The sequence below is a fragment of the Streptomyces sp. NPDC046303 genome (assembly GCF_055588085.1).
Genome location: NZ_JBVJFA010000025.1, coordinates 1 through 112,479, shown reverse-complemented (window position 1 = coordinate 112,479; position 112,479 = coordinate 1). Strand labels below are relative to the sequence as shown.

Sequence of the window (112,479 nt, the reverse complement as noted above, 5' to 3'; positions counted from 1 at the left end):
GCGATCTGGCACAACCGGGCCAACGGCACAGCCATCACACGATCACTCATCGCCTACGACCACTGACGAAGACTTCGGACTTACTCGTCTAGGGGGGAGGGGACAGGCGCCGTGTGCCGCCCGCGCGGGCGGCCGGGTCGGTGCTCGCCGGGTCGGTGCGCGGCCGGGTCAGTGCGCGGCGGACTCCCAGTCGGGGCCGACGCCCACGGACACGTCCAGCGGGGCCCGGAGGTCGACGGCGGCGCCCATCTCGCGGCGCACCAGCTCCTCCACCCGCTCCCGCTCGCCCGGGGCGATCTCCAGCACGATTTCGTCGTGGACCTGGAGCAGCATCCGCGACTTCAGCCCGGCCTCGACGATCGCCTTGTCCACGCGCAGCATCGCGACCTTGACGATGTCGGCGGCGGTGCCCTGGATCGGGGCGTTGAGCGCCATCCGCTCGGCGGCCTCGCGGCGCTGGCGGTTGTCGCTGTTGAGGTCGGGCAGGTAGCGGCGGCGGCCGAAGACCGTCGCCGTGTAGCCGGTGGCGCGGGCCTCGTCCACGACGCGCTGGAGGTAGTCGCGGACCCCGCCGAACCGCTCGAAGAAGGTCTCCATCAGGCCGCGCGCCTCGGCGGGCTCGATGTTCAGCTGCTGGGCGAGTCCGAAGGCGGACAGCCCGTAGGCGAGCCCGTACGACATGGCCTTGATCTTGCGGCGCATCTCGGCGTCGACCTGCGACCGCTCCACGCCGAACACCTGGGAGGCGACGGTGGTGTGCAGGTCCTCGCCGGTCGCGAAGGCTTCGATCAGGCCCTCGTCCTCGGAGAGGTGGGCCATCACGCGCAGCTCGATCTGGCTGTAGTCGGCGGTCATGAGCGACTCGAAGCCCTCGCCGACGACGAAGCCGCGGCGGATCGCGCGGCCCTCGTCGGTGCGCACCGGCACGTTCTGCAGGTTGGGGTCGGTGGAGGACAGCCGGCCGGTCGCGGCGACGGTCTGGCTGAAGCTGGTGTGCACCCGGCCGTCGGCGGCGATGGTCTTGACCAGGCCCTCGACGGTGACGCGCAGCTTGGCCTGCTCCCGGTGCCGCAGCATGATCACGGGCAGTTCGTGGTCGGTCTGCGTGGCCAGCCAGGCCAGCGCGTCGGCGTCCGTGGTGTAGCCGGTCTTGGTCTTCTTGGTCTTCGGCAGGTCCAGCTCACCGAAGAAGACCTCCTGGAGCTGCTTGGGCGAGCCGAGGTTGAACTCGTGCCCGACCGCCGCGTGCGCCTCCTTCACGGCCTGCTGCACCGCTCCCGCGAACTGCTGCTCCATGGCCTCCAGGTGGTCGCGGTCGGCGGCGATGCCGGCCCGCTCCATCCGGGCCAGCAGCTCGGACGTCGGCAGCTCCATGTCGTGGAGCAGCCCGGCCGCGCCGACCTCGGCGAGCTTGCCGGTGAAGGCCTCGCCCAGGTCCAGGACGGCGCGGGCCTGCGCCATCAGCGCCTCCGCCTCGGCCGTCTCGTCGGCTCCGAACGCCAGCTGCCCGTCGGCGGCGGCCGGCGCCAGCTCGCGGTGCAGGTACTCGTTGGACAGCACGTCCAGGGCGAAGGACCGGCGGCCCGGCTTGACCAGGTACGCGGCGAGCGCGGTGTCCATGGTGACGCCCGCGAGGGCCCAGCCGTGCTCGGGGAAGACCCGCATCAGGCCCTTCGCGTGGTGCACGACCTTCGGCTGCGCCGCGTCGGCGGCCCAGGCCGCGAAGGCCCGCTCGTCGGCCTCGTCCAGCTCGGACGGCTCGAACCAGGCGGCCGCACCGTCGGCGGCGGCCAGCGCGATCTCGCTGACGTTGCCCTGGCCCAGCGCCCAGCTGTCGACGGTGGAGATGCCCAGCGGCGTGCCCGCGCGGGCCTCCAGCCACGGCGCGAGCTCGCCCGCGCCGAGCACGCTCCCGTCCAGTTCCACGCCGGCCGCCGGGGCCGGGGCGGCCTCCTGCTCGGCCGCGCCCGGGTCCACGGCCAGCAGCCGCTCGCGCAGCGAGGCGTTGCGGATCTCCAGTACGTCCAGCACCCCGGTCACCGCGGACCGGTCGTACGGGAGGCGGACCAGGTCGGCCGGGGCCTTGGGCAGCTCCACGTCCCTGACCATCTCGGTCAGGACGCGGTTGAGCTTGACCGCCTCCAGGTGGTCCCGGAAGTTCTGCCCGGCCTTGCCCTTGACCTCCTCGGCCCGCTCGACGAGCTGGGCGAAGGACCCGAACTGGGTGATCCACTTGGCGGCGGTCTTCTCACCGACGCCCGGGATGCCGGGCAGGTTGTCGGACGGGTCGCCGCGCAGCGCCGCGAAGTCCGGGTACTGCTGCGGGGTGAGTCCGTACTTCTCCTCGACCTTCTCCGGCGTGAACCGCGTCAGCTCGGAGACGCCCTTGGTCGGGTACAGCACGGTGGTGTGCTCGGAGACGAGCTGGAAGGAGTCCCGGTCGCCGGTGACGATCAGCACCTCGAAGCCGAGGGCCTCCGCCTGCGTCGCCAGCGTCGCGATCACGTCGTCGGCCTCGAAGCCGTCGATGGCGAAACGCGGCACGTGCATCGCGTCGAGCAGCTCGCCGATCAGCTCGACCTGCCCCTTGAACTCGTCGGGGGTCTTGGAGCGGTTCGCCTTGTACTCGGGGAACTCCGTCGAGCGCCACGTCTTGCGCGACACGTCGAACGCCACCGCGAAGTGCGTGGGCGCCTCGTCGCGCAGCGTGTTCGCCAGCATCGACGCGAAGCCGTAGATGGCGTTGGTGGGCTGGCCGGTCGCGGTCGTGAAGTTCTCCGCGGGCAGCGCGAAGAACGCCCGGTACGCCAGGGAGTGCCCGTCCATGAGCATCAGGCGGGGGCGGTCCGCTGCGGTCGTCTGGTCGGTCTTCTTCGATGCTGTCTCTGCCACGCCCCCGATCCTAGGCGCCCCCACCGACAAATCCGGACGGGCTGCGGGGACCGGCAAATCCGGCGTCGGCGATGTCGGCGGGGCGTGACAGGATCGGATGTGTACGACATCGGTACGCGAAGACTGCTCAAAGGGGAGCGCCATGGCCACCAAGCCGCCCGCAGGTGATCCGGTACAGGACGCGCCGCAGGTCGCACCGCCGAAGCACGCGGCCGCCGGGCTCCCCGCGATCGGGCACACCCTGAAGATCGCGCAGCAGCAGATGGGGGTGGCCCGCACCGCCCGCACCCTGCTCAAGGTCAATCAGAAGGACGGCTTCGACTGCCCCGGCTGCGCCTGGCCCGAGGGCGAGAAGCGGCACACCGCCGAGTTCTGCGAGAACGGCGCCAAGGCCGTCGCGGAGGAGGCCACCCTGCGCCGGGTCACGCCGGAGTTCTTCGCCGCGCACCCGCTGGCCGACCTGGCCGCGCGCTCCGGGTACTGGCTGGGCCAGCAGGGCCGGCTCACGCAGCCGATGTACCTGGCCGAAGGCGCCGACCGGTACGAGGCGGTCGGCTGGGAGCAGGCCTTCGCGATCATCGCGGAGGAGTTGCGGGCCCTCGCCTCCCCCGACGAGGCCCTCTTCTACACCTCGGGCCGCACCAGCAACGAGGCGGCGTTCCTCTTCCAGCTCTTCGCCCGCGAGTTCGGCACCAACAACCTGCCCGACTGCTCGAACATGTGCCACGAGTCCTCGGGCTCCGCGCTGAACGAGACGATCGGGATCGGCAAGGGCAGCGTCTCCCTGGAGGACCTCCACCAGGCCGAACTGATCATCGTGGCGGGGCAGAACCCGGGTACCAACCACCCGCGCATGCTTTCCGCCCTGGAGCAGGCCAAAGCCGCCGGCGCGAAGATCATCTCGGTGAATCCGCTGCCCGAGGCCGGCATGGAGCGGTTCAAGAACCCCCAGACGCCCCTCGGCATGCTCAAGGGCACCGCCCTCAACGACCTCTTCGTGCAGATCCGCATCGGCGGCGACCAGGCCCTCTTCCGGCTCCTGAACAAGCTCGTCATCGAGGCGGGCGGAGCCACCGACGAGGCGTTCATCCGGGAACACACCCACGGCTACGAGGAGTTCGCGGCCGCCGCGAAGGAAGCCGACTGGGAGGAGACCCTCGCGGCCACCGGCCTGACCCGGCCCGAGATCGAGCGCGCCCTCGCCATGATCCTGGCCTCGAAGCGCACGATCGTCTGCTGGGCCATGGGCCTCACCCAGCACAAGCACGCCGTCGCCACCATCCGCGAGGTCGTCAACCTCCTGCTGCTGCGCGGCGACATCGGCCGGCCCGGCGCGGGCGTCTGCCCCGTCCGCGGCCACTCCAACGTGCAGGGCGACCGCACCATGGGGATCTTCGAGCGCCCCGCGCCCGCCTTCCTCGACGCCCTCGACCGCGAGTTCGCGATCACCTCGCCCCGGCACCACGGCTTCGACGTGGTCCGCTCCATCCAGGCCCTGCGCGACGGCGAGGCCAAGGTCCTGTTCGCCATGGGCGGCAACTTCGTCGGCGCCACCCCCGACACCGAGGTCACCGAGGCGGCGATCCGCCGGGCCTCCCTGACCGTGCACGTCTCCACCAAGCTCAACCGCTCCCATGCGGTCACCGGCAGGCGCGCGCTGATCCTGCCCACCCTCGGCCGCACCGACAAGGACGTACAGGCCTCCGGCAAGCAGTTCGTCACCGTCGAGGACTCCATGGGCATGGTCCACTCCTCCCGCGGCAACCTCACCCCCGCGAGCCCGCACCTGCTCTCCGAGCCGGCCATCGTGGCCCGCCTGGCCCGCGCGGTCCTCGGCGAGGCCTCGAAGACGCCGTGGGAGGAGTTCGAGCGGGATTACGCCGCCATCCGCGACCGGATCTCCCGCGTGGTCCCCGGCTTCGAGGACTTCAACGCCAAGGTGGCCCGCCCGGGCGGCTTCCGCCTCCCGCACGCCCCGCGCGACGAGCGCCGCTTCCCCACGAAGACCGGCAAGGCCAATTTCACCGCCGCGCCCGTGGAGTACCCCGAGGTCCCCGAGGGGCGGCTGCTCCTGCAGACCCTGCGCAGCCACGACCAGTACAACACCACCATCTACGGGCTCGACGACCGCTACCGGGGGATCACCGGCGGCCGCCGCGTGGTGATGGTCAACCCGCAGGACGCCGCCGCGCTGGGGCTCGCCGACGGCGCGTACACGGACCTGGTCAGCGAATGGAAGGACGGCGTGGAGCGGCGGGCCCCCGGCTTCCGCGTCGTGCACTACCCGACCGCCCGCGGCTGCGCGGCCGCGTACTACCCCGAGACGAACGTGCTGGTCCCGCTCGACTCCACCGCGGACACCAGCAATACCCCGGCAAGCAAGTCCGTCGTCATCCGCTTCGAACCGGCCTGATAGAACGACCTCAGGACAACATGGTTAACGAGCGTTGACGAACGGAGCCGGCCCATGGGCGAGCAGCACGCAGTGAAGTTCCCGCAGGAGGTCCTCGAGGAGTACGCGGCCCTGGGCATCGACCTGCCCTCGCTCTTCTCGGCGGGGCACCTCGGCGAGCGCATGGACATCAGGATCCTGGAGGCCTCGGCCGAGCGGGTCGTCGCCACCATGCCGGTCGAGGGCAACACCCAGCCGTACGGGCTGCTGCACGGCGGAGCCTCCGCCGTGCTCGCCGAGACCCTCGGTTCCGTCGGCGCCATGATGCACGGCGGCATCACCAAGATCGCCGTCGGTGTGGACCTGAACTGCACCCACCACCGGGGCGTGCGCTCCGGCCTGGTCACCGGAGTGGCCACCCCGGTCCACCGGGGCCGCTCCACCACCACCTACGAGGTCGTCATCAGCGACGAGCAGGAGCGGCGCGTCTGCACCGCCCGACTGACCTGCCTGCTGCGCGACGCCGACGCGGCCGGCGGCCAGGCCGCCGGCCGCGCCTGAAACCGGCCGCAGCCGGCCCGCACGCTGCGGCCGCGCCCCCGGCCGCCGCACCCGCCCCCCGGCCCGGCCCGACCCGCCCGGCCGCATCACGCACGGGCCCGCCGCAGGCCCGGACCCCGCCCCCACGGGCGGCGCGTCCGGGCCTGCGCCCGTTTCCCCCCGTTCTCCCCGCTTCCTGCGGGCTCGTTCCGGCACCCGCCCGGAATCCGCCACTCCAGACCTGGTCCGCCTCCATCTGTTGTGTCACCGATGGTGACCGCCTACCTTCCCCTCATGGGGACCCCGCCTCGCTCCACGGTCCGGTACGCCACCACCCTGCTCGCGGCGCTCACCCTGACCGGCACCCTGACCGGCACGCTGACCGGATGCTCGCGCTCCGCTCCCCCTCCCGCAGCGGGCTCCGAAAGCCCCGCCCCCAGCCCGTCCTCGCCCGCGCAGATCTGCACCAGCCTCGTGTCCTACTGGGCGAAGGAGACCCTCCTGGGCACCAAGTGGTCCGGCCTGGACTGGGAGCAGAAGGGGCTGTCCAACGACCAGTACGCGATCCACGAGGACGCGGTGGCCGCGGGGCGCGCCGAGGAGCGAACAGCCGGGCGGGACAAGGCACTTGAGCTGATCGACCGGTTCGTGGCGCAGCGCTGCACCGAGCAGGACGGCGCGACGGGCAGTTCCGAGAACCGGTAGCCCCCGACGTGACCCGGGTCACCGGATTCCCGAGTGCGCTGTCCGGCTTCCGGGCACCTGCCGCCGTACCACCGCACCACCGGTGAGCAGCCCTTTCGAGCCGTCGGCACGATCCAGCCGAGTCAAGTGGATCACGCCTGTTGATCACGTTGCGTAATGACCATGCCGTACGGAATCCCCCTTTTCCGCTGGTAATGGCAACCTGCTGAATTCTTTCGGACACACACGGCCACATTCGGCCGAATTTGATCTAAGACAGGTGCATGGAGGCCTCAAGCCCCTTAGGGGAACAGGTATTTCTCAGGATGCGGACAATCATCGACGTAACTAAATGCCCGTTTTGTCCACACTCCAAGCACGCATTCTTGGCCTTGGCATAACAAGAGCGTCACATCCTCCTTTCTCTGCTCCCCGTGTTCGCCACCTCGGGCCTAGAGTCACGGCCAGTCACCGCGCCGCTGGGCGCGACCAGCACGGCCGCTGTACATCCCAGTGCGGCCCGGCGACCGAACGGCACCTCACAGAGGGAGCCGCGCCAGGGAAAGGAAGAATCGTGCGACACCGTTCTTTGCTCGTCCTCACCACCGTGATCACCACGGGAGCACTGACCCTCACCGCCTGCGGATCGCGCGATGAGGCGAAGGGCGGGGACACCTCCGGCGGCAAGACCGTCGTCGTCATCGGCGTGGACGCCCCCCTCACCGGCTCGCTCTCCGCCCTCGGCCAGGGCATCAAGAACTCCGTCGACCTCGCGGCCAAGACGGCCAACAAGAACAACGAGGTCCCCGGCATCGAGTTCAAGGTCGAGGCCCTCGACGACCAGGCGGTCCCCGCCTCCGGTCAGGCCAACGCCACCAAGCTCGTCGGCAACAAGGACGTCCTCGGCGTCGTCGGCCCCCTGAACTCCGGTGTGGCCCAGCAGATGCAGGGCGTCTTCGCCTCGGCGAACCTGGCCCAGGTCTCCCCCGCCAACACCAACCCCTCGCTCAGCCAGGGCGACAACTGGGGCAAGGGCGAGTTCAAGCGCCCCTTCCCCACCTACTTCCGCACCGCCGCCACCGACGTGGTCCAGGGCAAGTTCGCCGCCCAGTACCTCTTCAAGGACGCCGGCAAGAAGAAGGTCTTCGTCGTCGACGACAAGCAGACCTACGGCGCCGGCCTGGCCGCGATCTTCTCCGAAGAGTTCAAGAAGCTCGGCGGCGAGGTCGTCGGCACCGACCACGTCACCGTGAAGGAGACCGACTTCTCCTCCACCGCCGACAAGGTCAAGTCCTCCGGCGCCGACTCCGTCTACTTCGGCGGCCAGTACCCCGAGGGCGGCCTGCTCGCCGACCAGATCAAGAAGACCGGCGCCAACGTCCCGCTCATGGGCGGCGACGGCATCCAGGACCCCGCCTTCATCAGCGCCTCCGGTGAGGCCAACGAGGGCGACCTCTCCACCTCCATCGGCTACCCGGTCGAGAAGCTCCCGACCGCCAAGCAGTTCATCGAGGACTACAAGGCTGCCGGCTACAAGGACCCGTACGCCGCCTACGGTGGCTACTCCTACGACGCCGGCTGGGCCGTCATCCAGGCCGTCAAGGCCGCTGTCGCCGCCAACGGCGGCAAGCTGCCCACCGACGCCCGCGCCAAGGTCGTCGAGGCCCTCGGCAAGGTCTCCTTCGAGGGCGTGACCGGCAAGGTCGCCTTCGACCAGTACGGCGACACCACCAACAAGCAGCTCACGGTCTACAAGGTCGAGGGCGGCAAGTGGATCGACGTCAAGAGCGACACCTTCAACCAGTAATCCCCCCCTCCCGCCAGCCGGGAACCCGGTCCGGTCCGTCCTGACGACCCGACCCCCCTCAAAAAGAACCAGCCGCGCGAGGGCGCAAACAGCGCCCTCGCGCGGAGTCTTATCCGACACGCTCATCGGAGGCCCTGCGGTGCACGAACTGCCGCAACAGCTGGCCAACGGCCTTGCCCTCGGTGCCCTTTATGGCCTCATCGCCATCGGGTACACCATGGTCTACGGCATCGTCCAGCTCATCAACTTCGCCCACGGCGAGATCTTCATGATCGGCGGCTTCGGCGCGCTCACCGCCTACGCCATCCTCCCGACCGGCACCTCCCTGCTGATCGCGATACCCATCATGATCGTCGGAGGCGCACTCGCCTCGGTCCTCGTCGCCACCGCAGCCGAACGCTTCGCCTACCGCCCCCTGCGCAGCGCCCCACGGCTCGCCCCGCTCATCACCGCAATCGGCCTCTCGATCGCGCTCCAGCAGCTTGTCTGGCAGTTCTACCCGGACGCCAAGAAGGCCGTCAGCTTCCCTGAATTCAAGGGCGCCGCCTTCAAGATCACCGACAGCCTCGCCATCCAGCGCGCGGACCTCTTCGTCCTGATCCTCGCCCCGCTCTGCATGCTCGCCCTCGGCGTCTTCGTCTCCAAGAGCCGCAGCGGCCGCGCCATGCAGGCCACCGCGCAGGACCCCGACACCGCAAAGCTCATGGGCATCAACACCGACCGCATCATCGTCATGGCCTTCGCCATCGGTGCCGCGTTCGCCGCCGTCGCCGCCGTCGCCTACGGCCTCGACAAGGGCCAGATCAACTTCGAGATGGGCTTCATCCTCGGACTGAAGGCCTTCACCGCCGCCGTCCTCGGCGGCATCGGCAACATCTACGGCGCCATGGTCGGCGGCGTCGTCCTCGGACTCGCCGAGGCCCTCTCGATCGCCTACATCGAAGAGATCCCCGGCATGCAGCAGCTCGGCGGTGGAGCCTGGTCCAACGTCTGGGCGTTCGTACTCCTCATCGTCGTCCTCCTCGTGCGGCCCCAAGGCCTGCTCGGCGAGCGCGTCGCGGATCGGGCGTGAGAACCATGACCACCAACACCACCCCGCAGACCGCCGTCACCAAGCAGGGCCCCGCCCCCGCCGCGCTCCTCTACGCGGTCATCGGCGGCAGCCTCCTCACCGCCCTCAGCGCCTTCCTCGCCTGGACCTGGACCCCCGAGTTCCCCGGCGACCTGACCTACTACGGCAGCCCGGCGCCCATCCAGTTCCTCAGCCTCATCGCCGGACTCCTCACCGCCGCCTTCGCGCTCTCCGCGCTCGGCGTCAAGGGCCTGCACTGGCTCACCCCCACCGGCGCCCGCAAGTCCGTCTGGATCCTCGCACTCGGCACCCTCGCCGGCACCTGGTTCACGGTCCTCTCCATCACCGTGGTCCTCGGCGGCTTCGCCCACCTCGAACCCGGCGCCTACGTCGCCCTCGCCGGCTCCCTCATCCCGGCCCTGGCCGCGTACAAGCTCCCCGACGACAGCCGCAAGGCCACCGCCGCCAAGCAGCTGCCGGCCTGGGCCGAAATCCTCATCATCACCGGCGTCTTCGCCCTCGGCCTCTACGTCGTCACCTTCGGCATCGACACCGACGACAAAGAGCCGCAGCTCTTCGTCACCTACCTGATCACCGTCGGCTTCGCGGGCATCGCCCTCCTCAAGGCCGGCCTCTTCGACCGGCTCGGCACCCTCACCGCCAAGCACCGCCAGGTCACGCTCATCGGCACCGCGGCCGCCGCGATCGCCTTCCCCTTCATCCAGCAGAGCGGCGACACCTACACGCTCATCGCGGTCAACATCCTCATCTTCGCGACCGTCGCCCTCGGCCTCAACGTCGTCGTCGGCCTCGCCGGCCTCCTCGACCTCGGCTACGTCGCCTTCCTCGGCGTCGGCGCCTACGCCGCAGCCCTGGTCTCCGGAAGCACCGCCTCCGCCTTCGGCATCCACCTGCCCTTCTGGGCAGCGGTCATCGTCGGCGCCCTCGCCTCGCTCATCTTCGGCGTGGTCATCGGCGCACCCACCCTGCGCCTGCGCGGCGACTACCTCGCCATCGTCACCCTCGGCTTCGGAGAAATCTTCCGCATCGCCATGGGCAACCTCGACGGCGACTCCGGCCCGGACATCACCAACGGCCCCAACGGCATCCCCAACATCCCCCACCTCGACTTCTTCGGGTGGAACTTCGGGGAATCCCACACCGTCGGCGGCATCGTCCTGGGCGCCTACGCCAACTACTACTTCCTGATGCTGCTCGTCATGGCCCTGGTGGTGCTGGTCTTCGCCCGCGCCGGCAACAGCCGCATCGGCCGCGCCTGGGTCGCCATCCGCGAAGACGAGACCGCCGCCGAAGCCATGGGCATCAACGGCTTCAAGGTCAAGCTCATCGCCTTCGCCCTCGGCGCCACCCTCGCCGGCCTCGCCGGCACCGTCCAGGCACACGTCAACAGCACGGTCGTCCCCGAGAACTACGTCTTCGCCGGCCCCGTACCGCCGAACTCCGCGTTCCTCCTCGCCGCCGTCATCCTCGGCGGCATGGGCACCATCCGCGGCCCCATCCTCGGCGCCGCACTCCTCTTCCTGATCCCGGCGAAGCTGGCCTTCCTCCAGGACTACCAGCTCCTCGCCTTCGGCATCGCCCTCATCCTGCTCATGCGCTTCCGCCCCGAAGGCCTCATCGCCAACAAGCGGGCGCAGCTCGAGTACCACGACGACACCGCTGACCAGGCCCCCACGGACCTGGCCACCGCCAAGGCGGGGGCGTGAACGACATGACCACCACAGACACCACCACCACCACGACCCCCGCGCCGGCCACCGTGCTCGAAGCCAGCGGCGTCACCATGCGCTTCGGCGGCCTCACCGCCGTCAAGGGCGTCGACCTCAAGGTCAACGCCGGCGAGATCGTCGGCCTCATCGGCCCCAACGGCGCCGGCAAGACCACCTTCTTCAACTGCCTCACCGGGCTGTACGTCCCCACCGAGGGAAGCGTCAGCTACAAGGGCACCGTCCTGCCGCCCACGCCCCACAAGGTCACCGCAGCCGGCATCGCCCGCACCTTCCAGAACATCCGGCTCTTCCACAACATGACCGTGCTGGAAAACGTCCTCGTCGGACGCCACACCCGCACCAAGGAAGGCCTCTGGTCCGCCCTCCTGCGCGGCCCCGGCTTCAAGAAGGCCGAAGCCGCCAGCGAAGCACGCGCCATGGAACTCCTCGAGTTCATCGGCCTCCGCCACAAGGCCGGCCACCTCGCCAAGAACCTCCCCTACGGCGAACAGCGCAAGCTCGAGATCGCCCGCGCCCTCGCCAGCGACCCCGGCCTCATCCTCCTGGACGAGCCGACCGCCGGCATGAACCCGCAGGAGACCCGGGCGGCCGAAGAGCTCATCTTCGCCATCCGCGACAAGGGCATCGCCGTCCTCGTCATCGAGCACGACATGCGCTTCATCTTCAACCTCTGCGACCGCGTCGCCTGCCTCGTCCAGGGCGAAAAGCTCATCGAGGGCACGGCAGCGGAAGTCCAGGGCGACGAACGCGTCATCGCCGCCTACCTCGGCACCCCCTTCGAGGGCGCACCGGGAGAGGAAGAAGTCGCCGAGGTCGAAGCCGCCGAAGCCCACGCCGAAGCAGAAGCCGAGGCGGAAGCCGAAACGGAAGCCGCCGAGGCAGAAGCCGAAGCCGACTCCGACACGGACTCCAACACGGACTCCGACGCGGACAGCACCACCAGCACGGAAGGAGAGGCCAAGTGACCGCACTGCTCAAGGTCGAAGACCTCAAAGTCGCCTACGGCAAGATCGAAGCCGTCAAGGGAATCTCCTTCGAAGTCAACGAAGGCGAAATCGTCTGCCTCGTCGGCACCAACGGCGCCGGCAAGACGACCACCCTGCGCACCCTCTCCGGGCTCCTCAAGCCCACCGCGGGCAGCATCACCTTCGACGGCAAACCCCTCGTCGGCGTCCCCGCCCACCAGATCGTCTCCATGAAGCTGGCCCACTCCCCCGAGGGACGCCACATCTTCCCCCGGCTGACGATCGCCGAAAACCTCCAGCTCGGCGCCTTCCTGCGCACCGACAAGGAAGGCATCGAGAAGGACATCCAGCGCGCCTACGACCTCTTCCCCATCCTGGGAGAGCGCCGCAAGCAGGCCGCCGGAACCCTCTCCGGCGGCGAACAGCAGATGCTCGCCATGGGCCGCGCCCTGATGTGCCAGCCCAAACTGCTCATGCTGGACGAGCCCTCCATGGGTCTCTCCCCCCTCATGATGCAGAAGATCATGGCCACCGTCGCCGAACTCAAGGCGACCGGCACCACCATCCTGCTCGTCGAGCAGAACGCCCAGGCCGCCCTCTCACTGGCCGACCAGGCCCACGTGATGGAAATCGGCAAGATCGTGCTCTCCGGCACCGGCCAGGAACTCCTCCACAACGAGGACGTCCGCAAGGCCTACCTCGGCGAGGACTGATCCCACACGTGTGAGGCCCGCCTCCCCTCGGGGGGAGGCGGGCCTCACGCACGTCCCGGTACCGCGTCAGACACCCGCCGCGAACGCACCCCCGGCACCGAACACCAGCTCCGCGAACCGCTCACCGATCAAACGGTGACCCGCCGCATCCGGGTGCAGCCGGTCCGGCAACGGAAGCTCCGCGAAATCCTTCTCGCCGTACAGCGACAGACCATCCAGGTAGTACAGGTTCGGATCCTCGGCCGCCCGCTGCTGCGTGATCCGGGCCAGCTCCTCCCTGATCACACCCAGTGTCAGCTTCCCGGCCGCGACCTCCGCCTTGTCACCCGTCGCCCGGTACCGCATGACCTTCCCGTCCGGGTCCGGCGCCGTCGGACCCGGCGTGTCCTCGTGCATCGGACACAACACCGGCGAAACCACCAGCAACGGCGCATCCGGATGCCCCTCCCGGATCGTGTCCAGGAACCCGTGAACCGCCGGCCCGAAAGCACGCAACCGCATCACATCCGTATTGACCAGAGCGATACCGATCTTGACGCTGATCACATCCGCCGGAACATCCCGCATCGCACGCGCCGTGAACGGATCCAGCAGGGCATTGCCACCCAGCCCCATGTTGACCAGCTCCACACCACCCGCAGCCGCCGCCACCGCCGGCCACGTCGACGACGGGCTCTCCGCATTCGTGCCCTGGCTCAGCGAAGACCCGTGATGCAGCCACACCCGCCGGCCACCCACCGCCGCCGGCTCCACCGGAGCATCCGTACGCAGCGCGATCAGCTCCGTCCGCTCCACATGCGGCAGCCAGATCTCGACGTCCTTCATCCCCGCCGACAATCCCGAGAACCGCGCCGTACCCGACGCACCGGACACCGACTCCGACTCCAGCGTCTGCATGTTGAACCGGAACTCATGCCCGCCGTCCACCGTGGCCCGACCCGCGAGCCGACCGTCCACGAACAGGTCGTACACACCCAGCGGATTGTCCTGACCACCCTGGAACACGATCTTCGTCGGCATCGTCTCCAGCTCGATGACCGTCGCCCGCGTACGGAACACCAACCGCACACCGGACGGCTGCGCCTCCACTGTCGCCAACTGCGCCGCCGGATGCTGCTTCCGCGCCCACGCGGGCATCCGGTGCGGCAGCAATCCCAGCTCGGTGCGCTCCACCTCGATGGCGCCGCGCAGCAGCGGCTCGATGGGCGTGGTGATCCATTCCGTCACGTCAGAGGTCATGGACACAGGGTGCCGACCGGCACTCGAGGCCCGCCGGTGCGGACCTCGACCGCGCGCGTACGGGAACCGTCAGCCGTTGGCGGCGTTCTGCTTCTTCTCCTCGGCGTCCTCGATGACCGCCTCGGCGACCTGCTGCATGGACATCCGGCGGTCCATCGACGTCTTCTGGATCCACCGGAACGCGGCCGGCTCGGTCAGCCCGTACTGCGTCTGCAGGATGCTCTTGGCCCGGTCGACGAGCTTGCGGGTCTCCAGGCGCAGCGAGAGGTCGGCGACCTCCTTCTCCAGCGCCTTCAGCTCGGCGAAGCGCGACACGGCCATCTCGATGGCCGGCACGACGTCGCTCTTGCTGAACGGCTTCACCAGGTACGCCATGGCCCCGGCGTCGCGGGCCCGCTCGACGAGGTCGCGCTGCGAGAACGCGGTGAGCATCAGCACGGGGGCGATGGACTCCTCCGCGATCTTCTCGGCCGCGGAGATACCGTCCAGGACGGGCATCTTCACGTCGAGGATGACGAGGTCGGGCCGGTGCTCGCGGGCCAGCTCCACGGCCGTCTGGCCGTCCCCGGCCTCACCGACGACGGCGTACCCCTCCTCCTCGAGCATCTCCTTCAGATCGAGACGGATGAGCGCCTCGTCCTCGGCGATGACGACGCGGGTCGTCAGCGGCGGAACGTGCGACTGGTCGGCGTCGGGCGTGGGCGTCGACTCGTGCGAGGCGGTCACTTGAGAGCTCCTTGATACGGGGCGTTACTGCTCCCCTGAGCCTACCGAGCTCCTGTATGTTTGTGACACGGAGGGTCTTCGGTATCCTTCGTTTCGAAGGAGCCCCGGTAGCCCAGCGGTAGAGGCCATGGATTCAAAACCCATTCAGCGTCGGTTCGAATCCGACCCGGGGCACTTCTCCTTCAATTCCAAGGTCGCCAAGCGAAACATGCGATCTTCACTCGTCACGGTGAACGTACCTTCGAATTACGGCCAACCGGACTATTAGCGGCGAAGCTCTCGCGTGTGGAGCACAATTCTTCGATACGCGAACAAGCGGTCCTGCTGTTACGCCAAGGCGTGACCAACCGGACGGTGGCCGAACACTTCGGCGTCCCGCGGGGCACCGTCGGCTGGTGGCGGCACCAGGACCGAAAGCACCGGGGCGAAACCTACGAGCCGCCGACCGACTGCCCGAGGTGCACGGGCCGGGAATTCGATGAGCAGGCGTACGCCTATCTCCTGGGCCTCTACCTCGGCGACGGCCACATCATCTCGAAGTACAAGCAGCACCACCTGTCCGTCTTCTGCGATGCCTCGCGACCAGGACTCATCGACGCCGCCGAGGAAGCCATGCACCACGTCATGCCCCAGCCCAAGACGGGTCGGCGCCAGAGACAGGGCTGCGTCGAGGTCAAGTCGTACTCACAGCACTGGACGTGCATGTTCCCGCAGCACGGCCCCGGCAAGAAGCACGAGCGGCGGATCGTGCTCGAGGAGTGGCAGCAGGAGATCGTCGACGCCCATCCCTGGGAGTTCATCCGGGGGCTGATCCACTCCGACGGATGCCGGATCACGAACTGGACCACCCGGATGGTCGGCGGTGAGCGCAAGCGCTACGAGTACCCCCGGTACTTCTTCACCAACAAGTCGGACGACATCCGCGGGCTCTGTACCGACACCCTCACCAAGGTCGGTGTCCGGTGGACGGTGCTGGCCCGGGGCAGCGACCCGTTCAACGTGTCCATCGCCCGGAAGGACTCCGTCGCGCTGATGGACGCGCACATCGGGCCCAAGCACTAGGGGGCGGCCGTTAGGTTGTGGGCACGGCTGAACGAGAGAAGGACTGTGTGATGAGTGAGAAGGCCCGCAAGCTGTTCGACGCGCTGGATCTGAACCACGACGGGCAGTTGACCCGCGCGGAGGTGATCTCGGCCCTGCGGTCGAAGGGGCCGACGCTGGCCGCGCGGGGAGACCTGCCGTTCTGGGCGCTGGGGAACGCGGACGTGTCGTCGGCGTTGTTCGATGCGGCCGATGCGAACGGGGACGAGGTGCTGAGCTTCGAGGAGTTCGCGGCGGTCGTGGACCGGCGGTTCGGCTGGTAGGCCGGTGTCCGCGTCGGGCGGTGAGGGCCCGACGCGGTGCGTGGTGTCGGTCAGCGGACCGCGTCGCCGATGTGGTGGATGCGGACCAGGTTGGTGGATCCGGTGACGCCGGGGGGTGAGCCGGCGGTGATGACGACGACGTCGCCGCGGACGCAGCGGCCGATGCGCAGGAGTTCTTCTTCGACCTGGGCGACCATGGCGTCGGTGGAGTCGACGTGGGGGCCGAGGAAGGTTTCGACGCCCCAGGTGAGGTTGAGTTGGGAGCGGGTGGCGGGGTCGGGGGTGAAGGCGAGGAGGGGGATGGGTGAGCGGTAGCGGGAGAGGCGTCGGACGGTGTCGCCGCTCTGGGTGAAGGCGACGAGGAATTTGGCGTCGAGGAAGTCGCCCATTTCGGCGGCGGCGCGGGCGACGGCTCCGCCTTGGGTGCGGGGTTTGTTGCGTTCGGTGAGGGGTGGGAGTCCCTTGGCGAGGATGTCTTCTTCGGCGGCTTCGACGATGCGGGCCATGGTGCGGACGGTTTCGACGGGGTATTTGCCGACGCTGGTTTCGCCGGAGAGCATGACGGCGTCGGTGCCGTCGATGACGGCGTTGGCGACGTCGGAGGCTTCGGCGCGGGTGGGGCGGGAGTTGTCGATCATCGAGTCGAGCATTTGGGTGGCGACGATGACGGGTTTGGCGTTGCGCTTGGCGAGTTTGATGGCGCGCTTTTGGACGATGGGGACGTGTTCGAGGGGCATTTCGACGCCGAGGTCGCCGCGGGCGACCATGATGCCGTCGAAGGCGGCGACGATGTCGTCGATGTTGTCGACGGCTTGGGGTTTTTCGATCTTGGCGATGACGGGGAGGCGGCGGCCTTCTTCGTCCATGATGCGGTGGACGTCGTGGATGTCGCGGCCGCTGCGGACGAAGGAGAGGGCGATGACGTCGGCGCCGGTGCGCAGGGCCCAGCGGAGGTCGTCGATGTCTTTGTCGGAGAGGGCGGGGACGGAGACGGCGACGCCGGGGAGGTTGAGTCCCTTGTGGTCGGAGACCATGCCGCCTTCGATGACGAGGGTGTGGACGTGGGGGCCGTTGACGGCGGTGACTTCGAGGGTGACGCGGCCGTCGTCGACGAGGATGCGTTCGCCGGTGGTGACGTCGGTGGCGAGTCCCTTGTAGGTGGTGGCGCAGGTGTGGCGGTCGCCGTGGTGGTCTTCGGTGGTGATGGTGAACTCGTCGCCGCGTTCAAGGAGTACGGGGCCTTCGCGGAATCGGCCGAGGCGGATCTTCGGGCCTTGAAGGTCTGCGAGGATGCCGACGCTGTGGCCGGTTTCGTCGGAGGCTTTGCGTACGCGCTGGTAGCGCTCCTCGTGTTCGGCGTAGGTGCCGTGGCTGAGGTTGAGTCGGGCGATGTCCATTCCGGCTTCGACCAGGGCTTTGATCTGGTCGTATGAGTCGGTGGCGGGGCCCAGGGTACATACGATTTTCGCTCGGCGCATGGGGCGAGGGTATTCCCCTACCAGGGAGTAGGAAATTGGTTCCGGGTGTCGGCTCAACAACCTTTGGGCGAAAGCTTGTTGACAATTGTTGAATGTGCATGGGGGTGCTCTGATGAGCACCCCCGGTGTGCTGTCGGGGGCTTGTTTCAGAGTTGGGGTGGGGTCATCGTGAAGCGGGCGTTCACCTGGGCGTAGACGGTCTGGCGTTGGGGTTCGAGGTCGAGGGGTGGGGCGCCGGCGTCTTCGGCGGCGCTGAAGGCCATGGTGCGCATGCCGGTGGGTGTGCCGGCGAAGGGGGCGGCGTTTTCGGCGCCGAGGTCGGCGAGTTCGACGAGGGCGGCGAGTCGGGCGCCGAGGGCTTCGGCGTATTCGCGGGCGCGTTGGACGGCTTCGAGGACGGCTTGGCGGCGGGCTTGGCCGTGGGCGGGTGAGGTGGGGCGCAGGGCCCACCAGGGGCCGTCGACTTGGGTGAGTTCGAGGTCGGCGAGACGGGTGGTGAGTTCGCCGAGTGCGGTGAAGTCGTTGAGTTCGGCGGTGATGTGGACGCGTCCGTGGTAGGCGCGGATGCGTTCGCCGCGGCCGTGGCGGGTGAGTTCGGGGGTGATGGAGAAGGCGCCGGTTTCGAGTTTTTCGACGGGGTCGCCGTAGCTCTTGATGAGGTCGAGGACGGCGGTGTTGCGGCGGGTGAGGTCTTCGAGGGCGGTGCGCCGGTCGGTGCCGCGGGCGCTGACGGTGATGCCGATGCGGGCGATCTCGGGGTCGACTTCGATGCGGGCTTCGCCGCGGACGGCGACGCGGGGGACTTCGGGGGTGCCGTAGGGCTGGTGGGTTGCGTCGTGCGGTGCGTCCTGGGTCATGGCTTCACTGTCGCATCGTGGGTGACAATCTACGCGCGTTGTTCGAGCCTCAATAAGGGGAGATGGCATGGCGTTCGACCGTAGGACTTTTCTTGGTACGACGGCCGCGACGGGTGCGGCCGTGGCGTTGGCGGGGGCGGCGAGTGCTCCGGCTGCGGCCCAGCCGGCGGCGGGGGCGGGGGCCGGGGCGGGGTCGCGGACGTACTCGTTCACGGTGATGGGGACGACCGATCTGCACGGGAACGTCTTCAACTGGGACTACTTCACGGATCGGGAGTTCGACGACAAGGCGCACAACGACGTCGGTCTGGCGAAGATCTCGACGCTGGTGAACCGGGTGCGGGCGGAGAAGGGGCGGCGGAACACGCTGCTGATCGACGCGGGTGACACGATCCAGGGCACGCAGTTGTCGTACTACTACGCGAAGGTGGATCCGATCACGGCGCGGCGGGGTCCGGTTCACCCGATGGCGCAGGCGATGAACGCGATCGGCTATGACGCGGCGGCGCTGGGGAACCACGAGTTCAATTATGGGATTCCGGTGCTGCGGAAGTTCGAGGAGCAGTGTGATTTTCCGCTGCTGGGGGCGAACGCGCTGGATGCGAAGACGTTGCGGCCGGCGTTTCCGCCGTACAGCATGCACCGGCTGTGCACTCCGTTCGGGCGTGATGTGAAGGTGGCGGTGCTGGGGTTGACGAACCCGGGGATCGCGTTGTGGGACAAGGCGCACGTGCAGGGGAAGATGACGTTCCCGGGGCTGGAGGAGCAGGCGGCGAAGTATGTGCCGAAGCTGCGGTCGATGGGTGCGGACGTGGTGATCGTGTCGGCGCATTCGGGGTCGAGCGGGACGTCTTCGTACGGGGATCAGCTGCCGTACGTGGAGAACGCGGCGGCGCTGGTGGCGGAGCAGGTGCCGGGGATCGACGCGATTTTGGTGGGGCACGCGCATACGGAGATTCCGGAGTACCGGGTGCGGAACGCGGCGTCCGGGAAGGACGTGGTGTTGTCGGAGCCGTTGAAGTGGGGGCAGCGTCTGACGCTGTTCGACTTCGAGCTGTCGTGGGCGAAGGGCCGTTGGTCGGTGGCGAAGGTCGCGGCGCGGGTGCTGAATTCGAATGAGGTGGAGGAGGATCCGGAGATCACCGGGTTGCTGTCGGACGAGCACCGCAAGGTGGTGGCGTACGTGAACCAGGTGATCGGTACGTCGACGGTGGCGATGTCGGCGGCGGAGGGGCCGGTGAAGGACGTGCCGATCATCGATGTGATCAATCATGTGCAGGCGGAGACGGTGAAGGCGGCTCTTGCGGGTACGGAGTGGGCTGCGGTGCCGGTGGTGTCGCAGGCGTCGTGCTTCTCGCGTACGGCGGCGATACCGGCGGGTCAGGTGACGCTGCGGGATGCGGCGGGGCTGTATCCGTTCGAGAACACGCTGGAGGCGCGGCTGCTGACGGGTGCGCAGCTGAAGGATTATCTGGAGTATTCGGCGCGGTACTTCGTGCGGACGGCGCCGGGTGAGGTGGTGGATCCGGCGAAGCTGACGAATTCCGAGTCGATTCCGGATTACAACTATGACGCGGTGTACGGGTTCACGTACGACATCGATGTGGCGCAGCCGGTGGGTTCTCGGATCGTGGGGTTGTCGTTCGAGGGGAAGCCGGTGGATCCGGCGGCGCGGTTCGTGCTGGCGGTGAACAACTATCGGGCGTCGGGTGGGGGGAATTTCCCGCATGTTCCGCAGGCCCGGCAGGTGTGGGCGAATTCGGATGAGATCCGTAACACGATCATTCAGTGGGTGAAGGCGAAGGGGACGGTGGATCCGGCGCAGTTCGCTTCGGTGGCGTGGCGGTTGACGCGGGCCGGGGTGCCGGTGTTCTAGGCGGTTGGCGTGGTGTGCGGCCGGGGTCTGCGGTGGTGGATCCCGGTCGCTCGCGGTGGTCGGCGGGGTCGGGTGGGCTTGTTGGTCTGGGGCTCTCGGCGGCGGCCGCCGGCGCATCGGCGTTCATTCGTCGTCGATGCCCAGCAGTTCGAGGAAGGCGGCGGCCGCCGGGGTGCGGCTCTCCCCTCCCCAGATCACGTACTCGGCGCGGGCCGGTGCGTCCGTCACGTCGATCGTCGCCGTCCCGGTCAGACCGGCGGCGTACGCGGGCGGGAGCAGGGCCACGCCGAGGCCCGCGCCGACCAGTCGGGCCAGGTAGTCGGCGTTGGTCACTTCGAAGGCGACGTCGCGGGTGAGGCCGGCGGCGCTGAAGGCGAGATCGGACTGGGCCCGGCCGGCGGTCTTGGCGGGCAGGTCCACGAACACTTCGCGGGACAGGCGGCGGAGGTCGACGTGGGTCTCGGCGGCGAGCGGGTGGTCGGGGGCTACCACGGCGACGAGCCGCTCGCGGGTCAGTTCGCGGGCGTTGACGCCGCGGGGGCGGGCCGTGGCCGGGATGCCGAGGAAGGCCACCTCGATGTCGCCCGCTTTGACCTGTTCCACGAGTTCGTCGCTCGCTGCGACGCTGAGGCTGATGCGGGCCTTGGGGTGGCGCTGGTGGAAGTCCCTGAGGACGGCGGGGATGTCCACGGCGGCGACGGTGGGGATCAGTCCCAGCGCGAGGCGTCCGCGGACCTCCCCGACAGCTGCCGCGACTTCGGCGGCGGCGCGCTCGGCCGCATCCAGGCATTGGCGGGCGGCGGGCAGGAAGGCCGTGCCTGCCGCGGTCAAGCGGACGCGGCGGCTGGTGCGTTCGAAGAGCCTGGCGCCCAGTTCCTTCTCCAGGCGGGCGATCTGGTGGCTGAGCGCTGACTGGACCACGAGGCAGCGTTGGGCGGCCCGCGTGAAGCTGTTCGTTTCGGCCACGGCGATCACGTACCGCATCTGCTGGAGCTCCATGGATCCATCGTGATCGGTGATCGATGGCGTGACAAGCATGTGTTGGACTCATCGATGCCGGCGGCCGGAGACTGGTGCGGACCGCACGCGGCAGGAGCGTCTTCGGGCCGACTCCCTTCGGGCCACGGTGGGTTCCCGTGGGATGGAGGCACGATGAAGAGCAGGCAGAACGTTCTGACGGCGGCGCTGACCGGGCTGGCCCCGGCGGTGTGGGGCAGCACCTACCTGGTGACGACCGAGTTGCTGCCACCGGACCGGCCGCTGCTGGCGACCACGATGCGGGCGCTGCCCGGCGGCCTGATCCTGCTGGTGCTGGGCCGGAGGCTTCCGGTCGGCGTCTGGTGGTGGCGGGCGCTGGTGCTGGGCGTTGTGAACATCGGTGCCTTCAACTTCCTGTTGTTCGTCGCGGCTTACCGGCTGCCGGGCGGCATCGCCGCCGTGGTCATGTCGGCGCAGCCGATGTTCGTGGTGGTTCTCGCCGGTCTCTTCCTCGGTGAGCGGATCAGGGCCCTCCACGCCTTGGCGTGCGTCATGGGCACCGGGGGTGTGGTGCTGCTCGTCTTCAGGGGCACGGCGTCACTGGACGCCGTCGGAGTCCTCGCCGCGGTCGGCGGGGCCCTGTGCATGGCGTCGGGCATCACGCTGACCAAGCGGTGGGGGCGGCCGGAGGGCGTGGGCCTGCTCACGTTCACCGGGTGGCAGCTCACGGCGGGCGGCCTGGTCCTGTTGCCGTTCTGGCTGTCGCTGGAGGACCTTCCCGACGGCCTGACCGGTTCCCACGTCGCCGGGTTCGCCTACCTCATCAGCCTGGGCGCGGTCCTGAGCTACCTGGTCTGGTTCCGGGGCATCGAACGCCTGCCGGCCGTGGCGGTCTCGTTCCTCGCGCTGGGCAGCCCGGTCGTGGCGACCTTGCTGGGCTACGTCTTCAGGGACGAGACGCTGTCGCTCCTCCAGGTCGTCGGGGTGGCCGTCATCTTCGTGGCGGTGGTGCTGGGTCAGCCGCGTCCGCCCCGGCCGAGGGAGCGGACGGCGCGCGCCGGCCCGTGAGCCGGCCTCCGACCTGGCCGCGGGCCGCTGCACGCCGCCCCTCCCTGGACCGGCGCCCTGCTGGCCCGGCGTCTCGCCCCGTTCCGGTCACGGCTCTAGGTGTGGTCCACCAGCGGGAGGAGATCGCCTTCCGGTCGGGGGCGGGTGTGTTCGCGTGGTGCGAGGCCGAAGGTGGTGAAGGCGGTGCGGGCGGGCTGGGGGTAGGGGTTCTTGCCCGTGAGGGTGTTGAGGATGGCGGCGCTGCGCCAGGCGGCGAGCCCGAGGTCGGGGGCTCCGATGCCGTGGGTGTGGCGTTCGCCGTTCTGGACGAAGATGCTGCCGGTGACGGCCGGGTCGGTGATCATCCGGTAGCGGTCGTCGATGCGGGGGCGGCCGGAGGAGTCCTTGCGCAGGTAGGGGTCGAGGCCTGCGAGGAGGCTGGTCAGGGGGCGTTCGCGGTAGCCGGTGGCGAGGACGACGGCGTCGGTGGTGAGGCGGGACCGGGTGCCCTGGTCGAGGTGTTCCAGGTGGAGTTCGACCTTGGTGGTCGCGACGCGGCCGGCGGTGCGGACGCTGACTCCGGGGGTGAGGACGGCGTCGGGCCAGCCGCCGTGGAGGGTGCGGCGGTAGAGCTCGTCGTGGATGGCGGCGATGGTGCCGGCGTCGATGCCCTTGTGGAGCTGCCACTGTGCGGGGACGAGCCGGTCGCGGACGGGTTCGGACAGGGCGTGGAAGTAGCGGGTGTAGTCGGGCGTGAAGTGCTCGAGGCCGAGCTTGGAGTACTCCATGGGGGCGAAGGACGGGGTACGGGCGAGCCAGGCGAGGCGTTCGCGGCCGGCGGGGCGGGCGCGCAGGAGGTCGAGGAAGACCTCGGCGCCGGACTGGCCCGATCCGATGACGGTGACGTGTTCGGCGGCGAGGATGCGCGCCCGGTTGTCGAGGTAGTCGGCCGAGTGGATGACGGGGACGGTGGGGGCTTCGGCGAGGGGCCGCAGGGGTTCGGGGACGTAGGGGGCGGTGCCGATGCCGAGGGCGAGGTGGCGGGTGTGGGTGCGGCCGAGGGCTTCGGCTTCGCCGTCGGAGTCGAGCTGGGTGAAGTCGACTTCGAAGAGGTCGCGTTCGGGGTTCCAGCGGACGGCGTCGACTTGGTGGCCGAAGTGCAGTCCGGGGACGCGGCCGGCGACCCAGCGGCAGTAGGCGTCGTATTCGGCGCGCTGGATGTGGAACTGCTCGGCGAAGTAGAAGGGGAAGAGCCGTTCCTTGTGCTTGAGGTAGTTGAGGAAGCTCCAGGGGCTGGCCGGGTCGGCGAGGGTGACCAGGTCGGCGAGGAAGGGCACTTGGAGGGCGGCTCCGTCGAGGAGGAGTCCGGGGTGCCAGCGGAAGTCGCGGCGCTGGTCGTAGAAGGCGGTGGCGAGTTCGCCTGCTCCTTGGTGCGGCAGGCCGTGGGCGAGGGCCGCGAGGGACAGGTTGAAGGGGCCGATGCCGATCCCGACGAGGTCGTGGGGGGCATCGAGCTGGGCGGTCATCGGTGGGCGCTGCCTTCCAGGAGGGCGATGAGGTGGTCCAGGTCTGCCGCGGTGGTGTGCGGGTTGAGCAGGGTGGCTTTGAGCCAGAGGCGGCCGTCGGCGCGGGTGCGGCCGAGGACGGCGCGGCCTTCGTGCAGGAGGGTGCGGCGCAGGGTGGCGACCTGGGTGTCATCGGCGTGGGTGGGCCGGAAGAGCACGGTGGTGAGGGCGGGGGGTGCGTGGAGGACGAAGCCGGGGTGGGCGTCGAGGCGTTCGGCGAGCTGCTGGGCGAGTGCGCAGGTGTGGTCGATGAGGCGGGTGAGGCCGTCGCGGCCGAGGGAGCGCAGGGTGGTGGCGATCTTGAGGATGTCGGGTCGGCGGGTGGTGCGCAGGGAGCGGCCGAGGAGGTCGGGTAGGCCGGCTTCGGTGTCGTCGGTGGCGTTGAGGTAGTCGGCCTGGTGGTCGAGGGGGGTCAGCAGGGCGGTGTCGGGGACGGCGAGGAGTCCGGCGGCGACGGGCTGCCAGCCGAGTTTGTGCAGGTCGACGGTGAGGGATGTGGCTCTTTCGAGGCCGGCGACTTTGTGGCGGTGTCGGGGGCTGAGGGTGAGGAGTCCGCCGTAGGCGGCGTCGATGTGGAGGTCGGCGCGGTAGCGGTCGCAGAGGTCGGCGATGCGGTGGAGGGGGTCGATGAGTCCGGCGTCGGTGGTGCCGGCGGTGGCGGTGACGAGGACGGGGCCGGGGGTGGCGGCGAGTGCCTGGGCGAGGTCGGCGGGGTCGAGCGTGCCGGCGGGGGTGGGCAGGGCGGTGGTCGGGGGCAGGCCGAGGAGCCAGGCGGCGCGGGGGACGGAGTGGTGGGCGTTGGCGCCGTGCAGGACGGTGAGGCCCGGGCCGTGGCGTTCACGGGCCAGGAGCAGGGCGAGTTGGTTGGCTTCGGTGCCGCCGGTGGTGACGAGGGCGTCGGCGTGCGGGGTGTCGTAGAACTCGGCGGCGAGCGCGCGGGTGACGAGGGCTTCGACGGTGGAGGCGGCGGGGGCCTGGTCCCAGGAGTCCAGGGAGGGGTTGAGGGCGCTGGCGGCGAGGTCGGCGGCGGCCGCGACGGCCACGGGCGGGCAGTGCAGGTGGGCCGCGCAGAGGGGGTCGGCGGGGTCGGCGGCGCCGGCGGTGAGGGTGTGCACGAGGGTCCGGAGTGCTTCGTGGTCCCCGGTTCCCTTGGCGGGCAGTACGTCGCCCAGTGCGGCCTGGACGCGGGCCGCGAGCCGTTCCGGCCCGCCGGCCGGGAGCGGCCCGCCGCGCTCCTCGGCTCCGGTGCGCAGCGCTTCGAGGACCGTGTCGAGCAGGGGCCGCATGGCTTCGGCGCCGCCGGGGCCGCCGGCGAGGGGCGGCGGTGGGGTCGGTGTACCGGGCGGCGCGGTCATCCGGATCCTCCGGGGCGTTGGTCCATGACGGGGCGGTGGGCACCCGACCGGTACAACGATCCGACCCGAATGGGGTAACCGCCGGGGTTTGTCCGAGTCGATGTGCGTCCGGTTCCCTGGCGCGGCCCGGATGCCCGGGTGCGGCTCAAACCGGGGCTCCGCCCTCACCCGCTCCTCGAGTGCCGGGGGGCTGGATCCCGCCGAGGCGGAGTGCGCAGCCGGGGGCTGCGGGTGGGGCCGGGGCCGGGGCCGGGGTGGGATGTTGTCCGGGACTCATGATTTATGGCGCCCTGTCCGGACCGGTTTGTACCTGCGGATACCGCGCCAACAAATCACGTTTTACGTCCCGGACAACACCCCACCCCGTCCCCGTCCCCGGCTGCAGCCCCCGGCACGGGCACCGAAGCCCACCCTCGCCCACCGCCGGAGGCTAGCGGCCTCGGACGCGCAGGGTGCGGGCCAGGTCGTCGAGTTGGTCGACGAGCTTGCGGCGCAGGAGGGGGAGGATGTCCGGGTCGGTGAGGCAGTCGTGGCCGGTCTGGAGGTGGGCCTCGTCCACGGCGTAGACGGGGAATGCCCAGCGGCCGGCGGCTTCGCCGATGGCCGGGCCGCGGCGGGCGGCGAGGGCGACGGCATCGGGGTAGAAGCGGGGCACGTACTCGCGTACGAGGTCGGCCTGTTCGGGCTGCCAGAAGCCCTGGGCGGTGGCGGTGAAGAGGTAGTTGGAGAGGCTGTCGTCGTGGAAGAGGCGGTCCCAGGCGGCGGCCTTGGCCTGGGCCGTGGGGAGCGCGGCGCGGCAGCGGGCCGCGCCCTCCTGGCCGGTGGCGCTGGGGTCGGCGGCGAGGGCGGCGTCGATGTCGCTCTCCTCGACGGCGCCGAGGACGGCGAGGCGGGACAGGATGCGCCAGCGCAGCTCGGGGTCGAGGGCGGGGCCGCCGGGGACGGTGTCGGCGGCGAGCCAGGCGGCCGGGGTGTCGGGCCGGGTGGCGCTGTCGATGAGGGTCCGTACGGCGGTCAGCCGCAGGCCCGGGTCGGAGCCGTCCTCGGTGCGCCGCAGCAGTTCGCCGGCGAGGGCGGTGAGGGTGGCGAGGGCGGCGGTGCGCCCTTCGGGGGCGAGGTAGCGGGTGGCGATCTGGGTGCGGGCGAAGGTGAGGACGCCCTGGACGATGGCCAGGTCGCGTTCGGCCGGCAGGTGCGCTTCGGCGGTGGCCAGGTAGGCGCCGGGGTCGAGTTCGCCGTCGCGGACCATGTCGCGCAGGGAGTTCCAGACGACGGTGCGGGTGAGGGCGTCGGGGATGCCGGAGAGGTCGCGCAGGACGGTTTCGAGGGAGGTCTCGTCGAGGCGGATCTTGGCGTAGGAGAGGTCGCCGTCGTTGAGGACGAGGAGGGCGGGGCGGGGGCCGCCGGCGGAGAGGACCTCGTCCGAGGGGACGTCGAGGTGGAGGAAGTCGGTGCGGTGCAGGGCGCGTCCGTCGGCGGGGTCGCGGTGGTAGACGCCGGCCGCGATGCGGTGGGGCCGGCTGCCCTTGCGGTCGACGGTGAGGGTCCAGCCGCCGGGGCCTTCGCCGCCGTCGGGGCTCGCTTCGATCTGCGGGGTGAGGGTGTCGATGCCGGTGGTGCGCAGCCAGACCTCGGCCCAGGCGTGGACGTCGCGTTCGGTGTGGGCGGCGAGGGAGTCGACGAAGTCGGCGAGGGAGGCGTTGGCGAACTTGTGGCGGGCGAAGTGGGTGTTGATGCCGGCGAGGAAGTCCTTCTCGCCGAGCCAGGCCACGAGTTGGCGCAGGGCGGAGGCGCCCTTGGCGTAGGAGATGCCGTCGAAGTTGAGGAGGGCGGAGGCGGTGTCGGGGACGTCGTCGGGGTCGGGGGCGACGGGGTGGGTGGAGGGGCGCTGGTCGGCGTCGTAGCCCCAGGCCTTGCGGGTGACGCCGAATTCGGTCCAGGTGTCGGTGAAGCGGGTCGCTTCGGTGAGGGTCTGGTAGCCCATGTATTCGGCGAAGGACTCGTTGAGCCAGATGTCGTCGAACCAGGCGAGGGTGACGAGGTCGCCGAACCACATGTGGGCCATCTCGTGGGCGATGACCATGGCGCGGGTCTGGCGTTCGGTGTCGGTGACGGCGGAGCGGTAGATGAACTCGTCGCGGAAGGTGACCAGTCCGGGGTTCTCCATGGCTCCGGCGTTGAACTCCGGTACGAAGGCCTGGTCGTAGGAGTCGAACGGGTAGGGCTCGGTGAACTTCTCCTGGTACCGGTCGAAGCAGTCCGTGGTGAGGGAGAGGATTTCGTCGGCGTCGGCGTCCAGGTGGGGGGCGAGGGACTGGCGGCAGTGGATGGCGAAGGGCAGTCCGGCGTGTTCGGTGGTGACGCTGTGCCAGGGGCCGGCGGCGACGGCGGCGAGGTAGGTGGAGATGGGGGGCGTGGGGGCGGAGGTCCAGATGCCGGCGCCGTCCGCCTCGCGGGTCCCGGTGCGGGTGGTGATGCCGTTGGCGAGGACGGTCCAGTGCGCGGGGGCGGTGACGGTGAACTCGAAGACGGCCTTGAGGTCGGGCTGGTCGAAGGCCGGGAGGACGCGCTGGACGTCGTCCATGAACATCTGGCTGTAGACGTACGCCTCCCCGTCCGCGGGGTCGGTGAAGCGGTGCAGGCCCTCGCCGGTGCGGGAGTAGCGCATGCGGGTGTCCAGGCGCAGCTCGTGGGGGCCTTCGGTGAGGCCGGTGAGCGGGAGGCGGTTGTCCTGGAGGGTGGCCGGGTCGAGGGGGTGGCCGTCGAGCGTGGCGGAGCGCAGTTCGTCCGGTTTCAGCTCCAGGAAGGTTTCTCCGGCGGTGCGGGCGGTGAACCGGATGACGGTGGTGGAGTCGAAGGTGGTGTCGCCGCCGGTGAGGTCGAGGGCGACGGCGTAGTGGTGGACGTCGAGGAGCTTGGCTCGGAGCTGCGCTTCGTTGCGCGTCAGTGCGGACATGGGGCCCATGCTGCCGCACGGTCCGGCCGGGCCCCAGTGCGCTGCGCCGCTCGTCCGGTCTTCGGGGACCGGGCTGCGGACGTGTTCAGTGCTGGTCTTCGCCCGCCGCGATCGTCTCGTGGTGGCGGATCACCTCGGCGATGATGAAGTTGAGGAGCTTCTCGGCGAAGGCGGGGTCGAGTTTGGCGTTCTCGGCGAGCTGGCGCAGCCGGGCGATCTGGCTGGCCTCGCGGCCCGGGTCGGCCGGGGGGAGCTGGTGCCTGGCCTTGAGGTGGCCGACCTGCTGGGTGCACTTGAACCGCTCGGCGAGCATGTGGACGACGGCCGCGTCGATGTTGTCGATGCTGTCGCGCAGGCGGGCGAGTTCGGCCGCGACGTCGTCGTCGATCCCGTTGCCGTTCCCGCCGTCGAACCCGTTGTCGATCTCGTCGATGTTGTTCATGGTCATCGAGAATACGTGGCGGGGGCGGGTGGTTCCCCGGGCAGCCGGTCAGTGAGACGGGAACCGGCCGCCTGCCGGTCGGATACCGGTCAACGCCGTCCGGCGGTCCCCGGGTGTACGGATGCCCGTGCGGGCGGCACTGCCCGGCCCGGCCCCGGCTGCGCCGAACCCCCCTGGGGCTCCGCCCCAGACCCCGCTCCTCAAACGCCGGAGGGGCCGGAACATGGCTGCCGCCGCCTGCCCGCACACGTCACCGCGCCTCAGTCGCCGGCGGGGCTGGATCTGGCCGATGCTGCCCGCAGGCAATTCACCCGCACATGGCAGGCGGCAGCGGCCGAATTCCAGCCCCGCCGGCGATTGAGGCGCGGGGTGCGGGGCGGAGCCCCGGTCCTTGACGGGTGCGGGCAGGCGGCGGGAGCCGGAATGGAGCCCCGCCGGCGTTTGAGGCGCCGGGGGCGGGGCGGAGCCCCAGGGGCGGCGGCGCGCCCGCACGCGGTTCGGCCGGAGCGCTACCCCCGGCGGGACCGGCTTCGGCGGCGTCACGCCGCGCTGGCGGCCAGGCCGCTTTCCCAGGCCCAGGCGGCGATCTCCACGCGGTTGCGGGCGTCGAGTTTGCTCTGGACGTTGGCCAGGTGGGTCTTGACCGTGGACAGGGAGACGTACAGCTCGGCAGCGATCTCGGCGTTGGTGAGCCCGCGCGCGAGGCACCGTACGACGTCCCGTTCCCGCTCCGTGAGCGGTTCCGCGGGGCGGCGGGCGGCCTGGGCGGCCGGGATCCGCGGGGCCATGTCGCGCAGCAGCCGCACGGTGATGGCGGGCGAGACGAGGGAGTCGCCCACGGCCGCGGCGCGTACCGCTTCAACCAGCATGGCCGGGCTCGCGTCTTTGAGGAGGAAGCCGCACGCTCCGCCGCGGAGCGCGGCGTGGACGTATTCGTCGAGGTCGAAGGTGGTGACGATGACGATGCGCGGGGTGTCCTGGCCGGAGAGCCGGCGGGTGACTTCGAGGCCGTCGAGCTTCGGCATCCGGATGTCGAGGAGCAGGACGTCGGGCCGGTGCTCGGCGACGGCCGCGAGGGCCGCCTCGCCGTCGACGACGTCCGCGACGACCTCGATGTCCGGCCGGCTCTCGAGGATCATCCGGAAACCGGTCCTGACCATCTCCTGGTCGTCCGCGATGACCACTCTGATCGCCATGCGCTGCCTGCCCCACTGTCGCCCGGTGCCGCCGCCGTTTCCTTCCCGTGGGACCGGTGCGCGCGTGGGCCCGCAACCGCACACGGGACCATCGGGCGGTACTCCTGCCGACGGTAGGTGCGTACGGGGTACGGGGCCTCGCCCTTCCGGCCGGTTCCCGCCGGGCCGGAAGGACGAGGGGGTGGGGCGGGTGCGGGTGCGGGTGCAGCCGCGGATGGCGCCGCGGGTGCACCCGCTGGTGCTACATGCTTGCCGCGGCGCTCTTGATCTCGGCGGCGAAGGTGGAGACCTCGGTGTAGACGCCGGGGTAGTCGGGCCGTGCGCAGCCCTCGCCCCAGCTGACGATGCCGACCTGGATCCAGGCATTGGTGCTGTCGCGGCGGAACATGGGGCCGCCGGAGTCGCCCTGGCAGGTGTCGACGCCGCCCTCGTCGAGGAATCCGGCGCAGATCTCCTCGCCGGGGACGAGGGAGCTGCCGTACGCCGCCTGGCAGGCGGCGTCGGAGACGAAGGGGACGGTCGCCTTCATGAGGTAGCGCTGCTGGGATCCGCCTTCGCGGGTGGCGCCCCAGCCGGCGACGGTGAAGGTGCCGTTGTCGTACTGCTTCGTCTCGGCGATCTTGAGGGTGGGCAGGTTGATGGGCTGGGCGAGCTTGATCAGGGCCCAGTCCTTGCCGGTGCCGTTGTAGCCGGGGGCCTGCAGGACCTTGGTGGACCTGACCTTGATGGCGCTGGAGCTGCGCAGGTCGACGACTCCGGCGGTGGCGGTGATGGAGGTGTTGTTGCCGGAGCCGCTCACGCAGTGGGCGGCGGTGAGGACGATCTGCGGGGTGTAGAGGGAGCCGCCGCAGCCCATGGAGAGGCGGACCATGAAGGGGAATTCGCCCTGGGCGGCGCGGGTGCCGCCGACGACGGGGGCCGTGCCGGCGCTGGCGGTGCCGGGTTGGAGGCTGACGGCCGCGAGGGCGACGGCGCCGACGGCGAGGGTGCGCTTGAGGAACCGCACGAGGGTGGACACAGTCAACACACTGCCTTTCGTGGGGGGTTGGGCCGTGCGCGTCACGAGGTGAATGACGAGTCCATGACACATCGGAGATATGGCGGGCATCAAGAACGCGTTTTCGGACAACTTCCCGCGCGGGGGGCGGCATGACGGACAAGAGCAGGCACAGCAGCCCGGTCCGGCACGGATTTCCGCACCTGGAGACGGTCCGCGCCTCGGTCACGGCGCTGTTCCGCCGGCTCACCCCCGACGGGATCCGGGCCTACGGCGCGAGCTTCGCCCCGGCCGACGCGGCCTTCGGCGGCGACGAGGACCTGCACCTGGGGGCCCATCGGGTGGCCTCCGCGATGGTCCGCGCGCTGCGGCTGCCCGATGCGCGCATCGTGGTCGCCTTCCGGCCGATGCGGGACGCGGCCTCGGTGGAACTGGCCGCGGGTCCCGAGTACTTCGTCGAGGTCAACGACCGCTTCCGGGTGCACCGCCGCGACCTGGCCGCCGCCCTGGCCCACGAGGTGACCCACGTCCTGCTGCACCGCCTGGACCTGCGCTTCCCCACCACCGCGGAGAACGAGATCCTCACCGACACCGCCGCCGCCCTCCTCGGCGCCGGCTGGCTGCTCCTCGACGCCTACCGCGAGGACGCGCTCACCCACCAGAAGCTCGGCTACCTCACCCCGGAGGAGTTCGGCTACGTCCTGGCCAGGCGGGCCGCCCTGTTCGGCGAGGACCCCTCGCCCTGGTTCAGCAGCCCCCAGGCGTACGAGGCCTACCTGCGCGGCCGCGACCTGGCCGAGCGGGAGCGGCGCCGGCCCCCGCTCGCCGCGGCCTCCCCGGGAGCCCGGCGCCGGTACGCGAAGGCCCTGCGCACCGGGACTCCCCCGGCGGACGGATCGGCGTACCGCTTCGAGGGCGAGGGCGAGGGCGAGGGTGCCGGGCGGCTGGTGGTCTTCCCCTGCCCCGTGTGCGGGCAGCGGCTGCGGCTCCCGGTGAGCGGGCCGCTCAGGGCCCGGTGCGGGCTGTGCCGCACGGTGCTGGAATGCGACACCGGCGGTACGTCCAGGCGGAGTTCACCTTGATCGGCGGCGATTCACCGCCCGGCCACGAAAAGTTTCCTACCGGCCAGTAGACATGGGGGCGGTTCCGGCCAATCCTGAACGCGTACATGCCAACCGCGACCCAGGAGCGCCCCCACATGCTCAGTACCCGCCGCACCCGCACGACGCGCGCCGCCGCCGGCGCGGCCGTCGCAGCCGCAGTCCTGACCCTGCTCCCCGCCACCGCCGCCGAGGCCGCACCGGTCCGCGCGGCCACCGCCACCACGACGGCCTCGGCCTCGGCCTCGGCTTCGGCGCCCGGCGGCAACGCGGCGATCGTCGGCATCGACTACGCCACCTGGCAGCGGGACGTCGCCACCGTCATCGACGCGGTCCGCCCGGCCATCGAGCAGCGCATCGCCGCATCGCCCGCCGGCGAGAAGCCCGCGATCGTGCTCGACATCGACAACAGCTCGCTGGAGACGGACTTCCACTGGTTCTGGACCCTCCCGACCCCCGCGATCTCCAAGGTCCGTGACCTGACCCGGTACGCCAACGACCGCGGCGTGGCCATCTTCTTCGTCACCGCCCGCCCCGGGATCATCTACTCCCTCACCGAGTGGAACCTCAAGTCCGTCGGCTACCCGGTCTCGGGCCTGTACGTGCGCGACCTGCCCGACCTGTTCGACGAGGTCAGCGCGTACAAGACCGCCAAGCGCGCCGAGATCGAGGGCCGCGGCTACACGATCATCGCGAACATCGGGAACAAGTCGAGCGACCTGGTCGGCGGCCACGCCGAACGCACCGTCAAGCTGCCGGATTACGACGGCAAGCTGTCCTGATCCGAGGACCGGCAGACGACACCGGCCACCACCAGGCCCCCCGCCGGCGACGAAGGCACGGGGCCTGGACGGCGGAGCCCCGGCGGCGGGGCCGCGCCCGCTAATCCGCGGCCCCGTACACCGGCAGCGGCGCCTCGGCGGCGGCGAGGAGCTTCAGCGTGGCCTCGCCGGCCTCCGCGGGGGTCCAGCGGGCGGCCCGGTCGGCGGTGGGGCCGGGCCGCCAGCCCTCCATCACCGTGATGCGCCCCCCTTCGGCCTCGAACACCCGCCCCGTCACCCCGGCGGAGCCGTCCGCGCCGAGCCACACCACCAGCGGGGAGACGTTCTCGGGGGCCATCGCGTCGAAGACCCCGGCGGCCGGCGCCGCCATGGTCTGCGCGAAGGCCTGTTCCGTCATCCGGGTCCGTGCCGCCGGGGCGATCGCGTTGACCTGGACCCCGTAGCGGCCCATCTCCGCGGCCGCGACCATGGTCAGTCCCAGGATCCCCGCCTTGGCCGCGCTGTAGTTGCCCTGCCCCACCGAGCCCAACAGGCCCGCTCCGGACGAGGTGTTGACCACCCGGGCGGCCACCGGCCGGCCCGCCTTCGCCTCGGCACGCCACCACGCGGCCGCCGCCCGCAGCGGCAGGAAGTGCCCCTTCAGGTGCACCCGCATGACGGCGTCCCAGTCGTCCTCCGCCAGGTTCACCAGCATCCGGTCCCGCAGGAACCCGGCGTTGTTGACCAGCGTGTCCAGCCTCCCGAACGCCGAGACCGCGCACTCCACCAGCGAGGACGCCCCCTCGCCCGTCGCGATGTCGCCGCCGTGCGCCACCGCCTCCCCGCCCAGCGCCCGGATCTCCTCGACGACCAGACCGGCCGGGGAGTGCGGCCCCGGCCGTCCGTCCAGCCCCACTCCCAGGTCGTTGACGACGACCTTGGCCCCCTCCGCCGCGAAGGCCAGGGCGTGGGCGCGGCCCAGCCCCCGCCCCGCGCCCGTCACGATCACGACACGCCCCTCGGCGATACCGGTCATCTCAGGTCTCCTTGTTGACGGTTGCCGCATCCAGAAACGCGGGGCGCTCCCCGCCCCCGTGCACGAGCAGGCTCGCCCCGCTCACGTACCGCGCCCGGCCGGAGGCCAGGAACACCGCCGCGTCCCCCACGTCCGAGGGTTCCGCCAGCCGCCCCAGGGGTACGGTCGCGCCGACCGCCGCGATCCCGGCCTCGTCCCCGTAGTGCAGGTGCGACAGCTCGGTCCGCACCATGCCGAGGACCAGCGAGTTCACCCGTACCTCGGGGGCCCACTCCACGGCCATGGAGCGGGCCAGGTTCTCCAGTCCCGCCTTCGCCGCCCCGTACGCCGCCGTCCCCGGGGAGGGGCGGGTGCCGCTGACGCTGCCGATCATGACCACCGAGCCGTGCGCCTGCCGCAGCAGCGGGTAGGCGGCGAGGGAGGCCGTCATCGGCGCCAGCAGGTTCAGCTCGAGGACCCGGGCGTGCCGCTGGGGCCCGCCCTCCCCCAGCAGCCGGTACGGGGTGCCGCCCGCGTTGTTGACCAGGCAGTCCAGGCGCCCGTACTGCCCGGCGACCGCCGTGAAGAGGTCCTGCACGGCTGCCGGTTCGCGCAGGTCGACGGCGCTGAAGGACGCGGTGCGGCCGTCCGCCGTCACGGGTTCCTGCGGCGGCCGCCGGGCGCAGAGCAGGACCTCGGCGCCGGCCGCGAGGAACGACCGCGCGATCCCGGCACCGACGCCCCGGGTTCCGCCGGTGACGACGACGACCCTCCCGTCGAGCTCCATGGGCTGCTACCTTCCTCACCTAACAAATGTTTGGTGGAAAGGTAGCTGATCCTCTCATGGGTGTCTCCACCTCCAGCCCGGACAAGGGCATCGCCCTCGTCACAGTCGACTGCCCACCCGTCAACGCGCTTCCCGTGCAGGGCTGGTACGACCTCGCCGACGCCCTGCGCAGCGCCGGCCGCGACCCCGGCGTCCGCTGCGTCGTCCTCGCCGCCGAGGGCCGGGGCTTCAACGCGGGCGTCGACATCAAGGAGATGCAGCGCGACGCCGGCCATGCCGCGCTCATCGGCGCCAACCGGGGCTGCTACGAGGCCTTCGCCGCCGTGTACGAGTGCGAGGTGCCGGTGGTCGCGGCGGTGAACGGGTTCTGCCTGGGCGGGGGCATCGGCCTGGTGGGAAACGCCGACGCGATCGTGGCGAGCGAGGACGCGACCTTCGGCCTGCCCGAGCTGGACCGCGGCGCGCTCGGCGCCGCCACCCACCTGGCCCGCCTGGTGCCCCAGCACCTGATGCGCGCGCTGTACTACACCTCGCGCACCGCGACCGCCGCCGAACTGCACGCCCACGGCTCGGTCTGGAAGGTGGTCCCCCGCACGGAACTGCGGGCCGCCGCCCTGGAGCTGGCCGCCGAGATCGCACGCAAGGACGGCTGCCTGATCCGGCTGGCCAAGGCGGCCATCAACGGCATCGACCCGGTCGACGTGCGCCGCAGCTACCGCTTCGAGCAGGGCTTCACCTTCGAGGCCAACCTCAGCGGGGTCGCCGACCGGGTCCGCGACACCTTCGGGAAGGAAGCGCGTTCATGACCGACAAGACCATGACCCCCGAAGAGGTGGTCGGGCAGCTGCGCAGCGGGATGACCGTGGGCATCGGCGGCTGGGGCTCGCGGCGCAAGCCCATGGCCCTGGTGCGAGCGCTGCTCCGCTCCGAGATCACCGATCTCACGGTGATCTCGTACGGCGGCCCCGACGTCGGGCTGCTGGCCGCCGCGGGCCGGATCCGCAAGCTCGTCGCGCCGTTCGCCACCCTCGACTCGATCCCGCTGGAGCCCCATTTCCGGGCGGCCCGCGAGCGCGCCGCCTTCACCCTCACCGAGCTCGACGAGGCCATGTTCATGTGGGGCCTGCACGCCGCCGCCAACCGGCTGCCCTTCCTCCCCGTCCGGGCCGGCCTCGGCTCCGACGTGATGCGGGTCAACCCGGAGCTGCGGACCGTCACCTCCCCGTACGACGACGGCGAGGAGCTCGTCGCCGTCCCCGCCCTGCGCATGGACGCCGCCCTGGTCCACCTGAACCGCGCCGACCGGCTCGGCAACGCCCAATACCTGGGCCCGGACCCGTACTTCGACGACCTGTTCTGCGAGGCCGCCGATGCCGCCTACGTCTGCTGCGAGCAGCTCGTGGAGAGCGCCGAGCTCTCCAAGGCCGGCCCGCCGCAGTCCCTCCTCGTCAGCCGCCACTCCGTCACCGGGGTCGTCGAGACCCCCAACGGCGCGCACTTCACCTCCTGCGCGCCCGACTACGGCCGCGACGAGGCCTTCCAGAAGCTGTACGCGACCACCCCCTGGCCCGAGTTCGCCGAGCGCTTCCTCTCGGGGGCGGGCGAGCACGACTACCAGACCGCCGTCCGGACCTGGCACGAGGAGCAGCGTTGATCAGTCGCGCGGAATACTGTGTGGTCTCCTGCGCCGAGGCCTGGCGCGGCGACGGCGAGGTCCTCGCCAGCCCCATGGGCCTGGTGCCCTCCTTCGGCGCCCGGCTCGCGAAGCGGACCTTCGCTCCCGACCTGCTGCTGACCGACGGCGAGGCCATGCTCGTCGGCCTCGACGGCACCGTCGAGGGCTGGCTCCCGTACCGCCGCCACCTGACCATGGTCACCGGCGGCAGGCGGCACGTGATGATGGGCGCCAGCCAGATCGACCGGTTCGGCAACCAGAACATCTCCTGCATCGGCGACTGGGCGCGGCCCGTCCGCCAGCTCCTCGGGGTGCGCGGCGCGCCCGTCAACACGCTGAACAACCCGGTGAGCTACTGGATCCCCAAGCACTCGGCCCGGGTGTTCGTCGAACGCGTGGACATGGTCAGCGGGGTCGGCTACGACCGTGCCGAGGCCGCCGGGGTGACCCGCTACCACCGCCTGCCCCGGGTGGTCAGTGATCTGGGGGTCTTCGATTTCACCGGACCCGGGCACGCGATGCGCCTGGTGTCGGTCCATCCCGGGGTCACCGTCGAGCAGGTCCGGGCGGCCACGGGCTTCGAACTGGCCGTCGCCGGCGAGGTGCCGTACACGCGGGAGCCGACCGCCGAGGAGCTGCGGCTGATCCGCGAGGTCATCGACCCCGACGGTCTGCGCGAGCGCGAAGTGCGGGCCTGATCCGGTGGCTGCGATGGAGACGGCGTTCACGAAGCTGGTCGGGGTCCGGTACCCGATCGTGCAGACGGGCATGGGCTGGGTCGCCGGTCCCCGCCTGGTGTCGGCCACGGCCAACGCGGGGGCCCTGGGGATCCTGGCGTCGGCGACGATGACCGTGGAGCAGCTGCGGTCGGCGGTGCGGGAGGTCAGGTCCCGGGTCCCGGAGGGGACCCCCTTCGGGGTCAACCTGCGCGCGGACGCCGCGGACGCGGACGCACGCGCCCGGCTGATCATCGACGAGGGGGTGCGGGTGGCGTCCTTCGCCCTCGCGCCGTCCGAGGAGCTGATCGCGCGGCTCAAGGACGCGGGGGTCGTCGTCATCCCCTCGATCGGGGCGCGGCGGCACGCCGAGAAGGTGGCCGCCTGGGGCGCCGACGCGGTGATCGTGCAGGGCGGGGAGGGCGGCGGGCACACCGGGGAGGTGGCCACGACCGTGCTGCTGCCCCAGGTCGTCGACGCCGTGGACATCCCGGTGGTCGCGGCGGGCGGTTTCGGCGACGGCCGCGGTCTGGTCGCGGCCCTGGCGTACGGGGCCGCCGGTATCGCCATGGGCACCCGCTTCCTGCTGACCTCCGACTCCACCGTCCCCGACGCGGTCAAGGCCGAGTACCTGAAGGCCACGGTCGGGGACGTCACCGTCACCACGGCCGTCGACGGGCTGCCGCACCGGATGCTGCGCACCGGGCTGGTCGACTCCCTGGAGCGGGCGGGCCGCGCCCGGGCGCTGGTGCGGGCGGTGCGGCACGCGGCGGGCTTCCGGAAGCTGTCGGGCCTGAGCTGGCCGCAGATGGTGCGCGACGGTCTGGCGATGAAGCACGGCAAGGACCTGTCGTGGAGCCAGGTGCTGCTCGCCGCGAACACCCCCATGCTCCTCAAGGCGTCCATGGTCGAGGGCCGTACGGACCTCGGCGTCATGGCATCGGGCCAGGTCGCGGGCGTGATCGATGATCTTCCGTCCTGTGCGGAGCTCGTCTCCCGCGTCATGGCCGAGGCACAACAGGCACTCGAAGCACTGCACTCGCTCCGCACCCTGCCACCACCAGGGTGATCCCCCTTCTCCGTCACGGGAGTTGACTCCATGAGACGTGCCCGCATCCGCCTGGTGACCGCGGCGGCCGCCGCCGCCCTCGTCATCGGGACCCTGCCCGCCGCCACCGCCGCGGCCGCCACCGCTGCCCCCGCGGCCCCCGCTGCCCCCGCGACCGGCGCGGGCCTCCGCCACCACCTGTGGAGCGCGGAAACGATCCGCCACATCCCCCTGCAGGGCGCCGTGAACGTCCGGGACGTCGGCGGCTACTACACCTACACCGGCGACCGGGTCCGCCAGGGGCTGGTCTACCGCTCCGACGCGCTGAGCAAGCTGACCGCCGCGGACGTCACCGCCGTCTCCGGTCTCGGCCTCAGGAAGGTCGTCGACTTCCGCATCCCGATGGAGCTCCAGTACGACGGCGCCGACAAGCTGCCCCCCGGGCTGTCCCCCACCGCGCGCCCGGTCAGCGACCTCGGCCTGTACGGAACGCTCGTCGGCGCGATCTCCAGCGGCGACCCCGTCAAGCAGGAGCAGATGCTCGGCGGGGGCCGCGCCGAGGCCTACATGCGCGACATCTACCGCACCTTCGTCACCAGCCCCGAGAACCGGGCGCAGTTCGCGGCGACGCTGCGGGAGATCGCGGACGGCGCTCAGGGCCCGCTCCTGTACCACTGCACTTCCGGCAAGGACCGCACCGGCTGGATGACCTACGTCCTGCTCCGCGCCCTGGCCGTCCCCGAGTCCTCCGCCGCGCGCGACTACCTGGCGTCGAACACCTTCCGCGCCGCGTACGACGCACAGCTGCGGGCCGGCCTCAAGCAGTCCGGGCGGATGCAGAACCCGGACCTGCTGATCCCGCTCCAGGAGGTCCGCCAGGACTACCTGGATTCGGCGACGGCGCAGATGGAGGCCGACTACGGCAGCTTCTACGGCTACCTGACGGACGGCCTCGGCCTGGACCTGGCGACGCTGGCGCGGCTCCACGACAAGATGGTCCGCTGACGCACACGACGACGCCGGGCCGCGCTTTCCAGCGCGGCCCGGCGTCGGGGTGTGGACGTGCGTGCGGTCAGACCGCGCGGCGGCGGCCCTGGCCGCCGGAGCCGACCCGGCTGCGCGCGGACGCGGCCGCGGCGCCTCCGGAGGCGCCGCCCCCGGTGCGCCGGCCCTGTCCGGCGGAGCCGCCGGTCCCGCTGCCGCCGCCCTGGCCACGGCGGGCCTGGCCCGAACCGGAGGCCGCCGGGGCCTGCCCGGAGCCGGCGCCGCCGGAGCGGCGGCCGCGGCCGCCGGCCGCCGGAGCGCCGCCCGTGGCGGAGCCGGTACGGGGGCCGCCCGAGCGGCGGCGCGAGCCGGAGCCCGAACCGGAGCCGGTGCGCTGCTTCGGCGCGGGCGGCTGCGGGACCTCGAGGACCACCGGGATGCCCGAGGGCTCCTTGGCGCCGGTGAGGCGGGACAGCTCCGCGTCGGAGGACTTGATCTGCGCGGTGCGCGGGGAGATGCCGGCGTCCGACATGAGGCGGGTCATGTCGCGCTTCTGGTCGGGCAGGACCAGGGTGACCACGCTGCCGGACTCGCCGGCGCGGGCGGTACGGCCGCCGCGGTGCAGGTAGTCCTTGTGGTCGGTCGGCGGGTCCACGTTGACGACCAGGTCGAGGTCGTCGATGTGGATGCCGCGCGCCGCGACGTTGGTGGCGACCAGTGCGGTGACCTCGCCGGTCTTGAACCAGTCGAGGGTGCGGTTGCGCTGCGGCTGCGAGCGGCCGCCGTGCAGGCCGGAGGCGCGCACGCCGTCCGCCAGGAGCTTCTTGACCATGCGGTCCACGCCGCGCTTGGTGTCCACGAACATGATCACCCGGCCGTCGCGAGCGGCTATGCGCGTCGCCACGGCCTTCTTGTCGGTCTCGTCCAGGACGTACAGGACGTGGTGCTCCATGGTGGTGACCGCGCCGGCCGACGGGTCGACGGAGTGGCCGACCGGGTCGTGCAGGAACATCTTGACGAGCTTGTCGATGTTCTTGTCCAGCGTCGCGGAGAACAGCATGGTCTGGCCCTCGGGCCGGACCTGCTTGAGCAGCGCGGTGACCTGCGGCATGAAGCCCATGTCGGTCATCTGGTCGGCCTCGTCCAGGACGGTGATGGCGACCTGCGAGAGGTCGGCGTCACCGCGGTCGATGAGGTCCTTCAGACGGCCGGGGGTGGCGACGAGCACCTCGGCGCCGCGGCGCAGGGCGCCCGACTGCCGGTTGATCGACATGCCGCCGACGACGGTCGCGATGCGCAGGTTGACGGCCGTGGCGTACGGGGCCAGGGCGTCGGTGACCTGCTGCGCGAGTTCACGGGTCGGTACGAGGACCAGCGCGAGCGGCTGCTTGGGCTGCGCGCGGTGGCCGGCGGTGCGGGCCAGCAGCGCGAGTCCGAAGGCCAGGGTCTTGCCGGAGCCGGTGCGGCCGCGGCCGAGCAGGTCACGGCCGGCCAGGGAGTTCGGCAGCGTGGCGGCCTGGATCGGGAACGGCTCGGTGACGCCCTGGGCGGCGAGGGTCTTCAGCAGCGCCTCGGGCATGTCCATGTCCTCGAACGCGGCGACCGGCGGCAGCGCCGGTTCGATCGGCTCGGGCATGGTGAATTCCTGGGGCCGGGCGACGGGTGCGGACTTCTGCCGTCCCGCACCAGCCTTCGGACGTCCCTGAGCCGCACCTCGACCCCGGGTGGGGCGACGGCTGGGTCGTGCGGAGCTGGAGCTGGTCATGCGAGAAAGCCCTCCTGAAACCGGCAGGTAAAACAAAGGTCGAGACAGCAGACAAGCCGGGGCCCGCACCTCGCGGTGCGGACCCCGGCATGCTGAAAAAATTAGGCGGGGAGGATGTTCTCCGCCTGGGGGCCCTTCTGGCCCTGGGTGACGTCGAAGGACACGCGCTGGCCCTCGGTGAGCTCACGGAAGCCCTGGGTGGCGATGTTCGAGTAGTGGGCGAACACGTCCGGACCGCCACCGTCCTGCTCGATGAAGCCGAAGCCCTTTTCCGAGTTGAACCACTTCACGGTGCCAAGTGCCATTTTGAATCTCCTGAATAGGCGGCAAGGGCCCCATCCGGAGATTCCGGTAAAAAACAATAAAAGCGCCTGAGGAACATTCCCGTCAGGCGCACATAAAGTTCATGGGTACCACAACTGCAACGAGCTCTAAGCTAGCACACCTCGGCGCGGCCGTGTCGATCAGCAGGTGTGACCTGCGCCCCTTATGCCCGGAAGGCCCGTACCGTCCCGCTCGGTCCGGGCCCTTCTCGACCATTCCTACAGCCGCTCGATGATCGTCACGTTGGCCTGGCCGCCGCCCTCGCACATGGTCTGGAGGCCGAAGCGGCCCCCCGTGCGCTCCAGCTCGTGCAGGAGCGTGGTCATCAGCTTCACGCCGGTCGCCCCCAGCGGATGCCCCAGGGCGATCGCGCCGCCGTTGACGTTGACCCTCTCCGGGTCGGCGCCGGTCTCCTTCAGCCAGGCCAGGACCACGGGGGCGAAGGCCTCGTTGATCTCCACGAGGTCGATCGCGTCCAGAGTGAGGCCGGTCTTCTTCAGCGCGTACGCCGTCGCGGGGATCGGGGCCGACAGCATGCGGATGGGGTCCTCGCCGCGCACCGACAGGTGGTGGATGCGGGCGCGGGGCGTGAGGCCGTGTTCCGCGACCGCCCGCTCGGAGGCGATCAGCAGGGCCGCCGCGCCGTCGGAGACCTGGGAGGAGACGGCCGCCGTGATGGTGCCGCCCTCGACCACCGGCTTCAGCGTCGCCATCTTCTCCAGGGTGGTGTCCCGCCGCGGGCCCTCGTCGGCCACGACCTCCCCGTAGGCGACCGTCTCCCGGGCGAAGCGGCCCTCGTCGATCGCGCGGAGGGCCCGCTGGTGGGACCGGAGCGCGAACTCCTCCATGTCGCGCCGCGATATCCCCCACTTCTCGGCGATCAGCTGCGCGCCGTGGAACTGGTTGACCGGGGCGTCGCCGTACCGGGCCCGCCAGCCGGCCGATCCCGCGTACGGCCCCTCGGTGAGGCCGAGCGGCTCGGCGGCCTGCCGGGAGGCGAAGGCGATCGGGATCATCGACATGTTCTGGGTGCCGCCCGCCACCACCAGGTCCTGGGTGCCGGAGAGCACGCCCTGCGCCGCGAAGTGCACGGCCTGCTGCGAGGACCCGCACTGGCGGTCGACGGTGACCCCCGGCACCTCCTCCGGCAGCCCCGCCGCCAGCCACGCCGTGCGGGCGATGTCCCCGGCCTGCGGCCCCACCGTGTCCAGGCAGCCGAACACCACGTCCTCCACGGCGGCCGGGTCCACTGCGGACCGCTCGACCAGCGCCTTCAGGACGTGCGCGCCCAGGTCGGCGGGGTGGACCCGGGACAGGCCGCCGCCCCGGCGCCCCACGGGAGTGCGGACGGCTTCGACGATGTAGGCCTCGGGCATGGCGACTCCTTGACGGTCAGGTTCAGGTTCAGGGGCGTACGGCGATCCCGTCCAGCACCATCGAGAGGTACTGCCGGGCGATCTCCTCGGGGCTGTGCTGGCCGCCCGGCCGGTACCAGGAGGCCGCCACCCACACCGTGTCGCGTACGAAGCGGTAGGTGAGGCGGATGTCGAGGTCGGCGCGGAAGACCTGCGCGGCGACCCCCCGCTCCAGCGTCCCCAGCCAGGCCTTCTCGAACTTCTGCTGCGAGTCGGAGAGGTAGTGGAAGCGGGGCTGGGCGGAGAGGGTGCGGGACTCCTTCTGGTAGATCGCCACGGCGGCGCGGTGCCGGTCGATCTCCCGGAAGGACTCGGTGACGAGGGCCTCGATGGTCTCCCTGGGGCCGAGTCCGGCGGCCAGGACGGCGTCGTAGCCCTCCCAGAGCTCGGTCAGGAAGGCGGAGAGGATCTCGTCGAGCATCGATTCCTTGGAATCGAAGTGGTAGTAGAGGCTGCCGGCGAGCATCCCTGCGGCGTCGGCGATCTTGCGGACGGTGGTGGCGTTGTAGCCCTGGGCGGCGAAGACCTCGGCCGCCGTGCCGAGGAGCTCGCGGCGCCGCTCGGGTGAGGGCGTCACCTGCGGCTTCTTCTTCGGGGCCGGGCCGGCCGCCGTCTGGTTCGTCGACTTGTTCGTAGGCACGCGCCCATTGTGGTCCTACGGGTGCTGGCTGCTGACCGACACGGTTTCGCCCGTCATGTACGACGAGTAGCCGCTGGCCAGGAAGACGATGACGTTGGCGACCTCCCAGGGCTCGGCGTACCGGCCGAAGGCCTCGCGGGCGGTGAGTTCGGCGAGCAGCTCCGCGCTGGTGACCTTCACCAGGTGCGGGTGCATGGCCAGGCTCGGCGCGACGGCGTTGACCCGTACGCCGAACCCGGCGGCCTCCAGGGCCGCGCAGCGGGTCAGGGCCATCACGCCGGCCTTGGCGGCGGCGTAGTGGGCCTGTCCGGTCTGGGCGCGCCAGCCGACGACGGAGGCGTTGTTGACGACGACCCCGCCGCGCCCGGACGCCTTCAGCGAGCGCAGCGCGGCGCGGGTGCAGCGGAAGGTGCCGTTCAGCGTGACGTCGAGGACGCGGGACCACTGGTCGTCGGTCATGTCGACGAGGTCGGCGGTGCCGCCGAGGCCGGCGTTGTTGACGACGATGTCGAGGCCGCCGTGGGTCTGCTCGGCGTGCGCGAACAAGGCCGCCACCTGGGCCTCGTCGGTGACGTCGCAGGGCAGGGAGGCGACGCGGTCGGCGCCGAACTCGGCGGCGAGCGCGTCCTCGGTCTCCTTCAGGCGGCGGGCGTGGGCGTCGCCGATGACGATGCGGGCGCCCTCCTCCAGGAAGCGGCGGGCGGTGGCGCCGCCGATGCCGGCGCCGGCGGCGGCGGTGATGAGGGCGGTGCGGCCTTGCAGCAGGTGGTGGCCGGCGGTGTACCGGGGCTCGTTCATGCGAACTCCTCGACGCTGCTCATGGCCGTACGTTAACCTACCAAACACTTGTTAGGGAAGCGCGCGCAGGCAGGCGCTCCGTGGCGTTTCAAGGAGGCGGGCACCCCGATGGACCTGACCCAGACGGCGGAGGTCGCGGCCTTCCGGGCCGAGGCCCGGGACTGGCTGGCCGACCACGTCCCCGCGTCCCCCCTGCCCTCCCTGGAGACGGCCGAGGGGTTCGCGGCGCACCGCGAGTGGGAGCGGGTGCTGCACGCCGGCCGCTGGTCGGCGGTGTCCTGGCCCGAGGAGTACGGGGGCCGCGGCGCGGACCTCGTCAAGTGGCTGGTGTTCGAGGAGGAGTACTGGGCGGCGGGCGCGCCCGGCCGGGTCTCGCAGAACGGCATCAGCCTCCTCGCGCCCACCCTCTTCGACCACGCGAGCGCGGAGCAGCGGGCGCGGGTGCTGCCGCCGATGGCGAGCGGCGAGGTGATCTGGGCGCAGGCCTGGTCGGAGCCGGAGTCGGGTTCCGACCTGGCCTCGCTCACCTCCCGGGCGGTGCGCACCGGGGGCGGCTGGCTGCTGTCCGGGCAGAAGACCTGGTCCTCGCGGGCGGCCTTCGCGGACCGCGCCTTCGGCATCTTCCGCACGGACCCGGACGCGCGGGAGCGGCACCGGGGGCTGACGTATCTGATGTTCGACCTGCGGGCGCCGGGGGTGACGGTGCGGCCCATCGGCCGCCTGGACGGCAAGCCCGCCTTCGCGGAGCTCTTCCTGGACGAGGTGTTCGTACCGGACGCGGACGTGATCGGCGAGCCCGGGCAGGGCTGGCGGATCGCGATGTCGACGACGGGCAACGAGCGCGGGCTGACGCTGCGCGCGCCGGGCCGGTTCCTGGCGGCGGCCGACCGCCTGGTCGCGCTGTGGGAGTCGGCCGGGGACCCGGCCGACACCGCGCTGCGGGACCGGGTGGCGGACGCGGTGGTCGGGGCGCGCGCCTACGAGCTGTTCACCTGGGCCGGCGCCGCGCGGTTCGCGGCGGGCGGGAGCGTCGGCGCGGAGTCCAGCCTGAACAAGGTGTTCTGGTCGCAGTACGACATCGCCCTGCACGAGACGGCGCTGGACCTGCTGGGCGCGGACGCGGAGCTCGCGGAGGGCGCGTGGGCCGAGCCGTGGGTGTTCTCGCTGGCCGGGCCGATCTACGCGGGGACCAACGAGATCCAGCGCGACATCATCGCCGAGCGGCTGCTCGGCCTTCCGAAGGGCCGCCGCTGATGCGCTTCCTGCCGACCGACGAGCAGTCGGACTTCGCGCGTACGCTGCGCTCGCTGCTGGGCGCGGCGCGGGTGCCGGACGTCGTACGGGCCTGGGCGGGCGGCGGGCACGGGCCGGGCCGTGCCCTGTGGTCCCGCCTCGCCGGCACGGGCCTGTTCGCGCTGGCCGCGCCGGAGGACTGCGGCGGCGTCGGCCTGCTGCCGGTGGAGCTGTCCCTGGGCTTCGTGGAGCTGGGCCGGGCCGGGGTGCCGGGGCCGGTGGTGGAGACGGCGGCCGCGTCGGTGCTGCTCTGCGAGCTGGGGGACGAGGGGCTGGTGAAACGCTTCCTGCCGGGGCTGGTGGCGGGTGAGGCCTCGGCGACGCTGACGCTGCCGGGCGGGAGTCCGTACGCCCTGGACGCGGACGCGGCGACGTACTGCTTCGCGGTGTCGGCGGCGGGCGAACTGCGGCTGTCGCGGGGCGGGGCGCACGGCCCCGCGCTGGCCTCCCTGGACCCGGCCCGCAGGCTCTCGGCCGTGCCGGCGGGCGGGGAGCTCCTCGCGGCGGGTCCGCCGGTGACGGCGGCGGCGCGGACGGCCGCCCGCTGGGCACGGCTGCTGACGGCGGCCCAGTGCCTGGGCGTCGGTGAGGCGTTGCTGGCCAGGACGGTGGAGTACGCGAAGCAGCGCACGCAGTTCGGCGTGCCGATCGGCTCCTTCCAGGCGGTCAAGCACCGGCTGGCGGACACCCTACTGGGCCTGGAGTTCGCCCGGCCCCTGCTGTGGGCGGCGGCGCTGTCGACGGGTCCGGGTGACGTGGCGGCGGCGAAGCTCACGGCGGGAGAGGCGGCGTACGCGGCGGCGCGGACGGCCCTCCAACTGCACGGCGCGGTGGGCTACACCGAGGAGCTGGACCTGTCCCTGTGGCTGCGCAAGGCCCGCCCGCTGCGGGACGCGTGGGGCACGCCCTCGCAGTGCCGGGCGGCGGTCCTTCAGGAGGCGCCGGGCGGGCGGGGCGGGCCGGGCGGGCCGGGCGGGCCGGTGCGGGCGACGCGCAGGGTGACCACGTAGGACTCCTCGACGGTTCCGTCGGGGAAGAGGGCCAGCAGCCGCTCCCGCTCGGCCGCCATGAACCTGCGGGTGCCGGCCTCGCCGAGGAGGAGGAAGGCGGAGTGGCTGGCCTGGTTGGCGAGATGACCGTCCAGCGGGATCCGCCGCGACCAGCGGACCTCCCGGGTGGTGAGGTCGAGCCCCTCCAGGGATTCACGGGCGGGCAGCCCGATCTCCTTCACGTGCTCGCGGATCCGGGCGGCCTGCGCGGCGATCCAGGGGACGGAGAGGTCCAGGTCGTTCCACCACAGCGCGAGCGCGCCGCCGGGGCGCAGGACGCGGCGGGCCTCGGGGACGGCGCGGGCGGGGTCGGTCCAGTGCCAGGCCTGGGCGTAGGTGAGGAAGTCGAACGCGCCGCTCGCCAGCGGCAGCCGGTCCCCCTCCCCGCGCACGAGCGGGATCCCCGGGTTCGCGCGCCGGAATTCGGCGGCCATCCCGTGCCCCGGCTCCACGGCGACGACCTCGGCCCCGCGGGCCCGCAGCAGCGCGGTGGCGATCCCGGTCCCCGCCCCCACGTCGGCCACCCGCGCCCCGGCGAGCGGCCGCCCGGCGAGCTCCTCGACGGCGTCGAACAGGGCGGCGGGGTATCCGGGCCGGTTCGCGCCGTACAGCGCGGCGGCGGCGTCGAAGGACCGGGCGCGTTGCGTCATGCGGCCATTGTGTTCGACCCCGCGCCTCGCGTCCGGCGTCCGGCGTGTCAGTAGCGGGGCCGGCGCAGGGAGAGGCGGGCCAGGGTGGCGGTCTGGAGCAGGAGGAGCGCGGCGGCGCCGGCGGCCTCCGCGCGCGGTGCGGCCGGGCGCGTGCCGAGGGACCAGACCGTGCCGGCGGGGTCCACGGTCACCGCCAGCCGCGCACCGGCCGGCAGGTCCATCGAGACCGGCCCGGGGAGGTCGCGGCCGGCCTCGGTGCGCAGCCGCAGGGACGGGGAGGAGACGGAGCCGTCCTCCACCATGGTGCGTTCCACGACCACCGCCGTCTCCTCGCGGCCGCGGTCGTGGAGGGTCTGCCGCTCCCAGGTGATCCAGCCCAGCGCCGCGACCCCGACCGCGGCGAGGGCGACGGCCGTGCGGGCGACGAACTCCGCGTCGGTGCCGTGCGGTACGGCCGCTCCGGCGACGAAGACGGCCAGCAGGACGGGGACCCAGAACCCCTCGGGACCGCGGAGCAGCAGGATCGCGCCGAACTCGACTGCCAGGAGAAGGCAGTTGCGGAGCAGCGCGCCCGCGAGCCGCCGCATCAGGTCAGACATGAACACATCATGCCCGGGGGTGCGGAGGGGCCGGTCGGCGGGCCTGCGTCAGCCCGCGGTCGAGCCGCCGTCCACCGTGAACTCCGTGCCCGTCACGTACGAGGAGGCGTCCGAGCAGAGGAAGAGGACCAGCTCGGCGACCTCCTCCGGCCGCCCCATCCGCCCCAGCGGCAGGTGCGACCAGTCCCGGCCCGCGACCGCCCCGGCCACCATCGGCGTGTCGATGGCGCCCGGGTGCACCGAGTTGACCCGGATCCGGTCCGCCGCCAGGTCCAGCGCCGCCGACCGCGTCAGCCCGCGCAGCCCGAACTTGGTGGAGCCGTAGGCCGCGTGGCCCCGTATCCCGACCAGTCCCGCCGTCGAGGAGATGTTGACGACCGAGCCGCCGCCACCGGCCCGGAGCACCGGGGCCACCGCCTGGATGCCGAGGAACGGCCCCAGCAGGTTGACCCGCAGCAGCGCCTCGAAGTCCTCGAGCCGCTGCTGTTCGACGTGGGCCGTGCGCCACAGGGCCGCGTTGTTGACCAGCGCCGAGATCGTGCCGAAGGCGGCGACCGCGGCCCGGACGACCTCCGCCCAGCTGTCCGCGTCGGCCACGTCGTGCCGTACGTACAGCCCCCGGCCGCCGAGTTCCGCCGCGACGGCCCGGCCCTCCTCCTCCCGTACGTCCGTGACGACGACCCGCGCCCCCGCCGCCGCGCACAACCGGGCCCCGGCCGCGCCCTGGCCGCGCCCGGCGCCGGTGATGACGACGACCTTCCCCTCGAGGGAGACGCCCACGGTTCCCACCCCCGCCCCTGCCGCATGTCCGTCGGTGTGGAACGTCTCTAACAGTCATGGTCCGCGGAAGGAAGGGCCGTGCGCGGCGGACCGGCGCCCGCCGGTGGCACGCGCTTTGATGGACGCATGACGACGACGAACAACTGGGCAGCATTCGAGAAGGCGGAGCCGGAGTTCGCAGCGGCCGTCCAGGCCCGCTTCGCGCAGTACCCGCACCACGTCCTGGCCACCCTCCGCAAGGACGGCTCCCCGCGCGTGGCCGGGCTGAACGTCGACATCCGGGGCGGGGAGCTGTGGCTCGGCATGATGCCGGGCTCGATGAAGGCCCGGGACCTCCAGCGCGACCCGCGCTTCGCCCTGCACACCAACCCGGGCGAGGGCGAGACGATGCCGGACGGGGACGTACGGATCTCCGGGCGGGCGGTGGAGCTGGTGGACCCGCCCGAGCTGCACCGGTACGCGGAGGAGACGGAGACCCCGCACCCCTTCCACCTGTTCCACGCCGAGCTGACGGAGGTCCTGCACGTCGGCGTCGAGGGCGATGACCTGGTGCTGCGGTCGTGGACCCCGGCGGGCGGCCTGCGCACCATCCGCCGGGGCGACGACGACGAGCCCCCGCGCGAGGACCCGCCCGCCCCGCGCTAGCTGAGCGGGAAGATGCTGCCGGTCCCGAGCTCGGACGGGTCGACGTCGACCCAGTTGCGGTCGATGTTGATCGTCACCCCGCCGTAGGTGGCGTCGTGGTCGCCGCGGAACTGGTGGGCTCGGCGCCGGCCCGCCCATTGCGGGGTGCCGGCGGGCAGGCCCATGTCGGCGTCGGTGACGGAGGCCGCGCCGTTCCAGCGGGCGACCCACAGCACGTCCGGCATGGCCTCGGGCGCCTGGTGGTGGTGGGCGCTCAGCGCCTTGGCCCCGGAACCCGCCGAGACGTAGGCGGCGGAGCGGTAGCCGAGCTCGTGCAGCCGGAGCGTCCAGGCGGTCAGGTAGGCGACGACCGGGGCGTCCCAGGTGTCGCGGTCGGTGTAGTGCTCCACGTCGTTGTAGAGCACCGTGCCCGTGGGCAGGCCCAGCGACGCGGCGGCGGCCACCGCGCCGTCGGCGGCGGCCCGGCCCTGCCCGTCGGCCGCGGAGGGGTCGGTGGACAGGCCGGTGCTGGCGCTGTGCCAGGGCTGCGGGCCCACCCAGATCGGCATGAGGTGCCAGCCCGCCTCGGCCTGGCGCCGTACCCACTCGGCGGTGAGCCGCGGCTGGGCGCAGGCCCGGGCGGGGCCGCCGATGTAGACGCCGATCGCCCGGAAGGGGGAGTCGGCCCGCCAGGTGTCCATGGACTTCTGGGTGGGGGCGGTGCAGGCGTCGAAGCCCTCGCCGGTGAAGGGCTCCTGGGCGCCCGGGGTCTGCGTGCCGCCGGCGGCCAGCGCGGGCTCGGCGGGGCGTGCGGCGGGCCCGCCGTGGGCCCCGGGGGCGCCGCCGGGCACCGCGCGGGCGCGTGTCAGGACCCGGCGTACGGCGTCGGGCGCGGCCCCGTAGGAGACGGTGGCCATGACTCCGGGCCGGAGCAGGGCGTACCGCAGTTCGTTGCTGCCGGCCCGCGGCGGGGTCTCGGGCAGCGCGGTTGCGGAGTCCACGGAGAAAGTGGGGATGTCGGCGCGCGGCGGGGCGCCGTCGAGGGGCTCGAGGTGCAGGGTGTCGGCGCGGCTGACCGCGGCCCGGCCGGTGCACTCCGTCTGGGCGCCGGCGTGGCCGAGGTACAGGGTGGGCAGGTCGAGGCGCAGGCACGCGCCGGGCTCGCGGTCGAGGTCGACGACCCGCCAGTCGGCGGGGACGGCGAGGCGCAGTCCGAGGTAGTCGATGGTCCGCGCGTCACGGGTCCGGGTGTCGGCCGCGCCGATGGCGTGGGCGCCGGGCAGGACGGGGACCAGCAGGGCGGCTCCGAGGAGGCCGCTGAGCAGCGTTCGGGTGGGGGCCATGGTGCAGATGGTTACCAGACGGCGGGGGTCGTCAACGGCACGGAGAGGCCCCGCAGATGGTCCGTACGGCGGTACGCGCGGGCGCTGCGCAGCTGCCGTGCCGGCACCGGAAGGCCGGCGGGACGGCAGGACGGAGATCCGCTGCTCGCCCGCGTCGTCCGTGGGCCCGACGAGGGGCGGTACCGGCTCCCACTGGTCCGGCTCGGCGGTCTCCCCGGCGGGCGCGTCCGGTTCGCGGTCGCCGAGCCCGGCCTCGTGCGTCACCCGCACGAGTGAGCTCACCCCGGGCCCGTCAAGACGGGCGGTGAAGCGGGCGGTGAGGCGGGCGGTGTGCAACCGCCGCTCCCCGCCGGCGCACAACTCGGCCATATCCCTGCGCGACGGGTCCGGGGTGCCCCAGGATGTGCGTGTCGGGTGCGAGGGGGGACCGCGTGCGGTCCCGGAGCCATGGGGGGCGTGGCGGACGTGGCAGGACAACTCATTGCGATGGCGCTGGAGGACGGCGGCGAAGAGACCGCCGTCGTGTTCGAGGTCGACGGGGACTTAGCGGGATCCGACCTGGAGCTGGCGGCCGGGGACGGACTGGTGGGACGGGCTCGCGTCTCGGTGCAGGACGCCCTGGACCAGGTGAAGCCCACCCTGGCGAAGGTCGCCCGGACCGTGCGCGAACTGGGCCCGGACGAGGCCGAGATCGAGTTCGGGCTGAAGATGGGCGGCGAGACCGGCGTCATCGTCGCGAAGGGCACGGCAGAGGTGAACTTCGCCGTCCGGCTCGTCTGGCACCGCGCCTGAGCCGGATGGGCGCGCGGCGCGACGGGTTCGTCGTCAAGATCCGGCAGGGCACCTCCGACGTACCCGTCGGGGTCGGCTTCGTCGTGGGCGACAAGCACATCGTGACCTGCGCGCACGTGGTCAACGTAGCCCTGGGCCAGCAGAAGGGGGCCGCGGACCGGCCGGGTGACGAGGCCCGCGTCCAGGTCGAGTTCGTCCTGCTGGGCGACGCCGAGGGCGGTCCGCTGCGCAACTGCCGGGTCGCGGCCTGGGATCCGCCGCCGGGGGCCGGGCGGCCGGGGCGCGACATCGCGGGACTCGTCCTGGTGGGCGGCGACACCCTGCCCGTGGAGGCCGGTCCGGCCCGCCTCGTCGACCCGAGGAACGGTCTCGCCCAGAGCACCGAAGTGTCCGTCTTCGGCTACCCGGGCAGTCCCCCGCGCAAGGCCAACGGGGCCTGGAGCAGCTGCGTCCTGCGCGGAGCCGTCGGCGGCGGCCTGGTCCAGCTCGACACGTCCGCCGAGTCCGCGCTGCGCGCCCAGCCCGGCTACAGCGGCTCGCCCGCCATCATGTCGGACCGCTGGGGGGACGCGGTGATCGGCATGCTGGCCGTCGCGAGCCGGGGCGGGGAGCACGAGGACGCGTACGCCGTACCCCTGTCGGAGATGGCATCGGCCTGGCCGGAGGTACTGGAACGCAGCGTGCTGCCCCCGTGCCCCTACCGCGGCCTGCAGGCGTTCACCGCGGCCGATGCCCGGGCCGGTGTGTTCGTGGGCCGGGAAAGGGAGATCGAACGGCTCGGGGCGATGCTCGGGCACCAGCCCTGCGTCGTGGTCGCCGGACCTTCGGGGGTCGGCAAGTCCTCACTGGTCGCGGCCGGTCTGCAACCGGCCCTGGCCGCCGACGGGTGGACGGTGGCGAGCTTCCGGCCCGGCTCCAGCCCGTACGACTCGGTGGCGCGTGCGCTGCTCGATCTGGAGGACCCGGGGGCCCACCACACGCTGGAGCGCCTGGAGAGCCGGGCACGCGCCCTGCGCGAAGAAGGCTTCTGGCCGGTCGCCGCCCGCATCGCGCTGCTCACCGGCCGTCGGCTCGCCCTCGTCGGCGACCAGTTCGAGGAAGTCCTCAGCAACGGCGCGTCCGGGCCGCGGCAGGAGTTCATGGAGCGGATGTTCCCCGAGCCGGACACCCTGGACGACGTGCCGGTCCGGCTCGTCTGCACCCTGCGGTCCGACTTCCTGCCGGACCTGCTGGACCTGCCCACGGTCGGTCCGCGGATCCAGGACCGGCAGCTCAACGTCTCCCCGCTCGACGAGGCGGCGCTGACCCGCGTGATCGTGGAACCGGCCGCCGCGGCCGGGGTCGTCTACAGCCAGGGCGTCGCCGAGGCCATCGCCGCCGAGGCGGCCAAGGCGCCCGGCAGTCTTCCGCTGCTCGAGTTCGCGCTCACCGAGCTCTGGCCGATGCAACAGGAACGGAAGATCACCTTCGACGGGTACCACGCGCTGGGCGGTGTCTCCGGGGCGCTCAACCGGCACGCCGAGAAGGCCTTCCAGTTCCTGGTCCGGCAGCTGGACGAGGCCCGGATCCGGCGGGTCCTGCTGTCCATGGTGCGGGCCCGCGGCGGGGCGTCCAGCGCGGTCCGGGTGACGGCCCTGAAGGCACATCTGGACAAGGACTGGCACGTCGCCCAGCTCCTGGCCGAGCCCGACCGGCGGCTGGTGGTGCTCGGGACGACCGGACCGGGGACGGCGGAGATCGCCCACGAGGCGCTGATCAGGGAATGGAACAGGCTCGCCGACTGGGTCGACGCGGACGCCGACTTCCAGCAGTGGCTCGCCGTCATGGAGGAGCGGGCCGCGGACGGGGACCTGCTCTCCGCGACGCGCGTGTCGGAGGCGGAGCACTGGCTGCGCGAGCGCAGTACGGACGTACCCGTCGTGGTGGGCGAGTTCATCGAGCGCAGCACGGCCGCGGTCCTCGTCCAGCGGCACAACGAGGTGCTGCTGACGAAATCGCAGGAGCTGACCGAGCAGTGGCGCGAGCGGTCCACGATGCTGGAGAACCGCCAGGGCGCGCTGCAGGCCGCCAACCGGCAACTGGAGGAGAAGGCGGCGCGGCTGGCCGACAAGAACAGCGAGATCGAGGAGCAGTTCGCCCGGATCGAAGAGGCGCGGCAGGCCCTGCAGGAGCACAACGAGCTGCTCGCGGTGTCGATCCGGCACAAGAGCGAGTTCCTGGCCAACATGTCGCACGAGCTGCGCACTCCGCTGAGCTCCCTGCAGCTCCTGGCGCAGGAGCTCGCCGACAACGCCGACGGGACGCTCACCGCCAAGCAGGTCGAGTACGCCCGCGCGATCCAGGGCGCGGGCCACGACCTGCTGCTCCTGCTGGACGACATCCTCGACCTGTCCGACGCGGAGACGGGCCGGATGCAGATCGTCCCGGTCCGGGTGCCCCTGCTCCAGGTCGCCGACCACCTCGACGCGGCGTTCTCGCCGCTCGCGGAGGAGAAGGGGCTGGACCTGCACGTGCGGGTGGCGCCCGAGCTTCCGGAGACGCTGCACGCGGACGAGCGGCGGCTGCTCCAGATCCTGCGGAGCCTGCTGGCCAACGCGGTGAAGTTCACCGACCGCGGCGAGGTACGGCTCGACATCCAGCCCGCCGGCCCGGACGCACCGCCCTCCGTCCACGGACGGCTCGCCGACATCAAGGCGGCGGAGCTGATCGCCTTCTCCGTCGCCGACACGGGCATCGGCATCGCCGACGGCAGACTGAAGGCCATCTTCGAGGCGTTCACGCACGCCGGCGACCCGATGGACACGCAGCACGTCGGAACGGGCCTCGGGCTGTCCATCAGCCGGGAGATCGCCCGCCTGATGGACGGCGAGATCCATGTGGTGAGCGAACGCGGCCTCGGTTCCGTGTTCACCCTCTACCTGCCGCTCATCCCCGGCGGCCCGATGCCGCATCCGGAGCTGCGGGACGTACCGGTGCCCGAGCAGCCCTGTCCCGCACCGGCCCCGGCGTACGGCTTCTCGGGCCAGAAGGTGCTGATCGTGGACGACGACGTCCGCGCCGCGTTCGCGCTCACCACCGACTTCGAACGCCACGGCCTGGAGGTCCTGTGGGCGGAGCGGGTCCCCCAGGCGATCGCCGCCGTCACCGCCGACCCGGAGGTCGCCCTCGTCCTCCTGCGCCTGCCCACCCAGGGCATGAGCGCCGGCTCCGCGGCCGCCTCGGTCATCGCTCAACTCACGGGCCCGACCGGGCGCCCCCTCATCGCCCTGGCCCGCAAGGCCACCCCCCTGGGCCGCGAAAAAGCCCTGGCGGCGGGCGCCTGCGACTACACCGCCACAGCCCTGGACGGCGAACAACTCCTCCCCCTGATCCACCACTGGCTCCCCCACGACCAGACCGCGCACTGAACCGGAACGCCAGGACCGGCACATCGACGCCTCTCACGTGTCGCAGGCGACCCAGACAGTCTTGCCCACCGGCTCGAAGCACACCCCGAACTCGTCCGCGACCTCCTTGACCAGTCACAGCCCTCGCCCGGCGGACGCATCCGGCGAGCTGCACTGGATCACCGGCGGCTCCCGTACGAGACGTACAGCGAAGTCCCTGCCGGGCGGGGCACCGTGAAGCACCGCGTTCGTGGCGAGCTCCGAAGCACACAGCCGCATGTCGCTCCACCTCTCCACGACACCCATCCCGCCAAGGCGTCTCCCACGAACTGCCTGGTCGCAGACGCGCTCGTGTCGCATAACGTGGGAGCGCGATACAGCCGCCTGACGGACATGCAGGAGGACGACGTGGGCAGCAGCGGATGGACCAGTAGTCGATGCCGTACCTGGCACCCCGCGCAGCTGGGGCATCGGACGCCTGGACCGACGAGGCCGGGGCGAAGGGGCGCCGAGGCGGGCAGCGCATCGTCGAGGCACGGCAGGCGCCCGCCAGTCCCGAGGCCGCCTCGATGCTCGGCCTGCCGGAAGGCGAACCCGTCGTCATCCGGCGACGTCTGATCGAACTCGACGGTGAGCCGTGCGAGTTGACCGACACCCACTACCCCGCCGACATCGCGGCGGGCACGCCGCTCGCGGGGGACCGCGAAGATCCCCGGCGGAGCGGTCACCCTGCTGGCAGCGCTGGGGCACGTCGGCGTGCGCGTCACCGAGGACGTGACCGCCCGCATGCCGAGCGCCGGGGAGCGCGAGCAACTGGGCCTGGGCGAGGCCGAACCGGTTCTGCGCCTGGCGCCAAGTTGCCGTCCACAGCACGGCTCAAGAGCCGGTTCGATGCGTCCAACGCCACGATCCAGAAGGCTGTCCGGCAACTCAAGGGCGAGGGGCTGGTCGTCGGGCGGGCAGGCGCGGCCGTGACGGTCCGGGCCAATCGCCGGCGGACGGTCGCACGCGGCACCGCCCTTGCGGAGCCGCGCCGGATCCGGGGCGGCACCCCGACCCTGCTCGCGGAGCTCGGCTTCCCGCCCCGCCGCAGCGTGGACCGGATCTCCGCCCGGGTCGCGACGCAGGAGCGGTACGCAGCGCTGCGACTGCCCGGCGACCTGCCGGTCCTGCGGACCCTCCGCACGGTGTACGGCGAGGACGAACGCCCCATCGAGGTCACCGTCATGGTGAAGGCCGGTCACTTGTAGGAGCTCCGGTACGAGTTCACCCCCGGTAGCCCGCCTCCGCACGCCACAGCGCCCGCCATCCCTGGTCGGGGACTATGGCGGGCGCTGTGTCGGGGTTCCGCACGTCGTTGTGCGGGCCGTATGAGGGGTCCCGCCCCGAAGGGCGGGGGTACCGCGGGGTTATACCGTCAGGGAGCGGTCCGTCGGCTTGACCGGGTACGGGAGGGCGCTCGTGCCCGTCAGGAAGCGGTCCACGCCGCGGGCGGCCGAGCGGCCTTCCGCGATGGCCCAGACGATGAGCGACTGGCCGCGGCCCGCGTCGCCGGCGACGAAGACGCCGTCGACGTTGGTCGCGTAGGAGGCGTCGCGCTCGATGTTGCCGCGGGCGTCCATCGCGAGGCCGAACTGCTCCACCAGGCCGTTGGCCTGGTCGGTGCCCGTGAAGCCCATCGCCAGGGTGACCAGCTGCGCGGGGAGGACGCGCTCGGTGCCGGGCTTCTGGACGAGCTTGCCGTCGACGAACTCGACCTCGACCAGGTGCAGGGCCTGGACGTTGCCGTCCTCGTCGCCCTCGAAGTGGGTGGTGGAGACGGAGTAGACCCGCTCGCCGCCCTCCTCGTGGGCCGAGGTGACCTTGTAGAGCATCGGGAACGTCGGCCACGGCTGGTTGGCGCTGCGCTCCTCGCCCGGCTTCGGCATGATCTCCAGCTGCGTGACGGAGGCCGCGCCCTGGCGGTGGGCGGTGCCCACGCAGTCCGCGCCGGTGTCGCCGCCGCCGATGACGACCACGTGCTTGCCCTCGGCCGTGATGGGGGGCGCCATGAAGTCGCCCTCCTGGACCTTGTTCGCGAGCGGCAGGTACTCCATCGCGAAGTGGATGCCGTTCAGCTCGCGGCCCGGGACCGGGAGGTCGCGGGAGACCGTGGCGCCCGCCGCGATGACCACCGCGTCGAACCGCTTGCGCAGGTCCGTGGCGGTGATGTCGCGGCCGACCTCGATGCCCGTACGGAACTTGGTGCCCTCCGCGCGCATCTGCTCGATGCGGCGGTTGATGTGCACCTTCTCCATCTTGAACTCGGGGATGCCGTAGCGCAGCAGGCCGCCGACGCGGTCGGCGCGCTCGTACACCACGACGGTGTGCCCGGCCCGGGTCAGCTGCTGGGCCGCGGCGAGACCCGCCGGGCCGGAGCCGATGACGGCGGCCGTCTTGCCGGACAGCCGCTCCGGCGGCTGCGGGGTGACGTTCCCGTTGTCCCAGGCCTTGTCGATGATCGAGACTTCGACGTTCTTGATGGTGACGGCCGGCTGGTTGATGCCGAGCACGCACGCCGACTCGCACGGAGCCGGGCACAGGCGGCCGGTGAACTCCGGGAAGTTGTTCGTGGCGTGCAGCCGCTCGGAGGCCGCCGACCAGTCCTCGCGGTACGCGAAGTCGTTCCACTCGGGGATCAGGTTCCCCAGCGGGCAGCCGTTGTGGCAGAACGGGATGCCGCAGTCCATGCAGCGGCCGGCCTGCTTGCTGATGATCGGGAGCAGCGAGCCCGGAACGTAGACCTCGTTCCAGTCCTTGAGGCGGTCGGCCACAGGACGGGAGCAGGCGGTCTCGCGGGGGGTGGTGAGGAAGCCCTTCGGGTCAGCCATGGGTCGCCGCCTCCATCATCTTCTCCGTGGTCTCGGATTCCGAGAGTCCGGCGAGCTCAGCGGCGTCCTTGGCGGCGAGCACTGCCTTGTACGTGGTCGGGATGATCTTGCTGAAGCGGTCCGCCGCGACGGACCAGTCGGCCAGGAGCTTCGCGGCCACGGTCGAGCCGGTCTCCTCCTCGTGGCGGCGCACCACATCGTGCAGCCACTGCTTGTCGGCGTCGGACAGCACGGTCTCGACGGCACCGACGTTGCCGACGTTGACGTTGTCCGGGTCGAGGTCGATGACGTACGCGACGCCGCCCGACATGCCGGCCGCGAAGTTGCGGCCCGTCTCGCCGAGGACGACCGCCGTACCGCCGGTCATGTACTCGCAGCCGTGGTCGCCCACGCCCTCCGAGACGACCAGGGCGCCGGAGTTGCGGACGCAGAAGCGCTCGCCGGTGCGGCCGCGCAGGAACATCTCGCCGCCGGTGGCTCCGTAGCCGATGGTGTTGCCGGCGATGGTGGAGTACTCGGCGAGGTGGTCGGCGCCGCGGTCCGGGCGGACCACGATGCGGCCGCCGGAGAGGCCCTTGCCGACGTAGTCGTTGGCGTCGCCCTCCAGGCGGAGGGTGATGCCCTTCGGCACGAAGGCGCCGAAGGACTGGCCGGCGCTGCCCGTGAAGGTCAGGTCGATGGTGTTGTCGGGCAGGCCCGCACCACCGAACTTCTTGGTGACGTGGTGGCCGAGCATGGTGCCGACGGTGCGGTTGATGTTGCGGATCGCGACCTGAGCGCGGACCGGCAGGGCGGCCTCGGCGGACTCGGCGTTCAGCGCGTCGGCCGCGAGCTCGATGAGCTCGTTGTCGAGGGCCTTCTCCAGACCGTGGTCCTGCTCGATCAGGGCGTGGCGGACCGCGCCCTCGGGCAGCTCGGGCACGTGGAAGAGCGGCTCGAGGTCGAGGCCCTGCGCCTTCCAGTGCGTCACGGCCTTGGTGGTGTCGAGCAGCTCGGCGTGGCCGACGGCCTCCTCGATGGTGCGGAAGCCCAGCTCGGCGAGGATCTCGCGCACCTCCTCCGCGATGAACTCGAAGAAGTTGACGACGAACTCGGGCTTGCCGGAGAAGCGGTCGCGCAGGACCGGGTTCTGCGTGGCGATGCCGACCGGGCACGTGTCCAGGTGGCAGACGCGCATCATGACGCAGCCGGAGACGACGAGCGGCGCGGTCGCGAAACCGAACTCCTCGGCGCCGAGCAGCGCGGCGATGACCACGTCGCGGCCGGTCTTGAGCTGGCCGTCCGTCTGGACGACGATGCGGTCGCGCAGCCCGTTGAGCAGCAGGGTCTGCTGGGTCTCGGCGAGGCCGAGCTCCCAGGGGCCGCCCGCGTGCTTCAGGGAGGTCAGCGGGGAGGCGCCCGTACCGCCGTCGTGGCCGGAGATGAGGACGACGTCCGCGTGGGCCTTGGAGACACCCGCGGCGACCGTGCCCACGCCGACCTCGGACACGAGCTTCACGTGGATGCGCGCGGCCGGGTTGGCGTTCTTGAGGTCGTGGATGAGCTGGGCGAGGTCCTCGATGGAGTAGATGTCGTGGTGCGGCGGCGGGGAGATCAGGCCGACACCCGGGGTGGAGTGCCGGGTCTTGGCGACCCACGGGTAGACCTTGTGGCCGGGCAGCTGGCCGCCCTCGCCGGGCTTGGCGCCCTGCGCCATCTTGATCTGGATGTCGTCCGCGTTGACGAGGTACTCGCTCGTGACACCGAAGCGGCCGGAGGCGACCTGCTTGATGGAGGAGCGGCGCGCCGGGTCGTACAGGCGCTCCGGGTCCTCGCCGCCCTCACCGGTGTTGGACTTGGCGCCCAGCTGGTTCATGGCGATGGCGAGGGTTTCGTGCGCCTCCTTGGAGATGGAGCCGTACGACATGGCGCCGGTGGAGAAGCGCTTGACGATGTCGGCGACCGGCTCGACCTCGTCGAGGGGGATCGACGGGCGGTCGCTCTTGAAGCCGAACAGGCCGCGGAGCGTCATGAGGCGCTCGGACTGCTCGTTCACGCGGTCCGTGTACTGCCGGAAGATGTCGTACCGGCGGTTGCGGGTGGCGTGCTGGAGGCGGAAGACCGTCTCCGGGTCGAACAGGTGCGGCTCGCCCTCGCGGCGCCACTGGTACTCGCCGCCGATCTCCAGCGCGCGGTGCGTGGCCGCGATGCCGGAGGCCGGGTACGCCTTGGCGTGGCGCGCGGCCACCTCCTTGGCGATGACGTGCAGGCCGGCGCCGCCGATCTTGGTGGCGGTGCCGCTGAAGTACGCGCCGACGAACTCCTCGTTCAGGCCGACGGCCTCGAAGACCTGGGCGCCGCGGTAGGAGGCGACGGTGGAGATGCCCATCTTGGACATGACCTTCAGGACGCCCTTGCCGAGCGCGTAGATCAGGTTCTTGATGGCCTGCTCCGGCTCCAGGCCGGACAGGAAGGTGCCGGCGCGCAGCAGGTCCTCGACGGACTCCATGGCGAGGTACGGGTTGACCGCGGCGGCGCCGTAGCCGATGAGCAGCGCGACGTGGTGGACCTCGCGGACGTCACCGGCCTCGACGAGCAGGCCCACCTGGGTGCGCTGCTTGGTGGCGATGAGGTGGTGGTGCACGGCGGAGGTGAGCAGCAGCGAGGGGATCGGTGCGTGCTCGGCGTCCGAGTGGCGGTCCGAGAGGACGATCAGGCGGGCGCCGGCCGCGATGGCGGCGTCGGCCTCGGTGCGGATCTCGGCGATCCGGGCGGCCAGTGCCTCGGCGCCGCCGGAGACCCGGTAGAGGCCCGAGAGGGTGGCCGCCTTCATGCCGGGCATGTCGCCGTCGGCGTTGATGTGGATGAGCTTGGCCAGCTCGTCGTTGTCGATCACCGGGAACGGCAGCGTGACGCTGCGGCAGGACGCGGCGGTCGGCTCGAGCAGGTTGGACTCCGGGCCGATCGAGGACAGCAGCGAGGTGACGAGTTCCTCGCGGATGGCGTCCAGCGGCGGGTTCGTGACCTGCGCGAAGAGCTGGGTGAAGTAGTCGAAGAGCAGCCGGGGGCGCTCGGAGAGGGCCGCGATCGGGGAGTCCGTACCCATGGAGCCGAGCGGCTCGCCGGCGGTACGGGCCATCGGCGCGAGGATGACGCGCAGCTCTTCCTCGGTGTAGCCGAAGGTCTGCTGGCGGCGGGTGACCGAGGCGTGGGTGTGCACGATGTGCTCGCGCTCGGGCAGGTCCGACAGCTCGATCTCGCCGGTCTCCAGCCAGTCCGCGTACGGGGCGGCGGCGGCCAGCTCGTCCTTGATCTCGTCGTCCTCGATGATCCGCTTCTGGGCGGTGTCGACGAGGAACATCTTGCCGGGCTGCAGGCGGCCCTTGCGGACGACCTTGGCCGGGTCGATGTCGAGCACGCCGACCTCGGAGCCGAGGACGACGAGGCCGTCGTCGGTGACCCAGTAGCGGCCGGGGCGCAGACCGTTGCGGTCGAGGACCGCGCCGACCTGGGTGCCGTCGGTGAAGGTGACGCAGGCCGGGCCGTCCCAGGGCTCCATCATCGTGGAGTGGTACTTGTAGAACGCGCGGCGGGCCGGGGCCATGGAGGTGTGGTTCTCCCACGCCTCCGGGATCATCATCAGCACGCTGTGCGGCAGGGACCGGCCGCCGAGGTGGAGCAGCTCCAGGACCTCGTCGAAGGAGGCCGAGTCGGAGGCGTCGGGGGTGCAGATCGGGAAGATCCGGTCCAGCGTGCCCTCGCCGAAGACGTCCGACGCCAGCTGGGACTCGCGGGCCTTCATCCAGTTGCGGTTGCCCTTGACCGTGTTGATCTCGCCGTTGTGCGCGACGAAGCGGTACGGGTGGGCGAGCGGCCACGACGGGAAGGTGTTCGTCGAGAACCGGGAGTGGACCAGGGCGAGCGTCGAGGCGAAGCGGCGGTCGGAGAGGTCCGGGAAGAACGGCTCCAGCTGGCCGGTGGTCAGCATGCCCTTGTAGACGATCGTGCGGGCGGAGAGCGAGGGGAAGTAGACCCCGGCCTCGCGCTCGGCGCGCTTGCGCAGCACGAAGGCCTTGCGGTCGAGCTCGATGCCGGTCGAGCCGTTGCTGACGAAGAGCTGCGAGAAGGCCGGCATGGTGGCGCGGGCGCCGTTGCCGAGCAGGTCCGGGGTGACCGGGACCTCGCGCCAGCCGAGGACCGTGAGGTTCTCCTCGGCGGCGATCGCCTCGATCTGCTCCACGGCGACGGCCTGTGCGGAGCCGTCGGCGGGGAGGAAGGCGATGCCGACGGCGTAGGCGCCGGCCTCGGGAAGGTCGAAACCGGCCACTTCGCGCAGGAACGCGTCCGGCACCTGGCAGAGGATGCCGGCGCCGTCGCCGGAGTCCGGCTCGGAGCCGGTGGCGCCGCGGTGCTCGAGGTTCCGCAATACGGTCAGGGCCTGCTCAACGAGGGTGTGGGTGGCCTCGCCGGTGAGGTTCGCCACGAATCCGACGCCACAGGCGTCCTTCTCGTTGCGCGGGTCGTACATGCCCTGCTGGGCGGGGCGACCGTCCATGGGCGACCAGGCGGTGGTGCTGGGGCCGGTCGCGGAGTGCGTGGATGCGGAACGCATCGGCTCTCCCGTCGTCGTCGTGGCATATGTGCATAGCCGAGGGACGACGTTGGCCCTCTGCGAAATTTCGTGCAGATTACATGATGACGACTATCCCGCGAAGCGGATATGCCGTTCCAGCATGCGGACACTGCACGGGGCAGAAAAGAGGGGACCTTCGCCGTGTTCTCTAGGCGGTTCTCACGGCACCATGACGGGCCGAAGGTCCCGGCGGGGCGGGCATCGTTGCCCGCAGCCCTGTTCTGGTACCCGGCGGACACGCGAGTGAAACCGCCGAGTAATGGATTACTTATGTGGTGCGCTGCATAGTGTCTCACTCTCAGCCCGGTCAGCCTATGGCTCCACCGATCCAGGTTCCCAGGATGTACGTCACACCGGCGGCCGCGCCACCCAGAGCCAGCTGGCGCAGACCGCTGTACCACCAGGACCGGGCCGTGACCCGGGAGACCACCGCTCCGCAGGCGAAGAGCCCCGCGAGCGCCAGCAGCACCGCGGGCCACAGCGACGCGGCTCCGAGCAGGTACGGCAGTACGGGGAGCAGCGCGCCCAGCGCGAAGGAGCCGAAGGACGATACGGCGGCGACCAGCGGCGAGGGCAGGTCGTCGGGGTCGATGCCGAGCTCCTCGCGGGCGTGGATCTCCAGCGCCTGCTCGGGGTCGCGGGACAGTTGCATGGCCACCTCGCGGGCGAGCGGGGGTTCGACGCCGCGCGAGACGTAGAGCTCGGCCAGCTCCTCCATCTCGTCGACGGGGTGCTTGCGCAACTGCTGGCGTTCGACGTCGAGTTCGGCGAGGACCAGCTCGCGCTGCGAGGCGACGGAGGTGTACTCGCCGGCCGCCATGGAGAAGGCGCCGGCCGCGAGGCCGGCCAGACCGGTGATCACGATGGTGTGCGGGGCGACGGCGCCGCCGGCCACACCGGTCATGAGGGCGAGGTTCGACACGAGCCCGTCCATCGCACCGAAAACGGCCGGCCGCAGCCATCCGCCGTTGACGTCCCGGTGGGTGTGGTTGTCGCGGTGTGCGGTGTGCAGCGGTGCTTCGATGCCGATGATGGACATGCGCCGTATCTCCCCTTTTGTGCGAACGGGCGCCACCCGGCCTCCCGTTCCCCCGGAACACCTCGAAACTACGCACGAATTCAGCGCCCCGCCAGCAAGGAAGGCCGTACTTACCTGCGGTTTTGCGGGTCGGCGACCGGGTGACGAGGGTGCGCGCGGGGTGTTTCGCGACGAGCGACAAACCTCATGCCATGGCACAAATCCCCCAAGGGCTCAAGATGAGTCCCACCAAGTGGAGAGGCGCGCCATGGAGCTGATTGCATGCAATCCGCAGGTCCTCCTCGAACGGGCCAGGGGCGCTCTTCTGGGACTCGCGGTGGGTGACGCGCTGGGCGCCCCCGCGGAGAACATGAAGCCGTCGGAGATCCGGGCGAAGTGGGGCCGGATCGAGGGCTTCGTGTCGGAGGACCCGGCGGGCACGGACGACACCGAGTACGCGATCTTCTCCGGGCTGCTGCTGGCCAGGCACGGCTCCGCGCTCACCGTCTCCCATGTGGAGCGGGCCTGGCACCACTGGATCGCGGACCTGGACGAGGGCCCGTTCCGCGGCGCGGGCTTCTCGGAACGCGGCACCCTGGAGAACCTGCGCCGGGGCCTGGCGGCGCCCATCTCGGCCCAGCACCGCCACGCCTGGTCGGACGGTCTCGCGATGCGGGCGGCCCCCTTCGGGGTCTTCGCGGCGGGCCGGCCCGCCGAGGCCGCCCGGCTCGTCGCGATCGACGGCTGTGTCAGCCACGACGGCGAGGGCATCTACGGAGGCCAGGCGGTCGCGGCGGGCGTGGCGGCGGCGATGGCGGGCGCCGGGCCGCCGTCGGTGATCGCGGCCGCCCTGTCGGTGATCCCGGCCGACTCCTGGACGGCCCGGTCCCTGCGCCGGGCCGTCACCGCCGCCCCGCGGGGCGAACGGGCGGTGCGCTCGGCCGTGGTCATCGGCGGCTACCCGTGGACGGACCTCGCCCCGGAGGCGGTGGGGCTGGCCTTCGGCGCGTTCGCCGCCTGCGCGGGCGACTTCCCCTCCTCGGTGCTCACGGCCGTGAACATGGGCCGCGACGCGGACACCACGGCGGCGGTGGCCGGCGCCCTGTCCGGGGCCCTGTCCGGCGCCGCCGCGGTCCCCGCCGCCTGGTCCTCGGCCATCGGCCCAGTCCGCGGCAGCTGCCTCCCCTCGATGCGGGGCTACCACGTCCTGGACATCGCGGACCTCCTGACCCCGGAATACGAGGCCCCCCGATGACCCCGTCCCCGTACACCGAGCCCCCCTCACCTCCGGCCCCCACCCCCCTGCCCCCGGCAATCCCCACCAGCCCGTCCCCCACGCCGAACCCGCCACCCCCCGCGAACCCGGTCATCACCCTCAGCCCCACGACCACGACCACGGCCGGCCCGACGCACACGACGAGCAGGGCCGGCACGGCGACCACCGCCAGCCCGGCGACCACGGCCAGCACGGCAAGCACCGCCAGCACGGCCAGCACGGCCAACCCGGCGACCACGGCGAGCCCGGCGAGTACGGCGAGCCCGGCCAGCACGGCCAGCACGGCCAACCCGGCGACCACGGCGAGCCCGGCGAGTACGGCGAGCCCGGCCAGCACGGCCAGCACGGCCAACCCGGCGAGTACGGCGAGCCCGGCGAGTACGGCGAGCCCGGCGAGTACGGCGAGCCCGGCGAGCCCGGCGAGTACGGCGAGCCCGGCGAGTACGGCGAGCATCGCCGGCACGGGTGACACGGTGAGCACCGCCAGCACGGGCGACACGGTGAGCACGGCCGGCCCGGCCGGCACTGCGACCACGGCGAGCACCGCCAGCACGGCCAGTACGGCAAGCACCGCCGGCACGGCGAGCACGGTGAGCGCCGTCATCCCGGCCGGCACGGCGACCACCGCCAGCACGGCGAGCAGGGCCAGCACGGCGACCACCGCCAGCACCGCCAGTACGGCAAGCACGGCCAGCACGGCGACCCCGGCGAGCGCCGCCAGCACCGCCAGTACGGCAAGCACGGCCAGCACGGCGACCACCGCCAGCACCCCCGGCACGGGCAGCCTCGTACGCCCGGTCACCCTGGTCACCCCGGCCGCCCCGGCCGCCCCGGTCATCAGGGTCGCCACCGTCACCCCAGTGCGATCCGTGACCCCGGTGCGCCCGGAAAGCCCGGCGACCTCGGTGACCCCAGTGCGCGCGATGCGCGCGGTGCGGCCGGTGCGACCGGTGCGCCGGGTCCGGCCCGTGCCGACCTCGGCCCCGGCAGGCCCGCCAAGCCCGCCGCAGGCGACCCGGCGGATCGAAGGGCTGCTCATCGGGCTCGCCGCAGGCGACGCGGCCGGGTGGCCCGCCGCGCGGCACCGTGCCAGCCGGATGCCCGAGTGGACGCGCCGCCTCACCCGCGAGCTCGACACCTTCGCCGAGCAGAACGCCACCACCACCCTCCCCGTCCCCATCGCCCTCAACCAGCCCCCCGAACCCCTGCGCCTCGGCCCCTCCGACGACGCCGAATGGGCCGCCTTCGTCGCCGAGTCCGTCCTCACCGCCTCCGGAGTCCTGCTGAGCGACCTCTCCCGGTCCCGCCGCATGCGCGCCGCCATCGACCTCGCCTGGAACGCCCTCGCCTCCGAGGTCGCCGCCGCGGCGGAACGCGCCCCCGAGGTCGAGTCCGCCGTACTGCCCCTGCGGGCCCGGATCTCCGTCCGGGCCGGCCTCGGCAACCTCGCCGCCGGCCTGCGTCCGCCCGCCACCGGCCACGACAACCCGCACTTCTTCGACGACGCCGCCTGCGTCCGCGCCTGCGTGCTCGCCATCGTCCACCCCGGTGACCCGGACGCGGCCGCGGACCTCGCCGAGTTCGACGCCCGCTACACCCAGGACGGCGACGGCGTCCACGGCGCCCGCGCCATGGCCGCCGCCGTCGCGACCGCACTGGCCGGCTCCGACGTCGACACCGCCGTCGACGCCGCACTCGCCCAGCTCCCCGAGGCCACCGAGATCGGCCGCAACGCCCGGCACGCCCTCAAGCTCGCCCGCGGCGGCGGGGGCGCCTTCGCCATCGTCCCCACCCTCGAGCACGAGATCGTGGACCACGTCTACAGCTACGGGATCGCCGCCGCCGAGACCGTCCCGGTGGCGCTCGCCCTCGCGACCGCCGCCCGCGGCAAGGCGGCCGAGGCCGTCCCCGCCGCCGCCTGCCTGTCCCGCGTCGCGGACTCCGCCCCCGCCCTGGCCGGCGCCCTCACCGGCGCGCTCGGCGGCGGCGACTCGATCCCCGCCGCCTGGCGCGAGGCCTGCCGCACGCTCTCCGGCTGCGCCCTCCCCCGCCTCGCCGGCACCGATCTCGTGGAACTCGCCGCGCTCCTCGCTCGCACGGAACTCACCTCGCACAAGGGATGATTCAGACATGACGCTCACGCTCACGCTGGAGGAACGGGCCGCAGGCGCTCTCGTCGGGGCCGCCGTAGGCGATGCGCTCGGCGGGCCGGTGGAGGGCTACAGCCCCGACCAGATCGTCGAACGGCACGGCGGCCGGGTGCACGGCATCGTCGGCCCCTGGCACGAGGACTGGCGCACGGCCCGCCCGATCGCCCCGTACCACAAGGGGGACGGGCACGTCACCGACGACACCCTCATGACGCACGCCCTGGTACGGGTCTACGAGGCGGTACGGGACCACCTCGACGCCTACGCGGTCGCCGAGCACCTGGTCCCGGACCTGATGGGCAACCCCCGCTGGATCCCCGAACTGGAGGCGGAGGCCCTCCCCCTCCAGCGGATCTTCCTCGCCGAGAAGTGGATCGTCACCCGCCTCCACTACGCGCACGCCGACCCCCGCGAGGCCGGCAGCGGCAACATCGTCAACTGCGGTGCGGCGATGTACATGGCCCCGGTCGGCATCGTCAACGCGGGCAACCCGGCGGGCGCGTACGCGGAGGCCCTGGACATCGCCGGGGCGCACCAGTCCTCGTACGGGCGGGAGGCGGCGGGGGTCTTCGCGGCGGCGGTGGCGGCCGCGTGCCTGCCGGGGGCGACGGCCGCCTCCGTGGTGGACACCGCCCTCGCCCTGGCCAAGGACGGCACGCGCGCCGCCATCGCCGCCGTCGCGGAAACCGCCTCACGCCACCGCGAGGTCGAGTCGGCGCTGGCCCCGCTCCGGGCCGCGGTCGCCCCGTACGACACGGTGGGCCCGGACTACCGCTCGCCCTCCCTCGGTGCGCGGCGCCCCTCGCGCCTCCACTCCATCGAGGAGCTCCCGATCGCGCTCGGGATGCTGCTGATCGCGGACGGGGCGTACGAGACCTCCGTGCTCGGAGCCGTCAACTACGGCCGGGACTGCGACTCCATCGCCACCATGGCGGGGGCCGTCGCCGGGGCCCTGGGCGGCGAGTCCGTGATCCCGGAGGCCTGGTCGAAGCAGGTCGCCGAGGCCAGCCGCCTCGACCTGCACGCCCCCGCCGGGGCGCTGGCCGCGGTGGCCCGCGAGGTCTTCGCCCTGGACCGCACCCGCCGCCGCGCCCACGAGTCGGCCTTCACCGCGATCTGCACACCCCGATGACCGCGCCCCGCCTACGGCTCACCTGGGCGCAGCCCGAGGACCTCGTCGGCCACGAGCTGCGGCAGGCGGTCGAGGACGGGCGGAACCCGGAGGGTGTGCGGCGGGTCTGGCTGGCCGCGGGCGGGCACCCGGCCCCCGCCCGCGCCGGGGCGTCCCCCGGCCCGTCGGATCCGGCCCTGCGGGCCCTGGCCCACCGCCTGCTCGACGAACTCGCCGCCCTTCCCTCCCCGCTGGCCGCCGCCGAACCGCAGTCCTGGGAAGCCGTCCGTGCCACCTGGCCCGCCGCCGACGGCCCGGACCCCCGCCCGGCGGGCGCGCCCCGCCCGGACTCCCCGGCCCCAGGGCCCGGCCCCCGCCCGGACCCCGCGCTGCGCCGCAGGCTGGAGGCCGCGTGGGTGGGGCGGGCCGTCGGGTGCCTGCTCGGGAAGCCCGTGGAGAAGCTGCCGCTCGACGGGATCCGGGCGCTGGCCCGGGCCGCCGGGAACTGGCCGCTGAACGACTGGTTCAGCGCCCGCGGCGTCCCGCCGCAGCTGCTGGCCGCGTACCCCTGGAACCGCCGCTCGGCCCCCACCTCCCTGGCCGAGAACATCGACGGCATGCCCGAGGACGACGACCTCAACTACCCCCTCCTCGGCCTGCTCCTGCTCCAGCGGCACGGCAAGGCCTTCACCACCGCCGACGTGGCCCGGCTCTGGCTCGACGAGCTGCCCGCCGGCCGGACCTTCACCGCCGAGCGCGTCGCCTACCGCAACCTCCTCCTCGGGCTGGAGCCGCCCGCCACCGCCACCCACCACAACCCGTTCCGCGAATGGATCGGCGCCCTCATCCGCGCCGACGTCCACGGCTGGACCAACCCCGGCGACCCGGCCGCCGCCGCGGCCCAGGCCTACCGCGACGCCGCCCTGACGCACACCGGCAACGGCGTCTACGCCGCCCTGTTCATCGCCGCCGCCACGGCCACCGCCGCCACCGGCCGCGCCGGCGTCCACACCGCGCTGCGCTCCGGGCTGGCCGTCGTACCGCCCCGCTCGCGCCTCGCCGAGGCCGTCCGCTCCGGGATCCGGGCTGCCCGCGAGGAGCCCGACTTCGACCGTGTCGCCGACCGCCTGCACGCCCGCTACGGTCACTACCACTGGGTGCACGCCGTCCCCAACACGGCCCTGATCGCCGCCGCCCTCACCCACGCCGACGGCGACTTCACCCACTCCATCTGCCGGGCCGTGTCCGGGGGTTGGGACACCGACTCCAACGGCGCCACCGTCGGCGCCCTCTGCGCGCTGATCACCGGGGAGGTCCCGCACCGCTGGGCGGCGCCCCTGAAGAACCGCCTCGCCACCACGGTCCCCGGCTTCGACGGCATCGGCTTCGACACCCTCGCCCACCTCACCCACCGGCTCACCGCACAGGAGGCAGCACGCTCATGACGGCCATCGCCGTGCTCGGCAGTACGAACATGGACCTCGTCGCCTACGTCCCCAAGGCCCCCCGCCTCGGGGAGACCGTCACCGGCCGCGCCTTCCGCACCGTCCCCGGCGGCAAGGGCGCCAACCAGGCCGTCGCCGCGGCCCGCTGCGGCGCGCAGGTGGTGATGATCGGCGCGGTCGGGGCCGACGCGTTCGGCGTGCGGCTGCGCTCCGCGCTCACCGCCGACGGGGTCGACACGGCGGCCCTGCGCACCGTCGAGGGCGCCAGCGGCACCGCCCACATCACGGTGGACGACGAGGGCGGCAACAGCATCATCGTGATCCCCGGCGCCAACGCCCGCGTCACCGGCCTGGAGGCGGGCGACGAGACCCGGATCGCCGCCGCCGACGCCCTGCTCCTCCAGCTCGAACTGCCCCTTGAGGCCGTCCTCGCCGGCGCCCTCGCCGCCCGCGCGCACCGCGTCCGTACGGTGCTCACCCCGGCCCCCGCGCAGCCGCTGCCCGCCGGGCTCCTCGCCGCCACCGACCTGCTGGTCCCCAACGAGCACGAGGCCGCCGCCCTCACCGGGCTCACCGACCCCGCGCAGTGCGCGGCGGCCCTGCTGGACGCCGTACCCGAGGTGGTGGTCACCCTCGGTGCCGCCGGGGTCCTGTACGCCGCCCGCGGCCGGGAGCCGCTGACCGTGCCGGCTCCGCGGGTCCGGGCCGTGGACACCACCGCCGCCGGGGACACCTTCGTCGGCGCCCTCTCCGTGGCCCTGGGCGAGGGCCGTCCGATGCCCGAGGCGCTGCGCTGGGCCTCGGCGGCGGCCGCGCTCTCCGTCCAGCGGCCCGGCGCCCAGGACTCGATGCCGACCCGCGCGGAGACCGATGCGTTCGCCGCGGACCGGCCCGGAGCCGCGTCGTGACCCCCCGTGCCGGCGCAGCGGACCCCGCCGGACCACTGGCCGGACTCCGCGTCCTGGACCTCGCCACCCTCTTCGCCGGACCGCTGGCCGCCACCCTGCTCGGCGACTTCGGCGCCGAGGTGGTCAAGGTCGAACACCCCGGCCGCCCCGACCCCTCCCGCGGCCACGGCCCCGCCAAGGACGGCATCGGGCTGTGGTGGAAGCTGCTCGGCCGGAACAAGCGGACGATCACCCTCGACCTGTCCACGCCCGGCGGCCGGGACACCCTGCTGCGCCTCGCCGCCACCGCCGACGTGGTCATCGAGAACTTCCGCCCCGGCACCCTGGAGAAATGGGGCCTGGGCTGGCCCGAGCTGTCCGCCGCCAACCCGCGCCTGGTGCTGACCCGCGTCACGGCGTTCGGACAGCAGGGCCCGTACGCCCACCGCCCCGGCTTCGGCACCCTCGCCGAGGCGATGAGCGGCTTCGCCGCGATCACCGGGGAGCCGGACGGGCCGCCGACCCTGCCGCCGTTCGGGCTCGCGGACTCCATCGCCGCGCTGACCACCGCGTACGCGGTGATGACCGCCCTCGCGGGACGCGACCGCACGGGCCGCGGCCAGGTCGTGGACCTGGCCATCATCGAGCCGATCCTCACGGTGCTCGGCCCGCACCCGCTCTGGTACGACCAGCTCGGCTACGTCCAGCCGCGCACCGGCAACCGCTCCACGAACAACGCGCCCCGCAACACCTACCGCAGTGCGGACGGCCGCTGGCTGGCGGTCTCCACCTCGGCCCAGTCCGTCGCCGAGCGGGTACTGCGCCTGGTGGGGCGGCCGGAGCTGATCGCCGAGCCCTGGTTCGCCACCGGTTCCGGGCGGGCGGCACACGGGCACGTCCTGGACGAGGCGGTCGGCGGCTGGATCGCCCGCCACAAGGCCGAGGAGGTCGTCGCCGCCTTCGAGGAGGCCCAGGCGGCCGTCGCCCAGGTCTACGACGTCCGGGACGTGATGGCGGACCCGCAGTTCGCGGCCCTGGACACGGTCACCGAGATCGAGGACCCGGAGCTCGGACCGATCCGGATGCAGAACATCCTCTTCCGTCTCTCCGAGACCCCCGGCGGGATCCGCTGGGCCGGCCGCCCGCACGGCGCGGACACCGACGAGGTCCTGGCCGAGCTGGGCCTGACGGCGGCCGAGATCGGCGCGCTGCGGAGCGAGGGGGCGCTGTGATCCTGACCTGGCTGTACGCGCCGGGCGACCGCCCGGCGGTGGTGGCCAAGGCCCTCGGCTGCGGGGCGGACGCCGTGATCGTGGACCTGGAGGACGCGGTACCGGCCTCGCGCAAGGAGTACGCCCGCGCCGCCACCGCCGAGCTGCTCGCCGAGCGGCCCCCGGTCCCCGTCCACGTCCGCGTCAACGCTCTCGGCTCTCCCTGGGGCGGCGCCGACCTCGCCGCCCTCGGCGGACTGCGCGGCCTGGCCGGGCTCCGGCTGCCCAAGATCAGCGCTCCGGAGCAGGTCGTGGCCGCCGCGGACCGCACCGGCGGGGTGGGGCTGCACGCCCTGCTCGAGTCCGCGCTGGGCGTGGAGCGCGCGTACGAGATCGCCCGCGCGCACCCCGCGCTGCGCGGGCTCTCCCTCGGGGAGGCCGATCTGCGGGCCGACCTGGCCGTCAGCGCGGAGCCGGGCCTGGACTGGTGCCGCTGCCGGGTGGTGGTGGCGGCCCGCGCGGCCGGGCTGGCGCCCCCGGTCCAGTCGGTGTTCCCGGACATCCGGGACCTGGAGGCGCTGGCCGTCTCCTGCGCGCGCGGCCGCGGGCTCGGCTTCCTGGGCAGGGCCGCGATCCATCCCCGCCAGCTGCCGGTGATCGAGCGGGCGTACCTGCCCGCGCCGGAGGAGGTGCACGCGGCGGAGGAGGTCCTGAGCGCGGCCCGTGCCACGCCGGGGGCGCTCGCGCTGCCGGACGGGCGCTTCGTGGACCCGGCGGTGGTGGCCGCCGCCCACCGCACCCTTGCGCTCGCCGCGCGGATGGCGGGGCGCTGACCGGGGCCCTGCGGAGGCTCCGCGGAGGGGGCCGGTGCAGCGCCGTTGCCGGGGCTCCGCCCCAGACCCCGCGCCTCAAACGCCGGCGGGGCTGGAGGGGGCCACTCGGCGCCGGATGGTGCCTGTGCCGGCTGGATGGTGTCCGGAACGCCTGGATGCCGAAGGGGGTGCCGCATCGTGCGCGGCACCCCCTGTGTGACCCGTTGGGTCAGAGCTTCTTGGCCTCCGGGGCCTCGCCCTGCTCGGCGGGCGCGTCCTTCGTCAGGACGGCCGCCTTCGCGCCGGCGGCGTCCGAGGGCGTGCCCTCGGGGTCGGCGTCCGCGTCGGCCGGGGCCGGGGTGTCGCCGTCCGTGTCCTTGGAGCGGTCCGGTTCGACCACCTTCTCGCGGCCCGGCCGCAGCTTCGCCGACAGGACGAAGTAGACGACGGCCAGGACGAAGACCACGATCGAGGTCCACACGTTGAGCCGCAGGCCCAGGATGTGGTGTGCCTCGTCGACCCGCATGTACTCGATCCAGCTGCGGCCTACGCAGTACGCGGCCACGTACAGGGCGAAGGCCCGGCCGTGCCCGAGCGTGAAGCGGCGGTCGGCCCAGACGACCAGGACGGCGACGCCGATGCACCACAGCGACTCGTACAGGAAGGTCGGGTGGTAGGTGCCGGCGTCCCGGTTGGGGCCCGCGCTGATCTCCACCGCCCACGGCAGGTCGGTGGCCCTGCCGTACAGCTCCTGGTTGAACCAGTTGCCCCAGCGGCCGCAGGCCTGGGCCAGCGCGATGCCCGGTGCGAGGGCGTCCGCCCAGGCCGGGAGCGGGATGCCGCGCAGCCGGCAGCCGATCCAGGCGCCCACCGCGCCGAGCGCGATCGCGCCCCAGATGCCGAGGCCGCCCTCCCAGATCTTGAAGGCGTCGACCCAGTTGCGGCCCTCGCCGAAGTAGAGCTGGTAGTCGGTGATCACGTGGTAGAGGCGACCGCCGACCAGGCCGAAGGGCACCGCCCACACGGCGATGTCCGCGACCGTGCCCGGCTTTCCGCCGCGCGCGACCCACCGCTTGTTGCCGAGCCAGACAGCGACGAAGACGCCGATGATGATGCAGAACGCGTAGCCGCGGAGCGGGATCGGTCCGAGATGGATCACGCCGGTCGACGGACTGGGGATGTAAGCAATGTCCATGGCAGACATGACGCTACCCTGCCGGGCGGTGCACACCGCAACCCGCCCGGCAAGCCGATACCGAATCAACACACGGCCCGGGCGTTTCTCAGCGCTCGGCGGCCCCGGCCGAGGTGCCCTTCGACGGGGTGCCCGAGGGGGTCTTCGAGCCCGCCTTCGATGCGCCCTTCGACGCGCCGGCGGACGGTGACGCCGAGGCCGAGCCCGACGCCGAGACCGAGGCCGACGGAGAGGCCTCCCCCGCCCCCTTGGCCGTGCCGCCGCCGGAGGCGCCCTTGGCCGCCGCCTCCACCTGCGCCTTCAGCTTCTGCGGGGTCAGCGGATTGGCCTGGTCGGAGAAGATGTCCTTGCCGTCCAGCAGCACGGTCGGCGTGCCCCGGAACTTTCCTTCGCGGAACGCCTCGTGGGATTTGGCCACCCAGCTGTTGTGCGTGCCGTCCTCGACGCACGAGCGGAAGGCGGGGGTGTCCAGCCCCTCCACCTTGGCGGCCAGCTCCAGCAGCTTCGCGTTCTTGCCGTAGGCGTCGTCGACCTCCTCCGGCTGGCTCTGGAAGAGGAGGTCGTGGTACGCCGTGAACTTCCCGGCGTCCTGGGCGCAGGCCGCCGCGTTGGCGCTCTTCAGCGAGCCGCTGCCGCCCATGTTCCCGTCGATGAGCGTGACCAGGTGGTAGTCGACCTTGAGCAGCCCCTTGGCCTCGAGCTCGTGGATCGTCTCCCGGTAGTTGTCCTCGAAGCCCTTGCAGGCGGGGCAGCGGAAGTCCTCCCAGACGGTCAGGGTGGACTTGGCCTCGTCCTTGCCCGTCCGGATGGCCAGCGCGTCCTTGCCGGTGGCCCCGGAGGGGGCGACCACCGGACCCGCCTTGTCGGCGCCGCCGTCCTTTCCGGTGTTGGCCGCGATCAGGCCGACGACCGCGGCCAGGCCGAGTACGCCGACCACCGCCGCCGACACGATGAGCGTCCGCCGACGCTTGTCCCGGGCCTTCTGCCGCTCGCGCTCCACCTGCAGTCGCTCGCGGGCCGATCGTTTCGTCGCATCGCGGTTCGCACCGTCGTTCTTCTCGCTCACGTTCGGCCAAACGAAGCGGGGAGGCACTCGCGTGCCTCCCCGCTCCCACTTCCACCCGATCGGGCTACAGAACCCGTTCAGGTGTCCGCGCCTTTGCATCGAACGCGCCCGTCAGCTCCTGCGCACGCCTTCGGCGAGCTCGCCCGCCAGCGACCGTACGGCGGCCAGCCCGGCCGGCAGGTCCGGCGCGTCCAGCAGCAGCTTGACGAAGGCCGAGCCGACGATCACGCCGTCCGCGAATCCGGCCACTTCCTTGGCCTGCTCGGCGTTGGAGACGCCCAGGCCCACGCAGACCGGCAGATCGGTGGTCCGGCGGGTCCGTCCGACCAGCTCCTTCGCCTCGGCGCCGACCGAGGCGCGGGTGCCGGTGACCCCCATCAGCGAGGCCGCGTAGACGAATCCGGAACCGGCCGCCGTGATGGTGGCCAGCCGCTCGTCCTTGCTGCTGGGAGCCACGACGAAGACGGTCGCCAGACCGTGCTTGTCCGCGTGCTCGCGCCACAGCGCGGACTCCTGGACCGGCAGGTCGGGCAGGATGCAGCCGGCTCCGCCCGCCGCCGCCAGCTCGGCGGTGAACCGCTCGACGCCGTAGCGGTCGATGGGGTTCCAGTACGTCATCACCAGGACCGGGGCCCCCGTGGCCTCGTGCGCCTCGCGGACCGTCCGGATCACGTCGGCGATCTTGACTCCGCCGCGCAGGGCGATGTCGTCGGCGGTCTGGATGATCGCGCCGTCCAGGACCGGGTCGCTGTGCGGCAGCCCGACCTCGACCACGTCCGCGCCGCCCGCGATGACGGCCTTGACCGCCTCGATGGCTCCGTCGACGGTCGGGAAGCCCGCCGGGAGGTAGGCGACGAGGGCCGCGCGGTCCTCGGACTTCGCCTTCGCGAGCGTGTCGCTCAGCAGCTGGATGGTGCCCGTGCTCACTTCGACTCCCCCTCGGTGGCGTCGTTCTCGGTCGCGCTCGGCTGCTCCGCGTACAGCCCGAAGTAGCGGGCGGCCGTGTCCATGTCCTTGTCACCGCGGCCGGACAGGTTCACGACCAGCAGGCCGTCCTCGCCCAGCTCCTTGCCCAGGTCGAGGGCGCCGGCGAGGGCGTGCGCCGACTCGATCGCCGGGATGATCCCCTCGGTGCGGGAGAGCAGCCGCAGGGCCTGCATCGCGGCGTCGTCGGTGACCGCGCGGTACTCGCCGCGGCCCGTGTCCTTCAGGTACGAGTGCTCCGGGCCGATGCCCGGGTAGTCCAGACCGGCCGAGATGGAGTACGGCTCGGTGATCTGCCCTTCCTCGTCCTGGAGGACGTAGGAGCGGGAGCCGTGCAGGATCCCGGGCTCGCCCGCGGTCAGCGTGGCCGCGTGCTCGCCGGTCTCGACGCCGTGCCCGGCGGGCTCGAAGCCGACCAGGCGGACCTCGGCGTCGGGGATGAAGGCGTGGAAGAGGCCGATGGCGTTCGAGCCGCCGCCGACGCAGGCCGCGACGGCGTCGGGCAGCCGGCCGGCGCGCTCGATGATCTGGCGGCGGGCCTCGACGCCGATGACCCGGTGGAAGTCGCGGACCATGGCCGGGAAGGGGTGCGGGCCGGCGACCGTACCGAAGAGGTAGTGGGTCCGGTCCACATTGGCGACCCAGTCGCGGAACGCCTCGTTGATGGCGTCCTTCAGAGTCCGGGAGCCGGACTTGACGGCGATGACCTCGGCGCCGAGCATCCGCATCCGGGCCACGTTCAGGGCCTGGCGCTGGGTGTCGATCTCGCCCATGTAGACGGTGCACTCGAGGCCGAAGAGCGCACAGGCGGTGGCCGTGGCCACCCCGTGCTGGCCGGCGCCGGTCTCGGCGATGACGCGGGTCTTGCCCATGCGCTTGGTGAGCAGTGCCTGGCCCAGCACGTTGTTGATCTTGTGGGAGCCGGTGTGGTTCAGGTCCTCGCGCTTGAGGAAGATCCGCGCGCCGCCGGCGTGCTCGGCGAACCGGGGCACCTCGGTGAGGGCACTGGGGCGGCCGGTGTAGTTGACCATCAGGTCGTTGAGCTCGGCCGCGAAGGCCGGGTCGGCCTTGGCCTTCTCGTACTCGACCGCGACCTCGTCCACGGCGGCGACGAGCGCCTCCGGGATGAACTTGCCGCCGAAGTCACCGAAGTAACCCTCGGCGTTGGGAACGTGACCCTCCGGGTCGGGGATGAAGAATTGGCTGGACATGCCAGTGCTCCTACGGGAACGGGATGCGACGAGTGGTTTTCACCGTATGGCGCCGCCCGCCCGCGACACGCGCAGCCGCATACCCGCACGGGGGTTGGCTCTGCGCTGTCTTGGGGAGGGAGAACCCGCCGCCCCGAGCCGTCGGGCCCGGGCGGCAGGCCGTACGGGACCACCGCGGCGCGGTACGGTACGTCTCGTACCGCCCGGCCTCGGGTCCTCGTTACGGCGCGTCTCCGGGGCGCCATCGCATGCCGTTGACCTGACCGGGCTCGGAGCCGATCACGTACCGGACCCGCCGGCCGTGCACGCGCCGGGCCGGAGCGCGGCAGCCGCGGGGGCGGCAGCCGCGCGCCAGGGGCGCGTGCGCCGTCTGCACGCCGACGGGGCCGCGACGGCCGGGCCGGGTGCCGACGGAGGGACGGGGGCGGGCCATGGAGCGGTCAGCTCCGCCCGTGGCGCAGGGCGGGGTGGGCGCCGGCGGCGACGAGGTCGGCCACGGCCGCCTTCGGGTCGCGGCCGGTCACCAGGGACTCCCCGACGAGGACGGCGTCGGCGCCCTCGTTGGCGTAGGCGATGAGGTCGTGCGGACCACGGATGCCGGATTCGGCGATCTTGACGATGTGGGCCGGGATCTCGGGGGCGACGCGCTCGAAGGTGGAGCGGTCGACCTTGAGGTCCTTGAGGTTGCGGGCGTTGACGCCGATGATCTTGGCGCCGGCGGCGACCGCGCGCTCCACTTCCTCCTCGTCGTGGACCTCGACGAGCGGGGTCAGGCCGATGGACTCGGCCCGCTCGATGAGGGAGACGAGGGCCTCTTGCTCCAGCGCCGCGACGATCAGCAGCACGAGGTCGGCGCCGTAGGCGCGGGCCTCCCACAGCTGGTACGCCGTGACGATGAAGTCCTTGCGCAGGATGGGGATGTCCACGCGGGCGCGGACGGCCTCCAGGTCGGCCAGCGAGCCGCCGAAGCGGCGCTGTTCGGTGAGGACGGAGATGACCGCCGCACCGCCCGCCTCGTAATCGGCTGCGAGCCCGGCCGGATCGGCGATCGCGGCCAGCGCGCCCTTGGAGGGGCTGGAGCGCTTGACCTCGCAGATCACCTTGACGCTGTCACCGCGCAGTGCGGCGACGCCGTCCTTGGCCTGGGGCGCCTTGGCGGCACGCTCCTTGAGCTCGTCGAGGCTCACGCGGGCCTGCCGTTCGGCAAGGTCTTCGCGGACCCCTTCGATGATCTCGTCGAGCACACTCACGCGAGCGGCCCCCTTCCGGGTCGATGACGGTCGGCCGCCTTGCAGACACGTACAACTGCAAGGTCAGCAATCAAATGGTATCCGCAGGAGGCCTTGCCCTCCGCACGCGGTTGACGCCGTCCCAGTAACTGGACATTCGGAATCGGGGCTTCATCCGGGCCCCGTACGGGCCTCAGGGGGCCAGCGCGGAGCCGAAAGAAAGATTTCGGACGACGGCGAACACCACGGCCGCCCCGCCGATCGCCCACCAGTACGGCGGGCGCAGGGCCAGGCGGGGCACGGGGCCGCCGCGAACGGCGCGTACCAGCCACAGGAGCATGAATGCCGCGAAGACGAAATAGCCCGTGACGGCCAGGGCATTCGCCCCGAATGCCGTGATCAGATCGCCGTGGACGAACGCGTGCGCGCTGCGCAGGCCACCGCAGCCGGGGCACAGGATGCCGGTCAGCCGCAGCAGCGGACAGACCGGGTAGTGACCCGGTTCGTTCGGATCCACGGTGCCTACGTAAGCAAACGCCGCGGCCGCCGCGGCCAGGGTGAGCGCCGGTGCGCGCAGCCGCCGGGCCCGGGTCGCCGGCACGGCGGGCGCGGTGTGCGGCGGCACGGCGGGCGCGGTGTGCGGCGGCGCGGTGTGCGGCCGGGCAGTCTGCGGCGGCGGGGTGTCGGGGCTGCGAAAGGCGTCGGGGGCGTCCACCCGCTGATTCTCACCCGGTCATGACAAAAGGCGCAGCCCGACGGGCCGCGCCTTTCGGATCCTCCGTGGACCGCGCTCAGACCTTGGCGGGGACCTTGGAGGCTGCGATGGCCTCGGCGAGGTCCTTGTGCGAGGCCTTCGGCGCGCCCATGCCCGCCGCCTTCATCGCCATGCCGACGACACCGCCGAGCGCGACCACGACCATGCCGGCCCAGAAGCCGATCGGGTTCGCGAGCACCATGAAGGCGCCGGAGATGCAGAAGCCGATGAAGGCGATGGTGACACCGGTCCAGGCGGCCGGGGTGTGTCCGTGGTCTGTGCCCGCCATGAGTTGCTCCTCGTTGCTCTGTCGCGGTGCTCTGTCGAGCGCGCGGTGTGTCGCGGTGCGTGTCGAACGCTCGGTGCCCATTGTCCCGCACCGGGCCGGGCCGCCGTCACACGGGGGGTGCGTCAGCCGGTGGGGTCCTCACCGCGGTCCAGAGCCTTCCACAGATCCTCGGGCCGGTCCGGATCCACCACGGCCGCCTGGTGCGTCCGCGGGCCGGCGCCCCGCTCGTAGCGGCCGCCCATGGCGGGCCAGCCGCGGCCGAAGCGCAGGGCCAGCAGCCCGGCGGCCAGGATCAGGGCCGCACCGGCGGCCGTGACGTACGGCCACGCCGTCTGGGTCAGCCCCGCCACCTGGGCGGCGGTGTCCGCGGTCGTACGGGCGGCCTCCGCGTCCAGGGCCCGGCGGCCGTCGGCGGCGAGGACCGCGGACAGCGCGGCGCCCAGGCCGCTGAGGGCCAGCAGTCCCGACACCAGCAGCCGGCCCTTGCCGCGTACGGCGAAGACGGCGACCAGCGCCGCGAGGCCGACGATGGCGAGAGCCGCCGGGAGGCCGGTGACGGCCTGCCCGTCGGCGGTCACCGCGAGCGAATCGCCGCCGATGGCCGTGGTGCCCCGGGCCCAGACCCGGCCGGAGGCGAGCAGGACGACGGTGGAGCCGAGGGTGCCGAGCAGCAGGGCGACGGCCACGCTGCGGCGGCTGCTCCTGCTCTCGGGGGCCTCGGTATCGGTTCGGGGCGGGGGTACGGCACTCACGTACCCCACTATCCCCTACGCCCTCAGGAGCCGTGGAGGCGGTTCGCCGCTCCCACCGCGCGCAGCACGGCGGCCGCCTTGTTGCGGCACTCGTTGTCCTCCAGTTCGGGCACCGAGTCGGCCACCACCCCGGCGCCCGCCTGCACGTACGCCGTGCCGTCGCGCAGCAGCGCGGTGCGGATGGCGATGGCCGTGTCGGAGTCGCCCGCGAAGTCCAGGTAGCCCACGCAGCCTCCGTACAGGCCGCGGCGGGAGGGCTCCAGCTCCTCGATGATCTGCATGGCGCGGGGCTTGGGCGCGCCGGAGAGGGTGCCCGCCGGGAAGCAGGCGGTCAGCACGTCGAAGGCGGTCCGGCCCTCGGCGACCCGCCCGGTGACGGTGGAGACGATGTGCATCACGTGGGAGTAGCGCTCGATCGACATGAAATCGACGACCTCCACCGATCCCGGCTCGCAGACCCGGCCCAGGTCGTTGCGGCCCAGGTCGACCAGCATGAGGTGCTCGGCGCGCTCCTTGGGGTCGGCGAGCAGCTCCTCGGCGAGGTCGTGGTCCTCCTGCGGGGTGGCGCCGCGGTGCCGGGTGCCGGCGATGGGGTGGACCATGGCCCGCCCGTCCTCGACCTTGACCAGCGCCTCGGGGCTGGACCCGACCACGTCGAAGCCGTTCTCGAAGCGGAAGAGGTACATGTACGGGGAGGGGTTGGTGGCCCGCAGCACGCGGTAGACGTCCAGCGCGGAGGCCTCGCAGGGGGTTTCGAACCGCTGCGAGGGCACCACCTGGAAGGCCTCGCCCGCCCGGATGCGCTCCTTGATGTCCTCGACGGCGGCCTGGTACTTCTCGCCGCCCCACAGCGCGGAGAACTGCGGCAGCTCGGAGGCGGGCAGCGGGGTCGGGGTGTACGGGGCGGGCCGCGCGAGGTCCGCCTCCATGGCGTCGAGGCGGGCCACGGCGTCGGCGTACGCCTCGTCCACGCCGGTGTCGAGGTCGTTGTGGTTGATCGCGTTGGCGATGAGCAGGACGGTGCCGTCCCAGTGGTCCATGACCGCCAGGTCGGAGGTGAGCAGCATGGTCAGCTCGGGCAGTTCGAGGTCGTCGGCCGTGTGCTCGCCGATGCGCTCCAGGAGGCGGACGATGTCGTAGCCGAGGTAGCCGACCATGCCTCCGGTGAAGGGCGGCATTCCGCCCGCGAGGTCGCGGGGCGTGTGCAGGGTCTCGACGGTGACGCGCAGCGCGTCCAGGGGGTCGCCGCCGGTGGGTACGCCGACGGGCGGCGTGCCGATCCAGTGCGCCTGGCCGTCGCGCACGGTCAGGGTGGCGTCGCTGCGTACGCCGACGAAGGAGTACCGGGACCAGGAGCGGCCGTTCTCGGCGGACTCCAGCAGGAACGTGCCGGGGCGTTCGGCGGCCAGCTTGCGGTAGAGCCCGACGGGGGTGTCCCCGTCGGCCAGCAGCTTGCGGCTCACGGGAATGACGCGGCGGTCGGCCGCGAGCTTGCGGAACGTATCGAGATCCATGTGGGGGGCCTGCCTAGTCGGCGTCGCGGAGGAGGACATCGTCGTCGAAGCAGGTGCGGGCTCCGGTGTGGCAGGCGGCTCCGACCTGGTCGACCTTGACGAGCACGGTGTCGGCGTCGCAGTCGAGGGCGACGGACTTCACGTGCTGGAAGTGGCCGGAGGTGTCCCCCTTCACCCAGTACTCCTGGCGGCTGCGGGACCAGTAGGTGCAGCGGCCGGTCGTCAGGGTGCGGTGCAGGGCCTCGTCGTCCATCCACCCGAGCATGAGCACCTCACCGGTGTCGTACTGCTGGGCGATGGCCGGCACCAGGCCGTCGGCGGAGCGCTTGAGGCGTGCGGCGATGGCGGGATCGAGGCTGCCGGGGCGGGGGGGCGTACTCATGGGGCCATTGTGCCGGGCCGCGGTGCCCGGCACGGATCCCCGTCCGCCTGATGAGCGGGCGCGCGCCGCGTTCCAGCCGTAGGCTGGCCCGCATGTCTACCCATGCGAAGCGCGAACGACTGCTCCTGGCCGACCTGTTGGAGGCGGCCGGGCCGGAGGCGCCGACGCTGTGCGACGGCTGGACCTGCCGGGAACTGGCGGCGCACGTGGTGGTCCGGGAGCGCCGCCCGGACGCGGCGGGCGGCCTGCTGCTGAACGTGCTCAAGAACCGCCTGGACGCGGCGATGGCGGAGTACACGGCCAAACCGTACGAGGAGCTCATCCAGCTGATCCGGACCGGCCCGCCGAGGATGTCGGTGTACGCGCTCAAGCAGATCGACGAGGCGGCGAACGCGGTGGAGTTCTTCGTGCACGCGGAGGACGTCCGGCGGGCGCAGCCCGACTGGTCCCCGCGGGAGCTGGACCCGGTCTTCTCGGATTCCCTGTGGTCCCGCCTGGAGAAGCTGGCCCGCCTGACGGGCCGCCGCTCGCCGGTCGGACTGGTCCTGCGCCGCCCGAACGGCCAGACGGCGGTGGCGCACAAGGGCGCGCCGGTGGTGACGGTGACGGGCGAACCGGGCGAGCTGACGCTGTTCTGCTTCGGCCGCCAGGACGCCGCCGCTGTCACCCTGGACGGTGACAAGGAGGCCGTCGCCAAGCTGACGACGGCCAAACTGGGCATCTAGACGAGCGGCTCCGAGGTCGGGGATGATCAGTGGCATGCAGACGGTCCTGCGGGGAGCCTTGGTGACGCTTCGCCCGCCGACGGTGGGCGATATCCCCGCTCTGGCCGCGATCCGGACCACGTCTGAGGTGTACGCGCGCTGGCGAGGCGGCGACGACCTGACGGCCGCGGTGGCCCAGGACCTCGAAGATCCCGGGGTCCGGACCTTCGTGGTCGAGCATGACGGCAGGGTGGTCGGTGCTATCCAGTGGGGCGCCGAGGACGAGCCGGACTACCGGCATGCCAACATCGACATCTACCTCGACCCTGCGGTGCACGGGAGTGGCCTCGGCACTGACGCCGTCCGTGCCCTGGCACGCCATCTGATCGATGATCACGGATACCGCCGGCTGGTGATCGACCCGGCCGCCGACAATACCGCCGCCATCCGGTGCTACCGCAAGGTCGGCTTCCGCCCGGTGGGCATCATGCGGCAGTACGAGCGCGGCCCGGACGGCAGCTGGCACGACGGGCTGCTGATGGACCTGTTGGCGGAGGAGCTGGAGTAAGTCTCACGTCGTCTGCCTGGCGGTAGCCCAGTCGCTGGTCGGCCACCGCTCCGAGGCGCGATGGCTGTAGCGCCGTGGTTGTCGCAGCTCACTTCCACGCGGTGGGACGGCTGTACGAAGTGCCCGTGGCGGGCTCGGTGACGGTCTCGGGCAGCTGGCTGTTGCGCAGGGCCGTCTCGTTGATCGTGAACGCGCCGACCGACCGGAAGTGCGGGCTCGGCCTCGCGTAGCCGGGCGGCAGGGCCAGGTAGATCCTGCGCAGCGGGTCCAGGCGCTGGGCGGCCTCGACCGCGGGCACGAGGTCGGAGTCCGCGGACACGATCAGCGCGATGTCCGAGGCGCGCCGGGCGCTGTCCTCGACGAGGCGGGCGCCGATGGCCACGTCGGTCCGCTTCTCCTCGAACCGGCGGAACCGGCGGGGCGGGGTACAGCCGCACCGGTAGCCCTGACGGCACGAGGCGCAGCGCGGCTTCTGCACGGTGTAGTGCCCGAGCTCGGTCCGCACGTCCCGGGGGCGGTGCGCGGCGAGGGCGTCCAGGTGCGTCTTCTGGTCCGCGAGTGCCGCGGGGTCCTTCACGACCAGGGTGGTGCAGTACTGGACGCGCTCGAGGGTGTCGTCGGGCCGCAGCCGCTCCACCAGCGCCGCGAGGTCCAGCCAGAGGTACCGGTGGCCGAAGGTCGCTCGGATGGAGTAGTCGAGGTTGGGCCCGTCGACGTAGGCGATGACGCTGCTCACAGGTTCTCCCGGCGGGGACGGCCCGCCTGTTACGGTTGGTTCATACGAGTTCGGCGGTCACGCCGACAGGAACGGCCCCGGCGACGGGGCCGTTTTTTCGTGTGCGTCGTGGTGCGCGGGGGCGGCTCAGAGCGCCGGTGATGCCGGCTCACCGCGGACGGCCCGGTAGGCGGGGCTCGCGGGGTCGCTCAGGGCGCCGAAGACGGCGTAGGCGGACTGCTTGGGCCCGTTGATCGTGTACTTGCCCTGCGGGGTCTTGGTCAGGGCCGTGCCCAGCCAGTGGTCGCCCTTGCGCCAGTCCACCTTCTTGAGGCTGTCGAGCAGCTCTTGGAGACGGTCCGCCCGGTCCTCGGCGGAGGCCTCCAGGATCCCGCGGCCCATCGCTCCGACGGCGGCCAGCACGCTGCCCATCGCGGCGACGCACTGCTCGCGGTCGGCGATCTCCTCCGCGAAGGCCTCGGAGTAGGCCGACAGCCAGGCGCGTGCGGCGGATTCGAGGTCGGCCAGGTCGACGTGGTCGACAGGGGCGGGCTTGGTGCCGTACTGGACGCCGGCGATGCCGTGGAGCATGTTGACCACGAACTGCCGCAGGTCCTGGAGTTTGACCACCTTGGGGCTGTTCTTCTTGATCTGGCGGGAGATCCGCTCGACCTTCCCCCGGAAGAAGGGGATCTCCTCCGAGAGGCGCCCCACGACCTCCATCAGCGGGTCGGCCGTGTCCATGCTGAGGGCGATGGCCGAGTTCACCCTGACGCCCAGCACGTTGAGGTCGTAGAAGAACTGGCGGGCCTCCAGCGGAGTCCTGTTGTCGTGCACGACCGCGCTCAGGTAGGTGTCGGCGTGCTGCTTCCGCTCCTCTTCCCTGCCGACGAGGGAGCGCTCCAGGTGGTAGTGGCTGGCCAGCTGGGTCTCCCCGTCGATGGCGATCAGCTTCAGGCCGTGGGGGACGCAGAGGAAGTTCTGCAGGGCGCCCTGGTGCGTGGACTGCACGATGGACAGAGGGTGTTCGGTCCACAGGTGGATGGGGGGCAGCACGGCGGCGCGCTCGCGGGTCACGTAGCGCTGGATGTAGGCGGCGTACTTGGGGATGTTGGTCTTCTTCCCCAGCTCCAGTCCCCGCTGCACCAGCGAGTGCAGCTCGATGTCCTCGTCCGTGACGTCGGTGGGCCGCTGTTTGGCGTTTCCCGACTGGAGCACGACCGGGTCGTGGGTGATCACCTTCAGGTGCTTGAAGGGGACCTGGATGTGCGTGGTCCACTCGTCGACCGGCAGGCAGCGGATGAACATCCCTGCGGAGAGGTCGATCTCATCGGTGTTCGGCTTGGCCATGGTCCCCACCCGTCTCCTCGGCACCATTGCCGATGTGAGCCAGGGTAGGGGTCAACTCCAGTTCGCCGCAGGGCTTTCTCGAGAAAGAGCTTCCGCCATCTTGAGAAAGCCCCGCGGGGGAACCGAGGCGGGCTCAGCGGACCGGGTGGCCCGCCTCCCGGAGCGCTGCCTTGACCTCGGAGATGCGCAGGTCGCCGAAGTGGAACACCGAGGCCGCGAGCACCGCGTCGGCGCCCGCCTCGATCGCCGGCGGGAAGTGCTCGAGCTTGCCGGCACCGCCCGAGGCGATCACCGGGACCGTGACGTGCCGGCGCACGGCAGTGATCATCTCGGTGTCGTAGCCGTCCTTGGTGCCGTCGGCGTCCATCGAGTTCAGCAGGATTTCCCCGGCGCCGAGTTCGGCCGCCCGGTGGGCCCACTCGACGGCGTCGAGGCCGGTGCCGCGGCGGCCTCCGTGGGTGGTGACCTCGAAGGAGCCCGAGGCGGTGCGGCGGGCGTCCACCGACAGGACCAGTACCTGCCGGCCGAAGCGCTCCGCGATCTCCTGGATGAGTTCGGGGCGGGCGATGGCGGCGGTGTTCACGCCCACCTTGTCCGCACCGGCCCGCAGCAGCTTGTCCACGTCGTCCGCCGTGCGGACGCCGCCGCCCACGGTCAGCGGGATGAAGACCTGCTCGGCGGTCCGCCGCACCACGTCGTACGTGGTCTCGCGGTTGCCGGAGGACGCCGTGATGTCGAGGAAGGTCAGCTCGTCGGCGCCCTCGGCGTCGTACAGCTTGGCCATCTCCACCGGGTCGCCGGCGTCGCGCAGGTTCTGGAAGTTGACGCCCTTGACGACGCGGCCGTTGTCCACGTCCAGGCAGGGGATCACCCGTACGGCGAGGGTCATGCCGCGTCTCCCTTGTACGCCTCGACCTCCACCTCGACGACCATGCCGGGGTCGACGAAGCCGGAGACGATGATCATGGATGCGGCCGGGCGGACCGCGTCGAACAGCTCCTTGTGGGCGCGGCCCACCTCGTCCACGTCCCGGGCGTGGGTGAGGTACATGCGGGTCCGCACCACGTGCTCGGGGCCGAGACCGGCCTGCGCCAGGGCCTTGAAGGCCACGCCGAAGGCCGTCACCGCCTGCTCGTACGGGCCTCCGCCGTCGGCCGCTGTGCAGCCGGAGACGAGGACGAGGCCGTTGGGGAGCCGGACGGCGCGCGAGTAGCCGATGACGTCCTCGTAGGGGCCGCCGGAGGAGATGCGGCGCACTTCGGAAGGGCTGCTCATGCGTTGACCACCTTCAGGGCTTCTTCCAGGGTGAAGGCCTTGGCGTACAGGGCCTTGCCGACGATCGCGCCCTCGACGCCCAGCGGGACGAGCTCGGACAGGGCCCGCAGGTCGTCCAGGCTGGAGATGCCGCCGGAGGCCACGACGGGCCGGTCGGTGGCGGCGCAGACGTTGCGGAGCAGTTCCAGGTTGGGGCCGGTCAGCGTGCCGTCCTTGCCGATGTCGGTGACGACGTAGCGGGCGCAGCCCTCGGAGTCGAGGCGGGCGAGGGTCTCGTACAGGTCGCCGCCCTCGCTGGTCCAGCCGCGTCCCTTGAGGGTGGTGCCGCGGACGTCGAGGCCGATCGCGATCTTGTCGCCGTGGTCGGCGATGGCCTTGGCGGCCCACTCGGGGGTCTCCAGGGCGGCGGTGCCGAGGTTGACGCGGGTGCAGCCGGTGGCGAGGGCCGCGGCGAGCGAGGCGTCGTCGCGGATGCCCCCGGACAGCTCGACCTTGATGTCCATGGCGCGGGTGATCTCGGCGACCAGGGCGCGGTTGTCACCGGTGCCGAAGGCGGCGTCGAGGTCGACGAGGTGCAGCCATTCGGCGCCGGAGCGCTGCCAGGCCAGGGCCGCCTCGAGCGGGGAGCCGTAGGAGGTCTCGCTGCCGGACACCCCGTGCACGAGGCGGACGGCCTGGCCGTCGCGGACGTCGACCGCGGGGAGGAGTTCCAGCTTCGCTGCGGGCTCGGTCATCACAGGGTCTCGATCCAGTTGGTGAGGAGCTGGGCTCCGGCGTCGCCGGACTTCTCGGGGTGGAACTGGGTCGCCCACAGGGCCCCGTTCTCCACCGCCGCGACGAAGGGCTCGCCGTGGGTGGCCCAGGTGACGCGGGGGGCGCGGATCGCCGGGTTGGTGATCTCCAGGCTCCACTCGCGCGCCGCGTAGGAGTGCACGAAGTAGAACCGGGCGTCGGCGTCCAGTCCGGCGAAGGCCTGGCTGTCGGCCGGGGCCTCGACGGTGTTCCAGCCCATGTGGGGGACGATCGGGGCCTTGAGCGGGCCGACCGTGCCGGGCCACTCGTCGAGACCTGAAGTCTCCACGCCGTGCTCGATGCCGCGCTCGAAGAGGATCTGCATGCCGACGCAGATGCCCATGACCGGGCGGCCGCCGGACAGCCGGCGTCCGATGATCCAGTCGCCGCGGGCGTCCTTGAGGCCCTGCATGCAGGCGGAGAAGGCGCCGACACCGGGGACGAGGAGCCCGTCGGCGTCCATGGCCTTGTCGTAGTCGCGGGTGATCTCGACGTCGGCGCCGACGCGGGCCAGGGCGCGCTCGGCGGACCGGACGTTTCCGAAGCCGTAGTCGAAGACCACGACCGTCTTGCGTGCTGCGCTCATTCCCAGATTCCTTGGATTCGCAGGACTCCGGCGGCGAGGCACATCGCGGAGCCGATGGCGAGCAGGATGACGACCGACTTGGGCATCTGCTGCTTCTGGAAGGAGTAGACGCCTCCGGCCAGGAACAGGCCGAGGACGATCAGGATCGTGTTGAGCCCGTTCACGCTAGAGGGCGCCCTTCGTCGAGGGAAGGATGCCGGCCGCGCGCGGGTCGAACTCGGCGGCGTAGCGCAAGGCCCGTGCGAGGGCCTTGAACTGGCACTCCACGATGTGGTGGGCGTTGCGGCCGTACGGGACGTGGATGTGCAGGGCGATCTGGGCCTGCGCGACGAAGGACTCGAAGATGTGCCGGGTCATCGTCGTGTCGTAGGAGCCGATCATCGGCGCCATGTTCTCGGGCTCGGTGTGCACGAGGTAGGGGCGGCCGGACAGGTCCACGGTCACCTGGGCGAGGGACTCGTCGAGCGGCACGGTGCAGTTGCCGAAGCGGTAGATGCCCACCTTGTCGCCGAGGGCCTGCTTGAAGGCGGCGCCGAGCGCGAGGGCGGTGTCCTCGATGGTGTGGTGGGTGTCGATGTGCAGGTCGCCGTCGGTCTTCACGGTGAGGTCGAAGAGGCCGTGGCGGCCGAGCTGGTCGAGCATGTGGTCGAAGAAGCCCACGCCCGTCGACACGTCGACCCGGCCGGTGCCGTCGAGGTTTATCTCGACGACGACGGAGGTCTCCTTCGTGGTCCGTTCGACCCGTCCGATGCGGCTCATGCGTGCTGCTCCTTCTTCAGTGCGCGAACCGCTTCCAGGAACGCGTCGTTCTCGTCCGGGGTGCCGGCGGTGACCCGCAGCCAGCCCGGTACGCCGTTGTCCCTGACCAGGACACCCTGGTCGAGGATCTTCCGCCAGGCGGTGTGGGAGTCCTCGAACCTGCCGAACTGGACGAAGTTCGCGTCGGACTCGGTGACCTCGTAGCCGAGGGCCCGCAGTTCCCCGACCAGGCGGTCGCGCTCGGCCTTGAGCTGCTCGACGTAGCCGAGCAGGGTGTCGGTGTGCTCCAGGGCGGCCAGCGCGGTCGCCTGGGTGACGGCCGACAGGTGGTACGGCAGGCGCACCAGCTGGACGGCGTCGACCACGGCGGGGTGCGCGGCCAGGTAGCCCAGGCGCAGACCGGCGGCGCCGAAGGCCTTGGACATGGTCCGGGAGACCACCAGGTTCGGCCGTCCCTCGATGAGGGGCAGCAGCGAGTCGCGGTGGCTGAACTCCACGTACGCCTCGTCCACGATCACCAGGGACGGCTTGGCCGCCTGCGCGGCCTCGTAGAGCGCGAGGACGGTCTCGGCCTCGACCGCGGTGCCCGTGGGGTTGTTGGGCGAGGTGATGAAGACGACGTCCGGGGCGCTGGAGGCGATGGCCTGCTCGGCCGCCGCCACGTCGATGGTGAAGTCGTCCCGGCGGGGGCCGGTGATCCACCCGGTGCCGGTGCCGCGGGAGATCAGCGCGTGCATCGAGTACGAGGGCTCGAAGCCGATCGCGGTGCGTCCCGGCCCGCCGAAGGTCTGCAGCAGCTGCTGGATGACCTCGTTGGAGCCGTTGGCGGCCCATACGTTCTCCCGCGTGACCGGGTGCCCGGCCGTACGGGTGAGGTAGGCGGCCAGCTCGGTGCGCAGCTCGACCGCGTCCCGGTCGGGGTAGCGGTTGAGGGTGCGGGCGGCGTCGGCGACGCGCTCGGCGATGCGCCGTACGAGCGGCTCGGGGAGCGGGTACGGGTTCTCGTTGGTGTTCAGCTGGACGGGCACGTCGAGCTGCGGGGCGCCGTACGGGGACTTTCCGCGCAGTTCGTCCCGGATGGGGAGGTCGTCGATTCCGATTCCGGTCACTGGCCCGGCACCTTCCACCCGAAGCGGGCCTTGAGGGCGGCGCCGTGCGCGGGCAGGTCCTCGGCCTCGGCCAGCGTCACCACGTGGTGGGTGACCTCGGCGAGGGCATCGCGCGTGTAGTCGACGATGTGGATGCCGCGCAGGAAGGACTGCACGGACAGGCCGGAGGAGTGGCAGGCGCAGCCGCCGGTGGGCAGCACGTGGTTCGACCCGGCGCAGTAGTCGCCGAGCGAGACCGGCGCCCACGGGCCGACGAAGATCGCGCCGGCGTTGCGCACGCGGGCGGCCCAGGCGGCCGCGTCGGCGGTCTGGATCTCCAGGTGCTCGGCGCCGTACGCGTCGACGACCTTGAGGCCGTCCTCCAGGCTGTCCACGAGCACGATCGCGGACTGCTTGCCGGCGAGCGCCGGCTTGATCCGGTCGTGGACGTGCTTGGAGGCCGCGACCTGCGGCTCCAGCTCCCGCTCGACGGCGTCCGCGAGCTCGGCGGAGTCGGTGACGAGGACGGCGGCGGCCAGCGGGTCGTGCTCGGCCTGGCTGATCAGGTCGGCGGCCACGTGGACCGGGTCGGCCGTGGAGTCCGCGAGGACCGCGATCTCGGTCGGGCCGGCCTCGGTGTCGATGCCGATCCTGCCGGTGAAGTAGCGCTTGGCGGCGGCGACCCAGATGTTGCCCGGGCCGGTCACCATGTTCACGGGCAGGCAGTCCTCCGTGCCGTACGCGAACATCGCGACGGCGACGGCGCCGCCGGCCGCGTACACCTCGTCCACGCCGAGCAGCGCGCACGCGGCGAGGATCGTCGGGTGCGGCAGGCCGCCGAACTCCTTCTGCGGCGGGGACGCGAGCGCGATCGACTCGACGCCGGCCTCCTGCGCCGGTACGACGTTCATGACGACGGAGGACGGGTACACGGAACGGCCGCCCGGGGCGTACAGCCCCACGCGCTCCACCGGAACCCACTTCTCGGTCACGGTGCCGCCGGGGACCACCTGGGTGGTGTGCTCGGTGCGGCGCTGGTTGCGGTGCACGATCCGGGCGCGCCGGATCGACTCCTCGAGGGCGGCGCGGACGGCCGGGTCCAGCTGCTCCAGGGCAGCCGCGATGGCCTCCGCAGGCACCCGGACCTGCGAGAGCTCGACCCCGTCGAACTTCTGCGCGTACTCGATCAGCGCCGCCGTGCCACGATGATGGACGTCCTCGCAGATGGGCCGCACCTTCTCCAGGGCGGCTTCCACGTCGAACTCGGCACGGGGCAGCAGATCGCGCAGGGCGCCACCCTCGGGGAGGGCGTCACCGCGCAGGTCGATACGAGAGATCACGCCCCAATTCTCTCAGACCGGCTCACGCCACCGTTCGCCCGTATCACTGGCTGATACACGCCCCGGTTGTCACAGCCCCCCGATAGCTTTGATCTACATGTAGGTGACAGCGGAGGGGGGCCGCCATGACCGAGGCACGCGCGGGTGAGGAACCGGCGGATCTCACCGCCGCCGAGCACCGCATGTGGGAGGCGTACCGCACCGGCAGCGTCTGCGACCTCAGCGTCCGCGCGGCCGACCGGGACGATCCGCACGCCGAGCACGTGTGGGGCCCCGAGCGCAGTGTCCGCGCCCAGGTGGTGGCCCTGCTGCTGCTCCACGGACCGTCTCCGGTCCCGGGCCGGGTGGCCTCGCTCAAGCTGCGCGGCGTACGGATCACCGGGCGGCTCGATCTGTCCGGGGGCACGGTCGGCCCGTACGTGGAGCTGCAGTCCTGCCGCTTCGACAGCGAGATCCAGCTGTCCGAGACCCGCTTCGGCACCCTGCGCCTGATCAACTGCGCGATTCCCCGGCTGGAGGCGGCCCGCCTGCAGACCGAGGGCGATCTGCACATGCCGCGCTGCCGGGTGGCCCGGGGCATCCGGCTGACCGACGCGCAGATCGGCACCGACCTGCTGATCAGCCAGGCGGTGGTGCAGCGGGACAGCAAGGGCCGGGCGATCACCGCCGACGGGATGTCGGTGGCGCAGGACTTCCAGGGCGAGCTGCTGGAGACGTACGGGGAGGTGAGCCTGCGCGGCGCGACGGTCGGGGTGTCGATGAACATGCGCGGGGCCCGCCTGCGCAATCCGTACGGGAGGTACGCGCTGAACGCGCCGCAGCTGACCGTCGAGCGGACCTTGTACCTGACCTCGATCGCGCGGGACTACGTCCCCGGCTCGAACTCCTCCACTCCCCCGTACGGCCTGGGCCTGACGCCGACGCGCGGGCAGCGCGCGCAGCGCTTCGAGTGCCGGGGCGGGATGCGGCTGGACGACGGCCGCTTCGGCGACGCCATCGACTTCTACGGGGCGCGCTTCGTCCTCACGGAGGAGCAGGAGATATCCCTGCGCAGGATCCAGACCCCGGAGTTCCGCTTCGTCGGCGAGCGGCCGGAGCGCGGGCGGGTCGTGGTGTCGGGGGCCAAGGTGGTCAAGCTCGTCGACACCTCCACCAGCTGGCCGGGCCCGGGCGGGGTGTCCATCGAGGGATTCGTCTACGAGAACCTCGCCCCGCGCGGTCACTTCCCGCTCTCCCGCCGGCTCGAGTGGCTGGAGGCGGCGACCCCCGAGTACTCGCCGGAGCCCTACGAGCGCCTCGCGGCCGTACTGCGGGCCAGCGGCGAGGACGCGGACGCCCGCGAGGTGCTGCTGGCCAAGCAGCGGCGGCGCCGGGCCACGCTGCCGCCGGCCGCCAAGGCCTGGGGCTATCTCCAGGACTGGACGGTGGTCTACGGCTACCGTCCGGGCCGGGCCGCGCTGTGGATGGCGGTGCTGTGGGCGGCGGGCGCGCTGCTGTTCTCCCAGCACCGGCCGCCGCCCATCAAGGAGAACGAGCACCCCGAGTGGGATGCCGCCCTGTACGCCCTGGACCTGCTGCTTCCGGTGATCGACCTCGGGCAGCAGGCCCAGTGGAAGGTGGACGGCGGCTGGCAGTGGGGGGCGGCCGCGCTGGTCCTCCTGGGGTGGATCCTCGCCACGACGGTGGCGGCGGGCGCGTCCCGGCTGCTGAGGCGAGGGTGACGGCGCACGACACGCCCGAGCCCGGCGGCCACTACCCTGTGCCTCGTGACCACCGTTCGCCTGCCCCTCTTCCCGCTGAACTCGGTGCTGTTCCCGGGACTCGTCCTCCCGCTGAACATCTTCGAGGAGCGTTATCGCGCCATGATGCGCGAGCTGCTGAAGACGAGCGAGGACGAGCCGCGCCGTTTCGCGGTCGTCGCCATCCGCGACGGCCGTGAGGTCGCGCCGACCGCGCCCGGCCTGCCCGACCAGACCTCCCTGCCCGAGCGGGGCCCGGCCGCGGGCTTCGGTGCGGACCCGGTGCAGGCTTTCCACCGCGTGGGCTGCATCGCGGACGCGGCGACGATCCGGGAGCGGGAGGACGGCAGCTTCGAGGTCCTCGCGACGGGCACGGCGCGGGTCCGGCTGCTGTCGGTCGACTCCTCGGGCGCGTTCCTCACCGCGGAGCTGGAGGAGCTCCCGGAGGACGCGGGCGAGGGTGCGGGCGCGCTGGCCGAGGGGGTGCTGCGGGCCTTCCGCAATTACCAGAAGCGGCTGGCCGGGGCCCGGGAGCGGTCCCTGACGGGTGCGGAACTCCCCGACGACCCGTCGGTGGTCTCGTATCTGGTGGCAGCGGCGGCGGTCCTGGACATCCCCGCCAAGCAGCGGCTGCTCCAGGCCCCGGACACGGCGACCCGGCTGGCGGAGGAACTCAAGCTCCTGCGCACCGAGACGGCGGTGATCCGCCACCTGCCGTCCCTGCCCGCGGTGGACCTGACCCGAGCTCCGACGAGCCCGAACTGATGGCGAAGAAGCCGAAGCAGGCGGCCGGAACCCCGGCGATCGCGGCCCTCACGGCGGCGGGCGCCGCCTTCACGACGCACGCGTACGAGCACGACCCGGCGCATCCCTCGTACGGGGAGGAGGCGGCGGAAGCGCTCGGGCTTTCCCCGGCCCAGGTCTTCAAGACCCTGGTCGCGGACGTGGACGGGGTCCTGACGGTGGCGGTGGTCCCGGTGTCGGGATCGCTGGACCTGAAGGCCCTCGCCACGGCCGTCGGAGGCAAGCGTGCGGCGATGGCCGATCCCGCGGCGGCGGAGCGTACGACGGGCTACGTGCGGGGCGGGATCTCCCCGTTGGGCCAGCGGCGCCGGCTGCGGACGGTGCTCGACGCCTCTGCCTCCGGGCACGCCACGATCTGCGTCTCGGCGGGCCGCCGCGGCCTGGAGGTCGAGCTGTCCCCGTCGGCCCTGGCCTCCTTGACCGGGGCCGTGCTGGCCCCCATCGCCCGCCCGTAGCCTCCGCGGCGCCGCTGTCAGGGGCGGCGCGGTCAGGGGCGGCGCGGTCAGGGGCGCGGAGGCTCCGGCGCGGCCGGGTCGGCGTGGACGTGCGGCGGCGGGTAGACGCCGGTCCAGCCGGGCGGCGGGCCGGGTTCCGGGTCGCGGGGGGACCACAGGGCCGTGAGGGCCAGGTGGACCAGGACCGCGGCCATCGGCCAGGCCAGCAGCGCCCCGTGCGCCAGCAGTTGCAGCGGTGCGTCGAACGGCACCCCCTTGCCCGCCTTGGCGGCTGCGGCGGCCAAGTCCGAGGACGGCCCCAGCCACAGTCCGAACCGCCATCCCGCCAGCGACGCGAACAGCGACCCGACCGCGAGCCCGATCACCAGCGGCACACCGCCGGCCCGGCGCCACAGGAAGGTGCCGGCGGCGCTCAGCACGCCCAGCCCCGCCGAGAGCAGGAAGAAGGTCCCGTCGGCCCCGATCCGCGCCTCGCTCTCGCTGTTGCGCAGGAACACCGACTCCCCGTTGGAGACGTACTGCACGCGCGGCGCCAGCCACACCCACAGCAGCCCGAGCAGCACTCCGGCCACCCCGACCGCCAGGGCGACGGCGGCCCCGTCCCGGACCTCCTCCGGGGTGACGGCCGCGGCGGGCGCCTCCGGCTTCTCGGGCGGGAGCGACGGCGGGTCGCAGGGGGACGGCGGGGTCACGGCTTCGGTCACCCCCACATCGTGCCAGGTCCCGGCGGAGGGGTGGCGCCCGGCACCGGCGTCAGCGGACGGAGGCCCGCCGGTAGGCCCAGGTGGCGACGGCCAGCGACAGGACCCCCACCGCACCGCACACGCCGAGGTCGAGCGCGACGGCGGCCCAGTCCGGATCGGGGGCGAAGGTCTGCGCGAACGCCTCCACCCCGTACGTGGACGGCAGCAGGTCCCGCGCCCACACGATCACGTCCGGCATCCGCTCGGGCGGCAGCACCCCCAGCAGCAGCGCGGCCGACATGCCGAGCTGCCCGGCCAGGGTGGCCAGCTCCTGCCGCGGCGCCAGCAGCCCCAGCGCCGCGCCGAGCCCGGCCAGCGCCGCCCCGGCCAGCGGCACCACCGCGGCCAGGATCCACAGCCCGCCCATCGGCAGACCGAACAGCACGCAGCCGAACACGGCGGTGACCAGGGTCCCCGGCAGGGTGAAGGAGGCGTACGCGGCGGCCGCGCCGAGCACCACGGAGGCGGGCGGCACCGGCAGCGTGGCGTAGTGGTCGAGTCCGCCGCTCGCCCGCAGCTGCCCGAAGTACTGGGCGAGCAGGTTCAGCGCGACGAAGGCGACGACGAGGACGGAGGAGCCGGCCACGACGGCCCGGGCCTCCGAGCCGCCGTCCACCACCCCCCGCATGAGGATCATGATCCCGACGGACTGGAAGGTCGCCACGAACAGCAGCGGGATCCGCGCCACCCGCGCCCTCGACAGCTGCGCCCGGTAGACGGCGGCCAGCGCGGGCAGGAACCCGGCCCGGGGCGCGAGCGGTGCTGCCGCCGGCCCCCCGGCGGCGGCCGGCACGTCCGCGGCCCGCACGTCGGCGGCCGGCTGTGCGGCGCCGGGCCCGGCCGCGGCGATCGGCGCGACAGCGCCCGTCGAGCGGTCGCTCACGACTTCACCAGCCCCTTCGCCTTGCCGCCGAGTGCGAGGTAGACGTCTTCCAGGCTCGGCGTGGCCAGGCTGAAATCGTCGAGGGCGGCGAAGGCCGGGCCGCCGGTGACCGCGGCCACCGCGGCCCGTGCCCGGTCGGGCGGCAGCCGCAGCACCCAGCGCCGTCCCGACTCGACGGCGTCCGCGCGCAGCAGGGCGACCTCGGGCACGTCCAGCGGGGCGCTCTCGCGCCACACCAGCTCCAGCCGGACCTCGCCCGAGACCTCGGCCTTGAGTCCGGCCGGGGTGTCGCAGGCGATGACCTTTCCCTGGTCGATGACCGCGACCCGGTCGAGGACGGTCTCGGCCTCGATGACGTTGTGGGTGACGAGGACGACGGTGGCCCCGTGCCGCTCGCGCCGCCGGTCCACGGCCGACCACACGGCGCGCCGGGCGACGGGGTCCATGCCGGTGGTGGGTTCGTCGAGGACCAGGACCGGCCGCTCCCCCACCAGCGCGGCGGCGAAGCACGCGAGCCGCCGCTGCCCGCCGGAGAGCTTCTTCAGGGGCCGCCCGGCGATCCCGGTCAGTCCGAGCTCCTCCAGTACGGCGTCCCGCGCCGTCCGCGCCGCTCGCGCGTCCAGCCCGCGCAGCCGCCCGGTGGTCTCGGCGGCCAGGGACACGGTGAGCTCGTCCAGTGCGGTCGACTCCTGCCCCAGGTACGCGAGCAGCCGCGCGGCCCGCTCGGGGTGGCGTACGAGGTCGTGGCCGAGGAGGGTCACGGTGCCGGCGTCAGGGCGCATCAGGCCGGTGAGCTGGCGGACCAGGGTGGACTTCCCGGCGCCGTTGGGGCCGAGCAGTCCGAAGATCTCGCCGCGCCGGACGTCCAGGCAGATGCCGTCGCTGGCACGGGTCTCGGGCAGGGCGGGAGCCCCGCGCCGGCCGCGTACGGCGGGATAGGTCTTGACCAGGTCGCGCACCGCGCAGACGACGTCGGAGCCGGCTCGCGCGGCTGCCGCTGTGCCGTTCTGCTCTTGTGCTGTGCCCGTCCTCACGAGGGAGCAGCCTACGCGGCTCCTCCCCCTACTCGGCCCCCGGGGTCGCCGGGCCGCTCGCGTTCAGGGACGCGGATCCCGGGGCCGCGGAGGGTACGGCGGCCACGTGTTCGGCGGCGGCCCGGACGTCGATCTCCCGCCAGAACCCGGCCCGGATGGCGTACCGGTCGTGCTCGTCGATCTGGTCGTCCTTGTGCGCGAGGAGGCCGAACCTGGCGGCGTAGCGCAGCAGCTCGCCGTCGATCCGGTGCGGGATGCGCGGGTACATGGTGGCCAGCTTCTGGAGGTGCACGGTCTCCGGGAGCCGTTCCATCCAGCGCCGGGCGAACACCTGTCCCACCTCGAACGGGTCCCCGCCGACGGTGGTGATGTCCTCTTCCCGGTCGGCCCAGCGCTGCTCCGCGCTGGTGAGCTGGGCGAGGGTGGGCAGGGAGGCGGTCTCGGCGGGTTCGCCGAGCGGTCCGGCCCGGTCGATCCAGCCCTTGTCGGAGGACCAGCGCAGGGCGCTGCCCGCCGGGGCCTGCCCGCTGTGCTGCCCGTTCGGCGGCGCCGCCTGCTGGCCGGGGGCGCGCAGCGAGCCGGCGAGGTCCTTGGGGGTGGGGACGGCTCTGGCGCCGGCGGTGGCGGGCGCGGGCACCGGCAGGCCGTCGCCTTCCTCGTCCCCGGCGGGGGCGGAGCTGTTGCGGGCGGCCTCGGCAAGGGCGGCCTCGGGCAGCGGGGCGGAGAGGATGGCGGCGATGTCGGGGCGGGGCGCGGGCGGCGGGGAGCACAGGCCGGTGAGGTCCTTGGCGCGGACGGCCCGGGTGATCCAGGCCCGGTCGAGGACGCGGCGTTCGTCGGCTTCGGCGACGAGGTCCTCGGACTGGTTGTAGTCCCCGTCGGCGGCCTGTACGGCCCACAGGTGGACGGCGACCCCGTGTTCCTTGGCGGACATCAGGCCGGGCAGCAGGTCGCCGTCGCCGGTCACCAGTACGACGTCGGAGCAGGCGCGGTTGCGGGCGAGCTCGGTGAGTTCCGCGTGCATGGCGGCGTCGACGCCCTTCTGCGCCCAGCGGCCGTCGCTTCGGGTCAGGGCGCCGAGGCGGACGGTGACGCGGGGCATGACGCGCAGCCGCCGGTGCTCGGGCTGCGGCACCCGGTCGGGTGCTCCGTCGAACCAGTAGATGCGCAGCAGGGGCTGCTCGGTGTCGGCCTCCGCCCGTTCGCGCAGGCCCTGGATGAGGGCGGCGTGGTCGACGGTGATGCGGGAGCGGGAGGGCTCCCCTGCGAGGAGGCTCGCGGCGGCGCCCAGCAGATAGCCGGCGTCCACCAGGACGACGCAGCGGTCCACGCGTTCCACCCTCTTCCCTGGGGGTCCTCTGTGTTTTTCGCGGGTGCCCCGAGTCTGCCCGACCGCAAGGGCGTTGACGGCCGGAACTCGATCATCGGCGTGGCGGATCTCACAAAGGGGCGGGAGAGGGGTCCCGGCTACGCGCGGTAATGATCCAAAATGCGCGATTTCTGGCGCTGTGTGAGTGTGAAGGCGGTCCTGGCCCCTAGACCCCACCACGGAGGCTCCACCATGGCCAAGAACAAGCAGCAGAAGCAGCCGAAGCAGCAGGCCCGCTCGTCCTCGCAGGACCCGTCGAGGAGCTCGGCGGAATCCTCGTCCGAGTCGGCCTCGCACGCGCCGAGTCCGATGGATCTGGCCCACAAGAGCAAGACGAAGAAGTTCGGCCACAACTGACGCGGCAGCGTCCGGTGACGCGAAGGGCCCGCCCGGCAGCGCCGGCGGGCCCTTCACGCGCGGTACGGGCGGGTTCTAGCCGGCCAGGCAGGACGGGCCGAGCAGCACCTTGAGGTCGCCGAAGAGGGCGGGGTCGGGCTGGACCCGGTGCTTGTCGAGGCGCAGCACGGTGGTGGTGCGCGGCCCCTGGAGCTTGATCCGCACCTCGGTGTTGCCCTTGTGGTGGCGCAGGATCTCCCCCAGCCGGGTCACCATCGGCGGGGTCACCTTGACGGTGGGGATGGTGAGGACGACGGGGGCGTTGGTGCCGGCGGAGGACAGGTCGGGGACCATCATCTCCATCGCGACCAGCCGGGGAACGTCCTCGCGCTTGTCGAGGCGTCCCTTGACGAAGACGACGGTGTCCTCGACCAGCTGGGTGGAGACGAGCTGGTAGGTCGCGGGGAAGAACATGCACTCGATGGAGCCGGCCAGGTCCTCGACGGTGGCGATGGCCCAGGCGTTGCCCTGCTTGGTCATCTTGCGCTGGAGGCCGGAGATGATGCCGCCGATGGTGACGACGGCGCCGTCCGCGTGCTCCCCGCCGGTCAGCTGGGAGATCCCGGCGTCGGTCTTGTCGGAGAGCACGTGCTCCAGGCCGAAGAGCGGGTGGTCGGAGACGTACAGGCCGAGCATCTCGCGCTCCTGGGCGAGCAGGTAGGACTTCTCCCACTCGACGTCGGAGAACTCGACGTCGAGGCCGAAGCCGGGCTCGTCGCTCGCGCCCTCGTCGCCCATTCCGCCGAAGAGGTCGAACTGTCCCTCGGCCTCCTTGCGCTTGACGGCCACCACGTTGTCGATCATCGACTCGTGGTGGGCGACCAGGCCCTTGCGGGTGTGGCCCATCTCGTCGAAGGCGCCCGCCTTGATCAGCGACTCGATGGTCCGCTTGTTGCAGACGACGGCCTCGACCTTGTCCAGGAAGTCGGGGAAGGAGGAGAACTTCCCCTTGGCCTTCCTGGTCTTGATGATCGAGTCGACGACGTTCTGGCCGACGTTGCGGACGGCGGTGAGGCCGAAGAGGATCACGTCGTCGCCCTGGGCGGCGAAGTTGGACTCCGACTCGTTCACGTTCGGCGGGAGCACCTTGATGCCCATGCGCCGGCACTCGTTCAGGTAGATCGCGGACTTGTCCTTGTCGTCCTTGACCGAGGTGAGCAGGCCGGCCATGTACTCGGCCGGGAAGTTCGCCTTGAGGTAGGCGGTCCAGTAGGAGACCAGGCCGTACGCGGCCGAGTGGGCCTTGTTGAAGGCGTAGCCGGCGAAGGGGACCAGGACGTCCCACAGGGCCTGGATCGCCTTGTCGCTGTAGCCGTTCTTCCGGGCGCCCTCCTGGAAGATGGTGAAGTTCTTCGCCAGTTCCTCGGGCTTCTTCTTGCCCATCACGCGGCGCAGGATGTCGGCCTCGCCGAGCGAGTACCCGGCGATGATCTGGGCGGCCTTCTGCACCTGCTCCTGGTAGACGATCAGGCCGTAGGTGACCGCGAGCACCTCTTCGAGGGGCCCCTCCAGCTCCGGGTGGATCGGGGTGATCTCCTGCTGCTTGTTCTTGCGCAGGGCGTAGTTCGTGTGCGAGTTCATGCCCATCGGGCCCGGCCGGTACAGGGCCGAGACGGCGGAGATGTCCTCGAAGTTGTCGGGCTTCATCAGGCGCAGCAGGGAGCGCATGGGGCCGCCGTCGAACTGGAAGACGCCGAGGGTGTCACCGCGGCCGAGCAGTTCGAAGGTCTTGGGGTCGTCGAGCGGGAGGGCCAGGAGATCGATGTCGATCCCCTTGTTGGCCTTCACCATCTTGACGGCGTCGTCCATGATCGTGAGGTTGCGCAGGCCCAGGAAGTCCATCTTCAGCAGGCCGAGCGACTCGCAGCTCGGGTAGTCCCACTGCGTGATGGTGACGCCGTCGGTGTGCCGCACCCAGACGGGCACGTGGTCGGTGATCGTCTCGCTGGACATGATCACGCCGGCGGCGTGCACGCCCATCTGGCGGACCAGGCCCTCCACACCGCGGGCGGTGTCGATGACCTTCTTCACGTCCGGCTCGTTCTCGTACATCGAGCGGATCTCGCCGGCCTCGCTGTAGCGGGGGTGCGAGGGGTCCAGGATGCCGGAGAGCGGGATGCCCTTGCCGAGGACGTCGGCGGGCATGGCCTTGGTGAGCCGGTCGCCCATGGCGTAGGGGTAGCCCAGGACGCGCGCGGAGTCCTTGATCGCGTTCTTGGCCTTGATGGTGCCGTACGTACCGATCATGGCGACCTTGTCGGCGCCGTACTTCTCGGTCACGTACCGGATCACCTCGACGCGCCGGCGCTCGTCGAAGTCGATGTCGACATCGGGCATGGAGACGCGCTCGGGGTTCAGGAAGCGCTCGAAGATCAGGCCGTGGGTGAGCGGGTCGAGGTCGGTGATGCCCATGGCGTACGCGACGATCGAGCCGGCCGCGGAGCCTCGGCCCGGGCCCACCGCGATGCCCTGGTTCTTGGCCCACATGATGAAGTCGGCGACCACGAGGAAGTAGCCGGGGAAGCCCATCGAGATGATCGTGTCCATCTCGTACTCGGCCTGCTTCATCCGGTCTTCCGGAATGCCCCCCGGGTAGCGGCGGTGCATGCCGCGCATGGTCTCCTCACGGAACCAGCTGACCTCGGTGTGGCCCTCGGGGATGTCGAACTTCGGCATCAGGTTCCGGAACTGGAACATGCCCTCGGTGTCGATCTGGTCCGCGACCAGCTTGGTGTTGGCGCAGCCCTCCTGCCAGGCGTCCGAGGAGTCGATCGCGTACATCTCTTCGGTCGACTTCAGGTAGTAGCCGGAGCCGTCGAAGCGGAAGCGGTCGGGGTCCGAGAGGTTCTTGCCGGTCTGGATGCAGAGCAGGGCGTCGTGGGCGCCGGCCTCGCTCGCGTAGGTGTAGTGCGAGTCGTTCGTGACCAGCGGCGGGATGCCGAGCTTCTTGCCGATCTCCAGCAGCCCGTCGCGGACCCGGCGCTCGATCTCGATGCCGTGGTCCATCAGCTCCAGGAAGTAGCGGTCCTTGCCGAAGATGTCCTGGTATTCGGAGGCCGATTTCAGGGCCTCGTCGAACTGGCCGAGGCGCAGACGCGTCTGGAGCTCGCCGGAGGGGCAGCCGGTGGAGGCGATCAGGCCCTCCGACCACTTGGAGATGGTCTCCTTGTCCATGCGAGGCCACTTCGTGAGCCAGCCCTCGGCGTACGCGTCGGAGGACAGCCGGAAGAGGTTGTGCAGGCCGGTGGCGTTCGCCGCCCAGATCGTCTTGTGGGTGTAGCCGCCGGAACCGGAGACGTCGTCGCGCTTCTGGTGGGGCTGGCCCCACTGGATGCGCCGCTTGTTGCGCCGGGACTCCGGAGCGACGTACGCCTCGATGCCGATGATCGGGGTGACCCCGGCCTTCTTCGCCGAATGGAAGAAGTCGTAGGCGCCGTGCAGGTTGCCGTGGTCGGACATGGCGATGTGCGTCATGCCCATCTCGTTGCACGCGTTGAACATGTCCTTCAGCCGCGCGGCACCGTCCAGCAGCGAGTACTGGGTGTGGACGTGCAGGTGCGTGAACGGCGGCTTGGTCACGGTGGGGGTCCTCCGGTGGGGAGAGAGGGGCGGCAGCTACGAATCCTACGTCGACCGGGTGACAAATCCCGGGCACCGGCGGGTACGGTCATCCGTTGCAGAGCCAGGGACACCCGTCCTGAATGCGATCCCACCAGATCCACCCCGCACCACCTGGAGGCACCCGCCATGGCGGTTCCCGAGACGACCGACGAGCAGCGCGCCGAGCAGATACTCGACGTGTTCGACACCGCCTTCGGTGAGCTGCTCGCCGCCGACCCCGCTGCCTTCCGGGTCAAGTTCCGCAAGATGGCCGCCTCGGCCTTCGCCTTCTACCGGGGCACGGCCTGCCTCTTCTACGCGGACCTGGAGCGGGACCGGCACGGCGGCCCGTACCTGGACGAGCGGACGGGCCGGGTGTGGATCCACGGCGATCTGCACGCGGAGAACTTCGGCACGTACATGGACTCCAACGGGCGGCTGGTCTTCAACGTCAACGACTTCGACGAGGCGTACGTCGGCCCCTTCACCTGGGACCTGAAGCGGTTCGCCGCCTCCGTGGCCCTGATCGGCTACACCAAGGCGCTCAGCGACGACCAGATCAGCGAGCTGGTCCGGGTCTACGCGGCCGCCTACCGGGAGCGGATCCACGCCCTGGCGACCGGGGCGAAGTACGACGAAGTGCCCTCCTTCACCCTGGACACCGCCGAGGGCCCCCTGCTGGAAGCGCTGCGCTCGGCCCGTTCCCGTACCCGCTTCTCCCTGCTGGACTCGATGACGGAGATCCGCGACTTCGAGCGCCGCTTCGCGCCGGGCCCGGGCACCATCGAGCTGGACGCGGCCACCCGCTACAAGGTGCTGGCCGCCTTCGACGGGTACCTGGAGACCCTGCCCGACGAGTCCCTGGTCCGGCCCGACTCCTACCGGGTGAAGGACGTGGTGGGCCGCCGCGGCGTCGGCATAGGCTCGGCCGGCCTGCCCTCGTACAACATCCTGCTGGAGGGGCACAGCGACGCCCTGGAGAACGACGTCGTGATCTACCTCAAGCAGGCCCAGACGCCGGCCGTGTCCCGGCACATCACCGACCGCGCCGTGCGGGAGTACTTCGAGCACGAGGGGCACCGCACGGTGATCTCCCAGCGCGCCCTGCAGGCCCATGCCGACCCGTGGCTGGGCTGGACGGAGCTGGACGGCTCCGGGCAGCTGGTGGCGGAGGTCTCCCCGTACGCGGTGGACCTGGACTGGTCGGACCTGGACGATCCGGAGGAGATCGCGGCCGTCGTCGCGGACCTGGGCCGGGCCACCGCGACCATGCACGGGGCGGCGGACGCCGACGAGAGCGGCCAGACCCTGGTCCCCTTCTCGACCGAGCGGGCCATCGACGCGGCCATCGCGGCCGACGAGGAGGGCTTCGCGGCGCTGCTCGTGGACTTCGCCCACGCCTACGGGGCCCGGGCGCGCGCCGACCACCAGATCTTCGTGGACCTCTTCCGCAACGGCCGGCTCGCTCCCCCGGCCGCCGCCGCGGGGCGGGGCCTGCGCTAGGGGGTGGAGGACCTGCGGGCCGCTCGCACAGGGACGCATGGCACACTCGCGGCGATGGACATATCAGGGGTGAGACTCAGGGGGCTGCGGGCCGCGCTGTTCAGCGCTGTCGTCGTACTGCTCTCGGCGGGCTCGCACGTCCTCATGTCCCGGGTCCCGCTGCCGCCGGCTCTGATGGGCGGGGCCTTCGCCGCCGTCTTCGTGATCGCCTACGCGCTCGCCGGCCGCGAGCGGGGCTTCGGCCCCATCGCCGGGCTGCTCGTCCCGCTGGAGCTGGCCGCCGACACCGTCTTCACCGCCGGGCAGCACCTCTGCTACGGCCCGGCGGGCGGGCCGGTCTCGGGCCCGCTGCGCGCGCTGGGCCTGGAGGAGCTGTGCGGCGGCCCCGCGGTGGGCGGGCCGCTGACCGAGGTGGCCGGGCCCGCCGCCGATCCGGCCGCGCTGCTGTCCTCGCCCGGGCCGTGGACGCCGTGGCTGCTGCTCGCCGCCCACGTCTCGGTCGGGCTGCTCGCCGCCGGATGGCTCCGCCACGGCGAGCGGGCGCTGGGCCGGCTGCTGCGCGCCGTGGCCGCCTGCGCGTTCCGGCCGCTGCTGCTGACCGCGGCCGCGCCGGCGGTGGCCACGGGTCCCGCGGAGCGGGTGCGGCCGTCGGTGCTGCCGGGCGCGGGGGCCCGTACGCGCTTCCCCGCACATTCCGTGGGACGGCGGGGACCTCCCGTGCGCGGCGCGCTCGTCAGCGCCTGACACACGCACGGCACCCCATCACGCCCTATCCCACGGAGATCACGATGAGTTCACGCAACAGCCAGGCCAACAAGGCTGCCGCCCGCGAGCGGCTGCGCGCCGAGCGCGAGGCCCAGGCGAAGAAGGACAAGGTGCGCCGCCAGCTGGTCGTGGCCGGTGCGGTCGTGGCCGCGCTCGCCCTGGTCGGCGGCGTCGCCTACGGCATCATGCAGGCCAACCAGCCGGGCTACTGGGAGAAGGCCGCCGAGGCCGAGCTGGTCAAGCCGAAGAACACCGAGGGCGAGGACGGCACCACGGTCGTCGTCGGCAAGGCCGACGCGAAGAAGACCCTGGAGGTCTACGAGGACTCGCGCTGCCCGGCGTGCGCGCAGTTCGAGCAGGCGGTCGGCGGTCAGATCAAGAAGGACGTCGACGCCGGCAAGTACAAGCTGCAGTACTTCGGCGCCACCTTCATCGACAACGGGGTCAAGGGCGAGGGTTCGAGGAACGCGCTGAGCGCCCTGGGCGCGGCGCTCAACGTCAGCCCCGAGGCCTTCCTGGACTACAAGGCGGCGCTCTACTCCAAGGAGCTGCACCCCGAGGAGACCGTCGACAGCTTCGCGAAGGACGACTACCTGCTGAAGGTCGCGGACACCGTCCCGGCGCTCAAGGGCAACGCCGAGTTCAAGAAGGCCGTCGAGGACGGCACGTACGACCGGTGGGCGCTGGAGATGTCGAAGGCCTTCAACAAGTCCGGTGTCACGGGTACGCCGACGCTGAAGATGGACGGCAAGAAGATCGACACCCCGGGGACCCCGGAGGCGTTCACGGCTGCGATCGACAAGGCCCTGCAGGGCTGAACCCCGGCCATTCCGGAGGCCTCTTTTCCGGACAAGCGCGGCCCAACGGGCGGGCGGACCACCAGAGTTCGCCCGCCCGTTGCGTTCCCGGTGCTGTTCCAGCGGCCATACCCGCCAGTAATATGATCATCCGTGACCAGTCATCTCTCCTCCCCTGCGACCGCGGCAACTCCCCGCCGTCGCACGGTGGTTCTCGCTGCCGCGGCCACGGCCGCCCTGGCCCCCCTCACCTCGCTGGGCGCCTCCGCCGCCCATGCCGCCGAGAGCGCACCCGCCTTCCTGCACGGCGTCGCCTCCGGCGACCCGCTGCCCGACGGGATCCTGCTGTGGACCCGCGTCACCCCCACCGCCGAGGCCGTGCCCGGCTCCGGCCTCGGCCCGGCCGTCCAGGTCGGCTGGGAGGTGTCCGCGGACAAGAACTTCTCCGTGATCGTCGCGAGCGGCACCGCCACCGCGAGCGCCGCCACCGACCACACGGTCAAGGTGGACGTGCGCGGACTGCAGCCGCAGACCCCGTACTGGTACCGGTTCACGGCCGGGACCGCGGTCTCCCCCGCCGGACGCACCCGCACCACCCCCGGCCACGACGTGACCACCTCCGGGGTCCGCTTCGGGGTGGTGTCCTGCGCCAACTGGGAGTCCGGCTACTTCTCCGCCTACCGCCACCTGGCCGCCCGCACCGACCTCGACGCGGTCCTGCACCTCGGCGACTACATCTACGAGTACCAGTCCGGGGGATATCCGGAGGCCAAGTACACCGTCCGCGCGCACGAGCCCCGGCACGAGATCGTCTCGCTCGCCGACTACCGCACCCGGCACGGCAAGTACAAGACGGACGGCGACCTCCAGGCGCTGCACCACGCGCACCCGGTCATCGCCATCTGGGACGACCACGAGTTCGCCAACGACGCCTGGGCGGGCGGCGCCGAGAACCACACGGCGGGCACCGAGGGCGAGTGGGCGGCCCGCGCGGCCGCCGCCAAGCAGGCGTACTTCGAGTGGATGCCCGTGCGCACCTCCACCGCGGGCACCGTCTACCGACGGCTGCGCTTCGGCACCCTCGCCGACCTGCACCTGCTCGACCTGCGCTCCTTCCGTTCCCAGCAGGTCAAGGTCGGCAGCGGTTCGGTGGACGACCCCGAGCGCACCCTCACCGGGCGCGCCCAGCTCGACTGGCTGAAGTCGGGCCTCGCGGGTTCCACCGCGACCTGGAAGCTGGTCGGCACCTCGGTGATGATCTCACCGGTGGCCTTCGCCTCGCTGCCCGCGCACCTGGCCGGCCCGCTCGCCAAGCTGCTCGGCCTGCCCGAGGGCGGCATAGCGGTCAACGTGGACCAGTGGGACGGCTACACGGACGATCGAAAGGAACTCCTGGGCCACCTCAAGGACCGGGGCGTCAAGAACACGGTGTTCCTGACCGGCGACATCCACATGGCGTGGGCGAACGAGGTCCCGGTGAACATGGCCACCTACCCCGGCTCGGGGACGGCGGCGACCGAGTTCGTGGTCACCTCGGTGACCTCGGACAACCTCGACGACATCCTGCACGTGCCGGCGGACACCGCCTCGCTGGTCGCCGAGTCGGCCGTGCGGGCCGCGAACTGGCACGTGAAGTGGCTGGACATGGACGCGCACGGCTACGGCGTGCTCGACGTGACGGCGGAGCGCTCGCAGATGGACTACTACGTGGTGTCCGACAAGCGGCGCCAGGACGCCTCGGCCGCCTGGTCCCGCTCGTACCGCACGCTGAACGGCACCCAGAAGGTGGAGCGGGCCTACCAGCCGGTTCACTGATCGTTTGCTGATTGACCGTCAATTCTCCTGCTATACGGGGCGCCTGGTACATACCAGGCGCCCCTGTGCGTTTTAAGCAACAAATCTTTTACGCACGGCTCTTGACCTGAAGATGTCATGCACACATAAGCTTCGCGCCAGCTGAAGAGATCCTTCACGCCATGAACCCCCCACCGCGAGGAGCACACGTGCGCGCAATTGCCCGCATATCCCCCCTTCTTCGCCGCCGCCTGATGGGCACGGCGGTCTTGGCCGGAACCTTGGCATTCACGCCGCTCGCCGCCCCCACCACGCTGGCGGCTGCGAAGACCCCCGCCGAGGTCTGCGCCGAAGAGGGTACGACCGGGGCAGCCGCCAACGCCCGCGTCGCCCGCGCCCACGAGGAGCACGCGGACGAGCCCAACGAGGTCACCGAGGCCCAGGCGAAGGCCATGGACGCCGACCTCAAGGCGAAGCTGGACAAGGCCCTCAAGAACCAGCCGCAGCGCAGCCTGGCCGCGGCCGAGGCCGTCGTGAACATCCCGGTGTACTTCCACGTCGTGCACTCGGGCACCGCCGGCAAGCTCTCGGCCACGGACATCAACAACCAGCTGTCGGTCCTCAACGCGGCCTACGGCGGCCAGGGCACCGGCAACGTGAACACGAACTTCCAGTTCACCCTGGCGTCCACCGACTACACGGACAACGCCACCTGGTACAACCTGGCCTCCGGCTCCCAGGCCGAGAAGGACATGAAGAACGCCCTGCGCCAGGGCGGCCCGGGCGCGCTCAACTTCTACACCGCCAAGCTCTCCGGCGGCCTGCTGGGCTGGGCGACCTTCCCGACCTCGTACAACTCCGCCCCCAAGATGGACGGCGTGGTCGTGCTGGACAGCTCGCTGCCGGGCGGTTCCGCGGCGAACTACAACGAGGGCGACACCGCGACCCACGAGGTCGGCCACTGGCTCGGTCTGTACCACACCTTCCAGGGCGGCTGTAACGGGAACGGCGACTACGTCTCCGACACCCCGGCCGAGAAGAGCCCCGCGTACGAGTGCCCGACCGGTCGCGACAGCTGCGCCAGCAAGCCCGGCGTGGACCCGATCCGCAACTTCATGGACTACACGTACGACTCCTGCATGTACCAGTTCACCGCCGGCCAGGTTGCCCGCATGTCGAGCAACTGGACGGCCTACCGAGCGGGCTGAAGCACCGGAAGCACACGGGACTTCTCGCCTACCCTGGCGGCATGAGCGCGCCGGGGGACGTGATCGACGGACGGTTCGAGCTGGTTGAGAAGCTCGGCAGCGGGGGCATGGGCACGGTCTGGAGAGCGCTGGACCGTGTCCTGCACCGCGACGTGGCCCTCAGGGAAGTCCGGCCGCCCGTCGGTCACGAGAAGGGCGGGGCCTCGCGCCGCGTGCGCTCACGCGTACGGCGCGAGGCCCGCGCCCAGGCCCGGCTCCACCACCCCCACGTGGTCACCATCCACCACATCGTGTCGGCGACGACCCGCCGCCGCTGCCCGGCACGCCGGCGCCCCGCGGCTGAGGCGTAGGAGGGCCCGCGTCCTACAGGGTGTCGAGGAACCCGATCGCGACCTTCCAGGCCTGCTCGGCGGCCTCGGCGTCGTAGTCGTCCAGCCCCGGGTCGGTGAACAGGTGCCCGGCACCCGGGTAGCTGTGCACCTCCACATCGGCCCCGGCCCGCTGCATCCGCAGGTACCAGGCCGTCAGCCAGTCGTGCGGCTCGAAGGGGTCCGGGTCGGCGACGTGCAGCTGCACGGGCAGCGCGTCCACCGAGGCGTCGTCCTCCAGGTCCGCCGTGCCGTGCAGGAGCAGCAGCCCGCGCGCCTTGTCGTCGGCGAACGCCAGGTGCTGCGCGAGGGAACCGCCGAAGGAGAAGCCGGCGTAGACCAGGCCCTGGTCGGAGTGGGGGGCGGCGGCCAGCACCGCGCGCTTGAGCAGCTCGTCCCGGCCGACCTCGTCCTGGTGGGCCATGCCCTCTTCGACGGTCTCGAAGGTGCGCCCTTCGAAGAGGTCCGGCACGTGCACCCGGTGCCCGGCCGCGCGCAGCCGGTCGGCCGCCTCGTGCACCGCGGGCCGCAGCCCGTAGGTCGAATGGAAGAGCATGATGTTCATACCCCCATCGTGCCAGTTTCCGATCGCGCCTTCCGGTTACGTTCATACGCATGGAGATGGACACCGTCCTACGCCCCGTCCTGTTCGCCGGCGGCACGCTGGTCGTCACCCTGGCCGCCGGATGGCTGCTGGACCTGCTGCTGCGCCGGGCCGACGCCCGGCACCCCGAAACCCCCCTGTGGGGCCTGCTGCGCCGCTGCCGCGTGCCGTTCCAGGTGGTGCTCTGCACCTCACTGCTGCGCGGGGCCCACCGCCAGGCGGGCATCCTCCCCGACCACGCCCTCCTCGTGGGCCGCACCCTCACCCTGGTCCTGATCGCCTCCACGGCGTGGCTGGCGGTGCGCATCGCGACGGCCGCCGTGGATTCCACGTACGCGCGCTACGCGTCCGTGACCCACGACGAAGCCCGGGTCCGCCGGGTCCGCACCCAGGTCACCCTGATCCAGCGGGTGGTCACCGCGGTGGTGGTCGTGGTCGCCGCGGCGGCCATGCTCCTGACGTTCCCGCCGATGCGGACGGTCGGCACCTCGATGCTGGCCTCCGCGGGCGTGCTCGGCATCGTGGCGGGCATCGCCGCCCAGTCCTCGCTGGGGAACCTGTTCGCCGGCCTGCAGATCGCCTTCGGCGACACCGTGCGCATCGGCGACACGGTCGTGGTCGACAAGGAATGGGGCACGGTCGAGGAGATCACGCTGACCTTCCTGACCGTCCGCACCTGGGACGAGCGCCGCATCACGATGCCGGTGTCGTACTTCACGAGCAAGCCGTACGAGAACTGGTCGCGCGGCGGCGCGCAGATGACGGGCACGGTCTTCTGGCACCTGGACCACAGCGCCCCCGTGGACCTGATGCGGGACCAGCTCCAGAACATCCTGAAGGACGTCCCGGAGTGGGACGGGCGCGGCGCGAGCCTCGTGGTGACGGACACCACACCGCATACGGTCGAGGTACGGGCGGTGGTGACGGCGAAGGACGCGGACGACGTGTGGACGGTGCGCTGCGCGGTCCGCGAACGCCTGATCGCGTGGCTGCTGGCCCACCACCCCTACGCACTGCCCCGCATCGCCACGTCCCAGGCCATCCTCCCGCCGCCGCCGTAACGCCGACCGGTGCCGTAACGCCGACCGGTGCCGTCCCGGCTCAGGCGAGGGGCAGCAGCGCGGCGGCGCTTGTCTCCGCCAGTTCCTCCGCGTACGGCGGCATCGTCTCGCCGGCCCGCAGGTGCCGGCGGACCACGGTCAGCGGCAGGTCGACCAGGGCCAGCGTGACCCGCTCCCGGTCCAGGGCCGTGGTCGCACCGAGGGAGGTGCCGAGCTCGCGGAGGGAGGCGAAGACGCGGCGGTTGCCCGCGTCCGCCCGCTCCCGGTGCTCCTCGGACCACTCGGACTGTCCGAACTCCTGGGCGCCGTAGAGGAGGAGCGAGGCCTCGTGCGGGTGGGCGCGGCTCCACACGATCACGTGCCGGGCGGCCGCGCGCGCGGCCCGGCGCGGGTCGGGATCGCTCTGGAGTGCGTCGAAGTAGCCCTCCTGGAACCGCTCGACGGTCCGCAGCCACACCTCGGCGAGCAGGGCCGTACGCCCGGAGAAGCGGTGGTACACGGATCCGCTGGGCGCGCCGACCGCCTGCGCGACGGCCGACATGGTCACGGCGCCCGGTCCGCCGGCGGCGGCGAGGCGGACGGCGGCGTCGAGGATCTGGTCACTGTCGAAGCGGGGTGGTCTGGCCATGAATCAGAGAGTACCCTCTAATTTATTGGAGGGTCATCTCCAAAACCAGGGGAGGAAAGACGCATGGCCGTCTACAACGTGCACGAACGCCTGCTGGCCGCCAAGGGGAGCAAGGTGGGGGCCCTCGTCAACACGATCTCCGGCGGACCGGCGGACCGGCTCTGGCCGGGCGCCGCCTGGCCCCCGGTGGTCTTCGACCGCGGCCTGGCCGTCGGCTCCGCCGGCGGGCACGGCCCGATCCACTACACGGTCTCGTCGTACGTGCCCGACACCTGGGTCCGCTTCACCTTCACCGGGCCGCGCGGCTTCCACGGCTTCCACGAGTTCGCCGTGCTGCCGGTCGACGAGGACCGCACCGTCCTGCGCCACACCCTCGCGATGCGCACCACCGGCCTGGCCCGCGTGACCTGGCCGCTCGTGTACCGCCCGCTGCACGACGCCCTGATCGAGGACAGCCTGGACCGCGGGGAGCTCGGCTGCACCGGCGCCCTGGCCCGCCGCGCCCGCTGGAGCCCGTACGTCCGCTTCCTCCGCGCGCTGATGCGCCGGGGACGGGACGAGGTGTCGTAGCTACGGGCTCCGCAGGCTCCGCACGTCCAAGTGCCGCAGCACCCGGTCCACGATCTCCGGATCCGCGCCGGGTTCGCTGCGGGCCGAGAGCACCTCGTGGCGGGCGGCCGACATCATCTCGCGCTGGATCCGCTGGATGTCCCGGATCCGTGCCACCCGCTGCGCGTACGCCTCCCGACGCTCCTCGTCCACCATGTCGGGGCTGATCCGGGCCCCGACGTCGTACGCACGCCGGTAGAGCGTCTCCACCAGGTCCTCGGGGAGATCCTCCACCGCCTCGATCTCCTTCAGTCGGCGCTTCGCGGCCTTCGCCGCGCGGATCGCCAGCTTCCGCTCGGTCTCGCGATCCGCGTCCGAGTCGGCCTCCACCCCCAGCCGCCGCACCAGCCACGGCAGGGTCAGCCCCTGGAGCACCAGCGTCGCCATGATCACGGCGAAGGCGATGAAGACGATCTCGTCCCGCGCGGGGAAGGCCTCGCCCGCCTCCGTCCGGAAGGGGATCGCGAGGGCCAGGGCCACCGAGGCCACTCCCCGCATCCCGGCCCACCACATGACCACGCTCTCCCGCCAGCTCAGCGGGATCTCCTCGCCGTAGTCGCGCCGCGTGTGCAGCTTCTTGGCGAGCCAGCCGGCCGGCAGCAGCCAGATCAGCCGGACGCCGACCACCACCGCGATCACGGCCCCGGCCCATCCGGCCATCTCCCCCTCGCGCCCGTGCGCCGTGCCGAACACGTTGTGCAGCTCCAGGCCGATCAGACCGAACGCCACCCCCGTGACGAGCACGTCGACGACCTCCCAGAAGGTGTGCCCGGCGAGCCGCCCCAGCACGTCGTCGGCGTCGTTCGCGTACTCGGCCAGGAACAGGGCGGTCGTCAGCACCGCCAGCACCCCCGAGCCCCGGAGCTCCTCGGCCACCACGTACGAGACGAACGGCACCAGCAGCGTCAGCCCGATCTGCAGCGTGGCGTCGCCCAGCCGCCCCATCAGGCGGTTCGCGGCCCAGCCGAGCGCGAGCCCGACGGCGAGGGCGACGACCGCGGACAGCACGAACTCCCCGAGCGCCGCCGGCCAGGAGAAGCTGCCGCTGACGGCGGCGGCGACGGCCACGTGGTAGAGGACGATCGCCGTCACGTCGTTGAAGAGCCCCTCGCCCTCCAGGATGGACACCATCCGGCGGGGCAGTCCGAGCGATCCGGCCACGGCGGTGGCGGCGACGGGGTCGGGCGGGGCGACGAGCGCGCCGAGCGCGACGGCGGCGGCGATCGACAGCCCCGGCACCAGGGCGTGCGCGGTGGCGGCGACGGCGGCTGTCGTGACGAACACCAGGGCCACGGCGAGCAGCAGGATCGGCCGGACATTGGCGGCGAACTGCCGCCAGGAGGTCCGCTGCACGGAGGCGTACAGCAGCGGCGGCAGTACCAGCGGAAGGATGTACTCGGGCGGCACGTCGACGTCGGGCACGGCGGGCACGAGCGCGAGGCCGGCTCCGCCGATGGTCATGAGGACGGGCGCGGGCAGCCCGAGCCGGTCCCCGAGCGGCACCGTGACCACGGCCCCGAGCAGCATCACGAAGAGCAGGGCGAGCTGATCCACGGCCCCACCTTCGCAGCCGCGCCCCTCACCCCGGCTCTCCGCGACCCCGTGTCGCCGACCCCGCGGAGCGGCTTCCGGGGGCGCGGGGCTAGGGGGTGTCTGACGGAGGTCCGCGGCGTCGCGATGCCCGGCACGCACTCTCGCCGCACCGGCCGAAAGCCCACGTACGTCCAGTACGCGGGCA

General features: G+C 72.0%; 99 protein-coding genes, 1 tRNA gene and 3 pseudogenes. 48 read left to right on the top strand and 55 right to left on the bottom strand.

Annotated elements, in window-relative coordinates:
• Window positions 1-168: 168 nt before the first annotated feature.
• On the bottom strand, window positions 169-2,892 hold the full coding sequence (gene polA, locus ACZ6I1_RS24955; protein ID WP_469290631.1) for a DNA polymerase I: 2,724 nt from the start codon (window positions 2,890-2,892) through the stop codon (window positions 169-171).
• Window positions 2,893-3,034: 142 nt separating this feature from the next.
• On the opposite strand from polA, the gene ACZ6I1_RS24950 reads away from it, so the two are divergent.
• From ACZ6I1_RS24950 to ACZ6I1_RS24915, 8 genes are all read left to right on the top strand, one after another.
• Entirely contained in the window at window positions 3,035-5,305 is a 2,271-nt protein-coding gene (locus ACZ6I1_RS24950) for an FdhF/YdeP family oxidoreductase (RefSeq protein ID WP_469290629.1), read from the top strand.
• 54 nt (window positions 5,306-5,359) lie between these two features.
• A complete protein-coding gene (locus tag ACZ6I1_RS24945; protein ID WP_469290627.1) occupies window positions 5,360-5,845 on the top strand; it encodes a PaaI family thioesterase in 486 nt (161 codons plus the stop codon).
• 273 nt (window positions 5,846-6,118) lie between these two features.
• The gene (locus tag ACZ6I1_RS24940; RefSeq protein ID WP_469290625.1) at window positions 6,119-6,529 is read left to right on the top strand and encodes a hypothetical protein; all 411 of its coding nucleotides are present in this window, start codon (window positions 6,119-6,121) and stop codon (window positions 6,527-6,529) included.
• A 553-nt stretch (window positions 6,530-7,082) separates the two neighbouring features.
• On the top strand, window positions 7,083-8,315 hold the full coding sequence (locus ACZ6I1_RS24935; RefSeq protein ID WP_469290623.1) for a branched-chain amino acid ABC transporter substrate-binding protein: 1,233 nt from the start codon (window positions 7,083-7,085) through the stop codon (window positions 8,313-8,315).
• A 139-nt stretch (window positions 8,316-8,454) separates the two neighbouring features.
• Complete coding sequence (locus ACZ6I1_RS24930; RefSeq protein WP_443298266.1) at window positions 8,455-9,387, top strand: branched-chain amino acid ABC transporter permease; 933 nt, start codon at window positions 8,455-8,457, stop codon at window positions 9,385-9,387.
• Between the two features lie 5 nt (window positions 9,388-9,392).
• Window positions 9,393-11,114 (top strand): branched-chain amino acid ABC transporter permease, encoded by a 1,722-nt coding sequence (locus ACZ6I1_RS24925; RefSeq protein WP_469290647.1) that lies wholly within the window; start codon window positions 9,393-9,395, stop codon window positions 11,112-11,114.
• Between the two features lie 5 nt (window positions 11,115-11,119).
• Complete coding sequence (locus ACZ6I1_RS24920) at window positions 11,120-12,103, top strand: ABC transporter ATP-binding protein (RefSeq protein ID WP_469290620.1); 984 nt, start codon at window positions 11,120-11,122, stop codon at window positions 12,101-12,103.
• Complete coding sequence (locus ACZ6I1_RS24915) at window positions 12,100-12,816, top strand: ABC transporter ATP-binding protein (protein WP_469290618.1); 717 nt, start codon at window positions 12,100-12,102, stop codon at window positions 12,814-12,816. Before ACZ6I1_RS24920 ends, ACZ6I1_RS24915 begins: the two co-directional genes overlap by 4 nt.
• Before the next feature lie 66 nt (window positions 12,817-12,882).
• Here the strand turns inward: ACZ6I1_RS24915 and ACZ6I1_RS24910 are convergent, their stop codons facing one another.
• Together ACZ6I1_RS24910 and ACZ6I1_RS24905 are read right to left on the bottom strand one after the other, a co-directional pair.
• Window positions 12,883-14,055 carry a GDSL-type esterase/lipase family protein gene (locus tag ACZ6I1_RS24910; protein WP_469290616.1) on the bottom strand — a complete coding sequence of 391 codons (1,173 nt, stop codon included), beginning with the start codon at window positions 14,053-14,055 and terminating at the stop codon, window positions 12,883-12,885.
• Between the two features lie 69 nt (window positions 14,056-14,124).
• Window positions 14,125-14,781, bottom strand: coding sequence for an ANTAR domain-containing response regulator (locus tag ACZ6I1_RS24905; RefSeq protein ID WP_469290615.1), 657 nt, complete (start codon window positions 14,779-14,781; stop codon window positions 14,125-14,127).
• A 101-nt stretch (window positions 14,782-14,882) separates the two neighbouring features.
• Between ACZ6I1_RS24905 and ACZ6I1_RS24900 the strand changes: the two genes are divergently transcribed.
• The 3 genes from ACZ6I1_RS24900 to ACZ6I1_RS24890 all read left to right on the top strand — a co-directional run bounded on the left by ACZ6I1_RS24900 (window position 14,883) and on the right by ACZ6I1_RS24890 (window position 16,145).
• Window positions 14,883-14,955, top strand: a tRNA-Leu gene (locus ACZ6I1_RS24900).
• A 165-nt stretch (window positions 14,956-15,120) separates the two neighbouring features.
• Window positions 15,121-15,843 (top strand): helix-turn-helix domain-containing protein, encoded by a 723-nt coding sequence (locus ACZ6I1_RS24895; protein ID WP_469290613.1) that lies wholly within the window; start codon window positions 15,121-15,123, stop codon window positions 15,841-15,843.
• A gap of 50 nt (window positions 15,844-15,893) precedes the next feature.
• Window positions 15,894-16,145: an EF-hand domain-containing protein gene (locus ACZ6I1_RS24890; RefSeq protein ID WP_362583484.1), complete on the top strand. Its 252-nt coding sequence runs from the start codon at window positions 15,894-15,896 to the stop codon at window positions 16,143-16,145.
• A 50-nt stretch (window positions 16,146-16,195) separates the two neighbouring features.
• Here the strand turns inward: ACZ6I1_RS24890 and pyk are convergent, their stop codons facing one another.
• Both pyk and ACZ6I1_RS24880 read right to left on the bottom strand, forming a co-directional pair.
• Complete coding sequence (pyk, locus tag ACZ6I1_RS24885; protein ID WP_469290610.1) at window positions 16,196-17,623, bottom strand: pyruvate kinase; 1,428 nt, start codon at window positions 17,621-17,623, stop codon at window positions 16,196-16,198.
• A 146-nt stretch (window positions 17,624-17,769) separates the two neighbouring features.
• Window positions 17,770-18,480: an SIMPL domain-containing protein gene (locus tag ACZ6I1_RS24880; RefSeq protein ID WP_469290608.1), complete on the bottom strand. Its 711-nt coding sequence runs from the start codon at window positions 18,478-18,480 to the stop codon at window positions 17,770-17,772.
• A gap of 67 nt (window positions 18,481-18,547) precedes the next feature.
• Here ACZ6I1_RS24880 and ACZ6I1_RS24875 point away from each other — a divergent pair, with 67 nt between their 5' ends.
• Entirely contained in the window at window positions 18,548-20,356 is a 1,809-nt protein-coding gene (locus tag ACZ6I1_RS24875; RefSeq protein ID WP_469290606.1) for a bifunctional metallophosphatase/5'-nucleotidase, read from the top strand.
• 123 nt (window positions 20,357-20,479) lie between these two features.
• Here the strand turns inward: ACZ6I1_RS24875 and ACZ6I1_RS24870 are convergent, their stop codons facing one another.
• Window positions 20,480-21,355, bottom strand: coding sequence for a LysR family transcriptional regulator (locus ACZ6I1_RS24870; RefSeq protein WP_469290604.1), 876 nt, complete (start codon window positions 21,353-21,355; stop codon window positions 20,480-20,482).
• A 153-nt stretch (window positions 21,356-21,508) separates the two neighbouring features.
• Between ACZ6I1_RS24870 and ACZ6I1_RS24865 the strand changes: the two genes are divergently transcribed.
• Entirely contained in the window at window positions 21,509-22,402 is an 894-nt protein-coding gene (locus tag ACZ6I1_RS24865; protein ID WP_469290602.1) for an EamA family transporter, read from the top strand.
• A gap of 95 nt (window positions 22,403-22,497) precedes the next feature.
• Here ACZ6I1_RS24865 and ACZ6I1_RS24860 read toward each other — a convergent pair whose 3' ends face one another.
• The 6 genes from ACZ6I1_RS24860 to ACZ6I1_RS24835 all read right to left on the bottom strand — a co-directional run bounded on the left by ACZ6I1_RS24860 (window position 22,498) and on the right by ACZ6I1_RS24835 (window position 30,913).
• Window positions 22,498-23,907, bottom strand: a complete 1,410-nt coding sequence (locus ACZ6I1_RS24860; protein WP_469290600.1) for a lysine N(6)-hydroxylase/L-ornithine N(5)-oxygenase family protein — start codon at window positions 23,905-23,907, stop codon at window positions 22,498-22,500.
• Entirely contained in the window at window positions 23,904-25,301 is a 1,398-nt protein-coding gene (locus ACZ6I1_RS24855) for a pyridoxal phosphate-dependent decarboxylase family protein (RefSeq protein WP_469290598.1), read from the bottom strand. Before ACZ6I1_RS24855 ends, ACZ6I1_RS24860 begins: the two co-directional genes overlap by 4 nt.
• Window positions 25,302-25,731: 430 nt before the next feature.
• Window positions 25,732-28,257 carry an aminopeptidase N gene (pepN, locus tag ACZ6I1_RS24850; RefSeq protein WP_469290596.1) on the bottom strand — a complete coding sequence of 842 codons (2,526 nt, stop codon included), beginning with the start codon at window positions 28,255-28,257 and terminating at the stop codon, window positions 25,732-25,734.
• Between the two features lie 85 nt (window positions 28,258-28,342).
• Window positions 28,343-28,705: a chorismate mutase gene (locus ACZ6I1_RS24845; RefSeq protein ID WP_469290594.1), complete on the bottom strand. Its 363-nt coding sequence runs from the start codon at window positions 28,703-28,705 to the stop codon at window positions 28,343-28,345.
• 533 nt (window positions 28,706-29,238) lie between these two features.
• Entirely contained in the window at window positions 29,239-29,895 is a 657-nt protein-coding gene (locus ACZ6I1_RS24840; RefSeq protein ID WP_469290592.1) for a response regulator, read from the bottom strand.
• Window positions 29,896-30,136: 241 nt separating this feature from the next.
• Complete coding sequence (locus ACZ6I1_RS24835; RefSeq protein WP_469290590.1) at window positions 30,137-30,913, bottom strand: S1 family peptidase; 777 nt, start codon at window positions 30,911-30,913, stop codon at window positions 30,137-30,139.
• Window positions 30,914-31,044: 131 nt separating this feature from the next.
• On the opposite strand from ACZ6I1_RS24835, the gene ACZ6I1_RS24830 reads away from it, so the two are divergent.
• Both ACZ6I1_RS24830 and ACZ6I1_RS24825 read left to right on the top strand, forming a co-directional pair.
• A complete protein-coding gene (locus ACZ6I1_RS24830) occupies window positions 31,045-31,974 on the top strand; it encodes a hypothetical protein (protein WP_469290589.1) in 930 nt (309 codons plus the stop codon).
• A 116-nt stretch (window positions 31,975-32,090) separates the two neighbouring features.
• Window positions 32,091-32,774: an HAD family acid phosphatase gene (locus tag ACZ6I1_RS24825; RefSeq protein ID WP_469290587.1), complete on the top strand. Its 684-nt coding sequence runs from the start codon at window positions 32,091-32,093 to the stop codon at window positions 32,772-32,774.
• Window positions 32,775-32,874: 100 nt separating this feature from the next.
• Here the strand turns inward: ACZ6I1_RS24825 and ACZ6I1_RS24820 are convergent, their stop codons facing one another.
• Window positions 32,875-33,789, bottom strand: coding sequence for an SDR family oxidoreductase (locus ACZ6I1_RS24820; protein WP_469290585.1), 915 nt, complete (start codon window positions 33,787-33,789; stop codon window positions 32,875-32,877).
• Window position 33,790: 1 nt separating this feature from the next.
• The gene (locus tag ACZ6I1_RS24815; protein ID WP_469290583.1) at window positions 33,791-34,555 is read right to left on the bottom strand and encodes an SDR family oxidoreductase; all 765 of its coding nucleotides are present in this window, start codon (window positions 34,553-34,555) and stop codon (window positions 33,791-33,793) included.
• Between the two features lie 56 nt (window positions 34,556-34,611).
• On the opposite strand from ACZ6I1_RS24815, the gene ACZ6I1_RS24810 reads away from it, so the two are divergent.
• From ACZ6I1_RS24810 to ACZ6I1_RS24790, 5 genes are read left to right on the top strand one after another with little or no spacing between them, the layout of a single operon-like run.
• A complete protein-coding gene (locus ACZ6I1_RS24810) occupies window positions 34,612-35,361 on the top strand; it encodes an enoyl-CoA hydratase family protein (RefSeq protein ID WP_469290581.1) in 750 nt (249 codons plus the stop codon).
• Window positions 35,358-36,209, top strand: coding sequence for a CoA transferase subunit A (locus ACZ6I1_RS24805; RefSeq protein WP_469290579.1), 852 nt, complete (start codon window positions 35,358-35,360; stop codon window positions 36,207-36,209). The genes ACZ6I1_RS24810 and ACZ6I1_RS24805 overlap by 4 nt, the downstream gene beginning before the upstream one ends.
• Window positions 36,206-36,928, top strand: a complete 723-nt coding sequence (locus ACZ6I1_RS24800) for a CoA-transferase subunit beta (RefSeq protein WP_469290577.1) — start codon at window positions 36,206-36,208, stop codon at window positions 36,926-36,928. The genes ACZ6I1_RS24805 and ACZ6I1_RS24800 overlap by 4 nt, the downstream gene beginning before the upstream one ends.
• 13 nt (window positions 36,929-36,941) lie before the next feature.
• Window positions 36,942-38,015 (top strand): NAD(P)H-dependent flavin oxidoreductase, encoded by a 1,074-nt coding sequence (locus tag ACZ6I1_RS24795; protein ID WP_469290576.1) that lies wholly within the window; start codon window positions 36,942-36,944, stop codon window positions 38,013-38,015.
• 30 nt (window positions 38,016-38,045) lie between these two features.
• On the top strand, window positions 38,046-38,999 hold the full coding sequence (locus tag ACZ6I1_RS24790; protein WP_469290574.1) for a tyrosine-protein phosphatase: 954 nt from the start codon (window positions 38,046-38,048) through the stop codon (window positions 38,997-38,999).
• Between the two features lie 67 nt (window positions 39,000-39,066).
• Here the strand turns inward: ACZ6I1_RS24790 and ACZ6I1_RS24785 are convergent, their stop codons facing one another.
• From ACZ6I1_RS24785 to ACZ6I1_RS24765, 5 genes are all read right to left on the bottom strand, one after another.
• Window positions 39,067-40,743 (bottom strand): DEAD/DEAH box helicase, encoded by a 1,677-nt coding sequence (locus ACZ6I1_RS24785; RefSeq protein ID WP_469290573.1) that lies wholly within the window; start codon window positions 40,741-40,743, stop codon window positions 39,067-39,069.
• Window positions 40,744-40,844: 101 nt separating this feature from the next.
• Window positions 40,845-41,048, bottom strand: a complete 204-nt coding sequence (locus ACZ6I1_RS24780; RefSeq protein ID WP_008743912.1) for a cold-shock protein — start codon at window positions 41,046-41,048, stop codon at window positions 40,845-40,847.
• 237 nt (window positions 41,049-41,285) lie between these two features.
• Window positions 41,286-42,443 carry an acetyl-CoA C-acetyltransferase gene (locus tag ACZ6I1_RS24775; RefSeq protein ID WP_469290571.1) on the bottom strand — a complete coding sequence of 386 codons (1,158 nt, stop codon included), beginning with the start codon at window positions 42,441-42,443 and terminating at the stop codon, window positions 41,286-41,288.
• Window positions 42,444-42,471: 28 nt separating this feature from the next.
• Window positions 42,472-43,122 carry a TetR/AcrR family transcriptional regulator gene (locus tag ACZ6I1_RS24770; protein WP_469290570.1) on the bottom strand — a complete coding sequence of 217 codons (651 nt, stop codon included), beginning with the start codon at window positions 43,120-43,122 and terminating at the stop codon, window positions 42,472-42,474.
• A gap of 15 nt (window positions 43,123-43,137) precedes the next feature.
• Window positions 43,138-43,920 (bottom strand): SDR family oxidoreductase, encoded by a 783-nt coding sequence (locus tag ACZ6I1_RS24765; RefSeq protein WP_469290568.1) that lies wholly within the window; start codon window positions 43,918-43,920, stop codon window positions 43,138-43,140.
• A 108-nt stretch (window positions 43,921-44,028) separates the two neighbouring features.
• Here ACZ6I1_RS24765 and ACZ6I1_RS24760 point away from each other — a divergent pair, with 108 nt between their 5' ends.
• Together ACZ6I1_RS24760 and ACZ6I1_RS24755 are read left to right on the top strand one after the other, a co-directional pair.
• Window positions 44,029-45,174, top strand: a complete 1,146-nt coding sequence (locus tag ACZ6I1_RS24760) for an acyl-CoA dehydrogenase family protein (protein WP_469290566.1) — start codon at window positions 44,029-44,031, stop codon at window positions 45,172-45,174.
• The gene (locus ACZ6I1_RS24755; RefSeq protein WP_469290565.1) at window positions 45,174-46,223 is read left to right on the top strand and encodes an acyl-CoA dehydrogenase family protein; all 1,050 of its coding nucleotides are present in this window, start codon (window positions 45,174-45,176) and stop codon (window positions 46,221-46,223) included. The genes ACZ6I1_RS24760 and ACZ6I1_RS24755 overlap by 1 nt, the downstream gene beginning before the upstream one ends.
• On the opposite strand, the gene ACZ6I1_RS24750 is transcribed toward ACZ6I1_RS24755, so the two are convergent.
• From ACZ6I1_RS24750 to ACZ6I1_RS24740, 3 genes are read right to left on the bottom strand one after another with little or no spacing between them, the layout of a single operon-like run.
• Complete coding sequence (locus ACZ6I1_RS24750; protein ID WP_469290563.1) at window positions 46,145-46,912, bottom strand: class I SAM-dependent methyltransferase; 768 nt, start codon at window positions 46,910-46,912, stop codon at window positions 46,145-46,147. The genes ACZ6I1_RS24755 and ACZ6I1_RS24750 overlap by 79 nt on opposite strands.
• A gap of 47 nt (window positions 46,913-46,959) precedes the next feature.
• Entirely contained in the window at window positions 46,960-47,511 is a 552-nt protein-coding gene (locus ACZ6I1_RS24745) for a hypothetical protein (protein WP_469290561.1), read from the bottom strand.
• A 48-nt stretch (window positions 47,512-47,559) separates the two neighbouring features.
• Window positions 47,560-48,291: an SDR family NAD(P)-dependent oxidoreductase gene (locus ACZ6I1_RS24740; protein WP_469290560.1), complete on the bottom strand. Its 732-nt coding sequence runs from the start codon at window positions 48,289-48,291 to the stop codon at window positions 47,560-47,562.
• 126 nt (window positions 48,292-48,417) lie between these two features.
• Between ACZ6I1_RS24740 and ACZ6I1_RS24735 the strand changes: the two genes are divergently transcribed.
• A complete protein-coding gene (locus ACZ6I1_RS24735) occupies window positions 48,418-48,936 on the top strand; it encodes a pyridoxamine 5'-phosphate oxidase family protein (RefSeq protein WP_469290558.1) in 519 nt (172 codons plus the stop codon).
• Here ACZ6I1_RS24735 and ACZ6I1_RS24730 read toward each other — a convergent pair.
• Window positions 48,933-50,594 (bottom strand): DUF1906 domain-containing protein, encoded by a 1,662-nt coding sequence (locus ACZ6I1_RS24730; RefSeq protein WP_469290556.1) that lies wholly within the window; start codon window positions 50,592-50,594, stop codon window positions 48,933-48,935. The genes ACZ6I1_RS24735 and ACZ6I1_RS24730 overlap by 4 nt on opposite strands.
• 129 nt (window positions 50,595-50,723) lie before the next feature.
• On the opposite strand from ACZ6I1_RS24730, the gene ACZ6I1_RS24725 reads away from it, so the two are divergent.
• The 4 genes and pseudogenes from ACZ6I1_RS24725 to ACZ6I1_RS24710 form a co-directional block, all read left to right on the top strand.
• Window positions 50,724-51,050, top strand: a complete 327-nt coding sequence (locus ACZ6I1_RS24725; RefSeq protein WP_469290554.1) for a CU044_2847 family protein — start codon at window positions 50,724-50,726, stop codon at window positions 51,048-51,050.
• Window positions 51,051-51,055: 5 nt separating this feature from the next.
• Window positions 51,056-54,457 (top strand): nSTAND1 domain-containing NTPase, encoded by a 3,402-nt coding sequence (locus tag ACZ6I1_RS24720; RefSeq protein ID WP_469290553.1) that lies wholly within the window; start codon window positions 51,056-51,058, stop codon window positions 54,455-54,457.
• Window positions 54,458-54,829: 372 nt separating this feature from the next.
• Window positions 54,830-55,285, top strand: a pseudogene (locus tag ACZ6I1_RS24715) (UTRA domain-containing protein); the annotation flags it as partial.
• Window positions 55,279-55,686, top strand: a pseudogene (locus tag ACZ6I1_RS24710) (UTRA domain-containing protein); the annotation flags it as partial. The pseudogenes ACZ6I1_RS24715 and ACZ6I1_RS24710, both read left to right, overlap by 7 nt.
• A 159-nt stretch (window positions 55,687-55,845) precedes the next feature.
• Here ACZ6I1_RS24710 and ACZ6I1_RS24705 read toward each other — a convergent pair.
• From ACZ6I1_RS24705 to ACZ6I1_RS24695, 3 genes are all read right to left on the bottom strand, one after another.
• The gene (locus ACZ6I1_RS24705; RefSeq protein WP_469290551.1) at window positions 55,846-57,306 is read right to left on the bottom strand and encodes a glutamate synthase subunit beta; all 1,461 of its coding nucleotides are present in this window, start codon (window positions 57,304-57,306) and stop codon (window positions 55,846-55,848) included.
• Window positions 57,299-61,840, bottom strand: a complete 4,542-nt coding sequence (gltB, locus tag ACZ6I1_RS24700) for a glutamate synthase large subunit (protein WP_469290645.1) — start codon at window positions 61,838-61,840, stop codon at window positions 57,299-57,301. The genes ACZ6I1_RS24705 and gltB overlap by 8 nt, the downstream gene beginning before the upstream one ends.
• A gap of 385 nt (window positions 61,841-62,225) precedes the next feature.
• The gene (locus tag ACZ6I1_RS24695; protein ID WP_469290549.1) at window positions 62,226-62,957 is read right to left on the bottom strand and encodes a VIT1/CCC1 transporter family protein; all 732 of its coding nucleotides are present in this window, start codon (window positions 62,955-62,957) and stop codon (window positions 62,226-62,228) included.
• Between the two features lie 247 nt (window positions 62,958-63,204).
• Between ACZ6I1_RS24695 and ACZ6I1_RS24690 the strand changes: the two genes are divergently transcribed.
• From ACZ6I1_RS24690 to ACZ6I1_RS24660, 7 genes are all read left to right on the top strand, one after another.
• A complete protein-coding gene (locus ACZ6I1_RS24690; protein WP_469290547.1) occupies window positions 63,205-64,191 on the top strand; it encodes an ADP-ribosylglycohydrolase family protein in 987 nt (328 codons plus the stop codon).
• A 944-nt stretch (window positions 64,192-65,135) separates the two neighbouring features.
• Entirely contained in the window at window positions 65,136-66,335 is a 1,200-nt protein-coding gene (locus tag ACZ6I1_RS24685) for an ADP-ribosylglycohydrolase family protein (protein ID WP_469290643.1), read from the top strand.
• Between the two features lie 7 nt (window positions 66,336-66,342).
• A complete protein-coding gene (locus ACZ6I1_RS24680) occupies window positions 66,343-67,494 on the top strand; it encodes an ADP-ribosylglycohydrolase family protein (RefSeq protein WP_469290546.1) in 1,152 nt (383 codons plus the stop codon).
• Window positions 67,491-68,918: an ADP-ribosylglycohydrolase family protein gene (locus ACZ6I1_RS24675; RefSeq protein WP_469290545.1), complete on the top strand. Its 1,428-nt coding sequence runs from the start codon at window positions 67,491-67,493 to the stop codon at window positions 68,916-68,918. Before ACZ6I1_RS24680 ends, ACZ6I1_RS24675 begins: the two co-directional genes overlap by 4 nt.
• On the top strand, window positions 68,915-69,826 hold the full coding sequence (gene rbsK, locus ACZ6I1_RS24670) for a ribokinase (RefSeq protein ID WP_469290543.1): 912 nt from the start codon (window positions 68,915-68,917) through the stop codon (window positions 69,824-69,826). Before ACZ6I1_RS24675 ends, rbsK begins: the two co-directional genes overlap by 4 nt.
• Window positions 69,823-71,037, top strand: a complete 1,215-nt coding sequence (locus ACZ6I1_RS24665; protein ID WP_469290541.1) for a CaiB/BaiF CoA transferase family protein — start codon at window positions 69,823-69,825, stop codon at window positions 71,035-71,037. The genes rbsK and ACZ6I1_RS24665 overlap by 4 nt, the downstream gene beginning before the upstream one ends.
• Complete coding sequence (locus ACZ6I1_RS24660) at window positions 71,034-71,849, top strand: HpcH/HpaI aldolase/citrate lyase family protein (protein WP_469290539.1); 816 nt, start codon at window positions 71,034-71,036, stop codon at window positions 71,847-71,849. Before ACZ6I1_RS24665 ends, ACZ6I1_RS24660 begins: the two co-directional genes overlap by 4 nt.
• Before the next feature lie 208 nt (window positions 71,850-72,057).
• On the opposite strand, the gene lgt is transcribed toward ACZ6I1_RS24660, so the two are convergent.
• The 11 genes from lgt to hisI all read right to left on the bottom strand — a co-directional run bounded on the left by lgt (window position 72,058) and on the right by hisI (window position 81,204).
• Window positions 72,058-73,023 carry a prolipoprotein diacylglyceryl transferase gene (gene lgt, locus ACZ6I1_RS24655; RefSeq protein WP_469290641.1) on the bottom strand — a complete coding sequence of 322 codons (966 nt, stop codon included), beginning with the start codon at window positions 73,021-73,023 and terminating at the stop codon, window positions 72,058-72,060.
• Window positions 73,024-73,111: 88 nt separating this feature from the next.
• Complete coding sequence (locus tag ACZ6I1_RS24650) at window positions 73,112-74,089, bottom strand: DsbA family protein (RefSeq protein WP_469290538.1); 978 nt, start codon at window positions 74,087-74,089, stop codon at window positions 73,112-73,114.
• 111 nt (window positions 74,090-74,200) lie between these two features.
• Window positions 74,201-75,016 (bottom strand): tryptophan synthase subunit alpha, encoded by an 816-nt coding sequence (trpA, locus tag ACZ6I1_RS24645; protein WP_469290536.1) that lies wholly within the window; start codon window positions 75,014-75,016, stop codon window positions 74,201-74,203.
• Window positions 75,013-76,284, bottom strand: a complete 1,272-nt coding sequence (trpB, locus tag ACZ6I1_RS24640) for a tryptophan synthase subunit beta (protein ID WP_469290534.1) — start codon at window positions 76,282-76,284, stop codon at window positions 75,013-75,015. The genes trpA and trpB overlap by 4 nt, the downstream gene beginning before the upstream one ends.
• A 220-nt stretch (window positions 76,285-76,504) precedes the next feature.
• Window positions 76,505-76,717 carry a tryptophan biosynthesis modulator TrpM gene (gene trpM, locus ACZ6I1_RS24635; protein ID WP_469290532.1) on the bottom strand — a complete coding sequence of 71 codons (213 nt, stop codon included), beginning with the start codon at window positions 76,715-76,717 and terminating at the stop codon, window positions 76,505-76,507.
• A gap of 7 nt (window positions 76,718-76,724) precedes the next feature.
• A complete protein-coding gene (trpC, locus tag ACZ6I1_RS24630; protein WP_362300112.1) occupies window positions 76,725-77,534 on the bottom strand; it encodes an indole-3-glycerol phosphate synthase TrpC in 810 nt (269 codons plus the stop codon).
• 172 nt (window positions 77,535-77,706) lie between these two features.
• Complete coding sequence (locus ACZ6I1_RS24625; RefSeq protein ID WP_469290531.1) at window positions 77,707-78,228, bottom strand: DUF2752 domain-containing protein; 522 nt, start codon at window positions 78,226-78,228, stop codon at window positions 77,707-77,709.
• 76 nt (window positions 78,229-78,304) lie between these two features.
• Window positions 78,305-78,556, bottom strand: a complete 252-nt coding sequence (locus ACZ6I1_RS24620) for an HGxxPAAW family protein (protein WP_469290529.1) — start codon at window positions 78,554-78,556, stop codon at window positions 78,305-78,307.
• A gap of 122 nt (window positions 78,557-78,678) precedes the next feature.
• On the bottom strand, window positions 78,679-79,317 hold the full coding sequence (locus ACZ6I1_RS24615) for a TIGR02234 family membrane protein (RefSeq protein WP_469290528.1): 639 nt from the start codon (window positions 79,315-79,317) through the stop codon (window positions 78,679-78,681).
• Window positions 79,318-79,331: 14 nt separating this feature from the next.
• Entirely contained in the window at window positions 79,332-80,822 is a 1,491-nt protein-coding gene (locus tag ACZ6I1_RS24610; protein WP_469290527.1) for an anthranilate synthase component I, read from the bottom strand.
• 13 nt (window positions 80,823-80,835) lie between these two features.
• Window positions 80,836-81,204 carry a phosphoribosyl-AMP cyclohydrolase gene (hisI, locus tag ACZ6I1_RS24605; protein WP_469290524.1) on the bottom strand — a complete coding sequence of 123 codons (369 nt, stop codon included), beginning with the start codon at window positions 81,202-81,204 and terminating at the stop codon, window positions 80,836-80,838.
• A gap of 92 nt (window positions 81,205-81,296) precedes the next feature.
• Between hisI and ACZ6I1_RS24600 the strand changes: the two genes are divergently transcribed.
• Together ACZ6I1_RS24600 and ACZ6I1_RS24595 are read left to right on the top strand one after the other, a co-directional pair.
• On the top strand, window positions 81,297-81,929 hold the full coding sequence (locus ACZ6I1_RS24600) for a TIGR03085 family metal-binding protein (RefSeq protein WP_469290522.1): 633 nt from the start codon (window positions 81,297-81,299) through the stop codon (window positions 81,927-81,929).
• Window positions 81,930-81,963: 34 nt separating this feature from the next.
• Window positions 81,964-82,476 carry a GNAT family N-acetyltransferase gene (locus ACZ6I1_RS24595; RefSeq protein WP_469290520.1) on the top strand — a complete coding sequence of 171 codons (513 nt, stop codon included), beginning with the start codon at window positions 81,964-81,966 and terminating at the stop codon, window positions 82,474-82,476.
• A gap of 88 nt (window positions 82,477-82,564) precedes the next feature.
• On the opposite strand, the gene ACZ6I1_RS24590 is transcribed toward ACZ6I1_RS24595, so the two are convergent.
• The 10 genes from ACZ6I1_RS24590 to hisD form a co-directional block, all read right to left on the bottom strand.
• On the bottom strand, window positions 82,565-83,212 hold the full coding sequence (locus ACZ6I1_RS24590) for an NYN domain-containing protein (RefSeq protein WP_469290518.1): 648 nt from the start codon (window positions 83,210-83,212) through the stop codon (window positions 82,565-82,567).
• Window positions 83,213-83,338: 126 nt separating this feature from the next.
• On the bottom strand, window positions 83,339-84,541 hold the full coding sequence (locus tag ACZ6I1_RS24585; RefSeq protein WP_469290517.1) for a DNA sulfur modification protein DndB: 1,203 nt from the start codon (window positions 84,539-84,541) through the stop codon (window positions 83,339-83,341).
• A 133-nt stretch (window positions 84,542-84,674) separates the two neighbouring features.
• Complete coding sequence (gene hisF, locus ACZ6I1_RS24580) at window positions 84,675-85,430, bottom strand: imidazole glycerol phosphate synthase subunit HisF (protein ID WP_469290515.1); 756 nt, start codon at window positions 85,428-85,430, stop codon at window positions 84,675-84,677.
• Window positions 85,427-85,816, bottom strand: coding sequence for a RidA family protein (locus ACZ6I1_RS24575; protein WP_469290513.1), 390 nt, complete (start codon window positions 85,814-85,816; stop codon window positions 85,427-85,429). The genes hisF and ACZ6I1_RS24575 overlap by 4 nt, the downstream gene beginning before the upstream one ends.
• Window positions 85,813-86,550: a bifunctional 1-(5-phosphoribosyl)-5-((5-phosphoribosylamino)methylideneamino)imidazole-4-carboxamide isomerase/phosphoribosylanthranilate isomerase PriA gene (gene priA / locus ACZ6I1_RS24570; protein ID WP_469290511.1), complete on the bottom strand. Its 738-nt coding sequence runs from the start codon at window positions 86,548-86,550 to the stop codon at window positions 85,813-85,815. Before priA ends, ACZ6I1_RS24575 begins: the two co-directional genes overlap by 4 nt.
• The gene (gene hisH, locus ACZ6I1_RS24565; protein ID WP_469290509.1) at window positions 86,550-87,194 is read right to left on the bottom strand and encodes an imidazole glycerol phosphate synthase subunit HisH; all 645 of its coding nucleotides are present in this window, start codon (window positions 87,192-87,194) and stop codon (window positions 86,550-86,552) included. The genes priA and hisH overlap by 1 nt, the downstream gene beginning before the upstream one ends.
• Window positions 87,191-87,358 (bottom strand): hypothetical protein, encoded by a 168-nt coding sequence (locus tag ACZ6I1_RS24560; RefSeq protein WP_031148344.1) that lies wholly within the window; start codon window positions 87,356-87,358, stop codon window positions 87,191-87,193. The genes hisH and ACZ6I1_RS24560 overlap by 4 nt, the downstream gene beginning before the upstream one ends.
• Before the next feature lies 1 nt (window position 87,359).
• Window positions 87,360-87,953, bottom strand: coding sequence for an imidazoleglycerol-phosphate dehydratase HisB (hisB, locus tag ACZ6I1_RS24555; RefSeq protein WP_361751629.1), 594 nt, complete (start codon window positions 87,951-87,953; stop codon window positions 87,360-87,362).
• Complete coding sequence (locus ACZ6I1_RS24550) at window positions 87,950-89,062, bottom strand: histidinol-phosphate transaminase (RefSeq protein WP_469290506.1); 1,113 nt, start codon at window positions 89,060-89,062, stop codon at window positions 87,950-87,952. Before ACZ6I1_RS24550 ends, hisB begins: the two co-directional genes overlap by 4 nt.
• Window positions 89,059-90,381: a histidinol dehydrogenase gene (hisD, locus tag ACZ6I1_RS24545; RefSeq protein ID WP_469290504.1), complete on the bottom strand. Its 1,323-nt coding sequence runs from the start codon at window positions 90,379-90,381 to the stop codon at window positions 89,059-89,061. The genes ACZ6I1_RS24550 and hisD overlap by 4 nt, the downstream gene beginning before the upstream one ends.
• 125 nt (window positions 90,382-90,506) lie before the next feature.
• Between hisD and ACZ6I1_RS24540 the strand changes: the two genes are divergently transcribed.
• Genes ACZ6I1_RS24540 through ybaK form a run of 3 tightly spaced genes read left to right on the top strand, consistent with a single transcriptional unit; the run spans window position 90,507 to window position 93,379 of the window.
• Complete coding sequence (locus ACZ6I1_RS24540; protein WP_469290502.1) at window positions 90,507-92,102, top strand: oxidoreductase; 1,596 nt, start codon at window positions 90,507-90,509, stop codon at window positions 92,100-92,102.
• A 45-nt stretch (window positions 92,103-92,147) separates the two neighbouring features.
• Window positions 92,148-92,885, top strand: a complete 738-nt coding sequence (locus ACZ6I1_RS24535; protein ID WP_469290500.1) for an LON peptidase substrate-binding domain-containing protein — start codon at window positions 92,148-92,150, stop codon at window positions 92,883-92,885.
• Entirely contained in the window at window positions 92,885-93,379 is a 495-nt protein-coding gene (gene ybaK / locus ACZ6I1_RS24530; protein ID WP_469290498.1) for a Cys-tRNA(Pro) deacylase, read from the top strand. Before ACZ6I1_RS24535 ends, ybaK begins: the two co-directional genes overlap by 1 nt.
• Window positions 93,380-93,426: 47 nt before the next feature.
• On the opposite strand, the gene ACZ6I1_RS24525 is transcribed toward ybaK, so the two are convergent.
• From ACZ6I1_RS24525 to ACZ6I1_RS24510, 4 genes are all read right to left on the bottom strand, one after another.
• Window positions 93,427-94,083: a hypothetical protein gene (locus tag ACZ6I1_RS24525; RefSeq protein WP_469290496.1), complete on the bottom strand. Its 657-nt coding sequence runs from the start codon at window positions 94,081-94,083 to the stop codon at window positions 93,427-93,429.
• 49 nt (window positions 94,084-94,132) lie between these two features.
• Window positions 94,133-94,930 (bottom strand): ABC transporter permease, encoded by a 798-nt coding sequence (locus tag ACZ6I1_RS24520; RefSeq protein WP_469290639.1) that lies wholly within the window; start codon window positions 94,928-94,930, stop codon window positions 94,133-94,135.
• Window positions 94,931-95,001: 71 nt separating this feature from the next.
• Window positions 95,002-96,039 (bottom strand): ABC transporter ATP-binding protein, encoded by a 1,038-nt coding sequence (locus ACZ6I1_RS24515; RefSeq protein WP_469290495.1) that lies wholly within the window; start codon window positions 96,037-96,039, stop codon window positions 95,002-95,004.
• 28 nt (window positions 96,040-96,067) lie between these two features.
• Window positions 96,068-97,378 carry an NYN domain-containing protein gene (locus tag ACZ6I1_RS24510; protein ID WP_469290493.1) on the bottom strand — a complete coding sequence of 437 codons (1,311 nt, stop codon included), beginning with the start codon at window positions 97,376-97,378 and terminating at the stop codon, window positions 96,068-96,070.
• A gap of 222 nt (window positions 97,379-97,600) precedes the next feature.
• On the opposite strand from ACZ6I1_RS24510, the gene ACZ6I1_RS24505 reads away from it, so the two are divergent.
• On the top strand, window positions 97,601-97,765 hold the full coding sequence (locus ACZ6I1_RS24505) for a hypothetical protein (protein ID WP_469290491.1): 165 nt from the start codon (window positions 97,601-97,603) through the stop codon (window positions 97,763-97,765).
• A gap of 75 nt (window positions 97,766-97,840) precedes the next feature.
• Here the strand turns inward: ACZ6I1_RS24505 and dnaE are convergent, their stop codons facing one another.
• A complete protein-coding gene (gene dnaE, locus ACZ6I1_RS24500) occupies window positions 97,841-101,383 on the bottom strand; it encodes a DNA polymerase III subunit alpha (protein ID WP_469290489.1) in 3,543 nt (1,180 codons plus the stop codon).
• 168 nt (window positions 101,384-101,551) lie between these two features.
• On the opposite strand from dnaE, the gene ACZ6I1_RS24495 reads away from it, so the two are divergent.
• From ACZ6I1_RS24495 to ACZ6I1_RS24470, 6 genes and pseudogenes are all read left to right on the top strand, one after another.
• Complete coding sequence (locus tag ACZ6I1_RS24495; RefSeq protein WP_469290487.1) at window positions 101,552-102,907, top strand: DUF2252 domain-containing protein; 1,356 nt, start codon at window positions 101,552-101,554, stop codon at window positions 102,905-102,907.
• 54 nt (window positions 102,908-102,961) lie between these two features.
• Entirely contained in the window at window positions 102,962-103,651 is a 690-nt protein-coding gene (locus ACZ6I1_RS24490; RefSeq protein ID WP_469290485.1) for a hypothetical protein, read from the top strand.
• A 44-nt stretch (window positions 103,652-103,695) separates the two neighbouring features.
• Window positions 103,696-104,490, top strand: coding sequence for a DsbA family protein (locus tag ACZ6I1_RS24485; protein WP_469290483.1), 795 nt, complete (start codon window positions 103,696-103,698; stop codon window positions 104,488-104,490).
• A gap of 132 nt (window positions 104,491-104,622) precedes the next feature.
• Complete coding sequence (locus ACZ6I1_RS24480; protein ID WP_469290481.1) at window positions 104,623-106,284, top strand: alkaline phosphatase D family protein; 1,662 nt, start codon at window positions 104,623-104,625, stop codon at window positions 106,282-106,284.
• A 233-nt stretch (window positions 106,285-106,517) separates the two neighbouring features.
• On the top strand, window positions 106,518-107,471 hold the full coding sequence (locus ACZ6I1_RS24475) for a zinc metalloprotease (RefSeq protein ID WP_469290637.1): 954 nt from the start codon (window positions 106,518-106,520) through the stop codon (window positions 107,469-107,471).
• A 41-nt stretch (window positions 107,472-107,512) separates the two neighbouring features.
• Window positions 107,513-107,770, top strand: a pseudogene (locus tag ACZ6I1_RS24470) (serine/threonine protein kinase); the annotation flags it as partial.
• 64 nt (window positions 107,771-107,834) lie between these two features.
• On the opposite strand, the gene ACZ6I1_RS24465 reads toward ACZ6I1_RS24470, so the two are convergent.
• A complete protein-coding gene (locus tag ACZ6I1_RS24465; RefSeq protein WP_469290478.1) occupies window positions 107,835-108,404 on the bottom strand; it encodes a dienelactone hydrolase family protein in 570 nt (189 codons plus the stop codon).
• Between the two features lie 56 nt (window positions 108,405-108,460).
• Here ACZ6I1_RS24465 and ACZ6I1_RS24460 point away from each other — a divergent pair, with 56 nt between their 5' ends.
• Window positions 108,461-109,504 carry a mechanosensitive ion channel family protein gene (locus ACZ6I1_RS24460; RefSeq protein ID WP_469290635.1) on the top strand — a complete coding sequence of 348 codons (1,044 nt, stop codon included), beginning with the start codon at window positions 108,461-108,463 and terminating at the stop codon, window positions 109,502-109,504.
• A gap of 40 nt (window positions 109,505-109,544) precedes the next feature.
• On the opposite strand, the gene ACZ6I1_RS24455 is transcribed toward ACZ6I1_RS24460, so the two are convergent.
• Window positions 109,545-110,132 (bottom strand): TetR/AcrR family transcriptional regulator, encoded by a 588-nt coding sequence (locus tag ACZ6I1_RS24455; protein WP_469290476.1) that lies wholly within the window; start codon window positions 110,130-110,132, stop codon window positions 109,545-109,547.
• A gap of 63 nt (window positions 110,133-110,195) precedes the next feature.
• Here ACZ6I1_RS24455 and ACZ6I1_RS24450 point away from each other — a divergent pair, with 63 nt between their 5' ends.
• Window positions 110,196-110,702: an SRPBCC family protein gene (locus ACZ6I1_RS24450; protein ID WP_469290474.1), complete on the top strand. Its 507-nt coding sequence runs from the start codon at window positions 110,196-110,198 to the stop codon at window positions 110,700-110,702.
• Here the strand turns inward: ACZ6I1_RS24450 and ACZ6I1_RS24445 are convergent, their stop codons facing one another.
• Window positions 110,703-112,268: a Na+/H+ antiporter gene (locus ACZ6I1_RS24445; RefSeq protein WP_469290633.1), complete on the bottom strand. Its 1,566-nt coding sequence runs from the start codon at window positions 112,266-112,268 to the stop codon at window positions 110,703-110,705. It lies immediately after the preceding gene.
• Window positions 112,269-112,479 lie beyond the last annotated feature (211 nt).

Coding starts and splice junctions, on each gene's coding strand:
- ACZ6I1_RS24805 (WP_469290579.1), top strand. CDS start 35,358: ATGACCGACAAGACCATGACCCCCGAAGAGGTGGTCGGGCAGCTGCGC.
- ACZ6I1_RS24720 (WP_469290553.1), top strand. CDS start 51,056: ATGGGCGCGCGGCGCGACGGGTTCGTCGTCAAGATCCGGCAGGGCACC.
- ACZ6I1_RS24830 (WP_469290589.1), top strand. CDS start 31,045: ATGACGGACAAGAGCAGGCACAGCAGCCCGGTCCGGCACGGATTTCCG.
- ACZ6I1_RS24485 (WP_469290483.1), top strand. CDS start 103,696: ATGAGTTCACGCAACAGCCAGGCCAACAAGGCTGCCGCCCGCGAGCGG.
- ACZ6I1_RS24925 (WP_469290647.1), top strand. CDS start 9,393: ATGACCACCAACACCACCCCGCAGACCGCCGTCACCAAGCAGGGCCCC.
- ACZ6I1_RS24825 (WP_469290587.1), top strand. CDS start 32,091: ATGCTCAGTACCCGCCGCACCCGCACGACGCGCGCCGCCGCCGGCGCG.
- ybaK (WP_469290498.1), top strand. CDS start 92,885: ATGGCGAAGAAGCCGAAGCAGGCGGCCGGAACCCCGGCGATCGCGGCC.
- ACZ6I1_RS24600 (WP_469290522.1), top strand. CDS start 81,297: ATGTCTACCCATGCGAAGCGCGAACGACTGCTCCTGGCCGACCTGTTG.
- ACZ6I1_RS24780 (WP_008743912.1), bottom strand. CDS start 41,048: ATGGCACTTGGCACCGTGAAGTGGTTCAACTCGGAAAAGGGCTTCGGC.
- ACZ6I1_RS24610 (WP_469290527.1), bottom strand. CDS start 80,822: ATGGATCTCGATACGTTCCGCAAGCTCGCGGCCGACCGCCGCGTCATT.
- ACZ6I1_RS24870 (WP_469290604.1), bottom strand. CDS start 21,355: ATGGAGCTCCAGCAGATGCGGTACGTGATCGCCGTGGCCGAAACGAAC.
- ACZ6I1_RS24505 (WP_469290491.1), top strand. CDS start 97,601: ATGGCCAAGAACAAGCAGCAGAAGCAGCCGAAGCAGCAGGCCCGCTCG.
- ACZ6I1_RS24575 (WP_469290513.1), bottom strand. CDS start 85,816: ATGAGCAGCCCTTCCGAAGTGCGCCGCATCTCCTCCGGCGGCCCCTAC.
- ACZ6I1_RS24815 (WP_469290583.1), bottom strand. CDS start 34,555: ATGGAGCTCGACGGGAGGGTCGTCGTCGTCACCGGCGGAACCCGGGGC.
- ACZ6I1_RS24940 (WP_469290625.1), top strand. CDS start 6,119: ATGGGGACCCCGCCTCGCTCCACGGTCCGGTACGCCACCACCCTGCTC.
- ACZ6I1_RS24540 (WP_469290502.1), top strand. CDS start 90,507: ATGACCGAGGCACGCGCGGGTGAGGAACCGGCGGATCTCACCGCCGCC.
- ACZ6I1_RS24845 (WP_469290594.1), bottom strand. CDS start 28,705: ATGACCATGAACAACATCGACGAGATCGACAACGGGTTCGACGGCGGG.
- ACZ6I1_RS24695 (WP_469290549.1), bottom strand. CDS start 62,957: ATGTCCATCATCGGCATCGAAGCACCGCTGCACACCGCACACCGCGAC.
- ACZ6I1_RS24865 (WP_469290602.1), top strand. CDS start 21,509: ATGAAGAGCAGGCAGAACGTTCTGACGGCGGCGCTGACCGGGCTGGCC.
- pyk (WP_469290610.1), bottom strand. CDS start 17,623: ATGCGCCGAGCGAAAATCGTATGTACCCTGGGCCCCGCCACCGACTCA.
- ACZ6I1_RS24765 (WP_469290568.1), bottom strand. CDS start 43,920: ATGAACGAGCCCCGGTACACCGCCGGCCACCACCTGCTGCAAGGCCGC.
- ACZ6I1_RS24920 (WP_469290620.1), top strand. CDS start 11,120: ATGACCACCACAGACACCACCACCACCACGACCCCCGCGCCGGCCACC.
- ACZ6I1_RS24705 (WP_469290551.1), bottom strand. CDS start 57,306: ATGGCTGACCCGAAGGGCTTCCTCACCACCCCCCGCGAGACCGCCTGC.
- ACZ6I1_RS24465 (WP_469290478.1), bottom strand. CDS start 108,404: ATGAACATCATGCTCTTCCATTCGACCTACGGGCTGCGGCCCGCGGTG.
- ACZ6I1_RS24745 (WP_469290561.1), bottom strand. CDS start 47,511: ATGTCTGACCTGATGCGGCGGCTCGCGGGCGCGCTGCTCCGCAACTGC.
- ACZ6I1_RS24760 (WP_469290566.1), top strand. CDS start 44,029: ATGGACCTGACCCAGACGGCGGAGGTCGCGGCCTTCCGGGCCGAGGCC.
- ACZ6I1_RS24680 (WP_469290546.1), top strand. CDS start 66,343: ATGACGCTCACGCTCACGCTGGAGGAACGGGCCGCAGGCGCTCTCGTC.
- ACZ6I1_RS24735 (WP_469290558.1), top strand. CDS start 48,418: ATGACGACGACGAACAACTGGGCAGCATTCGAGAAGGCGGAGCCGGAG.
- ACZ6I1_RS24450 (WP_469290474.1), top strand. CDS start 110,196: ATGGCCGTCTACAACGTGCACGAACGCCTGCTGGCCGCCAAGGGGAGC.
- ACZ6I1_RS24620 (WP_469290529.1), bottom strand. CDS start 78,556: ATGGCGGGCACAGACCACGGACACACCCCGGCCGCCTGGACCGGTGTC.
- ACZ6I1_RS24860 (WP_469290600.1), bottom strand. CDS start 23,907: ATGACCGCCCAGCTCGATGCCCCCCACGACCTCGTCGGGATCGGCATC.
- ACZ6I1_RS24460 (WP_469290635.1), top strand. CDS start 108,461: ATGGACACCGTCCTACGCCCCGTCCTGTTCGCCGGCGGCACGCTGGTC.
- ACZ6I1_RS24675 (WP_469290545.1), top strand. CDS start 67,491: ATGACCGCGCCCCGCCTACGGCTCACCTGGGCGCAGCCCGAGGACCTC.
- ACZ6I1_RS24475 (WP_469290637.1), top strand. CDS start 106,518: ATGGGCACGGCGGTCTTGGCCGGAACCTTGGCATTCACGCCGCTCGCC.
- ACZ6I1_RS24810 (WP_469290581.1), top strand. CDS start 34,612: ATGGGTGTCTCCACCTCCAGCCCGGACAAGGGCATCGCCCTCGTCACA.
- ACZ6I1_RS24595 (WP_469290520.1), top strand. CDS start 81,964: ATGCAGACGGTCCTGCGGGGAGCCTTGGTGACGCTTCGCCCGCCGACG.
- hisF (WP_469290515.1), bottom strand. CDS start 85,430: ATGACCCTCGCCGTACGGGTGATCCCCTGCCTGGACGTGGACAACGGC.
- ACZ6I1_RS24785 (WP_469290573.1), bottom strand. CDS start 40,743: ATGACCAGCTCCAGCTCCGCACGACCCAGCCGTCGCCCCACCCGGGGT.
- priA (WP_469290511.1), bottom strand. CDS start 86,550: ATGACCGAGCCCGCAGCGAAGCTGGAACTCCTCCCCGCGGTCGACGTC.
- ACZ6I1_RS24495 (WP_469290487.1), top strand. CDS start 101,552: ATGGCGGTTCCCGAGACGACCGACGAGCAGCGCGCCGAGCAGATACTC.
- hisH (WP_469290509.1), bottom strand. CDS start 87,194: ATGAGCGCAGCACGCAAGACGGTCGTGGTCTTCGACTACGGCTTCGGA.
- trpB (WP_469290534.1), bottom strand. CDS start 76,284: ATGTCCAGCCAATTCTTCATCCCCGACCCGGAGGGTCACGTTCCCAAC.
- ACZ6I1_RS24795 (WP_469290576.1), top strand. CDS start 36,942: ATGGAGACGGCGTTCACGAAGCTGGTCGGGGTCCGGTACCCGATCGTG.
- hisI (WP_469290524.1), bottom strand. CDS start 81,204: ATGAGTACGCCCCCCCGCCCCGGCAGCCTCGATCCCGCCATCGCCGCA.
- ACZ6I1_RS24685 (WP_469290643.1), top strand. CDS start 65,136: ATGCGCGCGGTGCGGCCGGTGCGACCGGTGCGCCGGGTCCGGCCCGTG.
- ACZ6I1_RS24945 (WP_469290627.1), top strand. CDS start 5,360: ATGGGCGAGCAGCACGCAGTGAAGTTCCCGCAGGAGGTCCTCGAGGAG.
- ACZ6I1_RS24585 (WP_469290517.1), bottom strand. CDS start 84,541: ATGGCCAAGCCGAACACCGATGAGATCGACCTCTCCGCAGGGATGTTC.
- ACZ6I1_RS24445 (WP_469290633.1), bottom strand. CDS start 112,268: ATGCTGCTCGGGGCCGTGGTCACGGTGCCGCTCGGGGACCGGCTCGGG.
- ACZ6I1_RS24950 (WP_469290629.1), top strand. CDS start 3,035: ATGGCCACCAAGCCGCCCGCAGGTGATCCGGTACAGGACGCGCCGCAG.
- ACZ6I1_RS24750 (WP_469290563.1), bottom strand. CDS start 46,912: ATGACGCAACGCGCCCGGTCCTTCGACGCCGCCGCCGCGCTGTACGGC.
- ACZ6I1_RS24755 (WP_469290565.1), top strand. CDS start 45,174: ATGCGCTTCCTGCCGACCGACGAGCAGTCGGACTTCGCGCGTACGCTG.
- ACZ6I1_RS24455 (WP_469290476.1), bottom strand. CDS start 110,132: ATGGCCAGACCACCCCGCTTCGACAGTGACCAGATCCTCGACGCCGCC.
- ACZ6I1_RS24790 (WP_469290574.1), top strand. CDS start 38,046: ATGAGACGTGCCCGCATCCGCCTGGTGACCGCGGCGGCCGCCGCCGCC.
- ACZ6I1_RS24910 (WP_469290616.1), bottom strand. CDS start 14,055: ATGACCTCTGACGTGACGGAATGGATCACCACGCCCATCGAGCCGCTG.
- gltB (WP_469290645.1), bottom strand. CDS start 61,840: ATGGACGGTCGCCCCGCCCAGCAGGGCATGTACGACCCGCGCAACGAG.
- ACZ6I1_RS24690 (WP_469290547.1), top strand. CDS start 63,205: ATGGAGCTGATTGCATGCAATCCGCAGGTCCTCCTCGAACGGGCCAGG.
- ACZ6I1_RS24890 (WP_362583484.1), top strand. CDS start 15,894: ATGAGTGAGAAGGCCCGCAAGCTGTTCGACGCGCTGGATCTGAACCAC.
- ACZ6I1_RS24840 (WP_469290592.1), bottom strand. CDS start 29,895: ATGGCGATCAGAGTGGTCATCGCGGACGACCAGGAGATGGTCAGGACC.
- pepN (WP_469290596.1), bottom strand. CDS start 28,257: ATGTCCGCACTGACGCGCAACGAAGCGCAGCTCCGAGCCAAGCTCCTC.
- ACZ6I1_RS24855 (WP_469290598.1), bottom strand. CDS start 25,301: ATGACCGCGCCGCCCGGTACACCGACCCCACCGCCGCCCCTCGCCGGC.
- ACZ6I1_RS24880 (WP_469290608.1), bottom strand. CDS start 18,480: ATGACCCAGGACGCACCGCACGACGCAACCCACCAGCCCTACGGCACC.
- hisB (WP_361751629.1), bottom strand. CDS start 87,953: ATGAGCCGCATCGGACGGGTCGAACGGACCACGAAGGAGACCTCCGTC.
- trpM (WP_469290532.1), bottom strand. CDS start 76,717: ATGGCCCGCCCCCGTCCCTCCGTCGGCACCCGGCCCGGCCGTCGCGGC.
- ACZ6I1_RS24775 (WP_469290571.1), bottom strand. CDS start 42,443: ATGCCCGAGGCCTACATCGTCGAAGCCGTCCGCACTCCCGTGGGGCGC.
- ACZ6I1_RS24490 (WP_469290485.1), top strand. CDS start 102,962: ATGGACATATCAGGGGTGAGACTCAGGGGGCTGCGGGCCGCGCTGTTC.
- ACZ6I1_RS24875 (WP_469290606.1), top strand. CDS start 18,548: ATGGCGTTCGACCGTAGGACTTTTCTTGGTACGACGGCCGCGACGGGT.
- rbsK (WP_469290543.1), top strand. CDS start 68,915: ATGACGGCCATCGCCGTGCTCGGCAGTACGAACATGGACCTCGTCGCC.
- ACZ6I1_RS24820 (WP_469290585.1), bottom strand. CDS start 33,789: ATGACCGGTATCGCCGAGGGGCGTGTCGTGATCGTGACGGGCGCGGGG.
- lgt (WP_469290641.1), bottom strand. CDS start 73,023: ATGGACATTGCTTACATCCCCAGTCCGTCGACCGGCGTGATCCATCTC.